Origin of the sequence: Lysinibacillus sp. KU-BSD001 (assembly GCF_042920265.1) — a bacterium.
In the GTDB taxonomy this organism is placed as follows: domain Bacteria; phylum Bacillota; class Bacilli; order Bacillales_A; family Planococcaceae; genus Lysinibacillus_B.
This window is the reverse complement of sequence record NZ_JBDQZI010000003.1, coordinates 1-115,343: the sequence shown is the minus strand read 5'-3', so window position 1 is coordinate 115,343 and position 115,343 is coordinate 1. Positions and strand designations below refer to the sequence as shown.

The window sequence follows — 115,343 nt, the reverse complement described above, 5'->3', positions numbered from 1 at the left end:
TCTGCGCGGCTGTAAATGATGATTTCATTTTTTATGAGGCTATCGTATATAGAAAGTGTTTCCTTGCCCATTTCCCGCACTAATTGACGTATGGCGCGGCTATACGAAACGGCAACAGCATCTGGAAAGCGTGTAGGGGGCACAGTCTTCTTAGCCATTCGTACCGCGCTCCTTCCATGCGTCATACACTTCAGTCGCCATGCGCTTCCAATCTGCATCATCTCCGCTATAAGTAAACTCATTCGTAATACCAAACTGACCGAATCGAGCATCACGGATTTCATCGACCATAACAACACCATTTGATAAGTAAATTTGGTCTGTCTCCGCAGTAATTTTACGTATTTCGGCATCTGTTTTAGAATCGACCGACCATAACGGATTGAATTTAATTTCCCATTCGATTGTATCCGGATCAATACGTCCACCTGGCTCTTTTTCCGCCCACAGTAGCATACGAATTAGCTGCTCGATTTTCGGCTTTAATTCGTTCTCCTGAGCAGATACAATCCGCGCATAGTAATTCATCACATCGTACTGTGCGCCGGTAATTGTGCCTGCTTCTTGCCCCTTGATAACGCTTTTCGGCATACGCGCGGCGGCAGCAATGTACTCCCATGTAAAATCAAGAAGGTCCTTAATGCCGGAAACAGATGTCGATTGTTTAGTCAGTGTTTCATCTTCCCCGATAATAGCAAGAGCTTCGGTACGGAACATGAAATCCATAAGCATAGCAAGTTCACGCTTTTCATCCTTGGATAAATTTTCGATATCTTTCGAGGAATACACTTTAAAGGTAAAATCATGGAGAATCTGCCCTACAGACCACAAAGACGTATCTAGTACGGTAATTGCATCGTATAGCGATTCTAGCAACGACATCCCTTGGTCCTCATCCTCTAGGCGTCGTGTCTGATCATGCAGTACACGTGAATAGTGTACGAGTGATTCTGATTCCACCGCCTGTATGCCATTGCGCGACGCGCGGTTAACACGTAGTTGCTCCAACTTGCCATAATCGATGCTGAATACGTCATCATTAATCAAAAACTCATTCACCTTATACGATGAGAATGGATGCAAGTAATCAATCTTTAATAATTTTTCAACGTTTAACGGATCCTTTAAATCAAATTTTTGTTGTTGTGTAACACCAAGCGAAATAAAACCATCACCGCGCATCCGCTCATACATACGCATCTTCTTAAATGCTTCTTTCGCATTGAGGTCCGCTAAACGCGCCATAATATCCCGCGCTAGCTTCTCGTCTTTCATACGTAACGTAAACCAGTGGCGCGTCATATCCTCTGCTGGAATATCAACGATATTTTGCACAATGGGGTTGTCGGCATAAAGCGCAGATATTTCCCCATGTGATAGCTTACGACGTGTACTGGCTACTTGACGGGTTAGCTTGTCTTTGGGATTGCCTTTACCATGCCCTTGCATGAAGTCTGTCTTGTATTCTCTTGCCTGCTCTAATAAGCTCAATGCATTCACCTACCCTAATAATATAATTTTTTAATTCTGTCTAACGGATTGGAGTTACTTGTGTACAGCTGATTAAGCGCTTGCGTCATAGCATCGACCATATCGTCGTGCGCAGCATTCGGGAAGCTCACCATTTCTTCTATGAGATCGTTTACCCATGGACACATGTTAGGATGCGGTAAATAGACGTTGCCCGCTTCAAACAATGGAGAAACAGCATTTGCCCGCGCTTCCTTACCACCATCTGGATTGACTGGAATAATACCTGGTACCTTCTTCTGTAGCATTTCGATAACTGCCGTACCGTTTGCCTTATCCTCAATGTATTTGCTCCTTGCTTGAGGCCATTTATCAGACATAGACTCTACCGCACGCAATGTGTCTGCAAAGCCCATCCGCGCATGATGTTGGTCAAATAAAAAGTATTGCGCGGCTTTCCGCGACCATACTTGCCCAGCTACAAAGTCACTCGTTTCTGTATTTTTAAATGTACAGTCCCACGACTGGACCACCTTATCAAAGTGAGTTGGCAGTACCATTACATCATCACTCAAGCCCCACTGACGTTTCTGCTCAGCTGTACGGACGTAGTATCGAACCCATTCTCGTTTAAATATACTGCCGCCTGCTGGTGCCGGTCTTTGTTGGTATAATGAAGCCCATGTACGTGAGCCTACTTCTGCTTTCTTTGCTTCTGCCCACTTCTCATCAAACCCTAGCTCCCGGCATAGTGGCTCTCCTACTGCTCGGCCCAGTAGATCATCCTCATCTTCTGCAATAGCTGGGAGACGTAAGCGAACCCATTTGCGCGGGCTCCGCGCTAATAGCCGACCAATCAAGTCATCCTCATGCCATCGCGTCATAATCACAATGACAGAAGCACCGTCATGCAAACGTGTAGAAAGCGTTGCCTCCCACTCATCCCAAATGTTATCGCGTATTTTCTGAGACATGGCTTCCTTCATGTTTTTGATAGGGTCATCGATAATCATTAGATCCGCCCCTTGTCCGGTGATAGAACCACCGATACCCGTGGAAATCATACCGCCGCGCCTACCCTCGACGCCCCAGTCCTTCATAGCGGCATTCGACTCGGATAAATGAAGATTGAACAATTCATACGAAAATTCGTTGAATTTGTTGCGATTAAGCCGACCGAACTTTGTTGCTAATCCATCACTATACGCTGCTGTAATCACACGCTTATCTGGATTTTTCGCCAAATAAAAAGACGGGAACGTTTCTGTTACCGTCATTGATTTGCCGTGGCGCGGTGGCATCTCGATTAATATAGAAAGTTGTTCACCGTCTGCAACACGTTGTAATGCTTCGCAGACGATTTCTGTATGGGGGAAATGCGAGTAATGACCATGATGTACAAATTCCACATAATCACGGTAAGATTGCCGCGCAAGCTCACGCTCTGCTTCGTATGCCAATGCATCCAATTGCTCATCACTTATTACGTTTTGCAAGTGCTCTCAACTCCTCTATGGTCAAATTACTTAAGTCCACTGTGCTTGTTTGCGGACCGTGATTCCCTTTTGTCTCCGCGCGGATTTTCGTAATTTCGGACTGCGTTTTCTCGATATTGAGTCGGCTCTGTTCCGTCTGCAGCTGCTTGCGTGTATTCTCGTCCAGAAGGTCCGTGTACCGCGCAAGCATGTTGAGCGCGGCCATCTTGTCAGCAAGTTTGACGGAAACACCATCTTTCCCCTTTTTCACTTCCGTAAGGATAGTGCCATCAATCTCAGCTGACTCATTCAGAACAACATACGTACGTTTATACATAACTGGCTCTCCATCCACTTCAAGCGGTTCGCCAATTGTGCTGAACGCCCGCTCCTCTACCGTACCAAACGTTACATAATCGGTAATGTCCGCAAATGCTATATCAATATACTTCTGTAACACATCCCTAGCACTCAGCATGATGCCATTCGCCAGTTCCGCTTTGAGCCGGTGGATCTCCTCGCGCACCTTAACATTTCTTAACAATCGGCTGCCGCTTGCCATAGCGGTTCGATAATCACACTCATATACTTTTTGGTATGCCTTCGTCGCATTCCAGTACTTGGTGTAATACATACAAAAAAGCAACTGCTTTTCGTTTAAACCGTCACTAGGGACGAGTTCATACGATACAGTTGCTTTCGATTCATTTTGTTTTGTTGCGTTCTTTTTGGTGTTCCTTTTCGGCTTCTTTTTTACGGAACGTTCCGTATTTTTCGGCTGTTTTGATTGGAACGTTCCATTCGATTCTTCTTCAAGACGTAAATCCCACTTGTCTTTATTCTTCCAGCCGCGCACCGTACCTTCGGATATACCTAGTTGCTCTGCTATATCCTTCAGCTTGATGTCACCGTTATGAGCTTTATATATTTCATACGCTTTATCGCGGTTTGGATCACGTGCACGCGCCATTGTATCACCTCTCTACAATTAAAATACTCCATTAATTTACATTTAATTGATACATAATTTTTTTGCCATTATCAACTAATTCATCACTAATTTCTAATAACCAACTTTCATAATCCGTTTTTAACTTATTAAAAATCATCCTAGATTTTTCGTATTCCCCCTCCTCAATAAACGCTAATATTTCCCCCTTCTCATTGTTTAAAATTACTTCAAACTTTAAGAGATGTTGATTAATTTCTGGAAAGAAAAGCGACTTACTTTTTAAATTATTGAAACAATACATAATTTCTAACCTTAAGTTATGTTCCATATCTTTTAAGTCTCCTATTCTTTCCATTGCCTTACCATATTTATTGGTATTTTTCTTCCCGGCTTCAAAAGACCATGTCATAGCATCTTCTGCAGATAATCTTCCTAAACTTGAATATAGCTTTTTCAATTGAATATAACATTTTAATAGCTCTGCGAATTTTAAGTTTAAATCATTTAATCCTGTAATAATTTCCTCGTTTTTATTTAGCATATAAATTACATAGTGACGTTCTCTTTCTCGCTGATCTTGAACTTTAGCAGCCTTTTCGACATTTTGGTTATTACTTTTTATAATAAAATAAGTAGTTACTATTACACCTATCGCACTTAATATCCCACCTAAAAAGCTTCCCCAAAAACTCAACCAACTTGCGTCTATACCACCTACAAATCTAGTAGACCACGCTACAATAAAATACGGAATTAAAAACATTATCAATATGATAATAAATGCAGAATATATGAATACTTTCAAATAGTTCATTTTGTAATACCCCCATATATATATAATAAATTAGAGGCATATATATTTCTTTAGTATAATTTTGATTTCAAAAAATTCACTAACTCAGGTATCGTCACTATATTATCCATCCCTCCTTACATTAACTAATCACTAAAATAAAAATGCCTCTCGATTATAGTAACGAGAGGTTGCAGTCCATCACTATATAGGCAATCGCATGACATAACTACGCTGTATGTGCCGAAGGTTCCTTCTTACGACGTTTACGGTTACTGCGAATTTTCTGCTCCGCGCGGCGTAAATACACTTGCACGCTTGATTTACTTACACCGAGTACAGACGCTACCTTTGTGTATGAATAACGTTCAGCCCTAACCAAAATAAACACAGTACGCTCATTATCTGTTAAGCCTGCTAATGCCTTTTTCACTTTTCGTTTAATTTTATATAATCGTTCAACTTGTTTTACGTCCGAATAGTGAGTAATTTCCGCAATATGGTGTGGAGTAACACAATCACTATCAACATATGAAATCAAATCCTGCATCAAATGGTGGTCCATCACATAAGCATCGATACGAGTAGCCGCGCGATACTCAGCTGGGTCATAACCAGTTTCCATCCATTCAATAGCTTGCTTAACCTCTCGATACATGTCACCGCTAGTAACACCATCAGCCTTCATCTGCTGTAATAGTTGCTTGTACTCTGCTAATAAATCTGGGAAATACATGCCCGTTGCCCCCTTTAAAATAAAAAAGAGGACACAAAGCTAGAGACTGCCCTTGTCTCTAAGCTTCATGTCCTCCGGTGTTTTCCGTAAAAGACTATTTAGTTTTAATGCGGCGACGTTTACTTTCGCTCACCTCGAAAACTGAACCATGTTGCCAATTAATAATGTCCTGCCCGTATTCTTTCGGTAACAGTACATCTACAATTTTACCGCCCTGTACAATGTGCACACCGTCTGCCAATGTTATTGCTTGTTGAGTTGATTCTTTGCCCATGTCGCCCACCTCGTATATAATGGAATTACGTGTATAAGTTTGATAGATTTTGAGGTGGCTCGGCTGATGCTGGGCTATTTTTTATTGCAAAATACTTTCGGCTACTGATAATACAAAATCCACTAGATCATGTAGTTTACTTTTCTTTTTACTACGCTTCCTTCTTCTCGTCATCGTTGGCCCACTCCCATAAACTCAGCTGACCTTTTGCTGGAACAGGTTCTTCTAAAACTTTAACATTTGCTAATTCCCAAGCGTAACGACCTTCTTCGTAATAACCGAACCAATACTCATCGCCCTCAATTTTAGCGCCCTTATCGGTTTCTGCTACACCAAATTCGCACCAATCTTTAGTGATACCGTGGCATTGCACCATTTCTGCTGTAGCGATTACCGCGCCTATTGGCAGTTGCTTGTATGACGTAATTCCGTGTTTAGCTAATGCAAGTTTGATTTCTATGTCATCACATGCTTCCTTGTCTACCGACTTACCAGCATGAATAGCTAATGATCCTCGATGTTTCGTCTGCCAGCTGCGTGTCTCGAATTTCTTCTCACCTAGAGCAATAAGCGTGGCCCAGGGTTGTTTAATAGTGATTGCTTTCATGTGTACTCCTTCCTGCATGTTTTTGATGTGCTCAATCAACCTTGCTGTGTACATATAGCCTTTAAGAATAGCTCGTTGAATGTCAGCAACTTTGTAATCTAACTGGCTTTCTATTATCGATTTAGCCTTCTGAACTTCTTCAGATGTAAATTGATACTCCATGTTCAATTCCCTTCCTACGCATAATTGACGTAATGCTTAGCAAATCAACCCTTCTTGCTAGGTAACTTTGCAGATAAATTAAAACTGCTACGCTTGCCATGTTTGCGACGATTTTTACGATTTCCGTCATTTTGTAACATTTTAATTTTATCTACGTTCACGCCATTTTCTTTTGCTGCTAATAATTCTTTTTTATTCATTTCACTTGCTCCCTTCATCTACAATTTGTTTCAATCGTTGTCGCTATCAATCTCGCATTCAGCGCTACAAAACAAAGCGTCATATACTGCGCATGAATCTTCACGATCGTATTCGTTTCCACAACCTTCACAAATCGGCATCTTCATTCTCCTTTCATTGACGGAGTGTTGATTAAAATAAAAAGATATTTCGCTTATTCATGGCACTCACCAATGCACTTTGTACTTCACGGCTATATTTTGATGGATAAGCTTCGATGTTTTGTAATAAGTCGAATTGTTCACTCCCTGATAATTCTTGAACTTTATCTGCTTTTTGTTCTTCTGTTAAGTCACCATTGTCCATTAATAATGGACTAAGTGTTTGACTGAACTTCATTTCACTTGCTCCCTTCACAAGTTAGATTCATCGTCTTTTAAAAACTCATTATCTTTCCAAGTATCACCATCAGTTAAACCTTCGAAATCGGTTACGGTACCAGGTGCACCTTCTGTAATCCATTTATCACATGAATATTCAGGTGCAGTTTTTACATATCTTTCGATACCAGAAAAACAACAACCTAAACCAATTAACCAATGGCCACAGCTCCAGCACGATTTGCTCAATGTATCACCCCTCCATTCTCGGAATGCTTATTTAAAGAAAATTTAATGTTTCGTTTTTTGAATAAGCTAACCTGCATCCTGCTATGAAGTCTTTTGTTACCTGCACATAACCACCACGTTCTTTTAGTTGACCTGTTGCTGGTTCTTTCTTTTCTAACATCTTAATGTGAAATAAAATGCTCTCTAACTCGTCGGCAAGAATCTTACACATATTCGGTTGTATTTCGCCATCGCAATCGGAATGAGAAAATAATTCATATAATCCAGGATGTGTTTCGTAACTATACGTTTTGTTACCCATGTCATCTACGTACCAATACCAATAATCTGATTTCAAATCATACTTTTCCATATCCGTCGTTTCATGTGGTGGAAAAGTACCTCCTATCGAACGCAAAATATGTCTTCTAAATCTATTGAACGCTGAATATGACGCATCAAAAGCTCCATGACTTACTGAAAGTCCCATGTTTTTCATCTCCCTTGCTCAGCAATTTGTTTCAGATACTTAGCAGCAACCGCTAAGTATTCATCATCAATAGAGCGGCTATCTGCTTCACAAACACTTTCACTTTCTCTGTAAGTAATTGAATCATCCGTTAAATCCACTACTTTAGTTAACGATGTTTGACTTTCGGAATCTTCAAGAGCTAGATATACTTGATAACGCCCTACTGTAAAGCGATTAACATAGAACTTATGTTTTTCAATCATATGCAATCTCCTTTCTATAGCTAATACCAAATTTGAATTTAGTACAGCGACTATATTCTCTGCGTACTGTAGTTGCTGGTACATATATGGATCATCATCTTTCCCACCGGAAGCCAACCAATCACTCATTCGTTTGTCGATATCCTGTAATGCATGAGTTGGTAGAAGGTGCGAAATCTGATTAAGCTTTTCAATCGGTGTCATGCATATGCCTCCCTAAAATAACGCAAGTTCCAGCTGCTCATATTTTGCTGGTGGATCAGCAGGCAATATCCGCACTTTCACTGGTTCGTCTTTTTCCTCTTCTTGTCCGGTCTCTACAGTAAGTGGTTCATTAACCGGCTCAACTGGTGCAGGAATCGGCTCTTTTGCTGCTTCTTTTTTAGCGTTTAGCTGATGAGCAACATGTTCCGGTACATCCAGTAACATACCTAGCGTCACTGGCCGTAGAAGCGTGCAACTATGCTTAGGCGGCTCATCTATCGGCAGTTCTTTAATCTTTTCGAAATGCTCCAATTTAAACTTACCTAGCTCACTCGTCATTTCCTCGTCTCGGTAAGCTATAACATATTGTTCATCGAGAACGTAGATATATAAGACTGCTTCGTCATACTTGCGCGGCACTAAAATTAGCCGCGCTTTGTATGCCTTCCCCGGATACATCCACCGAACGATAGGGATTTTCTGTTCTACGTAAAATGGTGCCGGTGCTTTTGGAATCTGCTTTTTAATGGTTTCAGGCTTTTTTGTAACAATCTTTTTATCTTTAAAAAACTTCTGTATAAAATGCTCACCTAGCTGTTCTCGATTAGATCGATGGATAGTACTAGGTGGAAATGGCATGGTATCACTGTCAATAATTTTTACTGTTTCTAAAAAGTCTTTTGTAAGCACAAAGCAATCGTAGCTTTTGCAACCATCTTCAAAATCCATCGTTTTCGATATACATACTTTTTCGATATTCTCACAAATGCTCTCGAGTAATTCCCAAAAACGTTTGCTAAGTTGCACACTATCATCTCCTATAGTGGTCCACCCGTATTACCTCGAAATGCACCTGCAGGAACTTCCCATCTCGGCATAATTAAGTCTCTCGTTTCAAAATTCCTATTGAGGGCAATTTCTACCCATTGACTTAATCTCGCATCGTTTGGTAAACGTTCTAATGAACCAAGATTAGCTTTATCAACAAGCGATACACGATTCGTATCGATGGTGTGATCTAATTGTTGTTCCAACTCCACAAGCCTATTGAATCGTTCAGGTGCTATCTCTCGCATCATTGCCCATAAATCGGCAGTAGAAAAGATACATCCAAAACAAGATGTACGATTCCATCCTAGTAAGTAAGCCGGATGAGGAAGAAAACGACGCTTTTCATATTCATCCCACACACGTTGCTCATTCCAATCAATCACTGGACGCCATGCATGCACTAGACGCGTTTTATTGCTACAAGCATGAATTTCAGCCTCGGCATATTTTGCGCGGTTGCTCGACTCTTCTCGTCGCTCACCTGTAACAACTAAAATCTTTTTGTCTTTGTATTTCGGATGATTGTTCAACACCCGACGAAATACATCAATTTTTACATATGGGCTACACCAACGAATCCTTAAATCCGGACTCATAGCAGGCCATTTCAAACGAGTGTTATTTTTACCGTTTTTCGTGGGTAAATGAATAATTTCTCCATGCTCTGTTGTATAGTAAACGTCACCAGTGAGGCTGTCTTTACGCATAAGCTCATTATAAATACCCCCTGATCGCCACTGGTAATGCGTTTGAATATTAAAATGTTGACCGACTGCTTCAATGTACGACTCTGTTGCCGGCCAATCCATCAAATCTACATGATCGGCACCACCACCATCCACGCATTGATGCCATAATTCTAATTTAGAGGCTGGCACGCCCTGGTCTAACAGATAAAATAGGCATGCCATTGAATCTTTGCCTCCACTTTCCGAAATAATGATGTGGTCGTATTCTGAGAGAGGAAGTAGACTAATACTTGGCTTTATATTTGGATTAACTGATTCAAAGCCTACTTCACAATCAAACGTTAATTGCATTCTCTCACCTCACAAATACGGCAATAAATAATGCAGCGTATAACCGTCCATCGATTTTACTTCGCATGCCTCTGCTTCAAATGTGGCAATAGGGATAGATTTTGCACCACCATTTTTTGCCTCTTCCCATGCCGCACAAAGCGGTTTGAATGGCAGGCGGTAGTATTTATCCAATTCTTTGAAATAAACGAGTAGGAAGGATATGGCGCCTTTCTGGTACCATGATTTCAGCAATTCGTACTGATGGTCATGTAAATTCTTTAACGGAAAGTTCTTGCCTCTCGTTTCTTTGGCATCAAAGACAACTGCTCGTCCGTTACATACACCGGCATAATCAACCCACTCTGCTTTTTCCTTTCGTCCGATTACCTCGCGCCCTGTGTCGTGCTTAATCTGCACCGGTGTAGGAATTTTACGAATGTCCGCTAACCCAGCATTGCGGTATTTTGTATTGGCTATATCAATCACGCGTTCTAAAAACTTTCCACGATGCGCATGTGTATGAGATTTTACTCCCTGCCGCGCTTGTTGCTCACTCTGATAAATCAATGTACTGGTACCTCCTCGATGGCATAGTCTGCATCCACTTTGAACACGATTCCATCCACGTAATAAACTTTGATATTATGGCGTTCTTTTTCGCATCGGTACTTGATGATGCTATGAGCACCCTCACGTTTAATCTCTTTGGATCGATAGATAAACGATTCAAATTTAATCTCACACGGAATTTTATTTGCATCAAAGCGAGAAGCTAAATCATTAAGGTTAGCAAATGTCGGAATCATAATTGCTCACCTACTTTCACCAGCTGATAAAAGGCAGCTTCATCTCGATTTGCTAATGCATTATCAATCGCAATGGCAAGCGCGTGCTTGTGATGCATCTCGAGTAAATCACTGAATAACATTTCCATATGCATATCACGGACTGCGGAAGATGCTTGCTCAATCACTTGATCCACGTCTTGCAGCATCGCGTCCCATCTTTCTAACTTTGCGTCTTCACTTTCTTGATGTACCCCTAGCAATCTATCAATTTCTTTTTGTACATCCGGATGATGTGCCAGGGTAAGGATACTCATCGTATCAACTGTGATTGTACGTTGCGCGGAGTTATCTACACTCACTCTTATTTGGTCGCTGTAGTTGTGAATAATGCCGCGCTCATCTACAACAATCTCAAACGGCTTCATGTTGTAAACGCGAGAAGAGTTGTCAACTAACTCAATGCCAAACGGTTTAATTTGAATAACGTGGCAATTTCCTTTTTCAGCAATACTGTCGACAGTAAATTTCTTTAGTGTCATAAGCGTCATGGTCGCACATCCAATGCTTTTCGAGCTGTAGCGTGAATAAACGTTTCATACCCGTCACAATTTGGTGCTTCGTCTTCCAAAACTTGCTTCAACACTTCACGTAACCGTTCATTCTCCATTCGCATTTTCGCTTCTGCTAGTTCGACTTGATCTAACTTGTTGTTCGTTTCGATAAACATGTCATTTGCTTTGAACATGCCACGCTCGCAAATTTCGTAGCATTTTTCTGTAAGTTCTAATTCTTTTTGTAATCGCTCAACTTCTGTAATCAGTGTTGATGCATCTTGTTGCATTTGTCCGATAATTTTAATACTTTCTCCCATAGTCCATCCTTCTGGGATGTTTTCACAACGCTCTTTAATCGCTTGTAACGGCTCTGCTTCCATACTGCCCCTCCTAAAATAGAATCCGTATTTATTAAGCATTTAGCTTTTTAAGTATTTTTTCCCGCTCTGCCTCAAAGTCAATGGTCTGAGGTGTACTAGCTTGTGGCGGTGTAGGCTCCTGGCGTTGATGGAACCAATCTGGCACATGCTCTTGGCGACCTCGATTGTATTGCGTATTTTTAGGTGTGTTTCGCTGTGCTTCATGCTGAGCAAGTAAGGCATGTACATCGGCAATGGACTTTACATGTTTAGCAACCCACTTTTTTAGTATGCCTTCAGCGTAGGACCAACTTACCTTGTTACGCTCCATCGAAATCTGCATGGCATACACGACTAATTCGTCTGATAAATCTTCACACCAAGCAAGAATTTTTTGACGGGTAATATCATTCATGGTTAATCCGAATCCGTTTGCATGATAAAAATCGAATGGATTTTGGTTGGCAGGCGTAGCCTCTACTACTACATTTTGTTTATTAGTATTTTGTTTATTAGTACTTAGTGTATTAGTACTTGGTTTATTAGTACTTAGTAGTTGCGGGTTTTCCGTTAACGGTTTTTCCGTAAGCGGATTTCCCGTTGACGGATTATCCGTACACGGTTTTTCCGTATACGGTTTTTCCGGTGACGGTAAATCCTGTTGCGGTACTTCGTAGACGACTGTTATATAATCAAATTTCCCATCGTCATTGCGTCGACGTTCCTTACGTACATACCCGTATTTTTTCAGCTCGGTAAGACCCGAAAGGAAGCTGTCACGACCATCCTTTGCCCAGTCCTGCAACTCTTCGTTATAAAACACCCAGTCGTCGGGTCTAGATAACATAAAAACGTGAATACCTTTTGCTTTCCACGACAATCTTTTGTCATGAATTGATGTATTGTTGATTGTCGTGTAATCATGATTTTTTTCAACTCGTATGATGTTTCTACCACTCATGCCATACCCCTCCTTATTTCGCTTGTTGAGCTGCTGGTAACTTATTGATAAAATCAATCATTGCGCTAGCCTGTTCACGTGTTAGCGCTTTAGATTCGACCTCCGCAGGAATCTGTAGGCTCATTTTCACATAATCTGCAACGGCAATTTTATCCATTTTCGTACGTGTAGCTGCTGCATTGAGCGCTGTTTTTAGTGCCTTTAGCTGTGCTTCTGTTATCAAATTCTTACTATTAGGCATCTGACCTTCTGTAATTTTTGCCACCTGCTCCAAATAATCAATGAGTAAATTTGCTTCATGCATTGATAGTTGATTTGATTGCTTATAAGCCACTTTAATTTTTTGTAAACTATTATTGTAAAGAGTGTCAGCATCCATTTTCTTTATTTCTGATAACGGAATTAGAACATTCGTTAGTCGTTGCATTGTAGGTGCATCAACTAGCCCTACTGGTGCTGGTTGTTGTGATTGCGGTGGCTGCTGTTGCATTTGACCAGCTAGCATCTTAGCCGCATTTTTCAAGTCCTGTCGTTGTGCATTTTCGGCAAGCCAACCTAGATAATTTGGTTCTTCTTGTTGTATTTGCCCCAACGTTTTTCCTTTATGTGGACCAAACGGGACCGTAATTTTTAACGGATCAATATTACTCTCTTGCCTGTTTTGCTGGGCAGGTTGAGCAGGTGGATACGATGACGACTGATTATAAGAATCATTACGGGAATATTGATAGTCATTTCCGCTAGAGCCGTTTGCATCATCGTCCTTTTCCGTAGCGATTCCCAACATCGCCGCTAGACTGTATCGTTTCATGTACGTAATCTGCCCTCCAAAATCTTGCATACTTTGAGCCGCAGGGAATTTTAACGGGAAGGACTTTACATATTCACCCGATTCATGTAGAAACATCGTTTCAACACATGCCGATGTGTGACCATTTTCGACTACCGAATAGCTATTTTGCATAATCGTTAACTTATTTTCGATGAAGATGGGACGAACAGCATCGAGAATACCGTTTAAATCCGTATACTCGAACGTGTATGTGCCGCCTCTTTTGGTATTCACTTGCACTTTTGAATTGTGCTTAGGTGTCTGAATAGCCGCCCATGACCTTGCCAATGCTCCAGCAATGTTTGTATTGCTCTCTGAAAAAATCATGAATGAAGACCTCCTGTTTTGTTTTTATTTGCCATGTAGAGGCCCATGCGCTACAATAAAATTAATCAACAAAGGCATGAGCCTCTAAATCGTAAACCTATCGTTCGCAGCGGTAGGTTTTTTTAAATTTCCCGCGACACTCTTTTAGATATTTTAAGCAGTCGCGTTTCACCGGCTTTCTGACTTCCTTTGTAACTTCATCTGTTACAATAAGCCGCGCTTCGTGACGCTGCGCTATTATTTCGAAGTACGGATCTAGCTCGTATACTTCTAACATCGATACCCCTTCTTTCTTCTTCCTTGCGAGGATAGCTTGTGGTTCTTACAACGAGGATCAAGAGGTATTTGAGGATAAAAATTATTCAGTTGTGTGTGGTTTGCAAGGGATGGATATTCCATCAAGCAGCCTACAAAGTGTCATAATATCGGAGGGGCTAACCAACCCGTTTGTAGACTGCTGGACGGAAGCGAAATTTCTTCGCTCCATCTATTTATTTGTGGTATACTGATATTGAACATTTCGATTTAGTAGCCGTTTGAATCCTAGTCCGATTCAAGCGGTTTTTATTTGCGAAAATGACTGCAAATTAGTTCTTCTTGTAACGTTAGTTTCTTTCTCCTGAAAAATCTGAACAACATAAATTCACCTCACTATGATTAATAAAGCCGCAAGCATAAACAGCGTTGTAATGTATGGTAGTAACAACCAAACATAATCACCTAACGTTGGTACCTGTCCTTCTTCAAATATCAACACTTTATCCAGTAATTTTTTCAATACTGTTCATCCCCTCTTAGCAAATCCACCTTCTTCTAAATCGTTATAATGATCGGTCCAAACTTTTCTGTAACTCAAGCCTGACTCAGCACATGTAATCGCTACAAAATGTTGGAGTGCGGTTATAGCTTCCACTGCTTCTTCTAACACCTCTTCAAGTTTCGAGAGATTGAAGTGGTTAACAGCATGAAATGGCGTTGCTAAATTAATGGTGTGAATAGCCTTTAGTGCCTCTTGAAGTTCCTCTATTGTCTTTTCCTTTACGCTGCATCGATGTAAGTCAACGTTTTCACCGTTCAGCCATATCGGACCTGTACCTGTATACTCTTGCTGAATAGTCATAGCAAAGCGTGGATCATCGAATTTATCAACGATGCGTCGACTAATGTCGGCCGGTACCTTTGACCGGCCGTTTTCATATTTCGATACTGTTTCGCGAACAACTCCTAAATCGAAGGCGAATTGTTGCTGGGTTTGCTCCCCTCTCAATTCCTTAATAAAATCCTGCACACTCACATTTCTCATCCTTCCTGACAAATAAAGTCACATATTTAGTTGTAAAGATGGTCGATTAGACCGCCGGTAGTAAAGAACTGTTTTATAATTAACTCATAAGCAAGAAAACTTGTTTATTGAGCTTTGCCCAAGCTCGATTGTTGTGTAGTCGTTGCCCTCGACTTGCACTCGCCAGTGTTATTTTTTAAAAGTTTTCATTAATTACTTCATCTAATGCTTGTTGAACTTCTGGATAAAACCAACGTCTTTTCCCTCGCGCACCTTTTCGACGCTCATAAATACGTACTTTTGCATCGAACAAAAGTGGTGCCAGCTCATTTTGTGACATACTGTACATCTTGCAAAGTTGTTTTTCCGTTACCATACGTAATGATGGAATAAGGTGATCATCGATTTTTCGTTCAACCGTTTGTATGATGACATTGTCATTCACTTGGACTTCAACTTTCGCCAGAGCCTCCAAAAATATCCCTCCAATCTAAGGCGCTTGCCTAGCGCCTTCCTCATTTAACTAGTTTAAGTTGCGTCTGATTGTTGTAACTTTCAATTTCCATAGCCGTGGATGTATCTGGGCGCCACATAGCAATGTATTTAACGGCTTCATCAAAACGTACTTTAGGTAAATCCATTGAACGTGGTAAGACAAAATGTGTTTTAAAATCTCTCCACATACGGGCAAAAATCTTTTTGCTAACTGCTCTATACGCAGGTGAATCATACCCACCTAGAACTTCAAAGACCTTCGCTTTGCCTTGAGATTTAATGGCAAATTCTTGGCGACTATCGATACGCATTGTATCTACAAGAACCTTTACAGTTTCGGCAACTTGCACTACTTTTGTTTCTACTTGATCTACACGCTCACTCGTCATAAGTGATAGCTCTAATTGTTTACGCAATTGTTGTTCTGCGGTTAATTTCTCGACCGCGTTGTAGTATTCATCTACTAGCATTTCGTAAGCATCCCAAGCTTCATCGGTATTAAGTGATTTTGCATGAAGCCATGCACCTTTTTCGGTCCATAAATAGAGTGTCTGTGCATTTTTCGAACCATCGTCAATTTGTACATGGTTCAGAAATGAGCGTTTTTCTTCACCTGTTAACGCAAAATAGTGCTTTCCTTCTTTATAACGCTCTGCATTACGAGTGAAATTCTTACTTATTTGCTGTTTATCTGCCCCGTAGCTCTCAGCTAATTGAACAGTTGTTAACACACGACGGTTGTCATGTACGATAACCTTTAATTGATCCATGCTAAAACCTCCTATGATTTTTGTTCCTCTCAATCTGGTAAACTGTTGGTAGATTGGAGGTGAAAACTATGTCAATCGATTTCAATAAACATGATTTATTACTGATTTATGGTCACTTTTCTAAGAAAATCAAAAAGTTAGAATTACTAAAATCAATGCCCGACAACCCTATTGATTTAGAGAGTATCAATCAAGAAATTGAATTATTTACTTCTATCACAAGTAAAATCGAAGAAGAACACCCGTCATTTCTTGAATTGAAAGCGCACATATAATCAATCATCAAGCTTTTGAAGTAATTCAGTTGCAGGAGTGTACTCTTCGATTTGAATGAGTACATTCCGCTTTTTCACCTTCACTACTTTGATATATTGCTTTTTTCTACCTAGCAATATAGATATTACGAGTTTCAAGATCATACACTCGCCACCTTTCAATACTTGAACTCCTCATGAAGTTCTACTGTTGATTTTTTTTATATTGGCCTCCTAAGCTAGTTGTCCTTGTAAACTCTGTGCAACATTACTTGTAAAAAAAATTTCCCGTGGATCTTTACCAAAAAAGTTTGCAATTTTCAATACCATTTCACCTGTAGTATTTCCTCCATTTTCAATAGACATTATTGTATGTCTTGAAACTCCTAGAGCTTTTGCTAACTCCTCTTGAGTTAAATTAAAACCTTGGCTAACTCTAAGTTGTTTTACAATGTTATCCATTATATTTTATCACTCCTTTCTTGTTGTACATTGTTTACAATTCAAATTGTAGTATATGTGCAACATTGTGTCAACTATGTTCTACATTTTTTTATATACAATTATTTAATAGTTTGTAGTATTTGTTTTACAATATGTTAAACAGAGTTTACATTTAGGAGGTGAAAAACATTGAATGATTTAGGGGATTTATTAAGAGAACTCCGTGGGAGCCGTTCTTTGAGGGAGATTGGTGAAATTACAGAATTAAGTCACACTTATATCGCTGATATAGAAAAGGGATATAGAAGAGGGACGAAAAAACCTATCAACCCATCTCCTGAAACGCTCAAACGTTTAGCTGACGCCTATAACTATCCTTATGAAGATTTAATGAAAATCGCTGGCTATTTAAATGAAGAAAATACCCAGCATCAAGTAAAAATTGCTGATGTAGATATTATTTTAAGTAATGAAGAGTATCAAATTTTATTAGAACTTAAAAAACATCCTGTTGCATTTGAGGATTTAAAATCTAATCCAGAAAAGAAAATAAAACAAATGATTTATTCATGGGATAAAATCAAAGAACTTTTAAAAGATATCGACGAAGATGATGGGGATTATTTGGAGTGATGAAATGGTACTGGGAGATTATCTGATTTCGCATAAGATAGATAGGTTTGAAAGCTATGCTAAAGATATTTTAAATAAATTGAACAAAAAGACGTTTATAGGGATAGATTTATATGATTTATGTCACAATTTCGGAATTTTAGTTAAGCGCGAGCTCGTTCCGAACGGACTGAATTGTGCTATCCCTTCTTCTAAAGGAAGAAGAGGCGTAATTAATCTTTGTATTGGTGAAAGCGAACGCGAAGAAAGAGTAAATTTAGCACATGAATTTGCTCATCTATATATTCATCAACGTTCTCAATTAAATCAAAATTCAACTGAAATCTATATACAGGAAATCGAAGCATTCAAATTGGCATCAAATATTTTAGTGCCCTCGAAAGAATTATTAAAATTTCCTGTGTCACCGGATTTAAATACTACATACATAATTGCTGATGAAATATCAGAACATTTTAATGTTACACCTGAATTTGCGTATCAAAGATTGTTATATTTTCAAAAAAATTATAAATTCGGACGCGAAGAGGAAGAGTACGTAATGTACAATATGACCATGCACGATGTATCCTTTAATAAATCTTTACAAACTAAAATTAAATACATCGATCTTGTTATTCTTAAACATAGCGATTCTAATACAGTATCTCTTTTATAGGAGGTGATGTACTTTAACTGTCCCTTTTATGCACTCGCCAGTGACGAGAGGACAGGTAAATATGGCAACATATAAAATGAATAAATGCACAAAAGACAAGGAATTATTTTGGTACTTAGATGGAAATAAGAATAAATTATTTGCATATAGGCACCGCTATTACGACTCTTTCGGGCGTCGTAAAGAAAAATCAGCGCGTGGCTTCGCGAATGAAAATACAGCATTTCGTGAATTGCTACGCATTAAAACCGAAGTCGCAGCTGGTAACACAAAGTTAATTGAAAATGAAAATCTAACTATTAAACAATGGGCTACAAAATGGCTTGAAGCAAACCAAAGCAATTGGAAAGTTTCAACCAATGAACAACGTAAAAACATTGTCGAACAGCAAATCATCCCTTTGCTTGGTACCCAAAAACTAATGAAATTGGATAAAGAAACGTATATCAATCTTTATATTAAGCCACTTTCACAAAAGTACAGTGTTGGTACAGTAAAGTTGTATCATCGCATTTTTAAAGTGATTATTAATGGAGCTGTGGATGCTGAAATCATTACACGCAATCGATTTACTAAAATTAAGATTGCTAATGATGAGGAACCAAAGGATGGAGTTGGTGACAATGTTTATACTCCGGAAGAATTATCTGCTTTCCTCAAATGCATAAACGACCAAGAAAACATTACAGTACAGACAGTATTTGCCCTACTTGCTGCTACTGGAATGCGCCGTGGTGAAGTTGCTGCATTAAGATGGAAAGATATCGATTTCGAAAATTCTACTATTAATATAGGAAGAACTCGAGATCGATACGGGGAACGTAAAGCCAAAACAGAAAATAGCATTCGTACCCTTAATGTAAACGAGTCATTAATTGCTACTTTGAAAAAGTACAAAGCATGGTCCAAGCAATACCTTTTAGCAAATGGTAGATGGAAGAGTGAAAAAGAATTCGAAGAAAGCTTTGCGATAATTTCTTATCAGACGTGTGAAGCAATTTCTGATACGTATATTAGTAGCTCATTACGTCGTGTAATTAAAAACAATGATTTAAAAGAAATTACACCACATGGTTTCCGTCATACCTTTGCAACAATTTTAATTAATAACGGTGTACCAGTTACTACCATTGCCAAAATGTTAGGTAATACAACAAAAATGGTTATGGAAGTATACTCACATAGTTTTGAGGAAAATGAAAAGCGTGCAGCACAAGTAATTGCTGACGTAATGAAATTTGCTTAAAATTTCCGTCCCTACTCCCTTTTGGGGTAAAAAATGGGGGACGTAGATAAATAAAATCGCTACAAATGCTTATAGCATAAGGTTTCCAGAGTTGATACAGTATTACTCTCGTTAATCGTTAGTTTGACTAAAGCTCAGTCCCCTTCACACTTTGTGGAGGGGATTTTTTATATTCCCTCTATACGCTAGCTTCAAAGAAACTACAACTTAATAATCACATACTCCCCATCCCTTCATTCAGCCTGAGAAAAAAAAGCCTACAAAATGCAGGCTTTTACGATTTACTTTATAAACTTTTTATCATTAATATGCTATTACAATATCAGTACAACAAGTAACCCAACAATCATAGCAGCACCTATACTAGCAATGAGCAGTGTGAAAAAGGCCTTCCATTTTGAAAAACCGTGTATTTCAGAAATCCCAATAATCGATAAGACGAGTGTCCAAATACTTGCGACTAAAATAATAAAGCTCCCTATATACGACCATATCGCTTCTCCCATTGTTAGTCCATCATGGGGAATATCGAAAAATGTGTGCCTCGAGTACTGCATCCAAAATAACAGTACAGGCATTAACCAAATATACGGAATAACCGTTAAGCACATCGTTTGAAACATGCCTTTAAATGAAGCCTTCCCACCAAATGCCGCCCCGATATGAGCAAGCATAAAAGCGATGACTAAATTGGCAATCATAAAATATAAGATACCCGTAATAAACGACGAATACACGACTTCGCCAAGGCTATATGGAAACGGATATTTCGTGCTATATAATGAGAGTAAAGCACTAGCAAATCCCCCTACCGCCCCTACATACAGTGAATAAGAAAAGGTTTTATGGTCAAGTGTATATCGGAATGTTTCGCGAGGCTTTACCATAATTGATAAAACAGGTTCACGGTCGTCCATTTGTGTGTTCAGCTGTACAGTCAAAACATATATCCTCCTAAAACTATGTATGAAACTATTATACTTGTATTTACATACGAGCGATACTTATCGCACTTAGTTTAACTCATAACGCGCACTATCCTTTAGCTTTTCTATTTCTATATCATCCTATTTTTATCTTTCAAATAACAATCGACTTTAAAATCCGCCTATACCTATCAATCATCCAATTTGCTTGCATTTTAGCTCAAAAACGAACCTTTTTAAGCAAAATAAGACGAGATACGACTAGCTGCTATACTAAAAAGAGAGGATTTTACTAAAAAGAGATTTTATATAGAAGGCGAAAATATGCGTGAACGCGCACTATTTCATATAAAAAACGAACATAATGGGGATTTTTTTGAAAAATTAATTGTGCTCCAAAATAGTTACTATGAGTCTTTATAATGTGTTCACCTACAGAAAAGCAATAAATCTCTCTCTATCGTAATAAAAAATGATATGCTCACATTAACAACCCCCGAAAACGCTATTCGTCGATTTTGACATACAACTTATTTGAGGATAAGCGCCATTTAAGGAAATAGTCCCGATTTGACACTTATTTAAAATTAAGTTGTATATCGATTTCGCCAACTCACACAATCAGGGGTTAAAAATAACTCATTTTAATAAATGAACGTAAAAACCCGCTGTTACTATTAAAACTGCATATGTAAAATAGCATATGCTGAAATCATCATCTTCCTTTTAAAATAAAAAAGGGGGCTCAAAAGTAAAAACTTTCAGCCCTCTACACTCCTTAATCATGATCCATTAAAAAATAGTATTAGTTAAACTTCACCATATGGTATTTCTTTTTACCACGACGGATAATGGTAAAGGCATCTTCTAAACGGTCTTTTGTGTCCACTACGTATTCTAGGTCTTGGACTTTTTCTCCGTTTACAGAAATCGCACCGTTTGTTACATCTTCACGTGCTTGACGTTTTGAAGACGAGATACTAGCTTCTACAAGTAAATCTACAATGTTTTTATCTTCTTTTGCCACTTCTACGGAAGGAACACCTGAGAAGGCCACTTTCATTTCGTCTACGGATAATGCTTTTAAATCACCAGAGAATAATGCTGCCGTAATACGTTCAGCCGCTGCTAAGCCTTCTTCACCATGAATTAATTTTGTCATCGCTTCTGCTAATGCTTTTTGCGCTTTACGTAAATGCGGTTCTTCTTGTACCGATACTTCTAACGCTTCAATTTCCTCGCGCGTTAAGAATGTGAAGATTTTTAAATATTTCACTACGTCTGCATCTGCTGCGTTAATCCAGAATTGGTAAAACTCATACGGAGATGTTTTTTCTGCATCTAACCACACGGCACCGCCTGCTGTTTTACCGAATTTTGTCCCATCTGCTTTTGTCACTAATGGAATCGTAATACCGAATGCTTTTGCGCTTTCGTCATGTGTTTTACGAATCACTTCAAGACCTGTTGTAATGTTCCCCCACTGGTCAGAGCCACCTACTTGAATACGTACTTGATGGTTGTTGTATAAGTAGTTGAAGTCAATGCCTTGAATAATCGTGTACGCGAATTCTGTAAACGAAATCCCTGAGTCAAGACGTGAAGCAATTGTATCTTTTGCTAGCATGTAGTTGACGTTAACTAATTTTCCGTAGTCGCGTAAAAATTCAATGACGCTCATCTTGCCAATCCAGTCATGGTTGTTTACGAGCTTCGCTGCATTGTCAGTAGCCGCATTGAAATCAAATAAGCGCTCAAATTGTTTCTTTAAGCCTTGTACGTTTTGATCGATTTGCTCGATTGTTTGTAATTGGCGTTCTTCAGAGCGTCCAGATGGGTCCCCTACCATCCCTGTTGCACCACCAACTAATAAAACCGGCTTATGCCCCGCTTGTTGGAAGCGACGAAGCGTTAACAGTGGCACGATATGACCGATGTGCATTGAATCAGCAGTTGGGTCTACCCCTACGTATAAAGATACTTTCTCTTCGTTTAATAGTTTTTCCATCCCTTCAGCGTCTGTTTGTTGATATAGAAGCCCACGCCATTTTAAATCTTGTAATAATTCGTTTGTCATAGTATTTCCTCCTAAAATGTCTAATTCACCCTTAAAGGGATATAATTACAAAAAATGAAAAATTAGTGTATGCGTATAATAAAAAAGCCCTGCATGCAAAAATCGCATGCAGGGACGTTTATACATAACGCGGTACCACCCAGCTTGAAGAATTCTCTTCCACTCCAATCGTCTTAACGCGACGTACACGTTCAAGCTCCAAGAACGTAATTCATGCATCCGTTATGACTAGCTTCCACCAACCGCTAGCTCTCTATACAGGGAACGGTACTGCACTACTGCAATCTTTTCAATGCTCGAAAAACTATAATGAATATTCTACTCAAATTTTTACAATTGTCAATATGTTGCACGATAAAATTAGAAATATGCTATAATTATTAAGATTTAGGAGGTCGATTGAGTGAAAGAATGGATCCAACAAGCATATGAAAGAATTATAAAGTTAAATAAACAACTCGAATCTTTTGCTAGTTCTACAAGAGGGCGTCGCCTACGAATTGCAGGAGACGTATTTTGGAACTTAGCTTTATTATTGTTTATCTTTCTAGTCACAGCAGGGATTTTTGCTCTATCTGTCGGCGCTGGCTACTTCGCTTCCCTCGTAAAAGAGGAACCACTCCGTTCGCAAGCTGAAATGCGTGAACAAGTTCTTAACTATGAAGAAACAAGTGAAATTTATTTTGCAGATGACATTTATATAGGGAAGCTTCGAACAGATTTAGAACGTCGTGAGACATCTTTAGCCTCGGTTTCACCACTTGTTGTGAATGCCGTATTAGCCACAGAGGATGAATATTTCCGTGAACATAACGGAATTGTACCAAAAGCTGTTATTCGTGGTTTACTCCAAGACGTGACAAACTCTTCCACACAAACTGGGGGATCAACATTAACACAGCAGCTGATTAAAAATCAAATTTTAACAAACGAAGTCTCGTATGAGCGTAAAGCAAAAGAGATTTTACTAGCCATGCGACTTGAGCATTTTATGACAAAGGAAGAAATTTTAGAAGCTTACTTAAATATCATTCCTTATGGTCGTAATTCATCTGGTAATAATATCGCGGGGATTGCCACTGCTGCTGAAGGGATTTTTGGTGTCGATGCATCTACATTAAATTTAGCACAAGCTGCTTATATTGCAGGGATTCCGCAATCACCTTATGCGTACACACCTTTTAAGCAAACTGGTGAACTAAAATCAGAAGAAGGTTTACAACCAGGGATTAATCGGATGAAAACAGTTCTTTATCGTATGCAAGAAGCTGGCTATATTACAGAAGCAGAGTACGAGGAAGCTATAAACTATAATATTACACAAGACTTCCGTGAACCTGTTCCTCGAGCAACAGACTTATACCCTTGGATTACAGCAGAAATCGAAAGTCGTGCTACAAAAATCATGGCCAAAATATTAGCAGAGCGTGATGGCATTGACCCAGAGCGTTTAGATGAAGAAGAAAACCTAATGGAGAAATATGCAATTTTAGCCGATCGTGATATCCGCTCTTCGGGTTATCGAATCCACTCAACCATTGATAAAAATATGTACGATACGATGAACGAAGCAGCAAAAAACTTTAAATACTATGGTCATACGTATACGGCTACAACAACAAATGAAGAAGGCGAAGAAATCGAGATTCAAATGCCTGTTCAAGTAGGTAGCGTATTAATGGAAAACGCTACTGGCCGTATTATTAGCTTCGTTGGAGGTCGTGACTTTGAAGTGGAAGAGCTCAATCATGCGACACAAGCTTTTCGTCCAAATGGTTCAACAATGAAACCATTACTTGCCTATGGTCCGGCAATTGAATACGGCGTAATTGGGGCAGGTAGTCCGGTTGTCGATGTGAAATTCTCAATTCCTGGGTATAGCCCATCAAACTATTTCGAAAGCGAAGAGCGCGGAATTATGCCCGCACGTGAAGCTCTTGCTCACTCTCAAAACTTAACAGCGCTACGCTTATACGATTCTATTTTAGATCGTAAACCTGCTACATTTTTAGAAAAAATGGGCTTTAGTAAATTAACAGATGGCGATTATGTGAACCTTTCAACGGCAATCGGCGGCTTAACAGTCGGAACGAGCGTCGAAGAAAACACAAATGCCTTTGCTACATTTGCCAATAACGGACAGTTTATCGATGCTTATATGATTGATAAAATTGTGGACCTTGATGGCAATGTAATATACGAACATAAGGCAGAGGCCGTTCAAGTATTTAGTCCAGAAACATCATATATCGTGACAGACATGATGCGTGATGTGTTAGAGTACGGTACGGGGACACGTGCAAGAAGCATGTTAAAGTTCTCAAGTGACTTTGCTGCAAAAACAGGCACAACGCAAGATTATAAAGATGTATGGCTAGTTGGGTATAATCCAAATATTACGCTCGGTGTATGGTTAGGATACGATCAACAACGTACACTTAATACGTTTAACACGACGTATTTCCAACCAAGTACACGCGTCAATATGTTATGGGCATCTTTAATGAATGCCGCTTATGACGCCAATAGTGAACTCGTAGGGACAAAAGAGCGATTCCAACGTCCTAAAGATGTAATAAACGCTTCATTCTGTGGTATTTCAGGGCTGGCACCTTCTGCAGCGTGTTCAAATGCTGGGCTCGTTCGCTCAGATTTATTTAACCGTAACGCCTTTATCCCATCACGGATAGATGATAGCTTTGGATCGGGGGCATCACTTGTTGAAATTGACGGCAAGTATTATCAAGCATTAAATTCAACACCCGCTGAATTTATTTCGAGTAGTGGGTTCGGTTTAAATCCAACCTTCGCAAAAAGGATGCTCGGACGCTTAGGTGGAGATCCGTCAAAATTATTACCAAACAACTCATCATTGGGCTCATCCTCACTAAGTGGTAGCACATTTAATGCGGATAGTGCAGCACCGGAAGCTGTCGCTGCTTCATTAGCAGGAAATACAATGAACTGGTCAAAATCAGCATCAAATGATGTTGTCGGTTACCGTGTTTACAATGTAACAGGCGGAACGAGAGCACTCGTTTCATCCATTAATAGCTCAGGAAGACGGAGTATTACAGTTCCTGACGGTTACGCATATATCGTTGTAGCTGTTGATATTACGGGCCGTGAATCTGCTCCATCAAATCCAATTACAATAGGACCTCCAGAGCCAACAGAACCTGTTGAACCAAGTGATCCAAATGGCAATGACAATAGCAATGGCGGAAATGGACAGGATAACGGAAACAACGGGAATGGTAGCGAAAACGGGAACAATGGTAATGGATCTGGAAACGAACCAACGGATAACGGAGACAACAATAACCCAAATAATAATAACGGCAATGAATCAAATGATTCGGATGTAAATGGCGATAACGGAAACGGCAACATATCTGAGCCTGAAATACCAGATTCTTCACAATCCAATGAATGACTTTAAAATTTAAAGTACAATTTCATGATAAAGGTTCCGTCTGAAAAGACATTTTGAGACGGAACCTTCGCGACGAGGATGGTGGCATGTTGATACGACCACCGCAGGAGCAATATTTCTTAATGGGTAATTATTAAGAAGTAAAGGGGTGTCCAGAAAGTAAAAACTTTCTGAACACCCCCTTTTTGATTTATTTTGCTAAAACGGATGTTAAAATCGCTACCGCTTCATCAATTTCTTCGTTTGAAACCGATAACGGTGGTAGTAAACGAATGACTTTTGGACCTGCTGCAACCGTTAGTAGTCCTGCCTCATCTAAAGCAGTTACGTACGGTGCAACATCCTCACCCCAACCGATTCCGAGCATTAACCCTTTGCCATTCACCGTTACATAAGGCAATGCTTCTTGTAGCTTTGTAATCAGATAAGCTGATTTTTCTTGTACATTTTGTAAAAACGCCTCGTTAAATACATAGTCAAGTACCGTTTGTGCAACAGCTACACCTAGTGGGTTACCGCCGAATGTTGTACCATGTGTACCTGCACTAAATGTATCAAATAATTCAGCTGTACCTAAAATACCACCGATTGGGAAGCCACCTCCAAGACCTTTTGCCATGGATACGATATCGGGCTTTAATACCGTTTGTTCAAATGCAAAACGTGTCCCTGTACGCCCAATACCTGTTTGTACTTCATCCACTATTAATAAAATATCAGTTGATTGATGGATTTCATGAATCGCTGCTGCAAACTCCTCCGTTACAGAGTTTACACCACCTTCACCTTGAATTATTTCCAGCATAATTGCCGCTGTTTCACCATCTACTGCCGCTTTTAACGCTGCTACATCATTGAATGGTAACGTGATAAATTCACTTACTAACGGACCAAACCCGTTACGTACTTTATCTTGGCCTGTGGCACTCATCGCACCAAATGTACGACCATGGAATGATTGTTCGAATACGATGATCTTATGTTTCCCTGTATGTTTACGTGCTAATTTAATCGCCGCTTCATTTGCCTCAGCACCACTGTTACAGAAAAAAGCATGCGATAAATGCACATCCTTCACAAGTGTTTCCGCTAGCTTTTCTTGCCCTGGACTCTCGAATAAGTTACTAATATGCCAAAGCTTTTCACTTTGCTCCTGAATAGCTTTTACAATTGCTGGATGTGCATGACCAAGTGCACATACTGCGATACCACTCGTAAAATCTAAATAGCGCTTACCATTTGTATCAAACACTTCTGTTCCTTTTCCTTCAACAATGGCAATTGGTCTTCTTGCATAATTTTGAAATAATGCACCCATATTCTTCACTTACCCTTCATTTTTAATCGTTGTACCTGTTAATGTATCACTAACAATTTGTACAGATGGAATGCCTGCATGTAGACAAGCGACAGCACCTTGTACTTTCGGAATCATCCCACCGTAAATATGTCCCTCTTCAATCCAGCCATTAATGTCTGCTTCCGTTACTTCCTTTTGATACTCATCATGAATCCGAATCCCTGAAACATCTGTTACGAGAAGTAGACTTTCTGCCTCCACGGCTAGTGCGATTTCGCTTGCGACTGTATCGCCATTAATATTGAGTGCCTGCCCTTCTGTTGTTGTACCAATACAAGCGACTACTGGCACAATACCCGCTGCTGTTAGTGCATCCAGAAGAGCCGTATTCACGTTTGTTACTTCCCCAACAAAACCGTACGTATCCTTGTCTAAATATGTACTCTCTAAAAGGGTACCATCAAATCCGTTTAACCCCACCGCTGTAATCCCTGCTGCATTCAGCTCATGCACAAGTGCTGGATTTACTTTGCCAATTAAAGCTGATTGGACAAGGTCAATCATTTCTGCGGTCGTCACACGTAAACCATCGACCGTATGCGATTCGATATTTGCTTTTTTTAGCTCTCGGTTAATCGCCGGGCCACCGCCATGTGTAATAATTAACTGATACCCCTCATCTTGCAATGCCTTGAAATTACGAAAGAAGGCCTCATTTAGACCTTCTAACGTACTACCTCCAAGCTTAATCACCATTTTACGAGCGGTATGCTGCGTTGATTTGAACGTAGTCATAAGTTAAATCACACCCCCATGCAAAGCCGTGTCCTTCCCCTACTTCCAACGACACGTCAATTTTCACTTCTTGTTGTTTTAAAATTTCGATTAACTCTTCTTCAGAGAATTTAATTGGCTCGCCCTTTTCTACCATTGTCGTCCCACCAATTTTAATTGTAATTTTTTCGGGATCGACTGTAGCACCACTATACCCAACTGCTGCAATAATACGCCCCCAGTTTGCATCACAGCCAAATACCGCTGTTTTTACAAGTGGTGACCCGACTACTGTTTTGGCAATTTTACGTGCTTCCTCATCTGAAATCGCACCGTCAACTTCTACTTCGATTAATTTCGTTGCGCCCTCTCCGTCACGTGCAATCGCTTTTGCTAAATCTTCTGCTACTAGACGTAGTGCTGTATAGAAGTTTTCCCAATCTGGATGTGCTGGTGATAACGGCTCATTTCCTGCTAAACCGTTTGCCATGACCACCACGGTATCATTTGTTGATGTATCCCCATCTACTGTGATGGCATTAAATGTAACGTTCGTAATTGCTGATAACGCTTTTTGCAATTCAGCCGATTCAATATTTGCATCTGTCGTAATAAAGCCAAGCATTGTCGCCATATTCGGCTCAATCATACCTGAACCTTTCGCCGTACCTGATACGATGACTTCCTGTCCATCAATATTCGTTGCGTAAGCTGTATTTTTCATCACTGTATCAGTTGTTAAAATCGCTTGTGCGAAATTGTTGCCACTCTCTACATCATTATTTGGTGCTAACATCTCCACACCTTTTTTCACCGGTGCTAGATTCATAATTTCACCGATGACACCTGTTGATGCTACCCCTACTAAATAAGGTTCGATGCCCAGTTTGGCAGCCGCTAAGCTTTGCATTTCATACGCATCTGCAACCCCTTGTTTCCCTGTACACGCATTGGCATTCCCTGAATTTACAATCATCGCCTGCATTTTCTGCGTATTGTACACCACTTCTTTTGTTACTTTTATTGGCGCTGCTTGCACCACATTTGTTGTAAATACACCTGCGACAGATGCCGGCACTTCACTGACTAAAATCGCTAAATCTTTTTTCTCTTTTTTGATACCGCAATGTACTCCAGCAGCTGTAAACCCTTTCGGTGAAACAACATTACTACTTGATAGTTTCTTTAGTTCAATCGTTGTCATAATATCCTCCTTAAATGAATAGCGGCACGACTTGTAAGCCTGTCGTTTGCGGTAAATTCAGTTGTACATTCATATTTTGAATTGCCTGACCAGCAGCACCTTTAACTAAATTATCAATTACCCCAATAATGGTTGCGCGGCCTGTTCGTTCATCTAACTTCGCATACACATCACAGTAATTAGAACCTTTTACACGATTTGTGCCAATTGATCCTGCATCATCAATCACACGGACAAATGGATGATTTTTATATGTTTCTTTTAAACAATGAATTAAATCTGCTTGTGTAACACCTGGCATCACTTGTGCATAAGACGTAGCCAAAATTCCACGTATCATCGGTACTAGATGGGTATTAAATGAAATTTTTGTCTCTACCCCAGCAAACATACTAATCGCTTGCTCAATTTCTGGAATATGTTGATGTTCATTTATTTTATAAATCGAAAATGCTTCGTTCGCTTCACTAAAATGAGTTGTTTGCGATGGTTTGTTCCCCGCACCCGAAATACCACTCTTAGCATCAATCACTAAAAAGCTCGGATCAATTAACTTTTCTTTTAATAATGGTAGAAGTGATAATAAAACCGCCGTCGGATAACAGCCAGGATTTGCGATGAGTTTCGCTTCCTTAATGGCCGCTTCGTTCCATTCTGTTAAACCGTAAATACTTACATCAATTGCTTCTTGCGGCGCTGGCTCCTTTTTATACCATTGCTTATAGCTTTCTACATCTTTTAAGCGGAAATCACCCGATAAGTCGATTAACTTCGGCCCTTTATCGATTAACGGAGGAAATAAGCTACTCGAAACTCCCGAAGGCGTACTCGCAAATACAACGTCAAACTCACTTAACACGTCGTAATCAATTTTTTGCAGTGGTTGATCGTTAATATCGATTAAATGAGGAAACTTCGCTGAAAAGACCGTCCCTTCCTCTGATGATGTAAATAATGTTAAGTTCTCTACTTCTTTATGATTATATAAAAAACGAATTAACTCTAAACCACCATAGCCCGTGGCACCGATAATTCCAACTTTCATTTTCTTCACCTCATAATTAGAAAGACACCATTCATGACACATGATACTTTCCTTTATATATTGTCAACAAACCTTGTTTAAACGATTAAGATAAAAACAGTATAATTCTGTATAAATATTTAGTCAACTGTATTTTTATATAATCTTAAAATATTCAGAATTAACTTATCAGTATGATTTATATTCCTCTACATGTTCAACTAGATATTTAAGCAATGTAATAAGGAGATATTTCGATAGTCGTCCGAAATATCTCCTTTCACACAATCATTATAGTATGCAAATAAGTGTATAAAAATTAACAACTATACAACTTTTTATTTTCTATTCCGCGTGTATCCCTATAGCCTTTATCAACCTACGAAATTACTCTGCCATTGTTGAAAGGTCGCCAGTCGGTAAGTTCAGTTCCCATGCTTTTAGGACTCGGCGCATAATTTTACCGCTACGTGTTTTTGGTAATTTATCTTTAAATTCGATTTCACGCGGGGCTGCGTGTGCAGAAAGCCCACGTTTAATAAATTCTTTAATATCTTCCTCTAATTTTTCAGATGGCTCCATACCTTCACGCAATGCGATGAATGCTTTAATAATTTCACCACGTAACGGATCAGGCTTACCGATAACACCTGCTTCCACAATATCTGGATGTTCTAGTAATTTACTTTCAACCTCAAATGGACCTATACGTTCACCAGCTGTCATAATGACATCATCAACACGTCCTTGGAACCAGAAATAGCCGTCATCATCCATATAAGCTGAGTCTCCTGATACATACCATTCGCCTTTTAAGAAATACGCATCATACTTTTCAGGATTATTCCAAATTTGGCGCATCATACTTGGCCACCCTTTACGAATCGCTAAATTCCCCATCGTAAACGGTGGTACTTCATTCCCTTGATCATCGACAATTGTTGCATAAACTCCTGGTACTGGTTTCCCCATTGACCCTGGTTTAATGTCCATACTCGGATAGTTACAAATCATATGTCCACCTGTTTCAGTCATCCACCACGTATCATGAATACGGTGCCCCAACGCCTCTAACCCCCAGCGGATTACTTCTGGGTTTAGCGGCTCCCCCACCGATAAAACATGACGTAGTGATGACAAATCATATCGCTCCAATACACTATGCCCTGCACCTGCAAGCATACGAAACGCTGTTGGTGCACTATACCAAACCGTTACACCGTAGTCTTGAATCGCACTATACCAGGCTTGTGGACTAAAGCGACCTCCTAAAATTAAGCTTGTTGCACCGTTTAACCACGGACCAAAAATGCCGTAAGCGGTACCTGTTACCCAACCAGGATCAGCCGTACACCAGTAAATATCATCCTCATTTAAATCGAGTACCCATTGAGTTGTCTGATATTGTTGCACCATTGCATAATGGACATGTAGTACCCCTTTTGGTGCACCTGTTGAGCCAGAAGTATAATAAAGAACCATGCCGTCTTCTTTGTCAACCCACTCAATATCAAATTTATTTGAGGCAGATTGCATGCGTTTATTAAAGTCTACGATTTTATCTGTTTCTTCAATATGATCTCCTACAAGGAAAATCGTTTTTAAATGTGGTAGCTTTTCTACCGGCACTCGTGAAAGTAGCGTTGGCGTCGTCACTAGCGCAACGGCTTCACTATCCAAAAGGCGATCATATACCGCCCCTTCCATAAACGCTTCAAATAACGGACCCACAATGACCCCCATTTTTAAAGCGCCTAGTAGTGAGAAATACAGCTCAGGCGAACGAGGCATAAAAATAAACATCCGATCCCCTTTTTTTATATCCGTCGCTTCTTTCAACACATTCGCTGCTTTGTTTGTGAATAACTTCATGTCATGAAATGAATACGCTTCTTTGCGTACGCCATCATTGTAATAGAGTGCCACTTTATTTTTACGATATGTTTCTGTATGACGGTCAATGGCTTCATAGGCCATATTTACCTTTCCTGTCTCATACCAGCTAAACGCCTTCTCCGTTTCTTGCCAATCATGTGTTATTACTGTTTCCTCATAGCTCGTTAGGCGATGATTCCCCGGAATTGCGGCTAGTTTTTCTAACATTTTCATCCCCATGAAAATTACCCCTTTCTTCGAGAACATATATATATTTTACAATATTAAAACATTAATTAGCAAAATATTTTAAATTTTTAGATTGTTAAGTATTTCTTCACAAACACTAGCGTATTTTTGCATAAAATCAGTTATAATAGATACATCTTACTGGGGTGGTGTAGAAATGGAACATATTAAAACATTTTACAGTATCACAAAGGAGACTAAACACGGTCCCATCATTGTAGAGGGCCCTGTCCCTGCAGAACAACTAGCCTTGTATACGTTACATGAAGGTTTAATCGCTTTCAGGCCTCCTAAACAGCAACACGAAGCATTAATTGGCATCGCAAAGCTGGACGAAGGGCGTATTATTATCGCACGCAATGGGGATATAATCGTAGGTTACGTTACATATTTATATCCAGATCCATTGGAGCGATGGGCAGAGGACCGGATCGATAATATGATTGAACTTGGCGCAATCGAAGTCATTTCAGATTATCGCGGGACAGGTGTAGGGAAAAAATTAGTTGAAGTTTCCTTTATGGCAGATGAAATGGAAGATTATCTCGTTATTACAACGGAATATTATTGGCATTGGGATTTAAAAGGAACGGGTCTTAACGTATGGGATTACCGCAAAATGATGGAAAAGATGATGAGTACCGCTCATTTTGAGTATTATGCTACAGACGACCCTGAGGTTACCTCTCATCCAGCGAACTGCCTGATGGCTCGAGTTGGAAAACGCGTCGGTCCCAATACAATTGAGCGATTTGATAGACTACGATTTAAAAATCGATATATGTATTAGTTCATATTTCTAATGGAATAGTTTAAGAGTATTATGAAGTTCACAACATTTATACAAAGGGGAATCGTATATGATTGTTGAAGAAATTATGCAAACTGATGTATGTACACTTAAGCCAACCGATACCGTAAATGATGCTGTCCGTTTAATGCGGGAAAAGAAAATTCGTCACCTACCTATCGTTGACGAAAATGAAACTGTTGTCGGAATTGTCACAGACCATGATATCAAAAAAGCGTTACCATCGTGCTTAAAAGAGGAAGCAAATTCAGTCACGTACGATGCACCACTGGCAGACATCATGGTGAAAGACCCGATTATCGGTCATCCATTAGATTTTGTAGAAGAAGTCGCTCTCACATTCTATGAAAATAAAATTAGTTGTTTACCTATCGTTTCAGGTGGTCAACTTATTGGTATCGTCACAACAACCGATGTTCTCTATCGCTATATTGAGCTAACAGGGGCAAATCAACCCGCTTCTAAGCTCGATATTCGTGTCACGAATAAGCCTGGTGTGTTACATGAAATTACGAGCGTTATTAGCCAACATAAAGCGAATGTATTAAGCGTGCTCGTTTATCCAGACAGTGAAAGTGACAATACTCGCATTTTAAGCGTTCGCCTACAGGTGATCAATCCTTTAGCTATTATTGAAGACTTACGAAAGGAAGGGTTTCATGTTTTATGGCCAAACCTTCCAGGGGTAAAACTATGAAAAATGCTGTCTTTATTTATTCTCCTGATCAACTAGGCTATAAATTTTCAGACTCGCATCCGTTTAATCATAAACGCTTATTACTTACAATCGATTTATTAAAAAATATCGGTGCACTTTCCGACGATGACATTATCCCTGCACGTATGGCAACAGATGAAGAAATTGCACTTGCTCACGATTCACAATACATTGACATTGTCAAAAAAGCTGGCCGTGGTGAACTTACACCACAACAAGGTGAAGCATATGGCATTGGAACAGAAGATACACCGATGTTTAAGGACATGCATGAAGCAAGTGCCCTACTCGTTGGTGGGACATTGCAAGCAGTTGACTATGTACTACAAGGGAAATCTCGTCATGCACTAAACTTAGGTGGCGGATTGCATCATGGGTTCCGTGGTCGCGCATCGGGTTTTTGTATTTATAACGATAGCAGTGTGGCGATTCGTTATATGCAAGAAAAATATGGGTTGCGTGTATTATATGTCGATACGGATGCCCATCATGGGGACGGCGTACAATGGGCATTTTACGATGACCCAAATGTTTGTACTTTATCCATTCATGAAACAGGACGCTATCTGTTCCCTGGTACAGGCAATATTACAGAGCGTGGAAATGGTGAAGGTTACGGTACATCCTTTAACTTCCCCGTTGATGCGTTTACAGAAGATGACAGCTTCCTCGAAATTTATGAAGCTTCCATGCGCGAAGTATTTGAATTTTTCAAGCCTGATGTGGTCTTAACACAAAACGGTGCGGATGCACATTACTTTGACCCGCTTACACATCTCTATGGCACAATGAAAATTTATCGTGAAATACCGAAGCTTGCGCATAAGCTTGCACACGAATATTGCGATGGTCGATGGATTGCTGTTGGTGGAGGTGGATATGATATATGGCGTGTTGTACCGCGCGCTTGGTCACACATTTGGACTGAAATGACCGATCAACAACATCCGGCAGGTCCACTGCCTCAAGCTTGGCTTGATCGGTGGCAGCCTGAATCACCCGTACCGTTTATCCCCACTTGGGAGGATCCAACTCCATTATATGAGCCGATTCCACGGAAGGCAGAAATCGAAGAAAAAAATGCACAAATGCTTGCGAAGGCATTGCATATGATTCGCAATGAGAAACGATAAAAAGGTTCCGCCTCAAATATCTTTTGAGGCAGAACCTTTTATTATTGTTTCACTGAATCTCGCATTTCGATGCGGTGTGGTAGAATAACACTTTGTTGTTCTACTTTCTCTTTATTCATTAATTTCGTCAGTAAGCGCATCGCTACTGCTCCAATATCGTATAAAGGCAAGACAACACTTGATAACTGCGGGCGTACCATACGTGCTAATTTAGAGTTCTCAAAACTAATCACTTCTAAATCTTCTGGCACTTGTCTCCCTGCATCTTGTGCACCGTGAATAATGCCAATAGCCAATTCATCGCTCCCTGCAAAGAAAGCCGTTGGGGCATTATCAAATTGGCTGACCTCTTCGTATGCTGCAATGCCGTTATCATACGTATCTTCTTCTGAAACGATCAGTGACTCATCGACTGTTAATCCAACGTCTTCTAATGCTTTTTTATACGCTGCTAGCTTATATTGCGTAACGGTATAACTTTGTGGTGCTGATATAAAGGCAATACGGGTATGGCCATTATCCAGTAGGACCTTTACCGCTTCATATGCCGCCTGATAATAGTCAATATTTACAGAAGGGACTTCTTTCAATTCATCTACTGAACCGGCTAAAACAATCGGCACAGGAGAATGATCCATCGAATCTTGAATTTTTTCTGTCACTCTATCTGTCATCATGACAATACCATCTACTTGCTTTCCGAGCATTGTATCTAAAAGTGTTAGCTCTTTCTCTTCGTTTTGGTCAGAATTTGCTAAAATAATATTGTATCGATACATTGTCGCGATATCCTCGATACCACGTGCTAATTCAGCGTATAAATTATTTGAAATATCCGGAATAATGACGCCTACCGTTGTTGTTTTTTTACTCGCTAAACCACGCGCTACGGCATTCGGCCTATATTCTAATCGCTCGATGACTTCTAAAACCTTTTTACGTGTTGCTGGCTTGACATTTTGATTTCCGTTTACAACACGGGAGACGGTTGCCATCGATACATTTGCTTCACGTGCTACATCATAAATTGTAACAGTCAATGTATTTGCCTCCTTTATATGCAATGTCTTTACCCCATCATACGATAATTTTCTTGCTTCTTTCAATAAAAAGAGAAGCGTTTCTTCTAAAGAATAAGTAAATTGCTCGGAATTCTGTCAAAAATAAGGCTCGCTTCGCAAATTTCGCGAAACGAGCCTCGATTAACTATGCTTTAACTTCGTATTTCTTCATGAATTTTAATACTTCTTCATAGAATGCGTCGAATGTTGGGATATCCATTTGTTGCTGAGAATCTGATAATGCTACAGATGGATCTGGGTGTACCTCAGCCATTACACCGTCAGCACCGATTGCAATCGCCGCTTTCGCACATGGTAATAATAAATCACGACGACCCGTTGAGTGCGTAACATCGACCATAACCGGCAAATGCGTTTCTTGTTTTAAGATTGGTACAGCTGAAATATCTAACGTATTACGCGTTGCTTTTTCGTACGTACGAATACCGCGCTCACAAAGGATAATGTTTTCATTTCCTTTTGACATAATGTATTCTGCTGCATGAATGAATTCATCGATTGTTGCAGCTAAACCACGCTTTAATAACACAGGTTTATTTGTTGCCCCTGCTGCTTTTAATAGCTCAAAGTTTTGCATATTACGCGCACCGATTTGAATGACATCAATGTAATCTAATGCATGGTCTAAATCTGCTGGTGTGACGATTTCTGTAATAACACCTAAACCATATTCCTGTGACACGCGTTTTAAAATTTGTAAACCTTCTAAGCCTAGACCTTGGAAATCGTATGGCGATGTACGTGGCTTATATGCACCACCACGGATTAATTTTAAGCCTTTTGCTTGAATCGACTCTGCTACTGCCGCTACTTGCTCATAAGATTCCACTGAACATGGACCGAATACAAATGATGGTGCACCAGCGCCGATTAACTCACCATTTACATTAATGACAGTATCTTCTGACTTTTCTTTACGTGAAACAAGTAATTCTTTCTTCTTCTCTGCCTCTAATTGCTTTAATGCTGTTTTGAAAATTTGTTTAAAAATATAATCCACTGTCATTTGATTTAAAGGACCATTATTATGCTCTTTAATTAAATTTAACATATGGCGTTCACGTAGAGGATCATAACGATTCACACCTTGCTTTTCTTTAATCTTACCGATTTCATTTACTACTTCTGCTCGCTCATTGATTAAGCGTAAAATTTCTAGGTTTAGTCCATCAATTCGACTACGTAAACCCTCTAATTCGTGTTGATTCATCATTCTTTCTCCTCTCCCCTGTACCCTGCTCTTTCAGAACGCTGAAATGTATGATACATTTTAGAATAATAACACTATTATAATAAACAAATACTAGAATGTCACGTCTTTTTAATTTAGTGCTTCAACTCGCTAAAGTATTTTTATTTATATCAAGGAAGGAAGCGGTTTCATTGACAGAAAAATTATTTGCACTTGATATCGGGACACGTTCAGTGATAGGGATTATTTTAGAAGTAAATCAAGATCATTATCATGTGACAGATATTTTAATTAAAGAACATAAAGAACGTGCAATGGTCGATGGTCAAATACATAATGTCCTCTATGTCGCTGAGCTCATTACTGAAATTAAAGCACAACTGGAAAAGAAACATGGTCCGTTAACAAAAGTAAATGTAGCTGCTGCTGGTCGTTCATTAAAGACAGAGCAAGCAAGCGTGACCATTAACATTAAAAATCGCCCAATCTTTACAGAAGAGGATATTGCACGCTTGGAACTACAAGCTGTACAGCAAGCACAAACGCAACTTCTTCAACAAAAAGAGGATGGAAAAATCAATCACTATTATTGTGTCGGTTATTCTGTACTTTATTACCGTTTAGATGGAGAAGAAATTGGTAGTTTGCTCGACCAGCAAGGAGATGAGGCAACAGTAGAAGTCATTGCTACATTTTTACCACGTGTCGTTGTAGAATCCCTACTGGCAGCATTAAAGCGAGCAAATTTAGAAATGGAAGCCTTAACACTCGAGCCCATTGCAGCAATTAACGTCTTAATCCCTTCCACAATGCGCCGTTTAAATGTGGCCCTTGTTGATATTGGTGCGGGTACATCCGACATTGCCATTACCGATAAGAGCACGATTGTCGCTTACGGTATGGTACCAACAGCTGGCGACGAAATTACAGAAGCATTAAGTGATCATTACTTGCTTGATTTCCCTGTTGCTGAAATAGCGAAGCGCCAAATGCACACCGAGGAACAAATCGCGATTCAAGATATTTTAGGGTTTGATGAATTTCATCCGCGTGAGGAAGTATTAGCCGCAATTATGCCCGCCATTGAAAATTTAGCTACATCGATTGGCAATGAGATTTTACGTTTAAACAATCATGTCGCACCAAAGGCTGTTATGCTTGTCGGTGGCGGTAGTTTAACACCCAACTTAACAGAAGAGCTGTGTAAAGTATTAAACTTACCTCCAAATCGTGTCGCTGTTCGTGGCATTGATGCGATCCAAAACTTAACAAAAGATGAAGAAATCCCTGTCACACCAGAACTTGTAACACCGATTGGGATTGCCATTGCCGCTAAGAAAGCACCGATTCATTATATGACTATCACGGTCAATGAACAGATTGTACGCCTGTTCGAATTAAAAGAAATGACCGTAGCAGATGCCTTTTTAGCAGCGAATATTCGAGCAAAACAGCTGTATGGTAAGCCAGGGCATGGGTTATCCCTAACAGTGAACGGACAAGATATTTTCATTCCAGGGGAACATGGTCAGCCGGCCACTATTTTAGTAAACGGCGAAGAGGCCTCAACAAAAACACTCATTAAAAGCAGTGACCGCATTGAACTCATTGAAGGAAAAGACGGACAACCAGCTACAGCAACGATACGTGATATTGTAGATGGTGCCTCTTCGCTATCCATCATCATTCAAGGTACGCCTTATGCAATCGAACCAAACGTATTAGTGAATGGGGAAATCGCATGCATGGAACAGCAGCTAAAAGACCGTGATGTCATAACGTTTGAAACAGTGAATACAATCGAAGAGGTTTTTCATCATACAAACAATAGCGAATATATACACAAATTAGGGGCATTCTTTGTACATATCGATGGTAAACCAACGATGTTACCGGAGTTTTCAGCACAGTTATTTGTCAATGGTAAGCCCGCTAAGCTACATTACCCGATACAAAACGGAGATCGCATTACGTTTGAACAAGGGATGCTACCAACAGCTCAATTAATTGCCAATTCACTGAATATCAATTTAGAAGATAAAATGCTGGTGACATTTCAAAATGAACGAATCGAGCTCTCGAAAGTAGCACGAGAAGTGGTCGTAAATGGAACGGTTGTACAGCCGAATGCCACTATTTTAAATGGGGTAACGCTTCAATTTAAAGAAAAAGATTTGAGTAAATGGATTTATCAAGATGTCTTCCGCTTTTCCAACTGGCAACTACCCGTTGCGTTTAAAGGACAGTTTAACATTTTACGCAACGGGGAACCGTCTAGCTTCGATGCGGAAATTTTTGGTGGGGATGTATTGGAAATTCAGTTAATCGAACAACCGGTCTCCTCCATAACATAAAAAAATAAGGATTTTTCAATAAAAAGGATGGCCAGAAAGTAAAACTTTCTAGCCATCCTTTTATACAAATTAAGATTTAGAAGCTTCTGAAACTTTATGATCATGTAAGTCTTCTTGCGCCGTAGCTACTACTTCACCTAGACTTGCTGTCGCTTCTGCAATCGTCTCCTCTACTGCTGCAATCAATTCATCTAGAGGTTCTTCTCCTTCAGCTGACACAGTACCATCATCAAAAACAGTTGGCGCTTTAGACGTTTTTGATTTTACTTTGTCGACTAATTGTGTTGACTGCTCTTTTAACTGTTGCGAAAGTTGCGCTGTTTTTTCTTTTGCGGATGCAGATAACTCCGCGCTCTTATCTTTTAAATTGACAGCTTGATACGCCATATCTCCACGTAATTCACGGCCTGCTTTTGGTGCCAATAATAACCCTGCAGCAGCACCAACAATCCCTCCAACGAGCGCACCAATGATAAAATCTTTCATATTTACAGACTCTTCGTCCGTATAAATGGATCGATTACTATCCACATAATATACTTGCGGTAAATTTGATGATTCTTTGCCATATTGTTGTTCACTCATAACATACACCCTCTTCACTTATTGTTTATTTTTCTCTTGAGCAGGATGATCTACTACAGCAATATCCTGTTCTTGAATTGTTTTGCGCTGGCGCCACTTATCGGCAATTTCCATCGCCACATTGCTCCACTGTACGACTTGTGCAATCTTTTCTTCATTACGTCCAACTTCCTTCGAAACGGCCGTTGTAATACGTTGAACAGATGTATTTAAACCATTAACAGAATCACCAATTCCTTTAACTGCCTGTACAACGGAATTGAGCTTTTCTGATTTCTCTGAAATATCATCCGCTAATGAATTCGTTTTCGTTAAAAGAGTTGTCGTCTCACGTGTGATTCCTTCCATTTGTCCTTCAATACCTGCCACCGTTGACGCAATATTATTTAATGTATTTTTTAGTGAGAATAATGTGACTCCTACGCTAATACATAACACTAAAAAACCAATTGCTGCAATGAGTGCCGCTATATACAGTACTACTTCCATATGATGACCTCCTATACGTAGTTATGTTTTATGTTCGACAAAATGTAAAAAAATCCTGCATCAATTATTCGAAAAAACATTGATTTAAAATCACTTAGCACTATTTTTGCCAAAAACAGCCTATTCTTTAACGTTAAAGAATAAGCTGTTTTACTAACCTTTGTTACATACTACCTTACTGCTCATTTCCACTAAACAACTTGTTCATTTATGCACAATGTTTATATTTTATTCGCCTTTTAGCAATTGCTCAAATGCATTCTGGAATTTATGTACGTCTCCTGCGCCCATAAATAAGAATACGGCATCTTTATGTGCTTGTAACACATGAATTTCCTCTGTTTTCAGGATGTCGCTGCCTTCAATGAGATTAGCTAAATCAGCAATTGTTAGGGAACCTGCTTGCTCACGTGCCGACCCGAATATATCACATAAATATACGGCATCCGCTTTCCCTAAGCTATTTGCAAATTCTTGCAAGAACGCTTGCGTACGTGTAAATGTATGCGGTTGGAAAACAGCGACAATTTCACGATCTGGATACTTTTGACGAGCTGCTTGTAGGGTTGCCGAAATTTCCGTTGGATGATGTGCATAGTCATCTACCAATACATTATTCCCTATTTTTGTTTCCGTAAAACGTCTTTTTACACCGCCGTACGTATTTAATCGCTCTTGTATAAGTTCGGCTGGAATCCCTTCATAATGACATAGTGAAATAACCGCTAACGAGTTTAACACGGCATGGTCACCATAAAGTGGAATAAAGAACTTATGATAAAACTCATTGCGTACATACACTTCAAACTCTGTACCTTCTGTCGTTTTGACAATATTACGTGCAGCAAAATCATTTTCTGCCCCAAAGCCATAATAGACAACCGGTACATTCGCTTGAATTTTTTGTAGTTGTTCATCATCACCACATGCAATAATTGCTTTTTTCACTTGTAAGGCAAGTTCTTGGAAAGCGCTGTATACATCATCGATATTTTTAAAATAATCCGGATGATCAAAATCAATATTCGTCATGACTGCATAATCTGGGTGGTACGCTAAAAAGTGGCGACGGTACTCACATGCTTCCATCACAAAATAGGCTGCATCTTGTTTACCTGAACCCGTGCCATCACCAATTAAAAACGATGTCGGCATATATCCACCAATGACATGACTCATCAAACCAGTTGTAGATGTTTTACCATGTGCACCTGTAATGGCAATAGATGTATATCGACCAATATAGTCCCCTAAAAATTTATGATAGCGAATGACTTCTACACCTATTTCACGTGCTTTCACTAACTCTGAATGGTCATCTGGAAAGGCATTCCCAGCGATAACTGTCATTCCTTCTTGAATATTATTTTCATCGAATGGTTTAATTGTTATATTTCGGTCACGTAAAGGCTGCTCAGTGAAATAATACGTTTCTACGTCTGAACCTTGTACTTGCTCGCCTGCATCAAATAAAATTTGCGCTAACGAACTCATTCCAGAGCCTTTAATACCTGTAAAATGATAAAGTGTCATGTTGAAACCTCCTAGGAGTACGATACTCACAATAAATATTATGGGATAAAAGAGACACATCTCAAACAAAATAAATCAAGATTATGTCATATGCGGAGAAATATAAAAATTATACGTTCCGATTCACTAAAAAAGATATTACAATCACTTAACCGTACTGTGTAGCAATGCGCTTGCTCTCGCAGTTAATGGTCGTCTCATAAATTTACAGACGAATTTTGATACATACGTTTAAACAGCCTTCACTTCTTTATGAACCGAAAAAGCCTGTTCTATTATAGCACTTTTGGTAACAAACGCTATTTAAACAACTTTTCAAATTTTTCGCAAACTAAATTGTACTATTTCTCACTGTACAGTTAAGCCCTCAAGCTGCTTAAAATTCTTAATGAGTAAATAAAAAATCATATATTACCATTTAGGTAACCGTTGCTTTCCGCTGCGGCACTCGCTTTCCACGGGCGAGATCAAGCCTCCTCGTCGCTCATCCTTCGCTGCTCCTGTCGCTACGCTTTCGTCGCAAATAAATTTCCTGCGGGGTCTTGATTGTCTCGCTTTTCCCGTAGGAAGCTTTGCACCTGCCGCTTCACTTCCGGTGCAGAAAAACATTGCTCTGTAGCGAAAGGCGTATGCCGTCAGCTACACTCTCGTGCCTCCGCTACAAGCAACTATTGTTGAATGCAATAATCAGTTGCTAAAAAGAAAGATGCTCATTCATTACGGTAGAGGCTGGGCAATTATACTTACAAATAGAAAGAAATTGATTTCTTTATAGAGAAGATAAATGTTTTTCTATCATATTGAGAAGTATTCACTTTTGCCGTAGCGCGCCATAGCCACAGGAGCCAAGATTCTCTTTGCGACGAAAGTGCAACGTCAGGAGCAGGAACAGGAGATCCAAACAGGCCACGCCTGTTTTAGCTCCTGTGTAGGCTGTGGCAAAGCGCGGAGGCTATGATGCCACTTTTAATTAGTATCTTTCACTATTTACCTGATATTTTTATGATGCATTTTTGCTCATTACGAGTTAAAAGTTACTAATCATTATCTTATCAGTAAAAAGAATACTTACAAAGACACATCTCGACCAAAGCAGGTCGAGATGTTGACCTTTTTACTAAAAAACCGTGCATCATACGCTATTCGAACATGGAAATAATATCTGATTCCGTAATGAATACTTCCCTCGGCTTGCTACCCCTTTGTTCCGACACAAATCCATGTCGCTCAAGCATATCAACCAGTCTAGCAGCTCGATTATAGCCGATTTTATAACGGCGTTGAATCGATGAAGTAGAGGCTGTTCCTTGTTCAAATACGTAACGACAAACTTCCTCAAATAATTCATCTTGCTCATCGGTAACTTCAGCTTTTTTAAGTAGTTCATCATGTTGGAAGAAATACTCAGGCTCTCCTTGCGTACGAACATAAGTAATGATTTCCTCAATCTCGTCATCCGTTACAAAGGTTCCCTGTAAACGTACTGGGGCAGGCATACCGTTTCCTAAATACAGCATATCTCCTCGACCAAGTAAGCGTTCTGCACCTTGCATATCTAAAATTGTACGCGAATCAACGGCAGAAGATACCGCAAATGCAATACGAGTAGGAATATTTGACTTAATTAAGCCTGTAATGACATCAACAGACGGACGTTGTGTTGCCACAATTAAGTGAATACCACAAGCACGTGCCTTTTGGGCAATACGACAAATGGCTTCTTCCACGTCAGCTGGTGACATCATCATTAAATCGGCAAGCTCGTCAATGACAATTAAAATATACGGGAGCTTTTGGGCATGTTGGCCTGCTTTTTCAGCTTGTTGATTAAAACGCGTTAAATCACGTACACCGGCATGCATAAATAACTGATAGCGGCGTTCCATCTCTTCAACGGCCCATTTCAGTGCAGCGGTTGCCGCCTTGACATCTGTAATAACGGGACTCACTAAATGCGGAATATGATTAAACGGCGCTAACTCAACCATTTTTGGATCAATCAGCATTAATTTCAATTCATGCGGTGCCGCCTTATAAAGTAAGCTTACAAGAATCGAGTTAATACAAACAGACTTCCCTGAGCCTGTTGCACCAGCAATTAATCCATGCGGCATTTTTCGTAGATCAATCGTCACTGGTTGCCCTGTTAAATCTAGCCCTAATGCGGCTTCTAATGGCGAATCAGACGTTTGGAATCCTTCGCTATTCGTCACTTCAGATAAACGGACTGCTCGAGATACACGGTTTGGAATTTCAATACCGATCGAATGCTTCCCTGGAATTGGTGCATCAATACGGATATCTCGTGCCGCCAGTGCTAGCTTAATATCATCTGCTAAGCCGCGCACTTTACTCACTTTCGTACCATGCGCCACCGTAATTTCAAATTGAGTGACTGCTGGCCCCTGTACAATCGAGACAATTTCCGCTTCGATATGGAAATACGACAGCGCTTTAATTAAGCGCTCTCCTTGTTCATCCATCCAAGCCCAGTCTTCCGTCTTTTCTTCCGGCGGCACTAAAAAGTTGAGCGGTGGCTTTTCATAATGACGGCTGAACTTAGGCTGCGATTCAAGTTCAAGTTTTATTTCATTTTGCTCACTCATGATCACTTTTTGCTCGGACACAACATCATTCTGCTCCATTACAAGCTCATTTTGAACGGATGGAACTATGTTTTGCTCGTTCGACGGCTTTTGCTCGAATACAAGGTCATTTTCATCCATTACCCACTCATGTTGCTCGGTTTGGATTACATTTTGCTCGTTCGACGGCTTTTGCTCACCCACAATCGCTTTTTGCTCGAATACAACGTCATTTTCATCCATTACCCACTCATGTTGCTCGGTTTGGATTACATTTTGCTCGTTTGATGGCTTTTGTTCAGATACAAGGTTATGTTCCTCGATCATACTATCGTTCTGGTCACTTACCTCTACAGTATGCTGAATTTCGTTATTTTCCACTTCACGTTCTAAAACGGCAACCGCACTGTCACTTAATTGCGTGCCCGTCACTACTTCATGAGCAATAGATGGCTCACCAACTGTGAGTGTATGATTTTTTATGACTATATCTGTTTCAGTCGTTGCCACACTTTCAGCCATTGCCTCCTGATTCATTTCCATATTAGCAGGCTTTTGCTTTTTCAATTGCTCTTGCAAAATTTTCTTTGCTAGTAACTTTTCCTTATCGGATTTTAACATGAGTACGTTAAATGGTAATCGACTGCCTGTTGATATTGTTTTTGATTCCTCCGTTTGTACTTGTACAAACTCATTTTGTTGGGCTTGTTCTACATTTAGCTGTCCAATATGAATGGTCGAGTTCTCAATCGTTAAATGCTTCACCTGCATATCTGACAACGGATCTTCATGCTCTTTTGCAACAATAGCCTCTTCCATTTCTTTAGCTATCCTATCGGAATCATGTTCTTCGTGAGATGTCAAAGCTGGTTCGATCATACTATCAACTTCTTCCGCTACTACCGGTTCAGATTCCTCTATCGACTGTCTACTTACTGACGATTCAGTAGTATGCATCGCTACTTCCTCTTGAGCTTCTCCTTCTATGAACGGCTTCTGCTCACTTAGAACATGCTCTACTTTGTCTTGCTTCGCTTCCTCTACTTCCATTTGTTTTTCAGCCATTAATTGCTCTATAGGCTTTGGCTTTTGGAAGCCATGAACAGGTGATGGTACATCCGTTGGCACGAAGCGTTTGCGACTTTCAAGCGGATTGATAAACTCCCGATTAACAGGCTTCTCTTCGCGCATCGGTTTTTTTGTTAAAAATTCCTTTTCATCTTTCGTAACGGAAATTTTGCGAGGTGCTGGTACAGGGCGACGCAATACATTCGAATGGCCTGTACGCTTTTGACGACGTTCCAACAATCCCCTAATCCCTTGTACCTCAACATCATATATTTGAGATGTTGTATGTTGTAAATGCTTTGGTAACTCAAGCTCTCTCTCTTCTGAGGAAGTATAGGGTTGTTGCTCACGAGCTACACGCTCTCGTTTCGGTGCTTGATGGACGATTTCATTATCCCCAATGAGTGGAAAACGAAATGCTGATTTTGACTTTTTTTGTTGCTCTTCTTCAAAATCCGGCTCATCTTGCTCTTCATAGTATTCTTCATATTCTTCTACTTGCTCTATATCATCTTTAAATAGTTTGTTAAATTTATTTTTAAACCAATTCATCTATGTTCACTTCTTTCTAATTAAAGCCTAACTATTTTATTATAAGACATATTTGGGTTACATACTGCACAAAAACCGTATTTTGCACAAAATACATATAATAGCTTGCGCCAAAATACATATAATGCAAGAAAATTTTGTCATAAAAAGCATATCATAATGTATTTCTAAAAGAAAAAGCTAGTACAGTAAAAAAATCCCTGCACTAGCCTTATAATTATTTAGTTGGTGCTACGAAAGCTGAACCTACTTCTGCATCCTCTTCTAATACTAAAATCCCTTTCACTTCTGGTGCACCTGGAATCGCTAGCTCACGTGCTGAACAAAGCATCCCAAATGAATCAACGCCACGTAAGTTACCTGCTTTAATGAGTAAACCTGATGGCATAACAGCACCAATTTTCGCTACAACTACTTTTTGACCTGCTTCCACATTTGGTGCACCACATACAATTTGTAATGTGTCGTCTCCAACATTTACTTTACAAACACTTAATTTATCAGCATTTGGATGCTTTTCCTTTTCCTCTACATAACCAACAACAAATTTTGGAGAGAAGTCTACATCTAGCGAAAGATCAGCGCCATTTTCGTCAATAGCCGCTTTTAATTTCTCTACTAGCTCAGGTGTCACTTCTACATTTCCTTGTACGTCAAGTGCTACATATTTGCTAGCATTAAATAAATTAAAGCCCTTTACTTCCCCTGTTGCTTCTTCTTTTAAAATGACAATATCGCCTTTTTTCTCTACAACTGTTTTGACAATGGCTTCAGTTGCTAATTGCACTAATAATACGTCACCAACGTATTGTTTGTTATAAGCTACATTCATTTCTTTTCTTGCTCCTTTGTTACTTTGTTTTTTGCTAAAATAAAGATTGGCTCGAGCTTGCCGTCCTCATAAACGAACGACAGCGAGGTGATTGGCACTGTACCAACCGTAAAATAATGCATTGTTAACTGCGCTAATACATCATACCCTACTTCTGACCGAATATCACCTATAATTAGCACATCTTGGTGTGGGACGGATACAGTCATATCTCCCTCAATGTTTTGACGCATCTCCTTGAGGAATGCTTCATTTAAAATGCGACTCGCATCATAACCATCATTATGATTGACAAAATAAAAAATACTGCCTGCTACTTCATCACGTTTGACATCAGTTCGTAATTTCTTCACAGAAAAACGAGCTGCCTCACGGACTTGCTCTGCTGTGACGCCTAATTTTGGTAACATCGATTCATCGATCAAGCGATACGTTGTCCCCATGTCTAGCGCATAAAAAATGCGTGTTTCCGCCGTATGCTCTGTTGTCACAAATGGACTGCCCTCTTTTGAATTTTTCGGAAAGGAAGCGGAGCGGATAATGGGATATACTTGTGCTAATCCTTTAAACCCATCTGCTTGCTCACGTTCCATCGCTTTAAATGTTTGTTCAATCGTATAAACAACGTCAACAATCGCTGCGTCTTTCTTTTGTGCATATTTTGCTAAAATTTCTGGCAATGAAATATTCATGCCGCGCCCAAGTATTTTATGCTCTAAACGTACTTGATCTTTCTCTTGATCAAATGCCCAGTCGAACTGTTCTTCGCCTAGTCGCTTTTTTAACTCTGTTACTAATTGTGAGGATTTCAAACAATCACTTCCTTACATAGAAATAACGGCTCACAACAGTGAACCGTCACGTGTATTTACATACTATTGTATCAAAAATGATGCCCTTTGTACGATTATTGCACTTGTACAGAACGGACAATTTCCGTCATTTCCGTTAATTTCTCATCGATTTTTTTATTAGCTGAAATCGTTGTCATTTTTACGCCACCACTTGACACAACAAGCTCGTACTCTTCTTCGCTATGTTCAATGACCGCCGTAAAACCAAACGCCTTTTCAACTTCAAATGTCTCTTTTTCTATCACTTTTAAAGTGGAATCATTAATTAAATTCTCGTAATGCAAACGACTATCTTCTGCTTCAATCGTATTAACGAATAAAATAAATGAATCTTTTCCTTTGGAGAAAATATAATTCATTTCATTCGCGCCTTCTTCTACTTTATAGCCGGTTGGTAAATAGACGTTAATTTTACCAATTTCGGTTGTCGGCTGTACCGACTGCGCTTCAAAAGTTGTCGCTGCGAGTGCAACGCCTTCTGTAATTTGTTCCTCTACCGTTTTTCCACAACCCGCTAATACTAGTAACATTAAACTTATCCCAATTAAATGAATCCATTTCCGATTCACCATACTCCCTCACTTTCGTTATTTATTTTAAAATTTTTACTTATTAAAACGCAAAAATGATGCTTACTGTTTCAAATAATAGAGTACTTGACCAATTAGAAGTGTGACAATATGTTCAAACATAGCCTTGCGATCCACTAATCCGTCTGTAAAAATGCCGATTGCCCCTGCGTGATGGCGAGTATCCTTTGTTTTTGTAAAAGTATCCATGACAGGGCCAAGCTCTTCTCCAACACGCAACTTTACAGCAATTTCTTCAGGTAACATAAACGAAGCACCGGAACTCGAAATAACTGTTCCATTCTTTAATGCCACCGCCCCCCAGTTACAACAATACATCATGCCATCCATTTCATAAACACCACCTTCTAAACCGAAGCTCAGATCTGCATTAGTCACTTGACGTGTATTAAGCGCACGATTAATGGCACCTTGCCGCGTTTCAGCATCTGAAAATGGTTGTTCAGATACACCCGATGGTACACTGACATATTCAAATACACTATTGTCAAAGTATTGAGCCGCAATTGCTTCAACTGCCGCTGTTTTCGCTTTATTTTTAGTTCCAATCGCTATTAACAAGCCGTTCATCTCCATGTATTTTTATATTACATTTTAGGCTCTTCACCAAAACATGTACTTGACCGCACATTCCGTTACGGGCGGACGCTTTCCGCGGGCGAGGTCGAGCCTCCTCGTCACTCATTCTTCGCTCCTGCGGGGTCTCGACTTTCTCGCTTTTCCCGCAGGAGTCGCCGCCCTTCACCTCATGTGCTTTTAGATTCCTACCTTTTTTAATCAAGAACATAGTTTGATATTGAATCGCATTTTAAGGTATATATTTAATTACATTTACATTGGCTACAAGTTCCTAGCTTCTGTAAAGAATAAATTTAACTTATACATACAATCGTTTCTTGTGAATTACATCACTTTGACTATTTTAACTGCAAAAAAGATGCCCTTCAAGTGGGCATCTTTTTTTACATATGAAAATTATGGATATTTCTCTAAAATTCAGGTACGTAAATTAAAACTTTTCTGAAGAGATACAAATCCTCATTGTATTCATTCTACATTTTTTCATAGCTAAGTAAAAGATACCCCCACAGCCAGTTATTTTATACATTCGAACGAACGGAGTCGATTGTGGATTGATCTGCTGATTGTACAAGCTTTACTAATAATTCTTTCGCAGCGGCATAATCATCAACATGGATGATAGAAGCAGCCGTATGAATATAACGGGAGCAAATACCAATAACAGCTGATGGAATACCGTCGTTCGCCGTATGCACACGTCCTGCGTCTGTACCGCCTTGCGAGACAAAATACTGATATGGAATATGATTCGATTCAGCTGTATCTAAAATAAATTCACGCATGCCACGGTGCATGACCATCGTTGGATCATAAATTCGAAGCAATGGTCCTTTTCCAAGCTGACCGAATTGTTTTTTATCACCAGATGTATCATTTGCTGGGGAAGCGTCTAATGCAAAAAATAAATCTGGCTTAATCATATGAGCTGATACTTGGGCGCCGCGAAGACCTACTTCTTCCATGACATTCGCCCCTGAGTATACATGGCTCGGTACCGGTTGATCTTTTAATTCTTTTAGTAGCTCAATCGCAAGCCCACAACCATAACGGTTATCCCATGCTTTTGCCATAATCTTTTTAGGGTTTGCCATTGGTGTAAATGGGCAAACGGGCAGAATCGATTGTCCTGGACGTACACCTATCTTCACCGCATCCTCTTTACTATCCGCACCAATATCAATCAACATATTTTTAATATCCATCGGTTTCGCGCGCTCTGCATCCGTTAAAAGATGTGGTGGAATGGATGCAATAACACCTGGGATTTCACCGTCTTTTGTGTACACCATCACGCGTTGTGCCAACATTACTTGGTTCCACCAACCGCCAAGCGTTTGGAAACGAATCATGCCGTTATCAGTAATCGAAGTAACCATAAATGCTACTTCATCCATATGACCAGCCACTAAAATTTTGGGTGCATCGTGCTTTTGTGCATAACGTACACCAAAAATACCACCTAAATGATCTTGGACGATTTCATCTGAATATTTCTCAAGCTCAGACCGCATAAAATTGCGTACTGCACGCTCATCACCTGGGGCACCCGGAAGCTCAGTCAACATTTTAAACAATTGCATTGTCTCTTGATTCATTTTATAGACAACTCCTCATCGTTAATATGTACTCATAATGAGTAAATCCATAAACATATATTACCATTCGAGTAACCGTTGCTTTCCGCTCCGGCACTCGCTTTCCACGGGCGAGATCAAGCCTCCTCGTCGCTCATCCTTCGCTCCTGCGGGGTCTTGATTGTCTCGCTTTTCCCGTAGGAGTCTCGTGCCTCCGCTACAAGCAACTAGTGTTTCATAAATAATCGGTTGCCAAACAGTATCGAAAGTTACCTATTGATTGCAATAGAGGCAAGGAGACAATACTTGCAAATGGGAAAAAAATGATTTCTTTTAGAGAAGAAGAAGAATTTTTAGCATATTGAGAAGTATTCACTTTTTGCCGTAGCGCGCCATAGCCACAGGAGCCGGAACAGGAGATCCAAACAGGCCACGCCTGTTTTAGCTCCTGTGTAGGTTGTGGCAAAGCGCGGAGGCTACGATACCACTTTAAATTACCTTACTTGTATTTTTAGGATGTATTTTTGCTCATTACGAGTATGTATTTTTATTATAACACAACCCCTTTATATTTCGTAATCCGAACAAAACACAGTAGTTAAACTGCTATGATAGTTCTTATCAATAGGTTGCTTTTTACAACTTTTTTCACTTATGGTAAAGTAATAAAGAGATGAAGGAGGGGCTTAGGATGAAATTACGTGATTTTATGTTGGGAGTCGTAACAGGCTTGGCTGCAGCAGTTATCATTAAAGAAGTAACAGAAAAAGTGTCACCTTATAAATCGGCCAATGAAATTTTAGAAAATATTAAAGAGGACTTTAAAAAGGACTCACCGATCGACGGCTCATGGATTTACATGAAAACCGAAAACTTCACAAATGGTTTTACAGCCATCCCTGTTTACCGTGGTGGCATTTCTCGTATGAAAGACGGCGAAATGGAAACATATGAATTTGCGGCTGATGCTCGTACAGGAGCTGTTGTAGATCTTCAACTCGTTAGCTAAGGGCGTCTAAAGTTCTTCCGAGACGCCACAGGAGCATGATCGTTTTTTATAAATATTAAAGGGGGCTGTTCAGCATTGAACAGCTCCTTCTTTTTAACCATGAACTTTCTGAAGAACTCAAAAAACCGTGTTCTCCATAAGAGACACGGTCATTTATTTAACTAAATTGAATGAACGCTTCGTTTGAGCGCTTTAAGCTGTCTACGATTTCTTTTCCCGTCGCATCCCACTGCAGCATGCGGTAATAGGCATCATGATAGAAAATAAATTTGTAGTCGTTCTCAAACGCTTCTTTCATTATACGCTCTTTCGCAAACACGCTTGTCATCGGATAATCGTCATATGCCATGACCCATAACGGGTTTTGATGCGCATGTGTCGGCATAATGTCCGCCATATGTAGTAACACTTCGCCATTTTGCTCTAAACGCACAATCGCATGCCCTTCACTATGACCACCTGTATGAATCAGTTTAACACCTGGAGCTACTTCAAGCTCACCTTCATATGGTTTCACAAGATGTTGTACTGGTTCCCAATTTTCTTTCCAATACGTATTACGTGAGCGCATGTTCGGATTACGCATTTCATCCCATTCTAGTTGTGTCACGTAAATCGTTGCATTCGGAAATGCCGGAACAAGCGTATCACCTTCCCAATACGTTAAACCACCTGCGTGATCAAAATGCATATGTGTCATTAAAACGGCATCAATATCATCTGCTTTTAACCCAAGCTCTTGCAGACTTTCAAAAATAGTCGACTCTTCTGATACACCGTAATTACGAAGCTGTTTTTCATTTAACTTGCCAAATCCTACCCCAGTATCAATTAAATAATTTTTCCCTTCATACTGCACTAAAATCGGCTCACAAGCTAATTCAATTTGATTTTTATCATTTACAGGATACTTACGTGACCATAGCGCCTTTGGTACAACCCCAAACATCGCACCACCATCTAGCGCCGTTACACCCCCATTTAACCAAGTAAGTTTCATATTATGAAATACTAATTCATCCATCCATACATCCCCCTTAATACTATTTAGTTAAAAATTGTGATTCTAATCGATAAATCGGTTGACCTTTAGCCGAAAACTTTTCTTCATACTCTGTCATAATATTATCCTCAGGCATTTCAGCGTGTAAATCTAATGATACATAATTTAAACGCATCCCATACTGATTCATGCTCACTAAAGAATACTCGAACAATCCGCGGTTATCTGTTTTGAAATGAATTTCACCGTTATCGATTAAAACCGACTCATATAACTTCAAGAACCCTTCATGCGTTAAACGGCGCTTTGCATGACGCGTTTTTGGCCAAGGATCCGAGAAATTCAAATACACGCGAGCTACATCGCCCTTTGCAAAATAGTCTTGTAACTTCGCCCCGTTCACTTTTAATAGGCGTAAGTTTGCTGGCTTGTCTGCTTCGACAATACGCTCTAAAGCACATACAATCACGCTATCAAATAGCTCGATGCCGATATAGTTAATATCGGGGTTTTGCTTTGCCATGCCTAGTACAAATTGTCCTTTTCCTGTGCCTACTTCAATGTGTACAGGATTGTTATTGCCAAATACTTCATGCCACTTACCTTGATAGTCCTCAGGATTCGGAATGATCACATCTGTATGCTCATTAATATAATCTAATGCCCAAGGCTTATTTCTTAATCTCACTTTTGTTTCCTCTTTTCTATAACTTACATCTATTTGCTATTATAGCGTAATTCTCTTCCTTTTGCTTTAATCCGATAATCTTTCCGCTATTTTTATTACTGTAGGACGAACGTTTACGTTCAATGCCAACCCGTGATCGTTTATTTCTTCACCATCTGCGTGACACGGTAACATACGGTCACCTTGAAATCGAAACGTCGCTCCACTCATCTGTGCAACTTGCGAAAAACGCGTATGTACGCCCAAAAAGACAGTCATGAATATCGTTAGAAACTTTAACCTAGATAATTTATGTACAATCGTTAACTCTAATTTACCATCTGCTGTAATCGAATGCGGTGAAATTTTCATTCCCCCACCAAAATACGGTTGATTACTCACAGTCGCAAACCATACTTGATCATAGTGCAACGTCTGTCCCCCATGCTGTACTGTTAACGAAAACGGCTTAAACATGAACAGGCCTAACACGACATAATACACATAGCTCAGTTTCCCCATCCCTATTTTATTCAACCATTTCTTTATATTTGACTTATTTGCTTTTATACCGACAAACGCATCAAAACCTATCCCGCAGTTGTTCACAAAAAAATGTTCATTCGGACACTGTATGTGACCAATATCAATTTTTCTCACGTTTGGCTTGTGCAAAAACGATGCAATTTCCTGTGCATTGCGAAATGCGAAAAAGCCACGTGCAAAGTCATTCCCCGAACCTGCACGTATATTCCCAAGTATAATATAGTTACAATTTACACAGCCATTTACTACTTCGTGAACTGTCCCATCTCCACCAATAACAATCAATAATACTTGCTGTTTATCATTTGCCGCACGTTCAGCTAACTCACGAGCAAGCAAAAAGGCATGTTTGGGATAATGTGAGATATATGCTTCATACGGTACCGTTAGCTTACGTTCTATATTTTTCCATATGCGACGTCCTTTACCATTCCCGGCAAATTCATTAATGATAAATGCTAGCTTCACTGCTCTTTTGACTCTTCCACATGCCAAATATCACGATGGAAGGAGGTTGTCTCCGCAGATTTTAAAATCGCTTGTGCTGCACGTATTTGCATATGCTTCATCGGAGAAACAGATCGTTTTAACTGCTCCATCCATTGTGGAAACTTCCGTTTATCAATAAACTGTAACCCATACACCGTACCCGGATAATCGATATAGCCATTGCGTGATAAAATGACTTTTCGAATAGGGATTTCAATTCCTTCTTCTTGAAATAATCGCGTTACAATTGCCTCGGTCCGATTTAAATCAATGATGGGGCTAAGCGTTTTTTTATCAAGCTTCCCTACTTTTTTCATCCAGAAACGCTCCCCACCACCTATATAAACCGCTTGATTCTCTTCCTCCAATACTTTGACAATATAACAATCCGTCGGTGTCAGAATAATAATTTCCAGTTCAATAGGCGCTTTCTTTAAACGTAAAATCGGACGATAAAAAATTAAATAGCTATCTGGTAATGTTTGCAATAACGAACGAAGCAACGTATCACGCATAAATTTCGGGTCTACATATGATTTTTCACGTAATGTCGAGCTAGCCCACTTTATTTGGAAATGGAAAAATTGGTCCATAAACATATGCTTTAATTCAGCAACGGTTTGAGGGTTATATACAATATTCGGTTCAAAATGAAGCGTGGTTTCTTCCTCTGGAATATAGTCCTCATCTAGTTCCGTTGAAACATCTACTGATTCAACATCCTCATTTTTCTCATCTTCTTTTGCACGATTTGGTAGTAATTTTTTCAAAAAAGAGAAACGTGATTTTTCTATTGGAACTTCTTCAGCTTCGACCTCTATATGTTCCCATTGCCCAATGTCTCCACCTGTCTGCCATTGATATTTTACGCGCTCCCATTGCCCTTTTTTCAATCGCACAAATTGCGTTGGGTAACGAGTTAAATCGATTTGATAGCGTGAAATGTAATCTTGTAGCTTCACTAATTGAGCCATATACACACTCCCCATTTTTTCCTAATTATAGCTTTTTATTATTTTACATGAAAAAAGTAGAGGTCGCTATAAGAGCCCCTCTACTTTCGTCCTTATTATGCTTGAATTGGCTGTGGGATTTTTGTATCAAATTGTGCTTGTAATTTACGTGTCCACTCACCTGGCTTACCGCCACCAATTGCTGTACCGTCAATATCAATAACCGGTGTCACTTCTGAAGTTGTTGAAGATACAATGACTTCATCCATTGCAAGTAGTTGCTCTTTTGTGAAAGCTTCTTCTTTTACTGCCAGACCAATTTCGTCGGCACATTTTAAAATTACTTGGCGTGTAATACCATTTAAAATAAAGTTATCTGCTGGATGTGTGTAAAGAACGCCATCTTTCACACCATAAATGTTAGAAGATGAGCCTTCTGTTACTGTTTCTCCACGGTGTAAAATCGCTTCGTAGCAGCCTTTTTCATGCGCTTCCTGCTTTGCAAGCACAGCACCTAAAAGGTTTAACGATTTAATATCGCAGCGTAACCAACGAATATCTTCTACAAATGTTGTTTTTACACCGTTTTCAAAGTTTGCCACTGGGCGTGGATTTTCTTTGGCATTCCCTGTTAATACGGGTACTACATCGTCTCCAGGGAAAATATGATTACGTGGGCAAGCGCCACGTGTAATTTGGAAATAAATATGACCTGTATTAATCTCGTTTGCTTCCACTAATTGATGAAGCAATGTGTATAGCTTGTCTTTTGTATAAGGAATTGTAATTTTAATTTTTTCTGCACTAGCGTAGAAACGTTCTACATGCTCTTCTAAGGTAAATAATTGTCCGTTGTATACTTTGACTACTTCATATACGCCGTCACCAAACTGATAACCGCGATCTTCTTTATCTACTACTACTTCATTGTCCGCTACGATGCGGTCATTCCATAAACTGTAACCCACCTGTACTCATCCTTTTCTCTTCTAAAATTTATTTACTAGCTAATTTAACAATGGCTTCTGCATAAATAGCAGCAGCTTTCACTAAATTGTCTACTACAACATATTCATCTGCTTGGTGTGCTACATCCGGCTCCCCTGGATATAGCATGCCGAATGCCACGCCTTTTTTTAATACGCGTGCATACGTGCCGCCACCTGTCGATAAAACTTTCGAAAAATCATTTGTATGCTTTTGGTACACAGAAAGAAGCGTTTGTACAAGTTCATCCTCTTCCGATACATAATGCGGCGTAGAATTTCCCGCTATATCAAGCGTAAACGGTGTATCTGTCATACGTGCTTGTATATCCGTCATTTTCTCATCAAACGGATACGTCACAGAGTAGCGCATACTGATTTCGATGACGCCACCTTGTTCACCAAATGTGACAATCCCAGGATTTAACGTCGTCTCCCCTGACATCTCATCCCGATAATGAAATCCAAGTACAGAACCGGTGTGGTCCCCATCAAACACATCTGTCATGAAGTGAACGAACTCAGCACCCGCCCCTATATGTAGCTCGGATGTTAAAAACTTCGCAAGTAATACAGCGGCATTGCGACCTTGTTCTGGCTCCATTGCATGCGCAGATTTTCCTTTAATAGTTATTATATAGCGGTCACCTTCTAAATTTAAAGTACCTTCTGTGCTATTTTGTGATAAAAACTTCTGAAACTTCTCACTAATCTGCTCTGATGCTTTTTTAACGACTGCAGTCGCTGTGTCAGGTACCATATTCGTGCGCTTACCCGCCTCAAATGAAAGAAGCCTTTCTTCTACATTTGGTGCTAGCTTTTGGGTCAATACGAGATGCGCAATCCCTTTTTCAGCATTGATTAATGGAAAATCAGCATCTGGCGCAAACCCGATTGTCGGCATTTCTTCTTTTTCAAAATAGCGATGTACACAGCGGAAACCACTTTCCTCATCCGTGCCAATAATCATGCGGACACGTTTAGTTAACGTAATACCAGCATCTTTCACTATTTTCATCGCAAGCCATGCTGCCATTGTTGGTCCTTTGTCATCGATTGCCCCGCGTGCATATAGCTTCCCATCAACAATTTGTCCTTCAAATGGTGGATATGTCCAAATTGAAGGATTCCCTGCTGGTACTACATCAACATGACATAAAATGCCGAGCAGTTCTTCTCCTTCTCCGATTTCAATATGTCCAGCCATATTGTCAATATTTTTTACGACCATGCCTTCTTGTTGCCCTTTATTTAACATAAACTGTAGTGCTTGTAGTGGTCCTGGTCCAAATGGTGCATCTAGTGTTGCTTGTTCTTCATTTAATACACTCTCAATTTGCAACAATTCACGAAGCTCGTTTAATAGCTCTTCTTCTCGCTCTTTCGCTAGCTTTAACCAATCCATTTATAACACCTCAATTTCTAATATCGCTATTTTACTCTTATTTCTCAAAATTACAACTTTCATTCATTCGGTATTTGGGTGTCCACTAAATAAACTCATAATGAGTAAATCCTGAAACATATATTACCATTGTGTTAACCGTTGATTTCCACTCCATTCGGCTCGCTTTCCACGGGCATGGCTTCAGCCTCCTCGTCGCTCGTACCTCGCTGCTCCTGTGTAGGCTGTGGCAAAGCGCGGAGGCTAGGATACTACTTTCTTTTAATACCTCTCACTATCTGATTGGTATTTTTAGAATGAACTTTTACTCATTGTGAGTAAATCTATTGAAAATTGTGTTGTCAGTGTAAATATTCTAATATTTACACACAATATATAGAAATTTCATCGATTTTTCGCTATAATAATCTTATCAGAATATTTGTTCTGATAAAATTTAATATGAAAAGGGGCTGTCTAAGGCAGAAATTTAAAGCCTTTGTGCACCCAGCACAACTTGTCGTCCGCTAGTCTTTGCCATGAGAATTAAGATGAAGGAGTGGTTCATTAAATGATGAAACCAACTACTGATAGAATGCTTAATCGTATTAAAGACGTGTACATGTTTATTCTTGATAAAGGGGAAGTGTCTACACAGGATTTAGTCGAAGAGTTTAACATCACTCCTCGCACCATTCAAAGAGATTTGAATGTGTTAGCCTTCAACGACTTGGTTATGAGCCCAAGCCGAGGTAAATGGACAACGACGAAGAAAAAAGTAAAGCTAACTTCATAGAACAAGAAAACAAACCATGCAATAAAAAAGAATGCTCCTTTTCGTCGGGGAGCATTCTTTTTAGCTTAAACTTCTTTATTTATCAGCAAACCCATACATTGTATAGCAATCTTTCCCTCTATTTTTAGATTGATATAATGCCTTATCTGCCCGTGTAAAGAGCATCGCTTCCGTTTCCTTTTCCTCTTGTTGCAGTGCTCCACCAACACTAATTGAAAGGACCTCCCATGCTTCATCCGCCCCCTTCTTCTTCATCCGAAAGGCTTGTAACACCTCATGAGCAATTGCTTCTATCCGATCAACTGTTGTATTTGGTAACACAATCGCAAATTCATCACCGCCAAAGCGTGCGACAATCCCTTCCTTTTTCACTACGTTCTTTAAAATAGCCCCTGTTTCAACTAAAACACGGTCACCTTCCATATGTCCGTATTGATCATTGACTTGTTTAAAATTATCTAAATCGACTAAAAGGAGCCCTACATTGTCCTTCCGTTTTCGTTGAAGTAGTTCGTCCATTACATTTACATAAGAGGCGCGATTATTCACACCTGTTAACGGATCAAATGTTGCTAGACGAATTGTTTTCGTTAAAATACCACTAATCACAACGAGTAAAATTAATGACGTCACGATAGCAATCACTAAAATCAACCAGAATTGTTGTATGTTCCGCTCTAACGAAGCTAGTTCATTGCTATTCCCGTATTTCATATAAATCACACGTTTCGTCGATGCCCCTCGTACTTGCTCTGCCTGATAAGGGATAAATCTTGATATTTCCATATAACCGTCTGCTAATTGATCAGTGTATTCTACAGGCTCCATTGTTTGTAATGCCTTCTCATAAGCCTCTTTAAATCGTTCATCTTCATGTTTAATCTTATAATCTTCTCCTGGATTGGCATCTAAATAATAGCCTCCAGAATTTAAAATCCGAACCTCTAATAAATCATTATATTTATTGTTTAAATCTGTTGCCGTTTTAAAAAAGTTAAATTTCTGAAAAAGATCGACATTTGATGCATTCAAACCAAGCTCCAGCAAATATTTTTTGTCTGGCGTAGCTAAATAACTGTACTTCCATAATTCGCCTGTAGTCGTTGAAATATTAATCGCGTCCGAATAATATTCTCCAGATAGTCTTCGCTTATCTAAGCCGGCAGAAAATTTACTACAACAAGCGGAAAAGCTTAGTCCTAAATCCGATGTAAATGTCGTATGTATAACTGTATTCGTTTCATCTAAAATATAAATTTCATATCCATGCTGTGCTTTTAAAGCTTCCAAATCCCACTTCGACACATCTGGATTTTCCTCGTAAAGTGCAGCCATTTTACGCAGCTCTGTTTCTAATTGTTCAGACACAACAGAATCAAAGTAATAATGGGCATTATCAATGATTGTCATATCACTTAAAATATGATTTTCAATTAGCTCCCAGCTTTTTTGTTGTTCTGCTTTTATATCCTTGCGCAATAATTCTCGATTTGTAAATGTTACTACAGATACTAAAATAATAGAAAAAGTAATTAAACATAAGAGTAATCGTATTTGTAATTTCTTCATAAAGTCCCACGTCTCCATTTATCTATGTAACACCAAAAGCACTTTACATTTTCCAATATTTCTAATTATACCTTACTTTAGCACTAATACAAAAGAAAAAAGATGTTTCTTTACAAATCAGAAACATCTTTGTTATTTATTTCAATAAATTCCCTAACTCTTCTTCTGTTAATTCTCGATAATCACCAAGTTCAAGCGTTTCATCCAACACAAGAGAACCCATTGATAACCGTTTTAAATACGTGACTTTTTTACCAACAGACTCAAACATACGTTTCACTTGATGGAATTTTCCTTCTTGAATCGTTAGCTCAATCTCAGAAATCGCATCCGATGCTAAAATGACCAGTTCTCCTGGTTTTGTCACGTAACCGTCATCTAGCTCAACGCCTTTACGGAATGCCTCAATATCCGCTTCCGTAACAACACCCTCAATGGTTGCATAATACGTTTTCGGAACATGCTTTTTCGGCGACAATAAATTATGTGCTAAATTGCCATCATTCGTAATAAGCAATAATCCTTCTGTATCCTTATCTAACCTTCCTACAGGAAACGGCTTAAAATGCTGTGCTAACGGATCTAGTAAATCGATCACCGTTTCGTCATAGCGATCTTCCGTTGCCGAAATGACACCTGGTGGCTTATTCATCATTAAGTAAATAAACTCCGTATAAACAACGCGCTCACCGTAAACCGATACGTCTTGCGTCTCCGGATCTACTTTCATCGCTGCATCTTTGACAATAGCGCCGTCGATTGTCACTGCTTTTTCTTTTAATAATTGCTTTACTTCTTTTCGCGAACCATAGCCCATGTTCGCAAGTAGTTTATCTAAACGCATGCCGCATCCTCCTATTTAAATCCTAATTTCTGAGCGATTTTCGTTGCTCTTGCACCAAGTAATTTTTGCGCTAAGCCGATGCGGAAAGAAATTAGTCCGTATACGCCCGCTCCTACACTCACACCAACGATACAATACACGGCCGCCATTAATTTTGTATGTGGTGATAAAAATGTATTAAGTAGTGCTATTGCCAGAACAACCGATGCTGCCATGAGTCCTGTTAAAATAAAAATTAATAAAACGCGACGGCGTACCATAATTGATTGATAGTCTAATGCTTTGTGAATCACGTAAATATTAATGCTAATTGTGACCCCATAACCAATTGCTGTCGCTAAAATAGCGCCGTCCACTTGTAACCACTTGATAAGTGGGATATTTAGTACAAGCTTCGTTAAAACGCCGGACAATAAACTAAAAACAATCCATTTTTGGTAGTCAATTCCTTGTAATAAAGAAGCCGTAACAGCAAATAAGGCAAATAAAATCGCCACTGGTGCATAATGGGCAAGTACAGCTGACCCCATCTTACTTTCCTCATAAAGCACATGATAAATATACGGCGAGAGTATCATAATCCCTACTACAGCAGGTACCGTAACAAATAACAATACTTGATACGTCTTATCCATCGCATGTCGTAAAGCGTTATACTTCCCAAGCGTGTAATATTCCGTAATCGTTGGGATTAATGCTGCCGAGAAGCCTGTTGCTAGCATAACCGGAATAATAACAATTTTATGTGTTAAAAAGTTTAACATACTGAAATACGTATCTGTTACTTCAGCAAGCCCAATCGATATCATCGTACGGTTAAATGTAATCATATCAACCGCTTGAAATAACGGATTAGACAACCCAACAAACACAATCGGCACGGAGTACTTCAAAATTTCCTGATATAAATCTGATAACGGCACTTTCTCTGCTGGTGTAATGCCTTGCTGTAGCTTTAAATCAAACTCTGGCTTTAGTTTTTTCCAATAATATGAAAGAACGAACAATCCACCAAATGCCCCAATAAACGCCGCAAATACCGCAAAGTTAATCGCTGTTGTGACGTCTCCATCTAGCAAAAAGACAACGATAAATGAACCACCTAATAAAATAATAATGCGTGCAATTTGCTCAATAAGTTGTGACACAGATGTCGGTAAATAATGACCATACCCTTGAAAGAACCCGCGCAGTAAGCTCATAAATGGCACAACAATTAAGGCAAAGCTCACCCATTTAATAACATCTGCCACTTCTTCCACAGTAAAAACTTGTTTTTTATCGCTAATCACAAGATGGGCAATCGGTGTTGACATTGCATAGAGAAATAAAAATGATATCAAACCACTTAACAGCATTAATTTCGTACTCGAGCGAAGTAGCCTTCTGCCCGTTTCATAATCGCCCATTGCATTGTACTTCGCTACAAACTTCGATACCGCAAGCGGAATCCCTGAAATCGCAATCGATAACATAATACTATATGGAATATAGGCATATTGGTATAGCACCATATTTTCTTCCCCTACAATCGCGTAGAATGGAAAAACATAAATAAGACCAAGCACTTTCGATAAAAATAGGCCGACTGTTAATATCGCCGTACCTTTCATCAATGAGGACATACAACCCTTCCAATCCTTTTTAAAATAAAAATATGTTCGCTTATGTATCATGTTATTCTAAACAATTGTACCTATGATTCGCATGTTAGAAAAACACCATTCACTTCAAAATAGTGCAATAGGATGCCTTTAAAAAAACAATCTATTTGTTAGTTTACATGGCAAAACGGATTTACTCAATTCATTTCTCTAATTCGTGTATAATAGTGGGTACGCAAATCGAAAAAGAAAGCGAGTTATTACTATGATAGACGTAATTGTAGTCGGTGGGGGTCCATCCGGCTTAATGGCCGCAATTGCAGCCGCTGAACAACATAAAAAAGTTGTACTACTAGAAAAAGGAGCGAAAGTCGGAAAAAAACTGGCCATTTCAGGCGGCGGTCGCTGTAACGTCACAAGTCGCCTATCAGTAGAAGAAATCGTCAAACATATTCCAGGGAATGGGCGTTTTTTATATAGTCCTTTTACAATTTATAATAATGAAAATATTATCGAATTTTTCGAAGGCCTAGGTGTGAAATTAAAAGAAGAAGACCACGGGCGTATGTTTCCTGTCTCAAATAGCGCACAAGACGTCGTAAATGCATTAGTGAATGAAATGAAACGGTTAAAAGTAGATGTTCGTTTAAATACAGCTGTTAGTAAGCTCCTGATGGATGATGAAAAGATTTACGGTGTTCGCCTTACTGATGGAACAGAGCTACGTGCCAAAGCAGTCGTAATCGCAGTTGGTGGAAAGGCAGTCCCACAAACAGGCTCAACAGGGGACGGCTATCCATGGGCAGAACGTGCAGGTCATACCGTAACAGAACTATATCCAACCGAAGTACCGATTACATCTAAAGAACCATTTATTCAATCACGCGAGCTACAAGGACTCGCACTGCGTGATGTTGCAGTATCTGTCCTCAATAAAAAAGGTAAAGCAATCATTACGCATCAAATGGACATGTTGTTCACTCATTTTGGCTTAAGCGGCCCTGCTATTTTACGTTGCAGCCAATTTGTTGTAAAAGAACGAAAAAAAAATGGCGGAGCGCCCGTACAAATCCGTATCCAATCACTTGTGGAGCACAACGAAGAGACATGCTTGCAAATGCTCAATAAAACCATTAAAGCGGAGCCAAAAAAAGCAGTCAAAAACTTATGGAAATCGCTCGTCCCTGAGCGCTGGTTGCTGTTTTTATTAGCGCGGGCTACTATCGATGCCTCTTTAACTGGTGTTGAACTATCACAAGACAAAATCCGTGCATTCGCTCGCGAACTAGTGAGCTTTACGATGGATGTCCACGGCACACAATCACTGGACAAAGCATTCGTGACAGGCGGCGGCGTTTCCGTGAAAGAAATCGAACCGAAAACAATGGCATCAAAAATAAAACAAGGGCTATACTTCTGCGGCGAAATTTTAGATATCCACGGCTATACAGGCGGCTACAATATTACATCTGCCCTTGTGACAGGACGCATCGCTGGTATGAGTGCTGGTGCAAGCTGCTAGGTAAGGGATTAAAAGGTTCAGAATTTACCCGCGAATGTGAGTAAGATACCCGCGATTTTTTAACATTTACCCGCGAATCCAAGTGAAATACCCGCGATTTTTTCATTCAAAAAGAAGTGAGCGCAACGAAACGCTCACTTCTTTATCTAACTACTCTTTTTCTCTAACACATTAATACCTATCCCCATAAAAATGACTGTCATAAATAATAGTAGACTTAACGGTTGAAGTAGCTCGGTAAAAGTGCTAGCACCAATGGTAACACCCTTTAACATTTCTAACCCATACGTAATCGGTGATATATACGATAACGCTAAAATCATTTTGGACGAAACAATTTCTAACGGCCAGTAAGCACCACCGAGCATTGCAAATGGAATGGCGATCACTGTCATAACTGCGTTAAACTGTCCTGGTGTAGTCGCAATTGAAGCCACAAAAATCGCAATGGCAATGACACAAAGCAAGTATGGAATGACCGCAATGAGACTTTGTGCAAACCCTCCATAAAAATCAACCCCTACACCAAAATGAAAGATGCATAGCACAATGACAATCTGCAAATAACCGAGCAAAAATGTATACGTTAAATTCGCTACATACACTTCCCATTTTTGAATACTGGCAACCGTTAATCGATTCCACACACCGTTTCTTCGCTCCATCACAAGATGATTCACACCACTTGCTACTGTATAGATGACCATAAATAGCGCAAAGCCAAACAAACTATGCAGCTTAGCATCCCATTCAAAACCTTGATCATTCCCAAAACTGTTATACTGAATAGCAAAACTCGGTTCTACTTTTGCCTGTGAAATAGCAGTTGTCACCTCTTGTTGCATTTCCTCTGGATAAGCATTTACAATCGCAAACTGTTGCACAATATTCTGATAAATGGCCTCGAGCTCATTTTGAAACAAGTTTGCATTCATAAAATCCGTGGACACGAGTAAATCATAACGATCATCCTGTAAAAAAACAGCAACGTCTACTTTCCCCTCTTCTACTAAAACCTTTGCCTCATCTTCTTCATAAACAGAAAATTCATAGTTTGATAATTTCCCTAATTCGTTTAATACTTGTTCTATTTGCTTTTCATCTAACGCAGAATGAACCGCAATTGGCTGCTTTGCTTGTTGGCCAATCCCCATAATATACGCAAACACACAAATGACAATCGTAATGACAATAAACTCGCCTGGCTTTCTTTTTAACAATAAAAATTTTGTTTTTAAAATGTCCATCATGCGACTCCACCTCTTCTCGGAAACAATACAAAGGCAGCTATAAAACAAACTATCGCTAACATGCCTAATATGCCTATATAAGAGGCAATTTGGTCAAAAGTGCCCCCTTGCTGAAGGGCTAAGTAACTTTGAAGGGCTGCCCCGTTTGGTGTCCAATTGCCAATCGCTGCAATCGTAGGCGCAAAACTACTAAAGCTAAAAAAGCTCCCACCTAACAAAGCTAAAATCGCCACAAATGTCGTACTAAAAGCATTCGAAGCGCCTGCAGAATTAATACGATAGTTCAGCGCTGACAGTAATGCCGCGATAGTACCGACTACAAGTGCGAGCATAAATGTTACAACTAAATACATCGGTGCATTCGTAAATGAGATATCAAACATAAAGTGCGCTACGACAAATAAAATAAATACTTGAAGCATCGATAAAATAACGGTCGACATACAAATGGCGATTAAGTAAATCGCGGGCTGCATATTCGCTAATAAAATACGGTCAAAAATGTGCATCTGCTTTTCCAAATAAGCTTGACTCGCAATTGTCCCGGCCATATATAAAATAAACATGACACTCATACTAAATGTATAATACGCACTCGTTGAAATCGGCTCTTTTTCATTCACCGTTGAAATAGAAGAAGCGATTTCTATTGCTGGCAATACTACCTCCTCTAATAAATAACCATTTGACGCCAATTGAGTCATTAGTGAGTATTGGTACTGATACGAATCTAAGACTCTTTGTATAACGGATGCTGTAATTTCTTTATCATCATTTAAATACACTTGAAGATTCGGTCTTTCTCCGCCAGCAAAAATAGACATATAAAACGCCTCGGTAAATCCTTTAGGTACTTCAATAATGGCGCTATAATCCCCTTTACTACGAGCTTCTTCCAGTTCATTTGGTTTCAGTTTCGTTACAGTCAACAGTTCCTGCATTTCCATATCTTTAAACACGTTGTCTACAAGCATCGAAATAGGGAGCATGTCGACCAACCGAGCTTCTATCTCTTCATCTAATGCCATCGTCTCCACAAACGCTTGAAGCCCTTGCTGTTCATCATCCTGTTGTAGTAGCGCCACGTCAATCTGAATCGCTTCACTATCCTGCCCCATTAAAGAGCCTAATGCAAACCCAATAATATTAATTAATATAATGGGTAACAATAAAAGAAGTAGGAGCTCTTGAGGGTTACGCCATAATACTTTTAACTGTTTACGAATTAGCGCTAAAAACATGACTTCCCCTCCTAATTCCTTAATGCACGACCTGTTAAATGTAAAAACACATCCTCCAAGGTTGGCTCTTCTACATGAAAGCTTTTTAACACGATGCCGTACTTTTCACATAACGGTAAAAGAATTGGTAGAAAGTCTGTATTTTTCGCCACAGTAAATGAAATATCAGCTTCCTTCACATGTACATTCGATAAAGCACCTTGCCCCATTAAAGCTGTGGCAAAATCATTGGAATGCTTTTCTAGCTTTAATACAATTGTTTTTTCAGACGATAAAATCGCCTTAATTTCATCTTTTGTCCCCGCTGCAATGATGCGTCCTTTATCCATAATATAAATGCGGTCACATAAGTACTCTACTTCTTCCATGTAGTGACTTGTATAAATAATCGCTGTATTTGCCTCTTTGTTGAGCTTCTTCACCGTCTCTAATATATGGTTCCTTGATTGTGGGTCAATCCCCACTGTCGGTTCATCCATAATTAAATATTCTGGCTCATGCAGTAGTGCCACCCCAATATTTAGGCGTCGCTTCATCCCACCGGAATAATGTTTGACCAACTTCTTCACTTCATGCTCAAGCCCAATTTGCTTTAATACTGTATCGATACGCTCGAGTAATTTTTTCTTTGGAATTTTATAAATACTGCCGAAAAATTCTAAATTTTCTCGAGCTGTTAACTCTTCATATAACGCAATTTCTTGAGGTACAACCCCCAATACTTCTCTTAGTGCCCTTTGGTTTTTCAACACACTTTTACGTTGTAATAAAACATCCCCTTTTGTCGGTTGAATAAGGGTGGACATAATGGCAATCGTCGTTGATTTTCCAGCACCATTAGGTCCGAGTAAACCGACGATTTCCCCTGGCTCAATATGCAAATTTAAATGATCGACAGCATTCACCTTTTTAAATGTTTTCGTCAAATTCACAACTTCTATCATCGCAATAACCTCCTCTTATGTACTACTTTAGCAATCTACACATATTGCGACGACTAGCTAGCGTCATTTCCTCATATGACCTCCGTCACTTTTCACACAAACCCATTACGTACAGCATAAATCGCCAGCTGCGTACGGTCCCTCAGCTCCAGCTCGGTTAAAATATTCGTAATATAATTTTTCACTGTACCAACTGACAAATACAACGTAGCGGCAATTTCCTTATTCGTTCTTCCCTCTCCAACAAGTTTAATAATGTCTAATTCACGTTCTGTAAAAGATACAGACTGCTCTGTTTGCATTGGCGTAATCGATTGATGTAATAATTTCGGCATCAGCTTAGCGGCAACATCTTCTTGAATAACCATCCCACCGATTAAAACGCTGTGTATGCTTGCAATCAGTTTTGTTGGCTCATCCGATTTTAATAAAAAGCCACTTGCTCCGTCTTTTAATGTTTGATACGCATATTCTTCATCATCAAATGTTGTTAAAATCAGTATTTTCATATGAGGGAAACGCTTTCGGATATGCTTTGTTGCCTCTATACCGTTCATCTCAGGCATCCGGATATCTAGTAACACAAGGTCAACATGCACTTTTTCTAGCAGCGCCAATGCTTCCTTCCCATTGCTAGCCTCCGCTACAATACAAAGGGATTCATCTTGCTCAATAATCATTTTTAAACCATTTCGCACAATCAGTTGATCCTCTACTAATAAAATGTGGTATGCCATTTACTTGCTCTCCTTTAGCGGAAAAGAACCTTCTACGATAAATTGCTGCGCTGTTTTATAAACTTGCAAGTGTCCACCAATTTCCTGTATTCTCTCCGCCATATTTTTTAACCCAAAGCCGTGCACAATCGGTGTAGGTGTACTCACTTTATTTTTCACGGTAAAGCATAGTTGTTGTAATGAATCTCGGCCTAAAATAATATCAACCTCCTTCGACTCACTATATTTCATCGCATTCGTTAAACATTCCTGTAAGATGCGATATAACACAATACTTTGATTATTAGAAATCGCTAAGGAGAGTACGCCTTTTTCAATAGTAAAACGAATATGTAAACGACTTTCTATCTCTAACTTCCGAATTAATTGCAGAACGGATTCAATGCCATACGTTTCGGTCGATTTTAGTTGTCGTACCGCATAGCGTGTTTCATCAAGACTTTTTTTAGCAAGTTCTTTCACCTCATCTAGTAAATCCGTAGAGTTTTGAATTGACATCATCTCCACTTGCATGAGCAAAGCCGTTAAATTATGCCCTACTGAATCATGCATATCCCGCGCAATTTTCGTTCTCTCCTCTGCACGAACAAGCTGCTCCTGCTCGACTGATGAACGCTTTAAGGCGCGATACTGTCCTAGTAACTCCTCATATAAGATGTTTTTTTCATTGGAAGCTTTAATATAGTAATGTAATAATAACGAACAAACAGCTAATAGAATCATAAAGAACAAACTATACAGCGGCATCCACTGACCGATCGTGAAGCATATGCTCAACGCAATAATGAAACCAATAAATATACTGTATGATTTAGACGGGAGCGAAAAACTCCCTTCTATCATAAAAAAAGCGATAAGTGGCAATATGTATAAAACATCAAGTGAAGCAAATACTCCGCTAAAAAGAATCAGTGCAACCAATACATCACTAATGCCCCGCGCTTTCTTCATAAGTGGCGTGATGAAATACAATGTCAAAATGGCAGCACAAACAAAAAAAGCAGCCGTAATCGATTGTTTCGTTAAAAACGTATGGATAATGAATGTCGCAATTAAAATTAATAAACTAACATATCGCATGACCAAAACCTTCATTTACACTCTCCTATCTAGTGTTTTTTTACTTTCTTCCAGCTTAATTCATTCTCTTAAATAAAAGAACAAATTTTACCATATTATAAATAATTCGTATAATAATACATCTTACTCTAAAGATACAATAAAATAGTAAATTAACGTTAAATAAAATTGCCCTTTTCTAAAGTTTGACATTTAAATGAATATTAGTTAAATTATATTCATGAATATTTTCATTTAGATATTCACTAAAAAGGTAGTGGCTACTAATGAAAGGAGCATTCAATGGGTAAATACTTTACAGAGGACGATATTCAATTGCTGAAAGAAAAGTTGCGTGAAGCTTGCGCAACTGGTTGGAAAACGAAAGGATACAAATTAACGAACATCGCTTTTCTAACGAAGGAAGTAGGGATATCAACTGGATCTTTTTACAGATTATATGAAACAAAAGAGGAACTTTTTCTAGAAGTGCTATTGATGATTCAACATCAATTGAAAGAACAATGGCATTCGATTATGGAGACTACCCCAGGTATTGAAGGTTTTAAAAAAGCGATGCAATGGCTTTTTGAAGAATATATAAAACACCCGAAATTGTATAACTTCAATAGTCCCGACTACGTATTATTTTTAAATAAGTTACCACAAGAAGAAATTGAAAGCTTCAGAGAAAATGATGAACATTTTCTCCATAATGTTTTAGAGCATTCCGGTCTACAGCTAAAAATCTCAAAAGAACAAGCATATGGCATCTTTAGTACGTTATTATTTACTGCCACAATGGAAAAAGACTTTGGCTATAACAAGCAAGAAATATTCAGCTTTTTACTTGATAGTTCCATCCATCAAATTTTCGAAACTGATAAGGAGGACAATAACTAATGAATCCATTACCGTATGATCTATTGTTTATCCATTCTCTACAAAATGATTCCGCAGCCACATTTAACTACATGTCATTCGCTCTCGCATTAATCGTATTTATAGTCGGTTTATATTGTATGGCAAAAAAGAAGAAATACGGCGTTTATCTTTTAGTTTCTAGTGTATTACTACTAATCAATCCAGCTATTAGTATGTTCTTATAAATTCATTCAAACGGAGGAATCAACATGATTAAATATTTAGATGCCACTTTCACAAAGGTAAATAAATTAGCCGGTGTTAACATGACTATTCCAAAAGCTACTAAATCAAAATTAAAGCTTAGTAGATATTTTACAACTACCTTAGGAGTGGGAGGCGTAACATTAGGCGTGATAAATTCTTCGATACCTTTATTAGTTTTAGGGACGATTAGTACTATCAGTTCTATTGCCACAACAATTGAAATAAGAAAAATGTAATACCTCTTTAAACGACTAAAACCACCAGTATAATTGGTGGTTTTAGTTTGTAGGGGTTGTCCTACACTTTTTTAATTAACCCCTACACTTTGCAGCGTGCGGGCAATTTTTTCTGTTAAACGTGTTGTTACTTTTGGTAATACCATTTTAATCATTGGGTTTAATGCTACTGCAGCAATACCGCCCGCAGTTGCTTCTACTGTACCTGTCATTTTCGTACCGTCGCTGTGTGCTTCCGCTTGGAACTGACCGCTACCTGAGAAGTTTTCTGTAATCCCTTTAAATTCGAATTTAATATTGTTTGGTTCGCTCAATTCTACAATATTTAATTCGATTTGCACTGTCTTTTTCAGACCTTTCATATTACCTTCAAACGTCCAAACAGATTTGTTTTCATCGATTTGCTCATGCTCTTTGTATGCCGGAACGAGTGTTGCCCATTTCTCAATTTTACTAACAAAATCCCAAACTTGGTTTACGCTTACTGGAACCGTTACTGAATGCGATGCTTGCGCCATAACTATACCAACTTTCCATCTGATTTACGTAAAAATACCTTTTACACATACAATATTACATAATAACATCGATTTGGAAAATAGGTATTTTATTATAGATAAGACAATCCAATAGTAAATACTATTATTGTAATACCTGTTCGAACCCATGAAAATTTCTTTACTACTTCAAGCTCCTCATATTTTTGAACAAAAACTAAATCAAGTATCAATATTCCCCCAATGATTAATAGTAATAGCCCTTTATGAAGCATAAAGTTTTGAAGGAAAAATATGATTCCTATCGGTAACAATACACTAACCGCTGTCATTACCCAATAATGCTTTTTATTGGCGTATCGTATATTTCTTCCGCTAATATGATAACGTTTTTTTAACCACTTCTCTGCAAGTCCATTCAGTAATAACAATATACAGTTCACTACTAAAAACGATACGACATTCAACTCCGGTGTATAATCTGCTAAATACGTAGCAACATCCTCACCTGCTAAAATATAAAACTCCCCTGTTGTCACATTTTTAAACCCAACCCAAGAGGAAAAATCATAAAATTTTAACGATAATTGCTCACCAGATACTAGCTCTACCAATAAATCCTGCCCATTCTGATATGAAAGAATAGCCGCATCACCAGGCTCTGCTTCACTTAATATTCTCTGCATAAATTGACGATCTTGTGCACTCGTATAACGTTTAATACCTATATACCAACCATTTCTTGCAGTAAACTTTTCTTCTTCTGTTGGCAATATACTAATATAAAACGCTTTAATTGACCTATTAGATTGTTCTAGTGATGTGGTGTTTTCCCATTTTATCGATTGACTTGGTCCAACAATGAAAAGGAGTGCTAATACAGCTACCATTCCGAGCAGTACAACCCCATATCGTCCATTCACACTCCGCTTTCTTCCCGCCTTCGCTTCTATTTTCCGTTGTAATGCTCGTGTAAATTTTTGCTCTGTACCAAGTTCACGGTCAATTTGCTCCTTCCATTTAGTCATGTAGTAACACCTCCCATTGTTCTTGTTGCAACACGTCCTTTAACTTCTCTCTTCCTCTGCGAATCCTCGTTTTCACTGTATTTTCACTAATTCCTAAAATGTCTGCAATTTCTCGCAGTTTATAGTCATCATAATAATGTAAAATTAATACTTCTCGATAGTTCATTGGCAGTTTCAGTAAAGCATCGACTAAAATACGACGCTCATCTTGCCTAATCGCTTGCTGCTCAATCGATTGTTCTTTCGTTTTCATCTGAAATGGTGCGATGAGCTGTCTCTTTTTCGCACGCCAGCTACGAAGGTAATCATGACTTTTATGTACAGTTATTTTGACTAAATATGTTTTTAAAGAAGAGGCTTGACGGAAACGATCTTTTTCGTGGTAATATGCTAGAAATACATCTTGCACAACTTCTTCTGCCGCTGTCCAATCTTTCACATATAAATACGCAACCCGCATGCAGTATTCCCCATACATTTGCATAGCCTCCTGTAACTCTTTTGTCATACCCTCACCTCTCTTTCCTTATAGTCGCATATTTTCCGAAAATAGTTTCAAATTACCAGGAAATATTTATACAAAATAGAAAAAAGCCATCCCTATTCAGGATAGCTTTTTCTGCTTTTATCGTTAACAATCACCCACCGTTTGCTTTGCCACTTTCGTAAATAAGGCAAACCAATATTGAGCAGCTTTTTTACATTCTATTAAAATCAACATGGAAGATAGATGCACCCTTTCTTAAGGAATGGAAAAGTCGCTGGAGTTTAATGAACAAAGGGCCTTTTTAAATGTGCTAAAAATTGCTGTTGTGCCTCTAGATAAATATATCGCTGATCGACAATTTCTTTTAATAATTCACGCTTTCTTTCCTCTGTAAATCCTAACGATAAAATCAGTTCACGTGCTTCTTTCGCAAATATCATATATTGTTCAAACCCATCGTCAAACTGTTCCATTACTTGGTCACGAATAGTCTTTGCTAAAACAGGACTAGTTCCCTCAGTCGAAACTGCAATGGATAAAGCACCTTTACGCCCAATAGCTGGAAAATGAAAGTTACTATTTTCCGGGTCATCCGCCATATTGATCAGCTGATTTCTTTGACAATCTACCGCCACACGCGCATTGACAGCCCGGCGATTCGTCGCAGTGATGACTAAAAAGGCACCGATACAATCGCCATCGTCAAATGGACGCGCAAGCCATTCCACCCTACCTTGCTCTACAAGTAACCGCAGCTCTACTAACAACTCAGGACTAATAATGGTAATATGTGCTCCTGCTTCAAGCAGTGTTTTTGTACGACGGTAGGCGATTTTTCCTCCACCGACAACGATGCATTTCTTGTTTGTTAGTTTTACACTAATCGGTAGCATCAAATCACCACCTCTTTTGTTATTGTCTTTGTATATTAAGCGTGGAAATTAGTACCATCCGTTGTCGCTTTTACATAACCTGCACGAATGACAAAATCACCGAAACGTTCGCCTGGCGTACGTTCTTCTGCATAGCGTGCTAAAATTGGTCGTAATTCCGCTAAAATTTCCGCTTCCCCAATATTTTCGCGGTATATTTTATTTAAACGATCCCCTGTAAAGCCGCCACCTAAATACAGATTGTATTTGCCTGGTCCTTTTCCGATAAAGCCGATTTCACCCATTGCCGCACGTGAACACCCATTTGGGCAACCACTCATACGAATGACAATTTCTTCATCACGTAAGCCAACTTCATCTAAAATCTCTTCCATTTTATCGATCAATGATGGTAAATAGCGCTCTGCCTCTGCCATCGCAAGACCGCATGTTGGTAATGATACACAGGCGATGGAGTTGCGACGAAGAGCCGAATAAAACTCACCGGCTGTAATATGGTATTGCTTTAACAGCTCATCGATTTTTTTCTTTTTCTGTGGTGATACATTACCGATGACAAGATTTTGATTCCCCGTTAAGCGGAATTCACCCGTATGCACTTTCGCAATTTCCCGTAAGCCCGTTTTTAACGGATAGCCCTCAAAATCTTTAATGCGACCGTTTTGAATAAATAATGTATAGTGCCATTTGCCATCGTCCCCTTTCACCCAACCATAGCGGTCACCTACATGATCAAATTTAAATGAACGTGCTTCTTGTACGTGCCATCCTAAGCGGCGGTTTAACTCTTCCTTAAACCAATCTAAGCCACGCTTATCAAGCGTGTATTTAAAGCGCGCATTTTTACGTTCCTTCCGATTCCCGTAGTCACGTTGAATTGTAATAATTTTTTCTGCTGTTTCAAGTAGCTTATCCGGTGTGATAAAGCCTAATAAACGGCCAAGCTGCGGGTATGTTTCATTGTCACCATGTGTCATGCCCATACCGCCACCAACTAATACGTTAAAACCGACTAGCTTTTCATCCTCCACAATCGCAATAAAGCCAATATCTTGCGAATAAATATCTGCATCATTGTGAGGTGGAATAGCAACACCGATTTTAAATTTACGTGGTAAATACAGTGACCCATAAATTGGCTCGACCTCGTCTTGTGTATCGACGACCTTTTCACCGTTTAACCATAATTCGTGGTAGGCTGTTGTACGCGGTAACAGATGCTCACTTAATTTTGCAGACCATTGGAATACTTCTTCGTGTAATTTCGATTGGTATGGATTTGCATTACACATAACATTACGATTTACATCGCCACACGCAGCCATTGAATCTAGCAATACGTCATTGATACCTTGCATAAATGTTTTGACGTTCCATTTTAAAATGCCGTGTAACTGGAATGCTTGGCGTGTCGTTAATTTTAATGTGCCATTCCCAACTTCGTCTGACAATTGATCCATCACTAACCATTGCGCTGCTGTTGCCACTCCACCTGGCGTTCGAACACGTACCATAAATTGATAAGCGGGCTCAAGCTTAGATTTAGCCCGTTCATTCCGTACATCACGGTCATCTTGCAAATAGCTACCATGGAATTTCATTAAACGGTTATCATCATCTGGAATACCCGAACTAATCGGATATTCCATCGTTTTTTCGAGCGTTCCACGTAAATAATTACTTTCTTCTTTAATTCGTTCTACATCACTTAATGGTCCTTCTTGCGGTGGCAATACGATTTTTTGTGACATTGTTCTTCCCCCTTAATACACATCACGTTGGTAACGTTTTTGTGCTTGTAATTCTTTCACATAATTTGTTGCTTCTTCGTGTGATACTTGTTTCTGTTGTTCAATTACTGTAATAAGTGCTTCATGTACACTATGCCCTAACGTTTTTTCATCCCCACATAAGTAAATGACTGCACCAGCTTCAATCCATTTATATACTTCCTCCGCCTGTTCAAGTAGACGATGTTGAACATATATTTTTTCTTTTTGGTCACGAGAAAAGGCAATGTTTAAGTTTGTTAATACACCTTCTTGCAACCATCTTTGCCATTCTACTTGGTATAAGAAGTCTGTGACGAAATGTTGGTCACCAAAGAACAGCCATGACTTCCCGACAACACCTTGCTCTTCTCGTTCTTGTAAAAATGAACGGAATGGGGCAATGCCTGTTCCTGCACCAATCATAATAATCGGTGTTGCTGGTTCTGCTAATTTAAAGTTTGGATTTTGCTTGACGTAAACAGCTAATTGATCGCCCACTTCTACATTCGACGCTATATTTCCTGACACAACGCCTTCACGGTAACGGCCAGCTGTTTCATAAAACACTTTGCCAATTGTTAAATGAACTTCTTCTGGATAAGCAGCATAACTGCTTGAGATAGAATATTCACGGGCTGGAATTTTACGTAATTGCTCAACAAATTGTTGTGGTGTCCACGTCCATGGTCCAAATTCCTGCACAATATCAATGACGTCACGACCGTATACATACGCTTTCAATGCTTCGCGCTCTTCTAGTAATTTTGCCAATGCTTCATTTGCAGTAAATGGTACAAATTTACTGAGCAATGTTTTAGATAATGCTGTAATATCTAATTGTTTGAGTGCTTGTTGTAGCGCGACTTCATTGCCTTCCACTGTCACATGTTGTGAACCATCGAATTGTAAAGCTGTTAGTAAAAGAGCTACAAGCTGGTCGTTATTTTCAGGAACAATCGCTAAGACATCCCCTGGCTCGTATAGTAAACCTGAGCCTTCAAGCGACAGCTCTAAATGAACCGTTTCTTTATTGGAGCCTCGCCCATTTAAATTAATTTTCTCTAATACTTCTGCCAAAAACGGCTGATTACGCGAATACTCTTTACTAACATTACTTATTTGATTAGTAGGTTTTATAGTCGCACTACTACCCGTTGTTGCTAATACACTGTTTACTTGTTCAATCCACTTATTCGCTGCTTCTTCGTAATCCACATCACAGTCAACACGCGGTACAATGCTCTTTGCCCCTAATGCTTTTAAGCGTTCATCCAAGTCAATCCCCGTTTTACAGAAAAACTCATAAGACGTATCACCTAGTGCTAAAACGGAATATTTTAATTGTGGTAGTTGCGGCGCACGCTTGCTATGTAAATACTCATAGAAGCTAATCGCATTATCTGGTGGCTCTCCTTCACCGTGTGTACTCGCTATGATAAATAGATGATCTAATTTCTTTAAATTATTTACTTTGAAATCACTCATCGAAGAAACTGTTACATTATGTTCTTCACTCGCAATCGTTGCAGCTAATTTTTTCGCTAATTGTTGGCTATTACCCGTTTGCGAACCAAATAAAATCGTAATGTCTTTTGTTTGCACGGGTACTCGTGCAGCTTCTAGCTCTTGCACAACAACTGCTGCACTTGTAGTGGCAGCTGATAAATAACCTGTTAACCACGCCTTTTGTTGTTCTGTTAAATTCGGAATGACCTCATTTAACAACTTCACTTGCTGTTCTGTAAATGGACTATTAATTACTTGTAATGTCACGTTTTTCGCCCCTCATTTTCATTATTTCAAACGAATTTTTTCATTTTTTTCAATTTGTACGACATAGTTATCTTGAATTACAAGTGTAATCGTGCCGTATCGCATGGAATCAACCATTTTCTTTACGTTCTCCAATGTGATTTCGACATTCTCTTTACGCGTACTCATAAATACATCTCCCTTTCCCCATTAATTGATGAATGCGATCGACAAATACATGCTGGACTTGCTTGTCGTAACCAAGGCAGTTACACAATAGAATGGCCTGATTGACATGTTGAATTTCTTCAATCTTTGTTTCGATATGCTGCTTTAATAAGCCTGAAAATAAAAGATACGGAATAATAAATGTTTTCCGGTTTTCAGCTAATAGCTGCTGTAATGCCTGTTCAAAAGAGACACCTTTTCCATATAGGTAGCATGTCGCTACTTCGTGTAAACCGGCCTTCTTCTTCAATAATGCCGCAATTTCCCCTAAATCTCTTTTCACCGCCGGATCACTACTGCCGCGTCCCACTAGCAAAACATTTGCACCTTTTACCTCTTCATCCATTTCTACTAATCGATGGTGTAATGTTTCCACCAACCGCTCATCAACGCCAAATGCTTCTCCAATTGTAAATTGTATGTGTGGAAAATGCTTTTTTGCCTCAGCTATTTCATTCGGAATATCGTGATTTAAATGATTAGCTGTTAATAATAAAATCGGTGCAACGGCAATTTTAGTAGCTCCTTGCTGTACACACTTCGTCACACCTTGCAAAATAGACGGCTGTACTAGCTCAAGAAAACTTACTTGCTGAATCGGTGCATCAATTCTAGGCTTTACTTTCTCAATGAAGCGCAGTGCTTCATCAACCCCCGCTTTGACACGGGTTCCATGTGCAACGTATAAAACAGCTTGCATAGCCTCACCCCTTATACTGAAATTTCTTGACGCAGTTGTTTGTAATACTGCTCTTTTTCAAACCATTGAATTTTCTCACGTACATTTACTACATCGCCGATAATAATCATGCTTGGATTTTCGACTTGCTGATCTTTCGCAATTTGTACAATCGTCTTTAATGTACCGATTACTGTGCGTTGTACATCTGTTGTACCCCAATGAATGAGCGCAACAGGTGTATCGTCTGATTTCCCGTATTGTATAAGTTGCCCGCAAATATAAGGAAGATTCCCAACCCCCATATAAATGGCGAGTGTATCAATACCGATTAAACTTTCCCACTTAATGGAATCCTCTTTCCCTTCACGCATATGCCCTGTGACAATCGCAAAGCTTGAACTATAATCACGATGCGTTACGGGAATACCTGCGTAGGCTGGTGCGGCAATGCCTGCTGTAATACCAGGCACAATTTCAAATGGAATATTCGCCTCTGCTAGCACCTCTGCTTCTTCTGCTCCGCGCCCGAATACGAATGGGTCACCACCCTTTAAACGTGTTACCACTTTATCTTTTTTCCCGTGTTGTACGAGCAAACTATGAATACGCTCTTGAATAACGCCATGATATTTCGGCAGCTTCCCAACAAAGATTAATTCTGCATCTTCCTTCGCATATTCAAGTAACTGCTTGTTAATTAAACGGTCGTATAAAATAACATCCGCTTCCTGAATCGCACGAAGCCCTTTTACTGTAATTAACTCGGCGTCCCCTGGGCCAGCCCCTACAATATATACTTTTCCCATTGTTATACCCCCTTTTAGGTACTAAAAAAGCAATTTTAATCTAAATACCGTATATGGAAGTACGCAAATCTAGATTAAAATTGCCTCTATTTTTTATAGTCAGCAATCGATTTTGTTTTTGGAATGAATTACATGTTAACAATACTATAAGCATATAATACCTATTAGTCAACTATGTTTTAGAATTTTTAAAAAATTCCTTCCTAAACGATAAAGAAAAGAGCTATATGTAAAGGAATGCTCCTACATATAGCTCTTCATCATGTATGTTTATTTTACAACAATGTTGACTAATTTACCTGGAATAACAACGACTTTGACAATCTCTTTTCCAGCGATAAATTCTTGTACTTTTTCATCTGCTAGTGCAGCTGCTTCTAATGTTTCTTTCGAAGCATCTTTTGCTACCTTTACTTTCGCACGTACTTTCCCTAATACTTGTACAACTACTTCTACTTCGTCGTCAACAAGCTTTGACTCATCATAAGTTGGCCATTCTACGTATGAAATTGTACCTTCATGTCCTAAAATTGCCCAAAGCTCCTCTGCGATATGCGGCGCGATTGGTGCGATTAACTTCACAAAGCCTTCTGCATACGCTTGTGGAATAACTTGTGCTTTATAGCAATCGTTAATGAATACCATCATTTGTGAAATTGCTGTATTGAAGCGAATTCCTTCAATATCTTCTGTCACTTTTTTCACAGTTTGGTGATATGATTTTTCAAGTGCTTTATCATCTGATACTTGCACTTTGTCCGCTAGTTTCCCTTCATCTGTTACGAATAAACGCCAAATACGATCTAAGAAACGACGTGCACCATCTAAGCCATTTGTTGACCAAGCGACAGATGCCTCTAGTGGTCCCATGAACATTTCGTATAGACGAAGCGTATCTGCACCGTGACTTTCTACGATTTCATCAGGGTTTACGACATTGCCTTTTGATTTTGACATTTTTTCGTTACCTTCACCTAGAATCATCCCTTGGTTAAATAACTTTTGGAATGGCTCTTTCGTATGTACGACCCCTAAATCGTACAGTACTTTATGCCAGAAGCGAGCGTATAGTAAGTGAAGAACCGCGTGTTCTGCACCACCGATATAAATATCTACTGGTAACCAACGTTTTAGTAACTCTGGATCCGCTAGTTGCTGATCGTTGTTTGGATCGATGTAGCGTAAGAAGTACCAGCTTGAACCAGCCCATTGCGGCATTGTATTCGTTTCACGACGACCTTTTTTCCCTGTCACAGGGTCTACAACATTTACCCACTCTTCAATATTGGCAAGTGGTGATTCGCCTGTACCAGAAGGACGGATATTATCTGTTTTTGGTAATTCAAGCGGTAGTTCATTCTCAGGGACTGTTGTCATTGTGCCATCTTCCCAATGAATTACTGGAATTGGCTCGCCCCAATAACGTTGACGTGAGAATAACCAGTCACGTAGGCGGTACGAAATTTTCTTTTCACCAACGCCGTTTTGTTCTAACCATTCGATCGCTTTTTTAATCCCCTCTTCTTTATTTAAACCGTTTAAGAAGTCAGAATTAATATGTGAACCGTCACCTGTGAACGCTTCTTTCTCAATGTCGCCACCTTCAAGTACTGCCACGATGTCTAAGCCGAATTCTTTGGCAAATTCATAGTCGCGCTCATCATGTGCAGGAACAGCCATGATTGCACCAGTACCATATGTTGCAAGTACATAGTCAGCAATCCAAATCGGTACTTCTTTCCCGCTAATTGGGTTCACCGCATAAGCTCCTGTGAATACACCTGTTTTTTCTTTTGCTAAATCTGTACGTTCTAAGTCAGACTTCATTTTCACTTTTTCTAAGTATGCTTCAACCGCTTCTTTTTGCTCTGGTGTCGTAATTTCAGCAACTAATTTATGTTCTGGTGCAAGCACACAGTAAGTCGCACCAAATAGCGTATCTGGACGTGTTGTGAACACTTCAAAGTCTTTATCTGTACCAGCCACTGCAAATTTCACTTGTGCCCCTTCAGAACGACCAATCCAGTTGCGTTGCATATCTTTAATGGATTCTGGCCAGTCTACTTCTTCCAAATCGTCGATTAAACGATCTGCATATTTTGTAATTGCCAGCATCCATTGCTTCATTGGACGACGCTCTACTGGGTGACTACCGCGCTCTGATTTACCATCGATTACTTCTTCGTTTGCAAGTACTGTACCAAGTGCTGGACACCAGTTTACAGGAATTTCATCTACATAAGCTAAATCCATTTCCACTAATTTAGTAAAAATCCATTGTGTCCATTTGTAGTAACTTGGGTCTGTTGTGTTAATTTCACGATCCCAGTCGTAAGAGAAACCAAGTTCTTGAATTTGGCGCTTAAATGTTGCGATATTTTTTGCCGTAAATTCAGCTGGATCATTTCCTGTATCAAGTGCGTATTGCTCTGCTGGCAGACCAAATGCATCCCAGCCCATTGGGTGCAATACATTATAACCATTCATACGCTTATAACGAGATAAAATATCTGTTGCTGTGTAACCTTCTGGGTGACCTACGTGAAGACCAGCACCTGATGGATACGGGAACATATCTAATGCATAAAACTTTGGTTTTGACTCTTCATTTTCTGTTTTGAACGTTTTGTTATCTAACCAATATTGCTGCCATTTTTTTTCGATTTGTTGATGATTAAAACTCACAATAATTTCCTCCTCTATAAAGGTTTTACATTCGACTTTTTCTAGTATTCGCTTTACCGTCTATATTTTAAGCTGAATTGGCGAAATATTTCAAAAAATAAAAAAACTCGCCCCATTCCGTAAAAGAAGGGACGAGAGAATTTTAACTCCCGCGGTACCACCCACATTAGTGACACTGCACTCAGCTCAAATTTCTTAACGCGAAAACACGGCTATTCGCTACTTATTTCACGAATGGCAAACTCAGAGGCGAGTTCAGTTTATCCTCATACTAGCTCACACCAACCGCCAGCTCTCTTAAAAGTATCCAAACCTACTATTCCTCATCATAGTCGTTCATAATATTGCATTTATTTTAATGGAAGAATGTAAAAAGCACAAGTGTTTTCTTATGTTCGTTGGATTCCCACCCTTAGATCATTGCTCTTTTGCGATTCGAACACCGATTCCGATTAATAATACACCTGTCATTTTATTAAAAACACTTTGTACGACCGGTTTCATAAACCATTTTCGGATACCGTTAATGACAAAAATGACAATCCCTAGCCAGACAATCGATAAAACAATGAGAATACCTGCTAATACAATCAATTGCGAATTTACATTAAACTCTGGTTGAATAAATTGCGGCATTAACGTGACATATAATAGTAACGTTTTCGGATTTAGTAAATCCGTTGTAATCCCCTGCACCATACAGCTTAAAGAGGCATTTTTATGATGACTTGGTGCAGCCTGTTCTTGCAACATCATCTTTTGCGCCTTTGCACGCCATGATTGGATTCCTAAGTACACTAAATACGCTGCCCCTGCGTATTTAATAAACAAGAACACAACGATTGACTTCGAGATAATGGTAGCTAGTCCTAAAACAGCAAGAGTTGTCCAGACGAAAAGGGCAACGACAATTCCTACCATCGTAAAGAAGCCTGCTTTTTTCCCATGTATCATTGTATTTTTTAATACAAGAAGTGAATCCACTCCAGGCACCATAACGATCATGAGTGCCACTGCTGTAAACATCCAAATCTCCTGCATTCCCTCACTCCTCGGAAAATAATTCTTATAATTATAACTCGAGTTGAATAAAAATTCCAAGAGGTTTTTCATCGCAGCAAATTAGCAGTACAACTGTCTATTCGAACTTCACACGTTTTAATGGGCGGTCAAATAGTAAACATGGGATAATCGCAACGATCAATACGATTGTTAAAATAATCGCCAGTACTTGCATGCCATACAGATCTACCATAAAACCACCGAGTAGCGGACCAATCATACGCCCTATCGTCGTCGCACTATTGACGATACCTTGATAGAACCCTTGTCGCCCTTGAGGTGCCAGTTTATTGGCGATGGCTGGGATAACGGGTGTAAAGAACACTTCACCCAGTGTCAGTACAACCATTGCCGTCACAAACATTTTAAAATCATCCGCATAATACACAAAAACAAAAGATACTGACATGAGTAACAAACCGAATCCAAGCTGATTTTTTAATTTGTCTTCCCAATGACGGACAAGCGGACGAATAATTGGTTGTACCGCCACAATGAGCAAACCGTTAATTGTCCACAGTACACTATACTGCGATAAACTCATCCCAAGCTCCTGTGTATAAGAAGAAATGGTCGCACTCCATTGCGTATAAGATAGCCAACATAAAATCAGTGACGTGCTTAAAATTAAAATCGCATAAAGTGGCGCCTTTACATGAACGCCCCCTCCCTCAGCGATAATATTTTTAGGCGCCATACCGTCTATATCAAAACGTCTATACGTTGTAATCACAATCATAAAGAAAATAGAATATGTAGCTAAATTCGTAATAAACACATACTCAAAATTCATATCTGCAATAATCCCTGCCAATGCCGGTCCAATCGCTACCCCTACATTATTCGTTAAAAATAATGTATTAAATGCGCGTCTTCCACCTTCTGGCCATGTACTGCCAATTAGTGCATACATCGATGGAAAGATGATCCCTGACGTAAAACCTAAGAAAGTTAAAAACACAACGTATTGTGTGAAGTCATGCCATATTGTGAGTAGTCCTAACACTGCAAGATTCGCAGTTACACCAAAGAAGATTGTTTTAAAACCACCGATACGGTCAAACAAATAGCCCCCAAGTAAATTCCCAAAAACACCAGCCAACGAATTAAGCATTAACACGATGCCCGCCATCGTTAACGTTTTGCCTAAATGATTATGAATATATATGCTGTTTAAAGGCCACAAAAAAGAGCTGCCAACTGTATTAAAAAACATCCCAACAATTAAAAACCATACACGTTTTGGCACAATCCGTCCTCCATTTACTTCGATTCACAAAATATCAGTCTATGCCTGTTTTTGAAAATATACAAGAAGAAATTTTTTCTATACTATTCAATAGCTAAAGTGTTTAATAACTCGTAATGAGCAAAATGCACCCTAAAAATACCATTTAAATAGTGAAAGGTTTGTATCATAGCCTCCGCGCTTTGCCACAGCCTACACAGGAGCTAAAACAGGCGTGGCCTGTTTGGATCTCCTGTTCCTGCTCCTGACGTTGCACTTTCGTCGCAAAGAAAATCTTGGCTCCTGTGGCGATGGCGCGCTACGGCAAAAAGTGAATACTTCTCGATATACTAGAAAAACATTTCTCTTCTTTAAAAGAAATCAATTTCTTTCTAGTTGCAAGTATAATTGCCTAGCCCCTACCGTAATAGATGAGAATCTTTCTTTCTTTTTAGCAACTGATTATTGTATTGAACCAGATGTGTTGATTATCAAAATATTTCCTTTATGAAGCATGTTTTTTAGAAAAACGTGATTAAAAATGACTTGCCCATTGATTGAAGCGGAATCGGCGAGACTCCTACGGGAATCGCATGAGCTGAAGACCCCGCAGGAGCGAGCGACGAGGAGGCTGAGGCCATGCCCGTGGAAAGCGAGCCGAATGGAGCGGAAATCAACGGTTACTAAACTGGTAATATATATTTCAGGATTTACTCATTCTAAGTTACGTTTTATTTTTTATAACATAATGGATAGCCAATGACTTGTTTTCCTCTACATGTTAAAATAGAGCGTTAGAGGAGTGACATATATGACAGAAACAAATTTCCCCTTCCCATCTGACGGGAAGCGTTATTATACATGGAATCGCTATTTGCGAAATGAGTTCGGTAAAAAAGTTTATAAAGTCGCACTAGATGCGGGCTTTGATTGTCCAAATCGAGATGGTACGGTTGCCTTTGGTGGTTGTACGTTTTGTTCGGCTGCGGGATCTGGTGATTTTGCTGGAAATAAAGTCGATCCAATCCCTGTACAATTCGAAAAAATTAAAGCAAAGATGGAAAACAAGTGGAAAGACGGCTTAACAATGGCTTACTTCCAAGCCTATACAAATACCCATGCACCACTTGAAGTATTAAAGGAAAAGTTCGAAGCAGCACTTGCTTGTGAAGGTGTTATGGGATTAAGTATTGCGACACGTCCTGACTGTTTACCCGATGATGTAATCGAATATTTAGCCGAGTTAAATGAGCGCACGTATCTTTGGGTCGAATTAGGCCTACAAACCGTGCACGAAAAGACAGCAAACTTAATTAACCGCGCACATGATTACCAAACATATGTAGAAGGTGTAGAAAAATTACGTAAGCACAATATTCGAATTGTGTCACATATCATTAATGGCTTACCGCTAGAAGATTACAATATGATGATGGAAACAGCACGTGAAGTGGCAAAGCTCGATGTACAAGGAATTAAAATTCACTTACTTCATTTATTAAAAGGTACGCCGCTCGTCAAACAATATGAAAAAGGAATGCTTGAGTTTATGGAGCAAGATGCCTATATTCAGCTAGTAGCTGACCAGCTGGAAGTGCTACCTCCTAATATGATTATTCACCGCATTACGGGGGACGGACCAATTGATTTAATGATTGGGCCAATGTGGAGCGTCAATAAATGGGAAGTATTAAATGGAATTGATGCAGAGCTTGCACGTCGCGGCTCATGGCAAGGGAAATACTACAAGGCGGACACAGCAAAATGAAACTAGAACGGGTACTTCAATATGCACAAACATTATTAAAATCGGCGATTCAAACAGGCGATATTGCCGTAGATGCCACTGCTGGCAATGGACATGATACGCTATTTCTAGCACAACTTGTTGGGGATGATGGCTTTGTCTATGCATTCGATGTACAAAAACAAGCGGTAGATGCCACATTACACCGTCTGTTAGATCATGCACTAGAACACCGTGCCCTTGTGCTGAATGATGGACATGAAAATGTGGCAAAACACGTGACAAAACCGATTGCTGGCGCTATCTTCAACCTGGGCTACTTACCTGGCAGTGACCACGGGATTATTACGCGCCCCAATACAACGATTCAAGCACTTGAAAGTTTACTAACACTATTAAAGGTTGGCGGCATCATTGTATTAGTCATTTATCACGGGCATGAAGGCGGGAAAGAGGAACGGGACGAGGTCATTCGTTTTGTAAGCAATCTACCTCAAAAATCTATCCACGTCCTACGTTATGAATTTTTAAATCAAAAAAACGATCCACCATTTATTATCGCATTAGAAAAAGTAAAAGAATATACAACCGAGAGCTGAGGGACACACCCTTAGCTCTTTTTATTAGGGACATTTGCTTGTATTAAACACCCGCTTTCATTCATCAGAATATTCTAAGTTAGTAGCATTTATGGTATAGTAATTTCATAATTTTTAGAATTCAACAAAAAGTAGGTGTCTTATAATTGATAAATATCTCGTTATTTATAGTCATGTGTATGTTGTTGATTATTTTGCCTGGACCTGATACGGCGGTGTCGACGAAAAATACATTAGTCGTGGGGCGAGTTGGTGGGCTACAAACGATGCTCGGTTCATGCTGTGGCTTACTTATTCATACATTCGCTGCAGTTGTCGGGCTATCCGCAATCGTTGTGAAATCAGCGTATTTATTTGCTGTGATTAAATACGTAGGTGCGGTTTATTTATGCTATTTAGGGATTAAAACCTTATGGGCGATGCGAAATCTTCACAACCAACAGCTAGAGGATGCAGAGGAAAGCAATAAATATACAGGCCACTCATGCTTTAAGCAAGGCTTTTTAACAAATGTCACGAATCCAAAAGTAGCTGTATTTTTCCTAACCTTCTTACCTCAATTTGTCGATGGCACAAGCAATACATTCGGTCCATTTTTAATGATGGGACTTATTTATACAGGATTAACCGCTTTATGGTTTGTATTTTACGTCTATTTATTAGATAAAATTAGTGCCTTTATGAAGAAGCCAAAAACTAAAATGGTGATTGAAGGTTTAACTGGTGCTGTATTAGTTGGATTTGGTATAAAGCTCGCATTAGAGAAGTAACAAAGAGGGTCAGAAAGTAACAACTTTCTGATCCTCTTTGCTATTTCTTAAGAAAATCTTCAGAAAGCTCCATCCTATATCTTCAGATTCAGCTTATACACTTAACTTACTAAAATATAAAGGAATGAGCATATGATTACAGTTCAATCATTACACCATGCATTTATGATTGGCAAAAAAGGTAAGGAAAAGAAGGTAGAAGTATTAAAAGGCATTGATTTTAATGTGCAGCAAGGCGAAATTATCTCCATTGTCGGAAAAAGCGGCTCTGGTAAGTCGACACTACTGCAAGTCATCGCAGGCTTTTTAAAACCAAATAGTGGTTCTATTCAAATACACGACATTGAAACCGCCCATTTTACTGAGAAGCAAAGTGCTGCTTTTCGTTTACAGCACTTCGGTTTTATCTTTCAAAATTTTCAGCTGTTACCTGGACAGAATGTGGCGGAAAACATTGAATTACCACTTAAGCTAAAAGGAATTAGCCCTACGATTCGTCAGAAAAAAGTACAGGATATGCTAAAGCGAGTCGGTTTAACAGAAGTAGCCGATCATTATCCAAATGAGCTCTCTGGTGGACAACAACAGCGCGTATCCATTGCACGCGCCATGATTACGGACCCACCAATTGTATTAGCAGACGAACCAACCGGTAGCTTAGATATGCAAACGGAACAAGAAATTTTACAGCTCATGCAACAATTAAACAAAGAAAGCAACGTCACATTCGTCATTATTACCCATGATGAGGAAGTGGCTTCTATCGCCAGCCGAATCTTGCGGATGTCAGACGGATTATTAATGGAGGAAATTTAAGATGCTATTTAAAGATCAATTACAATTTGTCTGGCAACATATGAAAAAAAATAAGCTACGTGTCACAACAACCGTACTAGCGGCGATGATTGGCTGTGCCTTTTTAATTGTCCTCGCGTCCATTGGCTTTGGTATACAAGATACGATGCGAAATGAATTGTTAAACCAAGAAGAAATTACAGAAATTCAACTTTGGGGGGAAGAAAGCTTATCTGCCGAAGATGAACAATGGATTAATAACTTAGAGCACGTGAATGTCGTACTAAAAAAAGCAGACATTAGTGGTGTTGTGCAATCGACGTTTGAGGATCGAACAGGCCATTCACAAGGGATTATAGTCGATATGGATGCACAGGCAAAGCTTCCTTCTAACTTAAGTGCTGGTCGACTACCACAAACGGCGAATGAAATCGTAGTTGGCTATCATTATGCACAAAGCTTATTAAATGAGGCAGACGAAGCAGAGATTGAACGCAAGGCAAAGGAAGCAGAAGCGAACGGAACATGGTATAACGGAGAAGAGGAAGGCTATAAAGGCGATATTTTAGGGAAGGAAATCGTTTTAACACTGACACTAGACGAGGATGGTACACTTTCTGAGCCAACAACCTTTACTGTTGTCGGTATATTAAAAGCACCTTCTTACGAGTGGTACCAAGATACCTCTATTCAATTTGGACAAGATATTATGACTACGTTCCCACAGTTAATGACCTACCCATCTTCAAGGATTTATGTAGATTCTTTAGAACATGTGATGCCTGTGTTAACAAAGTTAAAAGAACAAGGCTATCAAGTGTATTCTGTTGTAGAACAATTAGAGGAAATGGATTTATTCTTCTTAATCTTTAAAATTGGTCTTGTGTTTATCGGAACGATTGCCGTATTAATTGCCTCTATCGGTATTTTTAATACGATGACCATGGCTGTCACAGAGCGAACACGTGAAATCGGGGTATTAAAGGCGATTGGTGCCTCACCAGCACTCATTCAACGCTTATTTTTAATGGAAAGTGCATTTATTGGTCTCTTAGGAACAAGCTTAGCGATTATTGTATCGTACGCGATTAGTTTTAGTGCCAATGCTATTTTACCACACGTGCTAGCCTTTGCTTTATCGGATGCTGATTTAACAAGCTATAATATTACATTCTCTACCATTCCATTGAGCTTAGTCGTGATTGCCGGTAGCATTAGCTTACTTGTAGCGATTTTATCTGGCTGGCGACCAGCACGGAAAGCAACGAAAATCGAAGTAATCCATGCATTACGTCAAGAATTATAAAAAACAAGGATGAGCCAAGATGCTCATCCTTGTTTTCTTTATTCGTAAATCACAATCTCTTCCTTAAACGGCACTGTGTTTGGATAATCGTAAAAATATATTTTTACTGGGTTTTTCATTTCTGGTGGATACGTATATTGCACTTCGTTCCACGAACCAGAAAATGATTCCATTTCAAAGCGTTTGCCATTTGCATCGATGGCATGACTAAGACGCACCTCTTTTCCCTCTTCCGCATCAATCTTGATGAGGCTATCTTCCTTTACTTCAAATGTTACGTTTCCTATTGCTGGCTGCTTTAAAACTTCTTGCTTGATGAAATCTACTTCAATATAATTATCGTCCTTCGGTAACACATTCATATTTTCAATTTCAATTGTAAGTGGACCATTCGCTTCAAGTACTGTGCTATCAAATAAATACGTCACTTCACCGTAAGAAATATCGCCTAAAGCGATTAACCCACCTTCTAATGTATTGAACGGCTCACCTTGCTCATTTAAAATACGTACATTGCCAAGGGATAAAATTTGCATTGAGTTATTATTAGCTACTGTTATGCGAAGCTGAGTGGCTGTTGGTGTGACCGTTACATCTTCTACAATTAGCTTTTGTCCCTCGTAGGACAGGGTTTGCTTGATATTATATATACGCTTTTTCACAACATCATTTTTTATCGTGAAGGGGATTTTAAAAGTTGTGTTCTCCTTATCTCCAAATGTCATTTGAAGCTCAAAGTTCTTCTTATTAGGTAAATCCTCACCTTCAACAAATTTATAAATGACATCCTCTACAGATTTTTGCGTCTCCCCATCGACCGACCAACCGTAAGTAACTGCCCCATCTATTGCCTTCCCATCCTGTAAAATTGTTACTTTTTTTATCGGAAGCTCTGAAATATTATACGGTGCTTCGAGTGCGTAATGAATTCTCATTCCTGTTTCGTCAGCTATTACCCCTTTTACTGTGAGGGTTAAATTATTTTTAGTTTCTGTAATATTCAGCTCCTCATAATCATGTTGTTGATTGTCTGTTATAAATGACACAATGTCTGCGAAACCTGGAACACGCTTTGCTGTATCTGCCACGAGTGGAATATAACGTATGGAAAAGATAAGTGCCAGCGCAACAGTAGCTGTGAGTACTGTATAATAACGCCAATTATTTGCTCGATGCTTTTCCTGTTGTACTTCTTTGAAGGCTATTTGTCTAGTTTTCGCTAACTGGTCTTTTGGTACTTTAATTTGATCTAATTCTTTATTTAGCTTTTCAGCATCAAATGGGGTCATCATCCTCTCCCTCCTTGGCCAAATAGTAGTCGTAGCTTTCGTAGTGCATGATGTACACGTGATTTTACCGTACCTTCAGGGATATTTTGTACGTGTGCAATATCTTTATTTGTCCGTTGCTCCACATACTTTAAATAAATGGCCTGCTGCTCCTGCGCTGATAGCTGGCTAATTAAATCGAGTACTTCAAAATTGGTTTCGTATGTGTAGCTTGATTCAACATCGTGAGATACGTAATGGACTTGTTTCTTTTTCATATCGAGGCAAATATTAATTAACACCCGTACGAGCCATGTACTAACATAGGCAGGTTCTTTTACTTGATGCATTTTCTTTAGTGCCCGGTACGCTAGCTCCTGCATCGCGTCAAGTGCATCATGTTCATTGCGTAAATACGCATAGGCTGTTCGATACAATGTTTCCTCGTATACTTCAAGCAGAACAAGGGTTGCTTGTTGGTCTCCCCTGATGGCACGCTTCGCTATTTTCTCCATAATCCCACCTTCTTTACTTTCTTTATGTATTAGACAGGGCTATTGTATAAATCGTTCAATCTATTTACGAAAAATTTTATGTTTGTCTATTAATCTATTCAGTTTGTCTATTAATAGGTGAATATTGTCTATTAACCTGTTCACTTTGTCTATTAATGCCGATAAAATAAAGAGCTGCTTCAAAAGGTTTGAAGCAGCTCTTACTTTATTATTTTTTATTTCGATTTTCCCAGAATGTTGCATTTTTAATGCCTAATTTAATCGGATCAAATACTGGGTCTTTGCCTTCTTTCTTTTGTTTCTCGTAGTCTTTTAATGCAATGATTGCTGGTTTCATAATGATTAAGATAGCAATGACGTTAATCCATACCATTAAGCCCAGCCCGACATCGCCCATTGCCCATGCTAAGTCCGATGTACGTACAGTACCGTAGAACGCTGTTGCGATAATGACGATTTTCGCAATCCAAATCCCAATTTTTTCTGCCGTACCAGAGAGTAGATAGGCAACGTTTGTTTCTGCGATATAGTAGTACGCCATAATCGTTGTGAAAGCAAAGAAGAATAATGCAATCGCTACGAATGGTGCACCAAAGCCTGGTAATGCTTCATCTACGGCAGATTGTGTATATGCTGCACCCTCTTTAATTGTTTGTGCATAAGAAACTTGCGCATCGCCCGTATATTCATCTTTACCAAATTCACCTGTGAAAAGTGTTGGGTAAATTTCATATGGCTCATCGTTGACCATATGCACTTCACCATCCACCATTACTGGTATTTTTTCTGCACTTTCATCGTGTACATTGTACATACCTGTAAATAAAATCATAAATGCCGTAGCCGAACAGATTAATAATGTATCAATATAAACCGATGCCGCCTGTACTAACCCTTGCTTTGCTGGGTGAGATACTTCCGCAGCTGCTGCAGGGTGCGCTCCTGTCCCTTGACCCGCTTCATTCGAATAAATACCACGCTTTACGCCCCAAGCAATAGCAGAACCGATAATACCCCCAAATATTTCCTGAGCACCAAATGCACTTGAGAAAATAAGCGCAATGACACCTGGTACCTCGCCAATATTCATAACAATAATGACAATCGCCATTAAAATATACGCTAACGCCATAAACGGTACAATGATTTGTGCTGCATTCGCAATCGATTTAACCCCACCGATAATGATAACCCCAAGTAAAATAGCAATAATTAGACCAATAATCCAATTATCAATTCCGAATGCATTATTCATTGCCCCAGCAATCGCATTTGATTGAACACCAGGCATTAAAACAAGCATGGCTAGTAATGCTGCTACTGCAAAAATAATAGCAAACCACTTTTGCCCCATGCCTTTTTCAATATAGAAAGCTGGACCACCACGATATTCAGTTTCTTTCTCTTCTTTATAAATTTGCGCCAATGTCGACTCTACGTACGCAGTCGCTGCCCCAATAAAGGCAATTGCCCACATCCAGAACACAGCACCTGGGCCACCCATCCCGATGGCTGTTGCAGTACCCGCAATATTACCAGTACCTACACGGCCTGATAGTGCAATAGATAATGCTTGGAAGGAGGAAATCCCTTTTTCCGATTTTTCCCCTTTAAACATGAGCGCGAACATTTCTTTAATATGACGGACTTGAAGGAATCGAGTAATGATAGAGAAGAAAAGACCGATTATCATGATTCCATAAATAAACCAAGGTCCCCAAAAAATATTGTTCAAAAAGGTAACAATACTTTCCATATAATACCCCCTTTGTTTTGAAATAGTTTATTAGTTTGAAATACACTATATTACAAAAAGAACGGTCATTCAACCAATTTTTTTAAAATTTAAAATAGTTAATCCCGAAATTAAATACACAAAAAAAACACAATAGGCCCACCCTATTGCGTTTTTATAGTTAATCAATAATATAGCCTAGTGATCGCAGACTATTATGCATAAAGTCTTTTGTTAATAAAAATACTTCTTCCCGTTCAAACTCAAAAAATAAACTACTCAAGCATTCTGGCCACTCTTTGAATTGGAAACTTTTCGAATTTTGTTGCACAAGCCATTGTCTAGAGGCAGTTGTATCTGTAATTTTATCACGCCCACCTGTCATGACAAGTAATGGAATGGAAGAAATCTTTACTTCAGGGTCTTTTAACATTTTTAATAACTGTTGAAGCTCACGATACCATTTTACTGTCACAACGGTGTTAAATGGTATTTCATCCTTCATTTCACCATACACTTCAAAATTACGTGTTAATTGATTATGGGTAATATCATGCGTTAACTTTACACTTGATGTAATAGCACTTAAACTTGATAACGCTTTGGATAGTTTTCCTGGTTCCAATTTTAGTTGCAACCAAGGTGACACCATAATGAGACCTGCACATTCCACTTTATTGCGGTATACAGCACGTGCTGCAATTGTAGCACCCAGCCCATTTCCAATAATAAATACCGGCAAATTATCGGTCTGAGCGACTTCTACTAATTGTTTTGCATATGTGTAGTACTCACTAAAATCTTCATCATGATAGCGATGATTTTTTGTTTGTACACCATGCCCCGGTAAATCTCCCATGACAACGTGAAATCCTGTGCTGCGCAATTTTTCAATCAGCCACGCATACCATGCATAATGCTCATAAGCGCCATGAAAAATAGCAACAACCGCTTTCGGCTGCCCCTCAGCTTCCCATTTCCACATTGGACTTCCTCCTAAAACTCTCGTTCATTATGTTTAAAAAGTGTGAAAGTAACTGCTTCTCCATCATTTTCGCTACCTCCATTGTCTAACCTCATTCGACACGAATGCTTATCTCACACTTTAACTAGAAAATAGTCATACTTTTTTGCCTTAACCAATTGCGCCTCGGCGTAATTGCGTCCGGATTCGGCTTTGTGCTTAAGGCCCACAGGATGTGGGTCAGTCAGCTGTTACCGCACGATGCGGTGGTTTTAAGCTGACTTCCTCTTAAGAACTCCATTCCGAATCCGTGACATCCGCCAGAGGCTTGCACTTCTTTCAGTGTGTTTGAACACCTACTGAAAGAAGTGCAAAAGTTTATTTATTTCGTTTCATATATTTGATACGATAATGATATATATTAGCTTGAAATGAGGAGATTGAATATGATTTACCCTTATAAAGATAAAAATCCGAACATAGACCCATCCGCATTTATTGCTGATTATGTGACGATTACTGGTGACGTTACTATCGGAGCAGAAACATCAATTTGGTTTAATACATCGATTCGGGGCGATGTGGCGCCAACTATTATTGGCAATCGTGTAAGTATCCAAGACTTAAGTTGCTTGCACCAAAGCCCAAACAACCCTTTAATTATTGAAGATGAAGCAACGATTGGCCATCAAGTAACATTACATGGCTGTGTTGTACGTAAACGCGCATTAATTGGCATGGGTTCGATTATTTTAGATGGTGCTGAAATTGGCGAAGGCGCTTTTATTGGTGCCGGTAGCTTAGTCCCTCCAGGCAAAAAAATCCCACCAAATACATTAGCGATGGGACGTCCTGCGAAAGTCGTGCGTGACATTACGCCTGAAGATCGCGAAGATATGGACCGCATTATTCGCGAATACGTTGAAAAAGGACAGTTCTATAAATCACTTCAAAAATAATACATTGAACAGATGATAAAAGACTAATATGTCTCATTTTATCAAAAAATTATTAAATATTCATTAAATAATGGTCAAATGACTAGATAGTAACATATCCAAATAAAAAATGGGCGTTTTACGGACGCCCATTTCTTTATTGAAGTGTTTTGACTAATTCGTTGAAAACACCTTTATATGTGATATTTAGTTCCTCTAAATATTCCACGGTCTTCATTGCTTCTGATTGAGTGAGTTTGTCTTCACTGTCGCTGAATTCATATGTTGACGTAGTTTGTCCCCATGGTTCACCCGTTGCTGGGTTAACCCATCTGTCCCCTAAATCTTCAAGTCCATTTAACATCGAAACCGCTGCTTTTTTATATTTTTCATCATTCGTTACTTTATAAGCCTCAAATAACACATTCATTTTTGAAATGATCTGTTTTAATGAAGCATGTGATTTTTTCACCTCTTCATTCTTCCGAAGCGCCATATAATCTGTAATATAGTAACCATTTCTTGTATGAATCACATTTCCTCTAGCTCTCTGCGCAACTAAAAAATCCGCATAGTCAAGCATGGCACTACTTAATGCCTCATCTTGTAATACAACTTGTGTATCGTATAAAAATTGATGTATCACTTCATTTTCTTGCGCATTAATATAAGGTGCTTGTATATTATACTGTTCCTTTAAAAGACCGCTTGTATACTCTGTGACAAATGCATCTTGCTTACCCGATTCTTTATACTCTACTAGCTTATTCACTAAAACAACTAACAGATTGTAGTAGAAGCGTTCTTCTGTTTCTTGATAGCGCTCTAAAATCGCATCATTCGCCATATTGAATACGTTTCTGCCGTATACATTTTCCAAAGCTGGCTCAGTATCCTTATGTAATTTTGACATCGCACCATTTATTGTTAACCATTTTATGGAGCTGTGCTGCTCTGCATTCGATTGTTCTTTATATGCTGTTGCATTACTTTCATTTTCAAAAAGCGGCTCTGCTGAAATCATCATCCAACTTTCCGAAATATCGTTTTTAGCCGTTGTCTTCATTGAGAAAGGAATGACTAATGCTCCGTCTAATTGCTCGACTTCTCCAAACTGATTTTCTTCTATTAACTGTCGTACTTTTGAAACATTTCCAGTATCATTTTCTTCAGTAACTTTTTTAGATACATAGTTATGGGAAAGTAGCATTGATTTCGTTAAATCATTTGCTGTATATACATTATAAATTCCTTTCACATTGGTCGTCACATCTCCCCAATAAGCTTCATCTGTGGATACATACGCCTTTGCCATCATATCGAACTTATCATAGCGATCTGTTCCTTTAACCGTTAAAGTAACTGGTAAATCCATTTGCTTGCCACTCGCATTGATAAACTCAAAAAACAAGACCTTATCGCCATTATCTATGACTTTCTCGACAATTTTTAATGTCCCTGCTAGAAAAATACCTTGTCTTACTTTATAGATAGAAGTGTGATCAGATGAATGAATTTTTTCTTCCTGAGAAACTGTCACTTCTTTTAATTTAAAACCGTCAATTTCTAATTGAATGGCTGTATTATCGATTTCGATTTGCTGAACCGTTCCATATGTACCACCATAGATGATCGCAGCTACTAAAACAATTGCTGTCGCTAGTATTAAGCCGATTTTTTTTATATTCATAATTTCCTCTCCTTCTATGCTCTCTATTATAAAGGAGAGCTTAGTTCATTACCAACCTTACCCTGTTTATTTTTTACACTATTAGTTATTTTATAATAGCAATGACAAATTACCGCATCTGTTTATATAAATAGAAAATTTTCTAATTTAGCATCTACTCCTTAGAAAGAGCCTTTATAGAGAAAGGCCCTTTTATCAACCACTCCACTAAATAGAACTTATACCATATTTTAATATTTGTATAATAAATACCTCTAACTTTTTCACTTTAAATTAAAAACAAGCCGCCACATTTGTGACGGCTTTTACCTTATTCCCTGCAAAGAAATGGTATGGTTTATAATCCTGCTTTTTCGCGTAACAGCTCGGCTTTGTCTGTTTTTTCCCATGGTACATCTAAATCTGTACGACCGAAATGACCATATGCCGCTGTTTGCTTGTAGATTGGACGACGTAAATCAAGCATTTGAATAATGCCTGCTGGGCGTAAATCAAATAATTCGCGTACCCATTCTACCATTTTACTTTCTTCTACTTTCCCTGTGCCAAATGTGTCAACTGCGATTGATACTGGACGCGCTACGCCAATTGCGTATGCAAGTTGTACTTCTGCACGATCTGCTAAACCAGCTGCTACAATATTTTTCGCTACATAACGCGCTGCATATGCTGCTGAACGGTCAACTTTTGTTGCATCCTTACCAGAGAATGCACCGCCACCATGACGAGCATAACCACCGTATGTATCCACGATAATTTTACGGCCTGTTAAACCAGCATCTCCTTTTGGTCCGCCAATTACGAAACGACCAGTTGGGTTGATGAAGTATTTTGTATTGTCATCAATTAACTCCGCCGGTACAACTGCATGAATCACAAGTTCTTTTACATCTTTTTGGATTTGCTCTAATGTTATATCTTCATCGTGTTGTGTAGATAATACAATTGTATCCACACGTACAGGCGTATTGTTTTCATCATATTCTATAGTTACTTGTGTTTTACCATCTGGACGAAGATATGATAGCTCTCCAGATTTACGTACTTCTGTTAAGCGACGTGCTAATTTATGCGCTAAGCTAATTGGCAGCGGCATAAGCTCTGGTGTTTCATTGCATGCATAACCAAACATTAAACCTTGGTCACCAGCACCAATTGCTTCAAGTTCTTCGTCAGACATTGAGCCTTCACGTGCTTCAAGTGCTTGGTCCACACCTTGTGCAATGTCAGGTGATTGTTCACCAATTGCAACTAATACAGCTAAATTTTCAGCGTCGAAGCCGTACTTACCACGTGTGTAGCCAATTTCTGCTACTGTATCACGCACAATGCCTTTAATATCAACATACGTTGAAGTTGTAATCTCACCAGATACTAATACAAGTCCTGTTGTGACAGTCGTTTCACACGCTACACGTGCATTAGGATCTGCGGCTAAAATCGCATCTAAGATAGCATCTGAAATTTGGTCACAGATTTTATCTGGATGCCCTTCTGTTACACTTTCTGATGTAAACAGTCGACGGTTTGTCATTTGTTTTCCTCCTAATAATTGCCCTGCGCAAAGACGCAATATTGATACGGTACTCATTACCCATGTAAGTCTACCCGTACGGATTGAAACTCAAGCCCGTTGCTAACTTTTACACGAGGATTTAGAAAAGCATTATAATAATGAAAAAATTCCATATACTGAATTTTTTCTTATAAAAACAAAAAACCCTTTCACTCATTCAGCGAGCGAAAGGAATTAACTTTTCGTTACCTTTCACTCTTATCGTTCAAGGAATATGTCCTTGCATCAGGTTGGCACCAACACGTTACGTTTATACGTATTGCAGGTTGCCGGGCTTCATCGGGCCTTGACCCTCCACCAACTCGGGATAAGAGTATCCGTTCAATTTCCCATATTACGAAATTTGTTTTATTATGTCAAACGTTTTATAATCGTTTTAGGAATTATAAAAAATTCACAAAATAAATTAAGAATTAGTATAGATTATTAAAAGCAATGTGTTATACTATTTTTGAATTAAGAATAAACTGCCCTTATCTAAGGGAACTATATAAAAAAGGATGGTATTTAATCGATGAATTCAGTAGAAATCAACAACGAACTGAAGGATTTATTAAGCGGGACAAATGTACAAGTACAACTTTCTGTACCACAATTAGTTGAAAAAGCAACTTCACGCGGTGAAGCTACATTAACAGTTGACGGCGCATTACGTGCTGAAACTGGTAAATATACAGGTCGTTCACCTAAAGATAAGTATATGGTCGAAGAAGAAGGTTCAAAGGATAAAATTGATTGGGGAAAAGTAAACCAACCGATTTCAGCTGAAATTTTCGACAACCTATACGTAAAAGTGGTTAACTACTTAAAAGAGAAAGACGAGTTATTCGTATTCAAAGGATTTGCAGGAGCTGACAAAGACTCTCAGCTATCAATTCAAGTTGTAAACGAGTATGCTTGGCATAATCTTTTCTGTCATCAATTATTCATCCGTCCAACAGCTGAAGAATTAGCTGCTCATGTAGCTGATTTCACAATCGTTTCAGCTCCATCTTTCAAAGCTGATCCTGCTGTTGATGGTACACAATCTGAGACTTTCATCATTACGTCAATGGAAAAGAAAATCATTTTAATCGGTGGTACGGAGTATGCTGGTGAAATGAAAAAATCCATCTTCGGTATTATGAACTACTTATTACCGGAGCAAGGTATCTTCCCAATGCACTGTTCTGCAAACGTTGGTGAAGCTGGCGACGTAGCATTATTCTTTGGTTTATCTGGTACTGGTAAAACAACTTTATCAGCTGACGCTGACCGCAAATTAATCGGTGATGATGAGCACGGTTGGTCTGACAATGGTGTATTCAACATCGAAGGCGGATGTTATGCAAAAACAATCAACCTTTCTGCCGAAAAAGAGCCAGAAATTTACAACGCTATTAAATTCGGTGCTGTTTTAGAAAACGTAGTAGTTGATCCAGAAACACGTGTATGTGACTACGATGACGGCTCATTAACTGAAAACACTCGTGTAGCGTATCCAATCGACTACATTGAAAATATCGTAACACCATCTGTTGCAGGTCACCCAAAAACAATCGTATTCTTAACTGCGGATGCTTTCGGTGTGTTACCTCCAATCTCTAAATTAACAAAAGAGCAAGCAATGTATCACTTCTTAAGTGGTTTCACTTCAAAATTAGCTGGTACAGAGCGTGGCGTAACAGAGCCAGAACCAGTATTCTCTACGTGCTTCGGTTCTCCATTCTTACCACTTCCAGCAACAGTGTATGCTGATCAGCTAGGGAAGAAAATTGACGAGCACGGTTCACAAGTATTCTTAGTAAACACTGGCTGGACTGGTGGCGAGTACGGCGTAGGTTCTCGTATGAAGCTTTCTTACACACGTGCAATGGTTCGCGCTGCTATCGAAGGTAAATTAAACGATGTGGAAACAATTCAAGATGGCGTATTCGGATTAAACATCCCTGTAGCTGTTGAAGGCGTTCCAACAGAAGTATTAAACCCACGTGATGCTTGGGCTGACAAAGCAGCATACGATAAAAAAGCAGCTGAGCTTGCTGAGTTATTTAGCAATAACTTCAAAAAATTCACAAATGTTGACGAAGCAATCGTGAAAAAAGGCGGCCCATTAGCTTAATTTCTTATTACGAGTGACATAACGTTTTTTTAAACTTTATATCATAGATGCGGCTATGCAATAATTGTGCATAGCCGTTTTTTATTTATTTTAGAAATAGCGCCAGAAAGCAATAAAAAGCAACCTCACTAAGAAGTTGCTTTTTTCTTCATCCATTGACAAAGCGCTTGCACAGTTTCTCGATTTAGCTTAGGTGGATAATGATGCTTTAACCCGAAAGAATACCACGTTTCTACAAGCTTCCCAGCATCTTGCAAGCAAAATTCCAATTGATATGCATGCTCTATATCCACATGTTGATCACTCGTTCCATGAATGATTAACACTGGCGCATCAATTTGATCTACATCATAAAGCGGCGTTCGATCTTCATAACGCTCAGGTACTTTATTTGGTGTACCACCAATAATTCGCCGAAGTCCCCTACGCATGTCAACACGATCCCAATAGGTTGCTGCGGCATCAGATACACCAGCCCACGTTACAACAGAGGCAATATCATCACGTAAAATTGCTGTCCACATTGCCATTAAGCCGCCACGCGAAAAACCGTATACATGCACTTGCTTGCACGTAACAAATTGCTTTAATACATCTACTCCATACACCGCATCAAATCGATCATTACCAGCAAACTCATCTCGTCCCTCACCACCGCGATTTCCTCTGTAATAAGGAGCAAATACAATAAAACCTTGTTGCGCAAATTGAGCGATTCGTGCAGGTCGCACCATTCCGACTGTTTGTAAGCCGCCACGTAAATATAACATGGCTTCTGGATTTTTTATATTGGTCGGTCTTGCTAGTAATCCTTTGACCCGTAACCCACAAGACCAGTATGTAATTTCATCTAGCCGAATAGTAGGATTCGGAGATGGATATTTGCGCATGGATGCTATTTTACCATTGTCGCACATGTGTTTTCACTTCCTGTAACATCTTTTTCATGCCATCATCACGCATATAAAAGCTTAAATTAGGATGCGCTCGTAATTCTTCTTCCGTTAACCAATGCCTTGCAACGGTTTCGAACTCACCTACGAACGTCTCAATCGCTTCCACACGCGCTGTAAAAACGGCCTTACAAAATGGTACTTCGTCATGTACGATATAATACGCAAACCATTTGGCATCAGTGACTTTTACTTGTGTTTCCTCATACACTTCACGAATTGCTGCTTCTATCAATGTTTCGCCTTCCTCTTGCTTTCCACCTGGAAACTCGACACCGCGCCTAATATGCTCTGTACAAAGCCATTTATCTTTATATTTTACAATCGCTAAAACATGTCTTGGTTCGACTTCAAATGGGCCTTCGTCAAAACGTAAGTCCACACGTAAGCCATTTTCATCTATAAATGTAAACATCCCTTCAACTCCTCACTAATGTAAGTGTAGCGAAGGGACGTGAATGCTTCAACTAAAATAAGGTATTTGTTCAACAAATTCTTTTGCTTCCTGATCCCCAAATTCATGTATAAGGGCATAGATCTTCTTATAGCGACTGTCAATGTCATGATTCAATTCATCCATATGATAGGGAATAAAAGGTAAATGTGCCCGAAACATATTAGACCCCTCGAGCTGATGAATTTGCTGAAATAGCTTTTGAAATACCCGTGCTTTATATGGCTCTAATTCAATTTTAAAATTATACGGCCCTGCTGGATCTGTTGTACATGTTAAATGTACGATAGAGACATAATACGTTTGTTTTTCCATCCTAATCACCTCTACAGTAGTATAAATAATATATATAAAATTTATACAAAGGGGCTGGTGGCATTTTGATGTCACCACCGCAGGAGCAATATTTCTTAATGGATAATTATTAAGGAGTAAAAGAGTGTCCAGAAAGTAAAAACTTTCTGGACACCCCCATACGCTAGCCTGTAAACCGTAATTTAATTGCCTAAGAACGCTGAAAGCATCCAAGCATGTTTTTCTAAACTTTGATAATTCGCATTTAATAAATCTTCTGTACGATCATCGCCTTCTGCTGCTGCACTTTCCATCGCTTCTTTTAAAGCTTTCATGACAATTTTAAAGTCATCGATCGTTATTTGCACCATTTGCTCGGCTGACTCATTACCTTCTGCCTCTTTTACATGAGAAAGCACTAAATGCTCTTTCATTGTTGCAACTGGCTTACCGCCTTTAGATAAAATGCGTTCCGCGATTTCGTCTAAATTTAATGTTACTTCGTTATATAATTCCTCAAATTTTGTGTGTAATGTAAAGAATGACGGACCGTTTACATACCAGTGATAATTGTGTAACTTCGTGTATAACACTGACCATGTTGCTACTAATTCGTTTAATTGGTTGTCTAATGATTTGTTTGCCATAGTATCACCTCATAAAGTATATTGAAAACTGTTATCAATTACTAGTATACCCATTTTTCTATCATTTAAAAATGTATATTTTTAGAACTTTTCTCGTGCAATATGTGTTCACTAGATTGTTGCACAAAAAATAGCCTAAAACCGTTATAATAAAATCGAGGTGAATACTACTATGAGTCTTCCTATTATCCTAATAGTAATCGTATCCATTGTCGGTACGTTCTCTTTCTTTTTAATTTGGATTGCAAAACAAAAAGGATTTTCAACAAAACAAACGGTGGATCCTATGCCAACACAAACTGTACAGAAAGCAGAGGATAAATAATGAAATATCCTTTTATTTGGCTCATTCAATTGTACCGTAAATTTATTTCACCCATGACGCCTCCTTCTTGTCGATTTCACCCGACTTGCTCAAGTTATGGACTCGAGGCATTTCAAAAACACGGTGCCATTAAAGGCTTCATTTTAACAGTTATACGCATATTAAAATGTCAACCACTTCATCCAGGTGGATTTGACCCCGTGCCAGAAAAATGGCCTTCGAAAAAAAAATAATTTCGAAGGTTATTTTTTATTGTTTTTTAAAGATAATTCGTGTATGATTATCATTGTTAAATCGTAATAATTACAATTAAGAGGTGAACATCTTGAAGAAGTACCTATCAATCTTCTTACTAGCAATGATTGCTATCATACTCACTGCTTGTGGTGAAGATGACAACACAGCATCAAAGGAAGACACAACGAACCAAACAGATAAATTATCTATTTATACAACCGTTTATCCCCTACAATACTTTGCTGAACGCATTGGCGGTGAATATGTAGAGGTATCATCTATCTACCCTCCTGGAGCCAATGAACATACATTTGAACCAACGCAAAAAGACATGATGTCTCTAGCTGATGCTGATATTTTCTTCTATATTGGCTTAGGACTTGAAGGCTTTGTCGATAATGCGAAAAAGACATTAGCGAATGAACACGTTACATTAGTAGCGACTGCTGATCATGTAAGTGAAGACAAGCTACACATTTCAACTGGTCATGTACATGCTGAGGGGGAAACACACGAAGAGGAAGAAGGACATGATCATGAAGGCGAAGAAACAAACCATATTTTAAATGATCATGCACACGATGACCATGACTCTCATGTATGGTTATCGCCTATTATTTCTCAAGATTTAGCAGCGGTTATTAAGGATGAATTAGTGACAGTCATGCCTGAGCAAGAAGCCGTATTTACCGAAAACTACGAAACACTTGTAACAGAATTAAATGCATTACATGCTGAATTCGAAACAATGGCAGCTGAAACGACAAAGAAAACATTTTTCGTATCACACGCAGCATTTGGCTATATCGCTGGTCATTACGGCTTTTCACAAGTACCGATTGCAGGTCTTAATTCGCAAAGTGAACCATCGCAAAAAGAGTTAACGGCTATCGTCGACTTAGCAAAAGAAGAGGATATTAAATACATCTTCTTCGAGCAAAACGTTTCTTCGAACTTAACAGAAGTGATTCAACAGGAAGTCGGTGCTGATTCACTTATTTTACACAATTTAAGTGTATTAACTTCAGACGACATAAAGAATGGCGAAACATATTTCACATTGATGACAAAGAATATGGATGCGCTAAAAACAGCGCTTCAATAAACAAAAAGGGTGTCTAGAAAGAAAACTTTCTGGACACCCTTTCGTTGATAAATATCCCCTAAGAAATATTATAAAATATCCTTCAACTTTCTTCTTAAGAGCTTATTAGAGCCGTTGCGAGGTAGTGTATCTATAAACTTGATATTCTTCGGTAATTTGTATGACGCTAATCTTGCTTGACAAAAATTCAGTAAATGTTCTTCTGAAATCGGCTGCTTCACGACAACAAATGCTACCGGTACTTGCCCCCAAACGTCATCGTCCATACCACAAACCCCTGCTTCCTTTACATTCGGATGCGCCATTAATACATTTTCAATTTCTGCTGGATAAATATTTTCTCCGCCAGAAATGATTAAATCTGAACGGCGATCGATGACATATAAATAACCTTCTTCATCTAAATAACCAATATCCCCTGTTTTTAACCAGCCATCCTGCGTTGCCGCGCGCTCTGCAAATTTTCCGATATACCCTGGTGTCACATGTGGTCCACGAATACAAATTTCCCCTTCTTCTCGCGGCTTTGTTACACCCTCAATTTTAATGTGATTAAAAAATAAAGGTTTACCTGCTGAACCAATTTTTCGCATCGCATCCTCATTACTTAATGTGGCCGTTTGCGATGATGTTTCTGTCATTCCATACGTTTGAGCAACACGTAAATGTAATTTAGCAGCACGTTGTAAATAATCAACTGGTACTGGTCCTCCCCCAAGTAACATCGTTGTAAAGTTTGGATGTGCTACTAGCCCACTCTCCTCCATATACGTAAGGATACGTTCAAGCATGACCGCAACAACAGACATTTTCGTTACCGACCCTTGTACAATCTCATTCGCACACTTTGCTGCATCAAATTTTTCATATAATCGAACGGTCATACCATATAACAAAGAGCGTATTAATATGGAAAATCCGCTAATATGAAAAATTGGAACTGTACAAAGCCAAACGTCATCTTCTTTTAACCCTAGATTAAGTGCCGAGCTAATCGCACTGGCACTATGGTTTTGTACCGTTTGGCGTACTCCTTTTGGGAAACCAGTTGTGCCAGACGTATACATAATCGAAATAGTTGTCGTGTCGTCCCATTCTTGTGCGATGTTAATCGGTGTTCTTTCTGCGGTTAAAACAGTATTAAACGTAAGGATGCGTGCATCTGCCTGAAGTTTATGTAGTTCCTGTTCATGCACAAGAATTGCCTTTACTTGTGCATCCTCAATTTGATACTGTAATTCATGCTCAGACAATCGGCCATTTAAAAAGACCATTTCAAGCTGTGCTTGCATGCAACCGTAAATCATCATAATCAGCTCTGGTCTAGAAGGCGCTAAAATGGCAACACGATCACCCTGATTTACATGAAATGTCGCTAATTTCTCTGCCATGCATATCGCTTCTTGATAAAGTTCTTGAAATGTCCATTGCTGTTCATCAAAACTTAACCCGATTCGATTAGGCGTTAAATAACTTCGCTGAGCTAACCAATTTGGTTGCATCGTCCTTCCTCCCACTACAATGTAAAAAAGCGCTACTCGTTTCGCGCCTCTTACTGTCCAACTTTGTATATACTAAATGCATCTTTTCCATGTTCTTTTATATTGTATAGCGCTTTATCTGCATATCGCAATATTTGTGATGCCGTAAATGTTGAGTTATCACATATTGCGACGCCAATACTTGTTGTGATTTCAAGATAAGTTTGTTGAATGAATAAACCTTGTCTTACTCGTTCATTGATTCGATATGCAATATTGCTTACTTGCTCCTCATCAATAAAATCTGTAAGTAATATAACAAATTCATCTCCACCTAGTCTTGCTACAAGCCCCTTTTTTCCTATAGTTTGTTGTAATCGTGCCCCATACTCAATAATTACCTGATCACCAATTTCATGGCCATATGAGTCATTAATTTGTTTAAAATTATCGATATCTAATAGTAAAACAGCAAATGAAATATGCTGTTCATTCAGCCTTGTAAATGCCCTCGTTAAATGTTCTCGGAACATACGACGGTTTGGCAAATTTGTTAAAGGATCATGATATGCCAAATACTTCAGTGTTTCTTCTTGTTGACGTTCTCTTGAAATATCGCGTATGACTAATAACACATGTAAGAAATGACCATTCATATCGTAAACGGCTTTTCCTTTAATCTCAGTCCAAATCCACATAAGCTTTTGATGACGCATCTGTATTTTTAATGCAAATGGCTTACGTTTTTCAATAGTAGCATGAAACTTGTTCGTAAACTCTTCCACATCGTCCGGATGAATATAAAAACCTACTTCTTGATGTTCAAAAGTCGTATAGTCAAAACCAAACATTTCTTTACTTGATGGAGAGACATACAAATAATTTTGATGTTGATCCATTAATATAAGTACATCTTGAATATTCTCAGCAATTTTTCGATAATTAAATTCACTCTCTAAATAGCGTTCTGCGATTTTATCTAACTCACTCATATTTTTAACCGTTAAAAAAAAGCCAATAACCTTTTCATGTTCTATCACTTGATTTAAACGCATTAAACACCCAATTTGTGTGTTCGCTTTCGTAATTAATCGAAAACGTGCATCTGTAAAATCGATTTCCGTAAATGATAAATGGTTACTATTGTCTGGCGGTTCATTCACAATAATCTCTAAAAAATTTCGGTTCAAAAGTTCTTCCTTTGTATAGCCTCCTAATGTAAGAAAAGCAAGATTGGCATCCACAATATAACCGCCTTTATTCAAAAGCAGGATGCCATCTGTATTACACTCAAAAAGGGATATTAAGTAAGATTCTAATTGTCTATCTAAAATTACTTTCCTCATTTCCTTACGCACCTTTAGTTCACATTTCCTATCTTTGTTCTATTATATTATTATATCTTATCATAATTATGAGACTATATAGTAGCAGTAAGAAACAAGAATTTTTACCAAAATAAAGAAAAACAACTTGTACTACTATAGCACAAGTTGTTTTTTGAGTTTATTTTTATGGGAAACGAGGGAATTGACCGAAGTCTGGCTTACGTTTCTCTTTAAATGCATCGCGGCCTTCTTTTGCTTCATCTGTTGTGTAGTAAAGAAGTGTTGCGTCACCAGCCATTTGTTGAAGACCCGCTAAGCCGTCTGTATCTGCGTTCATCGCAGCTTTTAAGAAGCGTAGCGCAGTTGGAGACATTTCTAGCATTTCTTCACACCACATAACCGTTTCATCTTCTAAACGATCATATGGTACTACTGTGTTTACTAAGCCCATTTCAAGCGCTTGTTGTGCATCATATTGACGGCATAAGTACCAAATTTCACGCGCTTTTTTATGACCAATAATACGTGCTAAATAGCCTGAGCCATAACCAGCATCAAATGACCCTACTTTTGGTCCAGTTTGTCCAAAGCGAGCATTGTCAGCTGCAATTGTTAAGTCACATACTACGTGTAATACGTGACCGCCACCGATTGCATAACCTGCAACCATGGCAACTACTGGTTTAGGAATCACACGAATTAAACGTTGTAAATCTAATACATTTAAGCGTGGAATCTCATCGTCTCCTACATAACCGCCATGACCGCGTACTTTTTGGTCGCCGCCTGAGCAGAATGCATGCTCACCTTCACCTGTTAAAATAATGACACCGACGTTTTTATCGTCACGTGCACGTGAAAATGCGTCAATCATTTCCGTTACTGTTTTTGGACGGAAAGCGTTACGCACTTCTGGACGGTTAATCGTAATTTTTGCGATTCCGTTGTAGAACTCATACTTAATATCTTCGTAAGTATGTAATGAAGTCCATTGACGTGTTGTCATGGTATAGTCCCCCTACTTATTTTAATGAAATTGTGTCCTTTACTATTGTAGCAAACTCTGTGGGATTTTCCACATGAATTGCGTGCCCCGCATTATTTACTGTTAAATGACGTACTTTCGGGATGACCTGTGCCATTTCCCAGGCAATACTTACAAATTTTTCATCTAATTCTCCTGTAATGAGTGTTACTGGCATCAACAACCTATGCAATCTATCCCATACTGACGGCATCATACCGGTTCCGATACCACGCAAACTGTTGGCTAATCCTTGAGCGCTTTGATTTAGCCTCTCTGTCCGTATTGCCTGCTGAACACTTAATGGCAATTTTTTTTGAGAAGCGAATAGTTGAATATTCTCCCACTCACGAACGAAATTGACAACGCCAGCTGCTTCAATCTTTTGTGCTAATTTGTCATCTGCTTCTTTACGTGCTTTTCGTTCTTCCTCTGTTCGCAGACCCGGAGAAGCACTTTCTAATATAAGTTGGCGTACCCGCTCAGGATATTGAATGGCGTAGCTAAGTGCAATACGTCCCCCCATTGAATAACCAATAAGTGTAAAATTTTGTATAAACAATCGACAAAAAACTTCTTCAAGAACAGCTAATTGTTGCTCCATTGTATATAACATAAAATCATTTGGACTCTCTGTTTTTCCATGTCCCATACAATCAATAGCGACGATTCGATATTGAGGCAATTTTTGCGCCACTTGCGCCCACGTGTTCGTTGAACCAGTAAACCCATGCAACATAACGATTGTCTCTACTTGTTCATCATGCCACGTTTCTACATGCACATCTATTCCTAATGCAGTTACGGTAGCCATGCATCGAACTCCTCATTAATCGCTTGCCATAGCTTGCGATGTGTGACAACATTTTCAGCACGATTTGTAAATACTTCAATTAAACGAACTGGCTTTTCATTCGGTACATAAATCGCTTCAACAAATGCGGCTGGTTCTGTCACTTTCGTATAATGCAGATCATACATCACTGCAATCTGTTCAAACGTTAAACCCGTCGGTGTACCAAATAAATCTTCGTAATGATGCTCCACGCTGGATTGTGGTAAATAAGAGAATATACCGCCACCATCATTATTCATAACAATGATTGTTAGCTCACAATTTTGATAACGCGTTGCTAAAAATGCATTACTATCATGTAAAAATGCTAAATCACCAATGAGTAGATAAGTGTGGCGACTATTCCCCGCACTATAGCCAAATACCGTTGAAACGACACCGTCAATCCCATTTGCTCCACGGTTTGCAATAATGTGAATATCTTTTTCTGAAGGTGTATAGAACGTATCAATATCACGAATCGGCATACTACTCGAAGCAAATACATCACTCGCTTCTGGCAGGCATTGTAGCATCTTGCCAACAAGTGCTCCTTCATCCTGCTCTCGCTCAATGTAATGTTCAATATGCTTCATCGCTATTGCCTGTGCCTGCTGCCATAATGCTAAGTATGACGCTTCCATACGACTTTCAATTGTTAAATTGCCGAATGCATGATCAATTTTGGCATGAATAAAGGCCGTAGCGGTACTTGTAGAATCACGGAACATCGGATCTTCATCCACAACAATATAGTGTGCTGGCATGGACTCCGTAATAAACATCGATAAAAACTTTGATACCGGTTGTGCGCCAAAACGAATCACTGTATCCGGACATGCTGCTTTTTTGAATGTTGCATTTTTCAAAATCGCATCATATGTTGAAATCACATATGGTTTACAGTCTTCTGGGACATTGCCGCGCATATTGGAAAGACTCTCAACCATCACAGGCCATTTTGCGCGTCGAATCAACTCCCATAAATGATGGACATCTGTATTTAATGGCAACTCACCGACAATGAATACACCTTTTTGGGATTGAGTAATCCTTTTTTCTAACACGCTTTTTGCCTCATCACTTAAAGAGTAAGGATTAAGTATATTCCCTTGGTAACGAAGCGTTGGCAAATCGCAAAAATCCACAAGTAACGGTTCACGGAACGGGATATTCAGATGAACAGGTCCAAATGGTGCACTCATGGCAATGGCAACAGCCCGTGCTGTATGGCGTTCAATAAATGGTAATGTTGGCTTTGCATCATCTGGAATCGGAAATTCAGCAAACCACTTTACTTGCTCACCATATAAGTGAATTTGATTAATAGCTTGTGGAGCCCCTACTTCACGTAGTTCGTGTGGTCGGTCCGCTGTAATGACAATTAGAGGAACACGCGCATACTTTGCCTCCACAATCGCAGGGAAATAGTTAGCAGCCGCTGTCCCTGATGTACATAACAATACAACGGGTTTTCCTGCCCTTTTTGCAAGACCTAATGCAAAAAAGGCAGCCGCACGCTCATCTACCTGACGAAACACCTCAATTTCTTTCGTATGTGCAAATGCATAGGCAAGAGGTGTCGAACGAGAACCCGGACTAATCACCACTTGCTCTACACCGTTTTGTACTAAGCTAGCAACGATTGTATATACATAGTTTGATAGTATTTCACGTTCACTCACTTAACTTTCCTCCTAAAGCACGTAACATCGGACGGAATTTAACTAACGTCTCCTCATATTCTGATGCTGGTGTAGAATCTTCGACGATGCCGCCTCCTGCATATAAAAAGGCACGATTCCCAAGTAATGCAGCTGAACGAATAGCGACAGCAAATTCTCCATTTCCATCGGCATCTACCCAGCCAATCGGTGCTGCATATAGCCCTCGGTTCATCGGCTCATAGCGTCGAATTATATCCATTGCCTCTTTACGCGGTACGCCGCCAAGGGCTGGTGTAGGGTGTAAATTCTTCACAAGCTGCAGGATGGTTGCCTCTTCATTTAATATCCCTTCCACAGGTGTATATAAATGTTGAATATCACGAATTTTAAGTAGTTTTGGTTGTTTTGGTACTTTTACATTCGTACAGTTTTGCTCAAATGTTTCGGTAATCATTTCTACTACATAATGATGCTCCCCACGATTTTTCACATCATTTAACAGTGACCAGCCTAATGTCTCATCTTCCTCTACTGTATGACCACGACGGATGGAACCAGCAATACATGATGAGAATGCTCGTCCTTCCTCTACCTTGACTAAACGTTCAGGTGATGCACCAAAGAACAACATCTCCTCGTGCTCTAAGCCAAATAAATAGCTTTCAGGCTGTTCATGAATCACATGCGATAAAATTTGAGAGGACGCAACTTCCTCTTCAAATTGCAATGCTAATGAACGAGCAATTACTACTTTTTGTGCCTCTTCCGCTTTAATATGTGCCGTCACTTGCTCAATGGAGTGCAAGTATTCCTCTTTATAAGGCTCCTGATAGCTTGTCATCATAGGCTTAACGTATGTTTTTAATTCTTTCACTTGCGCAGCGTGAATTAAGTGATCGCGCTCTTTACGTAATTGTTCAAAGGCTTGTGAACTATTCTCTTCGTCCGTAATATAATGAATACTCACATATGCTTTATCATCTCGAATAATTAACTGAAACGTTGCTACTGCAAAAAAGCTTTGTGGAAATGTTGACCATTCCCCTCCTATCTCATTTTGTGGATCAAATGTAAATCCACCAAATAAAATCGGTTGTAAATCCTCTTCCTTCACAATGTTCTTCGTTAATTGTTTCCATTCTTGCTCTACTTTATCAAAACGCACTTGTCCTGCATTGTTTTCAATTGTATAAGCGTGTCCTAATCCTACTAAGGTAAAAGTTTTCTCCCGATTTTGCCAAAAATATCGTTTGCCCTTGTATTTCTCACCAGCAGCAAAAAAGGCCAGAGCAGATAATCGGCTTACCTCCATTGTTTCCATATAAAAATGGTGCTTTGAGTTCAAAGAGCCCACTTCTACTTCAGTGGCATTGTACCACTTATGATGCATGAAAATTACCTCCGTCTTTGCAATTTAAACTCAAGAAATAAGCTTTGATTGCTATCGTACATTTTACAAAATTTCTATACTATCATATCACTTTTTCGCTTAAATCTGTATGAGAAAGGCACGACTCTACCTTTTTTCTTATTGTTCGTATAAAATAGAACAGTATAGTTTAGTTGAAGGAGAGAAATAATATATGACCAAAGTCATTGAAGCGGATAGGGGCTTTAAAGTATGGTGGCATTTAACACGTCCACATACATTAACAGCTTCATTCGTACCTGTTTTTTTAGGGACAACCATTGCATTAACGGTTGAGGGAGAACCCATTCACTTCCCATTATTTTTTGCTATGCTTATAGCCAGTATGCTCATTCAAGCAGCAACAAATATGTTTAACGAATATTATGACTATAAATTAGGACTGGATAATGAAAACTCCGTTGGCATTGGTGGCACAATTGTTCGCCATGGTGTCGCACCGAGTACCATTATGGCCATTGCGCTCAGCTTTTATGGAATTGCTGTACTTCTAGGGATTTATATTTGTGCCATGAGCTCCTGGTGGTTAGCAGCTGTTGGCTTAGTATGTATGTTAATTGGTTACTTATATACAGGTGGACCTTATCCAATTGCCTATTCGCCATTCGGGGAACTTGTATCCGGTGTAGTCATGGGCATGGGGATTGTATTAATTGCTTTCTTTATTCAGACCAATACAGTAACACTTGAAGCAATTTTATTATCGGTGCCTAGTATGATTTTAGTCGGCGCCATCATGCTCTCAAACAACATTCGCGACATTGTTGGTGATACAGAAGGCGGTCGCAAAACGATGGCGATTTTAGTTGGTCGTCATAATGCCATTTATATTCTTTCCCTATTTTTCATCGTATCGTACCTATGGATTTTAGGTTTAGTTATTATTGAAGATATTACGTACTGGGCGCTGATTGTATTGTTTAGTATTCCAAAACCGATAAAGGCTATTGATATTTTCCGGCATAAAAAAGAGCCGCTTGAAGTCATGCCTGCAATGAAATTTACTGCTCAAACAAATACAATCTTTGGCTTTTTACTCGCTGTCGGTTTATTAATTAATTATTTTATTTTTTAACGTATTTCTAAAAAAGTATCCTATCCAATAAAAATTTTCTATATGCTGATACGCTAATTAAAGCGTCCCGAAACAGGTTATCGGGACGCTTTTCTATTCGTTTCTTCATCTGTATTCAATAGAAATAATACGGAATATCCTTATTTTAGTTGCCCATAATAGACAATGGCATCTGCTAAAAATTGCGTTGCGCCTTTATTAACACGTGAATCATAATAATCTGTAAAGCGTTGATCGGCTATATACATTTGCGCCAAACCAATATGGGCTTCTTTTGTATATTTCGGCCAGTAAAAGCTAAGCCAACGCTTATGAAGCTCTGCCACTTCCACCGCAATATCTGATTGCACATCGCCCTCTTCCATAGCTTCTTTTAATCGCTCTAAAAGCATTTTTTCGAGCTGCTGAGCTGCTTCATATTGTTCCTCTGTCATGTTCTTCACCATGCCATAAGAAGCCTTTACCGACTCGTTCTCGTACTTTTCACGAATTTCTGCTCCATACTTTGCCTCGTTTTCATCGATTAGCTGTTGTTTAAATACCTCAAACTTTTGCTCGTTACTCATTGTTATTCCCTCCTCAATTGATTGAATTGTCATTATCACTGTTTCCAGTAATTCCGTTATATGACGCTGTTTTTGTTGCAGTGTTCGCTGATGATAGCGTAAGCTTTCGAGTTGCTCAAAACCTTCCGCATCTAAAACCGCTTTAATTTGTGCAAGCGGCATATCCAATTCACGATAAAATAATATTTGCTGTAAGCGATCAACATGCCCTTGATTATAAACCCTATAACCTGTGTCTTCCTTCTTCATTGGAATAAGCAAACCGATCTGGTCATAATAACGGAGTGTCCTTGTGCTTACTCCTGATAGCCTCGCCAGCTCCTGAATATACATAACTCACCTCTGCTTTTAATATAAGGCTTTACGTAACGTAAAGGTCAAGTAGTATATTTCTCTATTGGTTAACACCCCAGCAATTATTATGGAAACAAAAAAAAGCCTGAAACGATGATATATCGTCTCAGACTTTTATGATGACCCGTACGGGATTCGAACCCGTGTTACCGCCGTGAAAGGGCGGTGTCTTAACCACTTGACCAACGGGCCAATTTTAAATTGATATGGCGGAGAAGGAGGGATTTGAACCCTCGCGCCGGTTACCCGACCTACACCCTTAGCAGGGGCGCCTCTTCAGCCTCTTGAGTACTTCCCCATAAATGGCTCCGAAGGTAGGACTCGAACCTACGACCAACCGGTTAACAGCCGGTTGCTCTACCACTGAGCTACTTCGGAATAATATATATGGTGGGCCTAAATGGACTCGAACCATCGACCTCACGCTTATCAGGCGTGCGCTCTAACCAGCTGAGCTATAGGCCCCTTCGGCTTTTTAGTTAGTGGAGCGGGTGATGGGAATCGAACCCACGACATCAGCTTGGAAGGCTGAGGTTTTACCATTAAACTACACCCGCATAAACAATGGTGGGTCAGGACGGAATCGAACCGCCGACACTTAGAGCTTCAATCTAATGCTCTACCAACTGAGCTACTGACCCATATAAATGGCGGTCCCGACCGGGATCGAACCGGCGATCTCCTGCGTGACAGGCAGGCATGTTAACCGCTACACCACGGGACCTTTTGGTTGCGGGGACAGGATTTGAACCTGTGACCTTCGGGTTATGAGCCCGACGAGCTACCGAACTGCTCCACCCCGCGATAATAGTATGTTTGCTGAAGTTTTATTCTAGTTCACCATTTTCTTTTGAAATCAAAATGGCGGAGGAAGAGGGATTCGAACCCCCGCGCGGTTTAACCCGCCTGTCGGTTTTCAAGACCGATCCCTTCAGCCGGACTTGGGTATTCCTCCGTTTTACTATTCATATGGTGGACCTTACAGGACTCGAACCTGTGACCGGACGGTTATGAGCCGTCTGCTCTAACCAACTGAGCTAAAGGTCCTTTAGGATGGCTACCGAGGGAGTCGAACCCACGACCTTTCGGGTATGAACCGAATGCTCTAGCCAGCTGAGCTAGGTAGCCAGGATCTTTATAAATAATTTGGTGGAGCCTAGCGGGATCGAACCGCTGACCTCCTGCGTGCAAGGCAGGCGCTCTCCCAGCTGAGCTAAGGCCCCAAAATAATCAGTTGATATCAGGTTAAGGATGGTCGGGAAGACAGGATTCGAACCTGCGACCCCTTGGTCCCAAACCAAGTGCTCTACCAAGCTGAGCTACTTCCCGTACTTTTTTGGCGCGCCCGACAGGAGTCGAACCCATAACCTTCTGATCCGTAGTCAGACGCTCTATCCAATTGAGCTACGGGCGCTAATTTTTTT

Annotated in this window: 115 protein-coding genes, 14 tRNA genes, 1 riboswitch and 2 other annotated features (1 of these 132 running past the window's edge); of the genes, 26 read left to right on the top strand and 103 right to left on the bottom strand. The window is 39.3% G+C overall.

What is annotated here, in order from left to right; translation table 11 throughout:
* The 26 genes from AAGS61_RS05880 to AAGS61_RS05755 form a co-directional block, all read right to left on the bottom strand.
* Positions 1-158, bottom strand: the beginning of a protein-coding gene (locus AAGS61_RS05880) for a minor capsid protein (protein ID WP_391368667.1). It extends 628 nt beyond the left edge of the window; the window shows 158 of its 786 coding nt (coding positions 1-158); it begins with the start codon at positions 156-158; its stop codon lies off the left edge, out of view.
* On the bottom strand, positions 151-1,491 hold the full coding sequence (locus tag AAGS61_RS05875) for a DUF1073 domain-containing protein (RefSeq protein WP_391368664.1): 1,341 nt from the start codon (positions 1,489-1,491) through the stop codon (positions 151-153). Before AAGS61_RS05875 ends, AAGS61_RS05880 begins: the two co-directional genes overlap by 8 nt.
* Before the next feature lie 14 nt (positions 1,492-1,505).
* The gene (terL, locus tag AAGS61_RS05870) at positions 1,506-2,966 is read right to left on the bottom strand and encodes a phage terminase large subunit (protein ID WP_391368661.1); all 1,461 of its coding nucleotides are present in this window, start codon (positions 2,964-2,966) and stop codon (positions 1,506-1,508) included.
* A complete protein-coding gene (locus AAGS61_RS05865) occupies positions 2,947-3,915 on the bottom strand; it encodes a terminase small subunit (RefSeq protein WP_391368658.1) in 969 nt (322 codons plus the stop codon). The genes terL and AAGS61_RS05865 overlap by 20 nt, the downstream gene beginning before the upstream one ends.
* Positions 3,916-3,946: 31 nt before the next feature.
* Positions 3,947-4,711 (bottom strand): hypothetical protein, encoded by a 765-nt coding sequence (locus tag AAGS61_RS05860; RefSeq protein ID WP_391368655.1) that lies wholly within the window; start codon positions 4,709-4,711, stop codon positions 3,947-3,949.
* A 208-nt stretch (positions 4,712-4,919) separates the two neighbouring features.
* Entirely contained in the window at positions 4,920-5,426 is a 507-nt protein-coding gene (locus tag AAGS61_RS05855; protein ID WP_391368652.1) for a sigma factor-like helix-turn-helix DNA-binding protein, read from the bottom strand.
* Between the two features lie 94 nt (positions 5,427-5,520).
* The gene (locus AAGS61_RS05850; protein WP_391368650.1) at positions 5,521-5,700 is read right to left on the bottom strand and encodes a hypothetical protein; all 180 of its coding nucleotides are present in this window, start codon (positions 5,698-5,700) and stop codon (positions 5,521-5,523) included.
* Between the two features lie 151 nt (positions 5,701-5,851).
* Entirely contained in the window at positions 5,852-6,469 is a 618-nt protein-coding gene (locus AAGS61_RS05845; protein WP_391368647.1) for an ASCH domain-containing protein, read from the bottom strand.
* A gap of 44 nt (positions 6,470-6,513) precedes the next feature.
* The gene (locus AAGS61_RS05840) at positions 6,514-6,669 is read right to left on the bottom strand and encodes a hypothetical protein (protein ID WP_391368645.1); all 156 of its coding nucleotides are present in this window, start codon (positions 6,667-6,669) and stop codon (positions 6,514-6,516) included.
* 172 nt (positions 6,670-6,841) lie between these two features.
* Positions 6,842-7,048, bottom strand: a complete 207-nt coding sequence (locus AAGS61_RS05835) for a hypothetical protein (RefSeq protein ID WP_391368642.1) — start codon at positions 7,046-7,048, stop codon at positions 6,842-6,844.
* A gap of 14 nt (positions 7,049-7,062) precedes the next feature.
* Positions 7,063-7,278 carry a hypothetical protein gene (locus AAGS61_RS05830; RefSeq protein ID WP_391368639.1) on the bottom strand — a complete coding sequence of 72 codons (216 nt, stop codon included), beginning with the start codon at positions 7,276-7,278 and terminating at the stop codon, positions 7,063-7,065.
* A gap of 31 nt (positions 7,279-7,309) precedes the next feature.
* Positions 7,310-7,747, bottom strand: a complete 438-nt coding sequence (locus tag AAGS61_RS05825; protein ID WP_391368636.1) for a hypothetical protein — start codon at positions 7,745-7,747, stop codon at positions 7,310-7,312.
* Between the two features lie 5 nt (positions 7,748-7,752).
* The gene (locus tag AAGS61_RS05820) at positions 7,753-8,196 is read right to left on the bottom strand and encodes a DUF6877 family protein (RefSeq protein ID WP_391368633.1); all 444 of its coding nucleotides are present in this window, start codon (positions 8,194-8,196) and stop codon (positions 7,753-7,755) included.
* A 12-nt stretch (positions 8,197-8,208) separates the two neighbouring features.
* Complete coding sequence (locus tag AAGS61_RS05815) at positions 8,209-9,003, bottom strand: hypothetical protein (protein WP_391368630.1); 795 nt, start codon at positions 9,001-9,003, stop codon at positions 8,209-8,211.
* An 11-nt stretch (positions 9,004-9,014) separates the two neighbouring features.
* A complete protein-coding gene (locus AAGS61_RS05810; RefSeq protein ID WP_391368627.1) occupies positions 9,015-10,067 on the bottom strand; it encodes a phosphoadenosine phosphosulfate reductase family protein in 1,053 nt (350 codons plus the stop codon).
* Positions 10,068-10,076: 9 nt separating this feature from the next.
* Positions 10,077-10,616, bottom strand: coding sequence for a Holliday junction resolvase RecU (locus tag AAGS61_RS05805; RefSeq protein ID WP_391368624.1), 540 nt, complete (start codon positions 10,614-10,616; stop codon positions 10,077-10,079).
* Positions 10,613-10,855 (bottom strand): hypothetical protein, encoded by a 243-nt coding sequence (locus tag AAGS61_RS05800; protein ID WP_391368621.1) that lies wholly within the window; start codon positions 10,853-10,855, stop codon positions 10,613-10,615. Before AAGS61_RS05800 ends, AAGS61_RS05805 begins: the two co-directional genes overlap by 4 nt.
* The gene (locus tag AAGS61_RS05795; RefSeq protein WP_391368618.1) at positions 10,852-11,385 is read right to left on the bottom strand and encodes an IDEAL domain-containing protein; all 534 of its coding nucleotides are present in this window, start codon (positions 11,383-11,385) and stop codon (positions 10,852-10,854) included. Before AAGS61_RS05795 ends, AAGS61_RS05800 begins: the two co-directional genes overlap by 4 nt.
* Positions 11,382-11,771 carry a hypothetical protein gene (locus tag AAGS61_RS05790; RefSeq protein ID WP_391368615.1) on the bottom strand — a complete coding sequence of 130 codons (390 nt, stop codon included), beginning with the start codon at positions 11,769-11,771 and terminating at the stop codon, positions 11,382-11,384. The genes AAGS61_RS05795 and AAGS61_RS05790 overlap by 4 nt, the downstream gene beginning before the upstream one ends.
* 31 nt (positions 11,772-11,802) lie before the next feature.
* Entirely contained in the window at positions 11,803-12,711 is a 909-nt protein-coding gene (locus AAGS61_RS05785) for a DnaD domain-containing protein (RefSeq protein WP_391368612.1), read from the bottom strand.
* A gap of 13 nt (positions 12,712-12,724) precedes the next feature.
* Positions 12,725-13,870 carry an ERF family protein gene (locus AAGS61_RS05780; protein WP_391368610.1) on the bottom strand — a complete coding sequence of 382 codons (1,146 nt, stop codon included), beginning with the start codon at positions 13,868-13,870 and terminating at the stop codon, positions 12,725-12,727.
* A gap of 97 nt (positions 13,871-13,967) precedes the next feature.
* Positions 13,968-14,147, bottom strand: a complete 180-nt coding sequence (locus AAGS61_RS05775) for a hypothetical protein (protein WP_391368607.1) — start codon at positions 14,145-14,147, stop codon at positions 13,968-13,970.
* 366 nt (positions 14,148-14,513) lie between these two features.
* Positions 14,514-14,648, bottom strand: a complete 135-nt coding sequence (locus tag AAGS61_RS05770) for a hypothetical protein (protein WP_391368604.1) — start codon at positions 14,646-14,648, stop codon at positions 14,514-14,516.
* Between the two features lie 6 nt (positions 14,649-14,654).
* Positions 14,655-15,164, bottom strand: coding sequence for a helix-turn-helix domain-containing protein (locus AAGS61_RS05765; RefSeq protein WP_391368601.1), 510 nt, complete (start codon positions 15,162-15,164; stop codon positions 14,655-14,657).
* A gap of 184 nt (positions 15,165-15,348) precedes the next feature.
* Positions 15,349-15,627, bottom strand: a complete 279-nt coding sequence (locus AAGS61_RS05760; protein WP_391368598.1) for a hypothetical protein — start codon at positions 15,625-15,627, stop codon at positions 15,349-15,351.
* A 40-nt stretch (positions 15,628-15,667) separates the two neighbouring features.
* Positions 15,668-16,417: an ORF6C domain-containing protein gene (locus tag AAGS61_RS05755; protein ID WP_391368595.1), complete on the bottom strand. Its 750-nt coding sequence runs from the start codon at positions 16,415-16,417 to the stop codon at positions 15,668-15,670.
* Between the two features lie 68 nt (positions 16,418-16,485).
* Between AAGS61_RS05755 and AAGS61_RS05750 the strand changes: the two genes are divergently transcribed.
* A complete protein-coding gene (locus AAGS61_RS05750) occupies positions 16,486-16,692 on the top strand; it encodes a hypothetical protein (RefSeq protein WP_391368592.1) in 207 nt (68 codons plus the stop codon).
* Here the strand turns inward: AAGS61_RS05750 and AAGS61_RS05745 are convergent, their stop codons facing one another.
* Entirely contained in the window at positions 16,693-16,836 is a 144-nt protein-coding gene (locus tag AAGS61_RS05745; RefSeq protein WP_391368589.1) for a hypothetical protein, read from the bottom strand.
* 69 nt (positions 16,837-16,905) lie between these two features.
* Positions 16,906-17,133, bottom strand: coding sequence for a helix-turn-helix transcriptional regulator (locus AAGS61_RS05740; RefSeq protein WP_391368586.1), 228 nt, complete (start codon positions 17,131-17,133; stop codon positions 16,906-16,908).
* A 171-nt stretch (positions 17,134-17,304) separates the two neighbouring features.
* Here AAGS61_RS05740 and AAGS61_RS05735 point away from each other — a divergent pair, with 171 nt between their 5' ends.
* The 3 genes from AAGS61_RS05735 to AAGS61_RS05725 all read left to right on the top strand — a co-directional run bounded on the left by AAGS61_RS05735 (position 17,305) and on the right by AAGS61_RS05725 (position 19,652).
* Positions 17,305-17,748, top strand: coding sequence for a helix-turn-helix domain-containing protein (locus AAGS61_RS05735; RefSeq protein ID WP_391368583.1), 444 nt, complete (start codon positions 17,305-17,307; stop codon positions 17,746-17,748).
* Positions 17,726-18,406, top strand: a complete 681-nt coding sequence (locus tag AAGS61_RS05730) for an ImmA/IrrE family metallo-endopeptidase (RefSeq protein WP_391368580.1) — start codon at positions 17,726-17,728, stop codon at positions 18,404-18,406. The genes AAGS61_RS05735 and AAGS61_RS05730 overlap by 23 nt, the downstream gene beginning before the upstream one ends.
* 61 nt (positions 18,407-18,467) lie before the next feature.
* Positions 18,468-19,652, top strand: a complete 1,185-nt coding sequence (locus tag AAGS61_RS05725) for a tyrosine-type recombinase/integrase (protein ID WP_391368577.1) — start codon at positions 18,468-18,470, stop codon at positions 19,650-19,652.
* A 314-nt stretch (positions 19,653-19,966) separates the two neighbouring features.
* Here the strand turns inward: AAGS61_RS05725 and AAGS61_RS05720 are convergent, their stop codons facing one another.
* Entirely contained in the window at positions 19,967-20,593 is a 627-nt protein-coding gene (locus AAGS61_RS05720) for a YIP1 family protein (RefSeq protein ID WP_391368574.1), read from the bottom strand.
* 790 nt (positions 20,594-21,383) lie between these two features.
* Positions 21,384-22,655, bottom strand: coding sequence for a tyrosine--tRNA ligase (tyrS, locus tag AAGS61_RS05715; RefSeq protein ID WP_391368572.1), 1,272 nt, complete (start codon positions 22,653-22,655; stop codon positions 21,384-21,386).
* Between the two features lie 107 nt (positions 22,656-22,762).
* Positions 22,763-22,957: a binding site (T-box leader), on the bottom strand.
* A 101-nt stretch (positions 22,958-23,058) separates the two neighbouring features.
* On the opposite strand from tyrS, the gene AAGS61_RS05710 reads away from it, so the two are divergent.
* Positions 23,059-26,091, top strand: coding sequence for a transglycosylase domain-containing protein (locus tag AAGS61_RS05710; protein ID WP_391368569.1), 3,033 nt, complete (start codon positions 23,059-23,061; stop codon positions 26,089-26,091).
* Positions 26,092-26,281: 190 nt separating this feature from the next.
* Here the strand turns inward: AAGS61_RS05710 and AAGS61_RS05705 are convergent, their stop codons facing one another.
* The 5 genes from AAGS61_RS05705 to acsA all read right to left on the bottom strand — a co-directional run bounded on the left by AAGS61_RS05705 (position 26,282) and on the right by acsA (position 32,508).
* Positions 26,282-27,409: an acetylornithine transaminase gene (locus AAGS61_RS05705; RefSeq protein ID WP_391368566.1), complete on the bottom strand. Its 1,128-nt coding sequence runs from the start codon at positions 27,407-27,409 to the stop codon at positions 26,282-26,284.
* A 9-nt stretch (positions 27,410-27,418) separates the two neighbouring features.
* On the bottom strand, positions 27,419-28,186 hold the full coding sequence (argB, locus tag AAGS61_RS05700) for an acetylglutamate kinase (RefSeq protein WP_391368563.1): 768 nt from the start codon (positions 28,184-28,186) through the stop codon (positions 27,419-27,421).
* Positions 28,149-29,369 carry a bifunctional glutamate N-acetyltransferase/amino-acid acetyltransferase ArgJ gene (gene argJ, locus AAGS61_RS05695; RefSeq protein WP_391368561.1) on the bottom strand — a complete coding sequence of 407 codons (1,221 nt, stop codon included), beginning with the start codon at positions 29,367-29,369 and terminating at the stop codon, positions 28,149-28,151. The genes argB and argJ overlap by 38 nt, the downstream gene beginning before the upstream one ends.
* Before the next feature lie 10 nt (positions 29,370-29,379).
* Positions 29,380-30,414, bottom strand: a complete 1,035-nt coding sequence (gene argC, locus AAGS61_RS05690; protein ID WP_391368558.1) for an N-acetyl-gamma-glutamyl-phosphate reductase — start codon at positions 30,412-30,414, stop codon at positions 29,380-29,382.
* Between the two features lie 366 nt (positions 30,415-30,780).
* Positions 30,781-32,508, bottom strand: a complete 1,728-nt coding sequence (acsA, locus tag AAGS61_RS05685; protein WP_391368555.1) for an acetate--CoA ligase — start codon at positions 32,506-32,508, stop codon at positions 30,781-30,783.
* A gap of 166 nt (positions 32,509-32,674) precedes the next feature.
* On the opposite strand from acsA, the gene AAGS61_RS05680 reads away from it, so the two are divergent.
* From AAGS61_RS05680 to AAGS61_RS05670, 3 genes are all read left to right on the top strand, one after another.
* Complete coding sequence (locus AAGS61_RS05680; RefSeq protein ID WP_391368553.1) at positions 32,675-33,307, top strand: GNAT family N-acetyltransferase; 633 nt, start codon at positions 32,675-32,677, stop codon at positions 33,305-33,307.
* Between the two features lie 70 nt (positions 33,308-33,377).
* Entirely contained in the window at positions 33,378-34,025 is a 648-nt protein-coding gene (locus tag AAGS61_RS05675; protein ID WP_391368550.1) for an acetoin utilization AcuB family protein, read from the top strand.
* A complete protein-coding gene (locus tag AAGS61_RS05670; RefSeq protein ID WP_391368548.1) occupies positions 34,022-35,179 on the top strand; it encodes an acetoin utilization protein AcuC in 1,158 nt (385 codons plus the stop codon). The genes AAGS61_RS05675 and AAGS61_RS05670 overlap by 4 nt, the downstream gene beginning before the upstream one ends.
* Before the next feature lie 41 nt (positions 35,180-35,220).
* Here the strand turns inward: AAGS61_RS05670 and ccpA are convergent, their stop codons facing one another.
* A complete protein-coding gene (gene ccpA, locus AAGS61_RS05665; protein WP_391368545.1) occupies positions 35,221-36,219 on the bottom strand; it encodes a catabolite control protein A in 999 nt (332 codons plus the stop codon).
* 166 nt (positions 36,220-36,385) lie between these two features.
* Positions 36,386-37,471 (bottom strand): bifunctional 3-deoxy-7-phosphoheptulonate synthase/chorismate mutase, encoded by a 1,086-nt coding sequence (locus AAGS61_RS05660; RefSeq protein WP_391368542.1) that lies wholly within the window; start codon positions 37,469-37,471, stop codon positions 36,386-36,388.
* 173 nt (positions 37,472-37,644) lie between these two features.
* Between AAGS61_RS05660 and AAGS61_RS05655 the strand changes: the two genes are divergently transcribed.
* The gene (locus tag AAGS61_RS05655) at positions 37,645-39,807 is read left to right on the top strand and encodes a cell division protein FtsA (RefSeq protein ID WP_391368539.1); all 2,163 of its coding nucleotides are present in this window, start codon (positions 37,645-37,647) and stop codon (positions 39,805-39,807) included.
* A gap of 69 nt (positions 39,808-39,876) precedes the next feature.
* On the opposite strand, the gene AAGS61_RS05650 is transcribed toward AAGS61_RS05655, so the two are convergent.
* The 9 genes from AAGS61_RS05650 to AAGS61_RS05610 form a co-directional block, all read right to left on the bottom strand.
* On the bottom strand, positions 39,877-40,392 hold the full coding sequence (locus AAGS61_RS05650; protein ID WP_391368536.1) for a YtxH domain-containing protein: 516 nt from the start codon (positions 40,390-40,392) through the stop codon (positions 39,877-39,879).
* An 18-nt stretch (positions 40,393-40,410) separates the two neighbouring features.
* A complete protein-coding gene (locus AAGS61_RS05645; RefSeq protein ID WP_391368533.1) occupies positions 40,411-40,881 on the bottom strand; it encodes a DUF948 domain-containing protein in 471 nt (156 codons plus the stop codon).
* A 228-nt stretch (positions 40,882-41,109) separates the two neighbouring features.
* Positions 41,110-42,414, bottom strand: coding sequence for a UDP-N-acetylmuramate--L-alanine ligase (gene murC / locus AAGS61_RS05640; RefSeq protein ID WP_391368531.1), 1,305 nt, complete (start codon positions 42,412-42,414; stop codon positions 41,110-41,112).
* A gap of 1,139 nt (positions 42,415-43,553) precedes the next feature.
* Positions 43,554-46,619, bottom strand: coding sequence for a DNA translocase FtsK (locus AAGS61_RS05635; protein WP_391368528.1), 3,066 nt, complete (start codon positions 46,617-46,619; stop codon positions 43,554-43,556).
* Between the two features lie 217 nt (positions 46,620-46,836).
* Positions 46,837-47,451, bottom strand: coding sequence for a YtpR family tRNA-binding protein (gene ytpR, locus AAGS61_RS05630; RefSeq protein WP_391368526.1), 615 nt, complete (start codon positions 47,449-47,451; stop codon positions 46,837-46,839).
* Positions 47,448-48,263, bottom strand: a complete 816-nt coding sequence (locus AAGS61_RS05625) for a DUF1444 domain-containing protein (protein ID WP_391368524.1) — start codon at positions 48,261-48,263, stop codon at positions 47,448-47,450. The genes ytpR and AAGS61_RS05625 overlap by 4 nt, the downstream gene beginning before the upstream one ends.
* Before the next feature lie 95 nt (positions 48,264-48,358).
* Positions 48,359-48,874 (bottom strand): hypothetical protein, encoded by a 516-nt coding sequence (locus AAGS61_RS05620; RefSeq protein WP_391368521.1) that lies wholly within the window; start codon positions 48,872-48,874, stop codon positions 48,359-48,361.
* A gap of 63 nt (positions 48,875-48,937) precedes the next feature.
* Positions 48,938-49,456 (bottom strand): DUF84 family protein, encoded by a 519-nt coding sequence (locus AAGS61_RS05615; protein ID WP_391368520.1) that lies wholly within the window; start codon positions 49,454-49,456, stop codon positions 48,938-48,940.
* Positions 49,457-49,995: 539 nt separating this feature from the next.
* A complete protein-coding gene (locus AAGS61_RS05610; RefSeq protein WP_391368517.1) occupies positions 49,996-51,072 on the bottom strand; it encodes a M42 family metallopeptidase in 1,077 nt (358 codons plus the stop codon).
* A 670-nt stretch (positions 51,073-51,742) separates the two neighbouring features.
* Between AAGS61_RS05610 and AAGS61_RS05605 the strand changes: the two genes are divergently transcribed.
* Complete coding sequence (locus AAGS61_RS05605) at positions 51,743-52,060, top strand: hypothetical protein (protein WP_391368515.1); 318 nt, start codon at positions 51,743-51,745, stop codon at positions 52,058-52,060.
* 157 nt (positions 52,061-52,217) lie between these two features.
* Here AAGS61_RS05605 and AAGS61_RS05600 read toward each other — a convergent pair whose 3' ends face one another.
* The 6 genes from AAGS61_RS05600 to pepV all read right to left on the bottom strand — a co-directional run bounded on the left by AAGS61_RS05600 (position 52,218) and on the right by pepV (position 58,109).
* Positions 52,218-53,084 (bottom strand): YtnP family quorum-quenching lactonase, encoded by an 867-nt coding sequence (locus tag AAGS61_RS05600; protein WP_391368512.1) that lies wholly within the window; start codon positions 53,082-53,084, stop codon positions 52,218-52,220.
* 19 nt (positions 53,085-53,103) lie between these two features.
* Positions 53,104-53,751: a tRNA (guanosine(46)-N7)-methyltransferase TrmB gene (trmB, locus tag AAGS61_RS05595; protein WP_391368509.1), complete on the bottom strand. Its 648-nt coding sequence runs from the start codon at positions 53,749-53,751 to the stop codon at positions 53,104-53,106.
* A 66-nt stretch (positions 53,752-53,817) separates the two neighbouring features.
* Entirely contained in the window at positions 53,818-54,744 is a 927-nt protein-coding gene (locus AAGS61_RS05590; RefSeq protein ID WP_391368506.1) for a diacylglycerol/lipid kinase family protein, read from the bottom strand.
* Positions 54,741-55,739: a nuclease-related domain-containing protein gene (locus AAGS61_RS05585; RefSeq protein ID WP_391368503.1), complete on the bottom strand. Its 999-nt coding sequence runs from the start codon at positions 55,737-55,739 to the stop codon at positions 54,741-54,743. Before AAGS61_RS05585 ends, AAGS61_RS05590 begins: the two co-directional genes overlap by 4 nt.
* 95 nt (positions 55,740-55,834) lie before the next feature.
* Positions 55,835-56,686: a D-amino-acid transaminase gene (gene dat / locus AAGS61_RS05580; protein WP_391368500.1), complete on the bottom strand. Its 852-nt coding sequence runs from the start codon at positions 56,684-56,686 to the stop codon at positions 55,835-55,837.
* Positions 56,687-56,714: 28 nt separating this feature from the next.
* A complete protein-coding gene (gene pepV, locus AAGS61_RS05575) occupies positions 56,715-58,109 on the bottom strand; it encodes a dipeptidase PepV (RefSeq protein ID WP_391368497.1) in 1,395 nt (464 codons plus the stop codon).
* Between the two features lie 553 nt (positions 58,110-58,662).
* On the opposite strand from pepV, the gene AAGS61_RS05570 reads away from it, so the two are divergent.
* A complete protein-coding gene (locus AAGS61_RS05570) occupies positions 58,663-58,884 on the top strand; it encodes a DeoR family transcriptional regulator (RefSeq protein WP_391369330.1) in 222 nt (73 codons plus the stop codon).
* 75 nt (positions 58,885-58,959) lie between these two features.
* Here AAGS61_RS05570 and AAGS61_RS05565 read toward each other — a convergent pair whose 3' ends face one another.
* The 3 genes from AAGS61_RS05565 to AAGS61_RS05555 form a co-directional block, all read right to left on the bottom strand.
* Complete coding sequence (locus tag AAGS61_RS05565) at positions 58,960-60,453, bottom strand: GGDEF domain-containing protein (protein ID WP_391368494.1); 1,494 nt, start codon at positions 60,451-60,453, stop codon at positions 58,960-58,962.
* 136 nt (positions 60,454-60,589) lie between these two features.
* A complete protein-coding gene (locus AAGS61_RS05560) occupies positions 60,590-61,297 on the bottom strand; it encodes a pseudouridine synthase (protein ID WP_391368491.1) in 708 nt (235 codons plus the stop codon).
* An 11-nt stretch (positions 61,298-61,308) separates the two neighbouring features.
* Entirely contained in the window at positions 61,309-62,922 is a 1,614-nt protein-coding gene (locus AAGS61_RS05555) for a putative polysaccharide biosynthesis protein (protein ID WP_391368489.1), read from the bottom strand.
* A gap of 244 nt (positions 62,923-63,166) precedes the next feature.
* On the opposite strand from AAGS61_RS05555, the gene AAGS61_RS05550 reads away from it, so the two are divergent.
* Complete coding sequence (locus AAGS61_RS05550; protein WP_391368487.1) at positions 63,167-64,423, top strand: NAD(P)/FAD-dependent oxidoreductase; 1,257 nt, start codon at positions 63,167-63,169, stop codon at positions 64,421-64,423.
* Between the two features lie 146 nt (positions 64,424-64,569).
* Here AAGS61_RS05550 and AAGS61_RS05545 read toward each other — a convergent pair whose 3' ends face one another.
* The 5 genes from AAGS61_RS05545 to AAGS61_RS05525 form a co-directional block, all read right to left on the bottom strand.
* Positions 64,570-65,670: an ABC transporter permease gene (locus tag AAGS61_RS05545; protein ID WP_391368484.1), complete on the bottom strand. Its 1,101-nt coding sequence runs from the start codon at positions 65,668-65,670 to the stop codon at positions 64,570-64,572.
* Positions 65,670-66,914 carry an ABC transporter permease gene (locus AAGS61_RS05540; RefSeq protein ID WP_391368481.1) on the bottom strand — a complete coding sequence of 415 codons (1,245 nt, stop codon included), beginning with the start codon at positions 66,912-66,914 and terminating at the stop codon, positions 65,670-65,672. The genes AAGS61_RS05545 and AAGS61_RS05540 overlap by 1 nt, the downstream gene beginning before the upstream one ends.
* A gap of 11 nt (positions 66,915-66,925) precedes the next feature.
* Positions 66,926-67,858, bottom strand: coding sequence for an ABC transporter ATP-binding protein (locus tag AAGS61_RS05535; protein WP_391368479.1), 933 nt, complete (start codon positions 67,856-67,858; stop codon positions 66,926-66,928).
* A gap of 92 nt (positions 67,859-67,950) precedes the next feature.
* A complete protein-coding gene (locus tag AAGS61_RS05530; protein WP_391368477.1) occupies positions 67,951-68,595 on the bottom strand; it encodes a response regulator in 645 nt (214 codons plus the stop codon).
* The gene (locus AAGS61_RS05525) at positions 68,596-69,690 is read right to left on the bottom strand and encodes a sensor histidine kinase (protein WP_391368474.1); all 1,095 of its coding nucleotides are present in this window, start codon (positions 69,688-69,690) and stop codon (positions 68,596-68,598) included.
* Positions 69,691-69,957: 267 nt separating this feature from the next.
* Between AAGS61_RS05525 and AAGS61_RS05520 the strand changes: the two genes are divergently transcribed.
* The 3 genes from AAGS61_RS05520 to AAGS61_RS05510 are packed head-to-tail and all read left to right on the top strand — an operon-like array spanning position 69,958 to position 71,021.
* Positions 69,958-70,557 carry a TetR/AcrR family transcriptional regulator gene (locus AAGS61_RS05520; protein ID WP_391368471.1) on the top strand — a complete coding sequence of 200 codons (600 nt, stop codon included), beginning with the start codon at positions 69,958-69,960 and terminating at the stop codon, positions 70,555-70,557.
* Complete coding sequence (locus AAGS61_RS05515) at positions 70,557-70,763, top strand: hypothetical protein (protein ID WP_391368468.1); 207 nt, start codon at positions 70,557-70,559, stop codon at positions 70,761-70,763. The genes AAGS61_RS05520 and AAGS61_RS05515 overlap by 1 nt, the downstream gene beginning before the upstream one ends.
* Before the next feature lie 24 nt (positions 70,764-70,787).
* Complete coding sequence (locus AAGS61_RS05510; protein ID WP_391368465.1) at positions 70,788-71,021, top strand: hypothetical protein; 234 nt, start codon at positions 70,788-70,790, stop codon at positions 71,019-71,021.
* A gap of 71 nt (positions 71,022-71,092) precedes the next feature.
* On the opposite strand, the gene AAGS61_RS05505 is transcribed toward AAGS61_RS05510, so the two are convergent.
* The 12 genes from AAGS61_RS05505 to AAGS61_RS05450 all read right to left on the bottom strand — a co-directional run bounded on the left by AAGS61_RS05505 (position 71,093) and on the right by AAGS61_RS05450 (position 84,162).
* Positions 71,093-71,539 carry a CoxG family protein gene (locus AAGS61_RS05505; protein ID WP_391368462.1) on the bottom strand — a complete coding sequence of 149 codons (447 nt, stop codon included), beginning with the start codon at positions 71,537-71,539 and terminating at the stop codon, positions 71,093-71,095.
* A 92-nt stretch (positions 71,540-71,631) separates the two neighbouring features.
* On the bottom strand, positions 71,632-72,546 hold the full coding sequence (locus AAGS61_RS05500) for a hypothetical protein (protein WP_391368460.1): 915 nt from the start codon (positions 72,544-72,546) through the stop codon (positions 71,632-71,634).
* On the bottom strand, positions 72,539-73,054 hold the full coding sequence (locus AAGS61_RS05495; RefSeq protein ID WP_391368458.1) for a sigma-70 family RNA polymerase sigma factor: 516 nt from the start codon (positions 73,052-73,054) through the stop codon (positions 72,539-72,541). The genes AAGS61_RS05500 and AAGS61_RS05495 overlap by 8 nt, the downstream gene beginning before the upstream one ends.
* A 260-nt stretch (positions 73,055-73,314) precedes the next feature.
* Positions 73,315-73,926, bottom strand: coding sequence for a precorrin-2 dehydrogenase/sirohydrochlorin ferrochelatase family protein (locus AAGS61_RS05490; RefSeq protein WP_391368456.1), 612 nt, complete (start codon positions 73,924-73,926; stop codon positions 73,315-73,317).
* Between the two features lie 35 nt (positions 73,927-73,961).
* The gene (gene cysI / locus AAGS61_RS05485; RefSeq protein ID WP_391368453.1) at positions 73,962-75,677 is read right to left on the bottom strand and encodes an assimilatory sulfite reductase (NADPH) hemoprotein subunit; all 1,716 of its coding nucleotides are present in this window, start codon (positions 75,675-75,677) and stop codon (positions 73,962-73,964) included.
* Positions 75,678-75,689: 12 nt separating this feature from the next.
* Positions 75,690-77,471: an assimilatory sulfite reductase (NADPH) flavoprotein subunit gene (locus AAGS61_RS05480; RefSeq protein WP_391368450.1), complete on the bottom strand. Its 1,782-nt coding sequence runs from the start codon at positions 77,469-77,471 to the stop codon at positions 75,690-75,692.
* Positions 77,472-77,492: 21 nt separating this feature from the next.
* Positions 77,493-77,639, bottom strand: coding sequence for a YezD family protein (locus tag AAGS61_RS05475; RefSeq protein ID WP_391368447.1), 147 nt, complete (start codon positions 77,637-77,639; stop codon positions 77,493-77,495).
* Positions 77,626-78,378 carry a sirohydrochlorin chelatase gene (locus AAGS61_RS05470; protein ID WP_391368446.1) on the bottom strand — a complete coding sequence of 251 codons (753 nt, stop codon included), beginning with the start codon at positions 78,376-78,378 and terminating at the stop codon, positions 77,626-77,628. The genes AAGS61_RS05475 and AAGS61_RS05470 overlap by 14 nt, the downstream gene beginning before the upstream one ends.
* Before the next feature lie 11 nt (positions 78,379-78,389).
* Positions 78,390-79,166: a uroporphyrinogen-III C-methyltransferase gene (gene cobA, locus AAGS61_RS05465; protein ID WP_391368443.1), complete on the bottom strand. Its 777-nt coding sequence runs from the start codon at positions 79,164-79,166 to the stop codon at positions 78,390-78,392.
* A gap of 270 nt (positions 79,167-79,436) precedes the next feature.
* Positions 79,437-81,851, bottom strand: a complete 2,415-nt coding sequence (gene leuS / locus AAGS61_RS05460; RefSeq protein WP_391368440.1) for a leucine--tRNA ligase — start codon at positions 81,849-81,851, stop codon at positions 79,437-79,439.
* A gap of 124 nt (positions 81,852-81,975) precedes the next feature.
* Positions 81,976-82,190 (bottom strand) — a binding site (T-box leader).
* Between the two features lie 78 nt (positions 82,191-82,268).
* Positions 82,269-82,892 (bottom strand): LysE family translocator, encoded by a 624-nt coding sequence (locus tag AAGS61_RS05455; RefSeq protein ID WP_391368436.1) that lies wholly within the window; start codon positions 82,890-82,892, stop codon positions 82,269-82,271.
* A gap of 97 nt (positions 82,893-82,989) precedes the next feature.
* Positions 82,990-84,162, bottom strand: coding sequence for an MDR family MFS transporter (locus AAGS61_RS05450; RefSeq protein WP_391368433.1), 1,173 nt, complete (start codon positions 84,160-84,162; stop codon positions 82,990-82,992).
* Between the two features lie 790 nt (positions 84,163-84,952).
* Here AAGS61_RS05450 and AAGS61_RS05445 point away from each other — a divergent pair.
* From AAGS61_RS05445 to AAGS61_RS05425, 5 genes are all read left to right on the top strand, one after another.
* Positions 84,953-85,909 (top strand): TIGR01212 family radical SAM protein, encoded by a 957-nt coding sequence (locus tag AAGS61_RS05445; protein ID WP_391368430.1) that lies wholly within the window; start codon positions 84,953-84,955, stop codon positions 85,907-85,909.
* On the top strand, positions 85,906-86,487 hold the full coding sequence (locus tag AAGS61_RS05440) for a class I SAM-dependent methyltransferase (protein ID WP_391368427.1): 582 nt from the start codon (positions 85,906-85,908) through the stop codon (positions 86,485-86,487). The genes AAGS61_RS05445 and AAGS61_RS05440 overlap by 4 nt, the downstream gene beginning before the upstream one ends.
* A gap of 173 nt (positions 86,488-86,660) precedes the next feature.
* Positions 86,661-87,257, top strand: a complete 597-nt coding sequence (locus AAGS61_RS05435; protein ID WP_391369328.1) for a LysE family translocator — start codon at positions 86,661-86,663, stop codon at positions 87,255-87,257.
* Positions 87,258-87,389: 132 nt separating this feature from the next.
* The gene (locus tag AAGS61_RS05430; RefSeq protein WP_391368424.1) at positions 87,390-88,073 is read left to right on the top strand and encodes an ABC transporter ATP-binding protein; all 684 of its coding nucleotides are present in this window, start codon (positions 87,390-87,392) and stop codon (positions 88,071-88,073) included.
* Between the two features lies 1 nt (position 88,074).
* Positions 88,075-89,358 (top strand): ABC transporter permease, encoded by a 1,284-nt coding sequence (locus tag AAGS61_RS05425; RefSeq protein WP_391368421.1) that lies wholly within the window; start codon positions 88,075-88,077, stop codon positions 89,356-89,358.
* A 38-nt stretch (positions 89,359-89,396) separates the two neighbouring features.
* Here AAGS61_RS05425 and AAGS61_RS05420 read toward each other — a convergent pair whose 3' ends face one another.
* From AAGS61_RS05420 to AAGS61_RS05405, 4 genes are all read right to left on the bottom strand, one after another.
* The gene (locus AAGS61_RS05420; RefSeq protein WP_391368419.1) at positions 89,397-90,650 is read right to left on the bottom strand and encodes a DUF4179 domain-containing protein; all 1,254 of its coding nucleotides are present in this window, start codon (positions 90,648-90,650) and stop codon (positions 89,397-89,399) included.
* Positions 90,647-91,141 carry a sigma-70 family RNA polymerase sigma factor gene (locus AAGS61_RS05415; RefSeq protein ID WP_391368415.1) on the bottom strand — a complete coding sequence of 165 codons (495 nt, stop codon included), beginning with the start codon at positions 91,139-91,141 and terminating at the stop codon, positions 90,647-90,649. The genes AAGS61_RS05420 and AAGS61_RS05415 overlap by 4 nt, the downstream gene beginning before the upstream one ends.
* Positions 91,142-91,349: 208 nt before the next feature.
* A complete protein-coding gene (locus tag AAGS61_RS05410; RefSeq protein WP_391368412.1) occupies positions 91,350-92,897 on the bottom strand; it encodes an alanine/glycine:cation symporter family protein in 1,548 nt (515 codons plus the stop codon).
* A gap of 160 nt (positions 92,898-93,057) precedes the next feature.
* Positions 93,058-93,861 carry an alpha/beta fold hydrolase gene (locus tag AAGS61_RS05405; protein WP_391368409.1) on the bottom strand — a complete coding sequence of 268 codons (804 nt, stop codon included), beginning with the start codon at positions 93,859-93,861 and terminating at the stop codon, positions 93,058-93,060.
* A gap of 425 nt (positions 93,862-94,286) precedes the next feature.
* Between AAGS61_RS05405 and AAGS61_RS05400 the strand changes: the two genes are divergently transcribed.
* Complete coding sequence (locus tag AAGS61_RS05400) at positions 94,287-94,799, top strand: gamma carbonic anhydrase family protein (protein WP_391368407.1); 513 nt, start codon at positions 94,287-94,289, stop codon at positions 94,797-94,799.
* Positions 94,800-94,935: 136 nt separating this feature from the next.
* On the opposite strand, the gene AAGS61_RS05395 is transcribed toward AAGS61_RS05400, so the two are convergent.
* Positions 94,936-96,468 (bottom strand): hypothetical protein, encoded by a 1,533-nt coding sequence (locus AAGS61_RS05395; RefSeq protein WP_391368404.1) that lies wholly within the window; start codon positions 96,466-96,468, stop codon positions 94,936-94,938.
* 337 nt (positions 96,469-96,805) lie between these two features.
* Entirely contained in the window at positions 96,806-98,002 is a 1,197-nt protein-coding gene (gene metK, locus AAGS61_RS05390; protein ID WP_391368401.1) for a methionine adenosyltransferase, read from the bottom strand.
* A 237-nt stretch (positions 98,003-98,239) separates the two neighbouring features.
* Positions 98,240-98,358, bottom strand: a riboswitch (SAM riboswitch).
* A gap of 200 nt (positions 98,359-98,558) precedes the next feature.
* On the opposite strand from metK, the gene pckA reads away from it, so the two are divergent.
* Positions 98,559-100,145, top strand: a complete 1,587-nt coding sequence (pckA, locus tag AAGS61_RS05385) for a phosphoenolpyruvate carboxykinase (ATP) (protein WP_391368399.1) — start codon at positions 98,559-98,561, stop codon at positions 100,143-100,145.
* A 128-nt stretch (positions 100,146-100,273) separates the two neighbouring features.
* Here pckA and AAGS61_RS05380 read toward each other — a convergent pair whose 3' ends face one another.
* The 4 genes from AAGS61_RS05380 to AAGS61_RS05365 all read right to left on the bottom strand — a co-directional run bounded on the left by AAGS61_RS05380 (position 100,274) and on the right by AAGS61_RS05365 (position 102,493).
* Positions 100,274-101,062, bottom strand: a complete 789-nt coding sequence (locus AAGS61_RS05380) for an alpha/beta hydrolase family protein (protein ID WP_391368396.1) — start codon at positions 101,060-101,062, stop codon at positions 100,274-100,276.
* The gene (locus AAGS61_RS05375) at positions 101,046-101,513 is read right to left on the bottom strand and encodes an NUDIX domain-containing protein (RefSeq protein ID WP_391368393.1); all 468 of its coding nucleotides are present in this window, start codon (positions 101,511-101,513) and stop codon (positions 101,046-101,048) included. Before AAGS61_RS05375 ends, AAGS61_RS05380 begins: the two co-directional genes overlap by 17 nt.
* Positions 101,514-101,561: 48 nt before the next feature.
* A complete protein-coding gene (locus AAGS61_RS05370) occupies positions 101,562-101,867 on the bottom strand; it encodes a transposase (protein ID WP_391368390.1) in 306 nt (101 codons plus the stop codon).
* A 182-nt stretch (positions 101,868-102,049) separates the two neighbouring features.
* The gene (locus AAGS61_RS05365; RefSeq protein ID WP_391368387.1) at positions 102,050-102,493 is read right to left on the bottom strand and encodes a Dps family protein; all 444 of its coding nucleotides are present in this window, start codon (positions 102,491-102,493) and stop codon (positions 102,050-102,052) included.
* Positions 102,494-102,665: 172 nt separating this feature from the next.
* Between AAGS61_RS05365 and AAGS61_RS05360 the strand changes: the two genes are divergently transcribed.
* The 3 genes from AAGS61_RS05360 to AAGS61_RS05350 all read left to right on the top strand — a co-directional run bounded on the left by AAGS61_RS05360 (position 102,666) and on the right by AAGS61_RS05350 (position 104,160).
* Positions 102,666-102,818, top strand: coding sequence for a hypothetical protein (locus AAGS61_RS05360; RefSeq protein WP_391368384.1), 153 nt, complete (start codon positions 102,666-102,668; stop codon positions 102,816-102,818).
* Positions 102,818-103,051 carry a membrane protein insertion efficiency factor YidD gene (gene yidD / locus AAGS61_RS05355; RefSeq protein ID WP_391368381.1) on the top strand — a complete coding sequence of 78 codons (234 nt, stop codon included), beginning with the start codon at positions 102,818-102,820 and terminating at the stop codon, positions 103,049-103,051. Before AAGS61_RS05360 ends, yidD begins: the two co-directional genes overlap by 1 nt.
* A gap of 92 nt (positions 103,052-103,143) precedes the next feature.
* Complete coding sequence (locus tag AAGS61_RS05350) at positions 103,144-104,160, top strand: metal ABC transporter solute-binding protein, Zn/Mn family (RefSeq protein WP_391368378.1); 1,017 nt, start codon at positions 103,144-103,146, stop codon at positions 104,158-104,160.
* A gap of 68 nt (positions 104,161-104,228) precedes the next feature.
* Here AAGS61_RS05350 and AAGS61_RS05345 read toward each other — a convergent pair whose 3' ends face one another.
* From AAGS61_RS05345 to AAGS61_RS05320, 6 genes are all read right to left on the bottom strand, one after another.
* Entirely contained in the window at positions 104,229-105,662 is a 1,434-nt protein-coding gene (locus AAGS61_RS05345) for an o-succinylbenzoate--CoA ligase (RefSeq protein ID WP_391368375.1), read from the bottom strand.
* Positions 105,663-105,712: 50 nt separating this feature from the next.
* Positions 105,713-106,987, bottom strand: coding sequence for a diguanylate cyclase domain-containing protein (locus tag AAGS61_RS05340; RefSeq protein ID WP_391368372.1), 1,275 nt, complete (start codon positions 106,985-106,987; stop codon positions 105,713-105,715).
* A gap of 166 nt (positions 106,988-107,153) precedes the next feature.
* On the bottom strand, positions 107,154-107,975 hold the full coding sequence (gene menB / locus AAGS61_RS05335; RefSeq protein ID WP_391368369.1) for a 1,4-dihydroxy-2-naphthoyl-CoA synthase: 822 nt from the start codon (positions 107,973-107,975) through the stop codon (positions 107,154-107,156).
* A 16-nt stretch (positions 107,976-107,991) separates the two neighbouring features.
* Complete coding sequence (gene menH, locus AAGS61_RS05330; protein ID WP_391368366.1) at positions 107,992-108,807, bottom strand: 2-succinyl-6-hydroxy-2,4-cyclohexadiene-1-carboxylate synthase; 816 nt, start codon at positions 108,805-108,807, stop codon at positions 107,992-107,994.
* Positions 108,795-110,513: a 2-succinyl-5-enolpyruvyl-6-hydroxy-3-cyclohexene-1-carboxylic-acid synthase gene (menD, locus tag AAGS61_RS05325; protein ID WP_391368363.1), complete on the bottom strand. Its 1,719-nt coding sequence runs from the start codon at positions 110,511-110,513 to the stop codon at positions 108,795-108,797. The genes menH and menD overlap by 13 nt, the downstream gene beginning before the upstream one ends.
* Positions 110,506-111,885 carry an isochorismate synthase gene (locus AAGS61_RS05320; protein WP_391368361.1) on the bottom strand — a complete coding sequence of 460 codons (1,380 nt, stop codon included), beginning with the start codon at positions 111,883-111,885 and terminating at the stop codon, positions 110,506-110,508. Before AAGS61_RS05320 ends, menD begins: the two co-directional genes overlap by 8 nt.
* A gap of 193 nt (positions 111,886-112,078) precedes the next feature.
* Between AAGS61_RS05320 and AAGS61_RS05315 the strand changes: the two genes are divergently transcribed.
* The gene (locus tag AAGS61_RS05315; protein ID WP_391368358.1) at positions 112,079-112,999 is read left to right on the top strand and encodes a 1,4-dihydroxy-2-naphthoate polyprenyltransferase; all 921 of its coding nucleotides are present in this window, start codon (positions 112,079-112,081) and stop codon (positions 112,997-112,999) included.
* Positions 113,000-113,139: 140 nt separating this feature from the next.
* Here the strand turns inward: AAGS61_RS05315 and AAGS61_RS05310 are convergent, their stop codons facing one another.
* The 15 genes from AAGS61_RS05310 to AAGS61_RS05240 all read right to left on the bottom strand — a co-directional run bounded on the left by AAGS61_RS05310 (position 113,140) and on the right by AAGS61_RS05240 (position 115,333).
* Positions 113,140-113,898 carry a MerR family transcriptional regulator gene (locus AAGS61_RS05310; protein ID WP_391368355.1) on the bottom strand — a complete coding sequence of 253 codons (759 nt, stop codon included), beginning with the start codon at positions 113,896-113,898 and terminating at the stop codon, positions 113,140-113,142.
* A 141-nt stretch (positions 113,899-114,039) separates the two neighbouring features.
* Positions 114,040-114,111, bottom strand: a tRNA-Glu gene (locus AAGS61_RS05305).
* Positions 114,112-114,126: 15 nt separating this feature from the next.
* A tRNA-Ser gene (locus tag AAGS61_RS05300) sits at positions 114,127-114,217 on the bottom strand.
* Positions 114,218-114,222: 5 nt separating this feature from the next.
* A tRNA-Asn gene (locus AAGS61_RS05295) sits at positions 114,223-114,297 on the bottom strand.
* A gap of 10 nt (positions 114,298-114,307) precedes the next feature.
* Positions 114,308-114,384 (bottom strand) — tRNA-Ile (locus AAGS61_RS05290).
* 18 nt (positions 114,385-114,402) lie between these two features.
* A tRNA-Gly gene (locus AAGS61_RS05285) sits at positions 114,403-114,476 on the bottom strand.
* An 8-nt stretch (positions 114,477-114,484) separates the two neighbouring features.
* Positions 114,485-114,560 (bottom strand) — tRNA-Phe (locus tag AAGS61_RS05280).
* Between the two features lie 7 nt (positions 114,561-114,567).
* Positions 114,568-114,643 (bottom strand) — tRNA-Asp (locus AAGS61_RS05275).
* Positions 114,644-114,646: 3 nt separating this feature from the next.
* Positions 114,647-114,723 (bottom strand) — tRNA-Met (locus AAGS61_RS05270).
* A gap of 58 nt (positions 114,724-114,781) precedes the next feature.
* Positions 114,782-114,874: transfer RNA gene (locus AAGS61_RS05265), tRNA-Ser, on the bottom strand.
* Positions 114,875-114,889: 15 nt separating this feature from the next.
* A tRNA-Ile gene (locus AAGS61_RS05260) sits at positions 114,890-114,966 on the bottom strand.
* Between the two features lie 7 nt (positions 114,967-114,973).
* Positions 114,974-115,047 (bottom strand) — tRNA-Met (locus AAGS61_RS05255).
* 19 nt (positions 115,048-115,066) lie between these two features.
* Positions 115,067-115,142, bottom strand: a tRNA-Ala gene (locus tag AAGS61_RS05250).
* A gap of 29 nt (positions 115,143-115,171) precedes the next feature.
* Positions 115,172-115,248, bottom strand: a tRNA-Pro gene (locus AAGS61_RS05245).
* 8 nt (positions 115,249-115,256) lie between these two features.
* Positions 115,257-115,333 (bottom strand) — tRNA-Arg (locus AAGS61_RS05240).
* Positions 115,334-115,343 lie beyond the last annotated feature (10 nt).

Bases quoted from the DNA above. Each gene is read 5' to 3' on its own strand.
- AAGS61_RS05865 (WP_391368658.1), bottom strand. From the start codon at position 3,915: ATGGCGCGTGCACGTGATCCAAACCGCGATAAAGCGTATGAAATATAT.
- AAGS61_RS05860 (WP_391368655.1), bottom strand. From the start codon at position 4,711: ATGAACTATTTGAAAGTATTCATATATTCTGCATTTATTATCATATTG.
- AAGS61_RS05855 (WP_391368652.1), bottom strand. From the start codon at position 5,426: ATGTATTTCCCAGATTTATTAGCAGAGTACAAGCAACTATTACAGCAG.
- AAGS61_RS05850 (WP_391368650.1), bottom strand. From the start codon at position 5,700: ATGGGCAAAGAATCAACTCAACAAGCAATAACATTGGCAGACGGTGTG.
- AAGS61_RS05845 (WP_391368647.1), bottom strand. From the start codon at position 6,469: ATGGAGTATCAATTTACATCTGAAGAAGTTCAGAAGGCTAAATCGATA.
- AAGS61_RS05840 (WP_391368645.1), bottom strand. From the start codon at position 6,669: ATGAATAAAAAAGAATTATTAGCAGCAAAAGAAAATGGCGTGAACGTA.
- AAGS61_RS05835 (WP_391368642.1), bottom strand. From the start codon at position 7,048: ATGAAGTTCAGTCAAACACTTAGTCCATTATTAATGGACAATGGTGAC.
- AAGS61_RS05825 (WP_391368636.1), bottom strand. From the start codon at position 7,747: ATGGGACTTTCAGTAAGTCATGGAGCTTTTGATGCGTCATATTCAGCG.
- AAGS61_RS05820 (WP_391368633.1), bottom strand. From the start codon at position 8,196: ATGACACCGATTGAAAAGCTTAATCAGATTTCGCACCTTCTACCAACT.
- AAGS61_RS05810 (WP_391368627.1), bottom strand. From the start codon at position 10,067: ATGCAATTAACGTTTGATTGTGAAGTAGGCTTTGAATCAGTTAATCCA.
- AAGS61_RS05800 (WP_391368621.1), bottom strand. From the start codon at position 10,855: ATGATTCCGACATTTGCTAACCTTAATGATTTAGCTTCTCGCTTTGAT.
- AAGS61_RS05795 (WP_391368618.1), bottom strand. From the start codon at position 11,385: ATGACGCTTATGACACTAAAGAAATTTACTGTCGACAGTATTGCTGAA.
- AAGS61_RS05790 (WP_391368615.1), bottom strand. From the start codon at position 11,771: ATGGAAGCAGAGCCGTTACAAGCGATTAAAGAGCGTTGTGAAAACATC.
- AAGS61_RS05785 (WP_391368612.1), bottom strand. From the start codon at position 12,711: ATGAGTGGTAGAAACATCATACGAGTTGAAAAAAATCATGATTACACG.
- AAGS61_RS05780 (WP_391368610.1), bottom strand. From the start codon at position 13,870: ATGATTTTTTCAGAGAGCAATACAAACATTGCTGGAGCATTGGCAAGG.
- AAGS61_RS05775 (WP_391368607.1), bottom strand. From the start codon at position 14,147: ATGTTAGAAGTATACGAGCTAGATCCGTACTTCGAAATAATAGCGCAG.
- AAGS61_RS05755 (WP_391368595.1), bottom strand. From the start codon at position 16,417: ATGGATCAATTAAAGGTTATCGTACATGACAACCGTCGTGTGTTAACA.
- AAGS61_RS05750 (WP_391368592.1), top strand. From the start codon at position 16,486: ATGTCAATCGATTTCAATAAACATGATTTATTACTGATTTATGGTCAC.
- AAGS61_RS05745 (WP_391368589.1), bottom strand. From the start codon at position 16,836: ATGATCTTGAAACTCGTAATATCTATATTGCTAGGTAGAAAAAAGCAA.
- AAGS61_RS05740 (WP_391368586.1), bottom strand. From the start codon at position 17,133: ATGGATAACATTGTAAAACAACTTAGAGTTAGCCAAGGTTTTAATTTA.
- AAGS61_RS05730 (WP_391368580.1), top strand. From the start codon at position 17,726: ATGATGGGGATTATTTGGAGTGATGAAATGGTACTGGGAGATTATCTG.
- AAGS61_RS05725 (WP_391368577.1), top strand. From the start codon at position 18,468: ATGGCAACATATAAAATGAATAAATGCACAAAAGACAAGGAATTATTT.
- tyrS (WP_391368572.1), bottom strand. From the start codon at position 22,655: ATGACAAACGAATTATTACAAGATTTAAAATGGCGTGGGCTTCTATAT.
- AAGS61_RS05705 (WP_391368566.1), bottom strand. From the start codon at position 27,409: ATGGGTGCATTATTTCAAAATTATGCAAGAAGACCAATTGCCATTGTT.
- argB (WP_391368563.1), bottom strand. From the start codon at position 28,186: ATGACTACGTTCAAATCAACGCAGCATACCGCTCGTAAAATGGTGATT.
- argJ (WP_391368561.1), bottom strand. From the start codon at position 29,369: ATGACAACGATTGAACTAAAGAAACTATCAAGTAGTAATGTTGTTTCA.
- argC (WP_391368558.1), bottom strand. From the start codon at position 30,414: ATGAAAGTTGGAATTATCGGTGCCACGGGCTATGGTGGTTTAGAGTTA.
- acsA (WP_391368555.1), bottom strand. From the start codon at position 32,508: ATGGGGATGAAAATGTTAGAAAAACTAGCCGCAATTCCGGGGAATCAT.
- AAGS61_RS05680 (WP_391368553.1), top strand. From the start codon at position 32,675: ATGGAACATATTAAAACATTTTACAGTATCACAAAGGAGACTAAACAC.
- AAGS61_RS05675 (WP_391368550.1), top strand. From the start codon at position 33,378: ATGATTGTTGAAGAAATTATGCAAACTGATGTATGTACACTTAAGCCA.
- AAGS61_RS05670 (WP_391368548.1), top strand. From the start codon at position 34,022: ATGAAAAATGCTGTCTTTATTTATTCTCCTGATCAACTAGGCTATAAA.
- AAGS61_RS05660 (WP_391368542.1), bottom strand. From the start codon at position 37,471: ATGAATCAACACGAATTAGAGGGTTTACGTAGTCGAATTGATGGACTA.
- AAGS61_RS05650 (WP_391368536.1), bottom strand. From the start codon at position 40,392: ATGAGTGAACAACAATATGGCAAAGAATCATCAAATTTACCGCAAGTA.
- AAGS61_RS05645 (WP_391368533.1), bottom strand. From the start codon at position 40,881: ATGGAAGTAGTACTGTATATAGCGGCACTCATTGCAGCAATTGGTTTT.
- murC (WP_391368531.1), bottom strand. From the start codon at position 42,414: ATGACACTTTATCATTTTACAGGTATTAAAGGCTCTGGAATGAGTTCG.
- AAGS61_RS05635 (WP_391368528.1), bottom strand. From the start codon at position 46,619: ATGAATTGGTTTAAAAATAAATTTAACAAACTATTTAAAGATGATATA.
- ytpR (WP_391368526.1), bottom strand. From the start codon at position 47,451: ATGAATGTAGCTTATAACAAACAATACGTTGGTGACGTATTATTAGTG.
- AAGS61_RS05610 (WP_391368517.1), bottom strand. From the start codon at position 51,072: ATGAATCAAGAGACAATGCAATTGTTTAAAATGTTGACTGAGCTTCCG.
- AAGS61_RS05605 (WP_391368515.1), top strand. From the start codon at position 51,743: ATGAAATTACGTGATTTTATGTTGGGAGTCGTAACAGGCTTGGCTGCA.
- AAGS61_RS05600 (WP_391368512.1), bottom strand. From the start codon at position 53,084: ATGGATGAATTAGTATTTCATAATATGAAACTTACTTGGTTAAATGGG.
- AAGS61_RS05585 (WP_391368503.1), bottom strand. From the start codon at position 55,739: ATGGCTCAATTAGTGAAGCTACAAGATTACATTTCACGCTATCAAATC.
- pepV (WP_391368497.1), bottom strand. From the start codon at position 58,109: ATGGATTGGTTAAAGCTAGCGAAAGAGCGAGAAGAAGAGCTATTAAAC.
- AAGS61_RS05570 (WP_391369330.1), top strand. From the start codon at position 58,663: ATGAAACCAACTACTGATAGAATGCTTAATCGTATTAAAGACGTGTAC.
- AAGS61_RS05565 (WP_391368494.1), bottom strand. From the start codon at position 60,453: ATGAAGAAATTACAAATACGATTACTCTTATGTTTAATTACTTTTTCT.
- AAGS61_RS05560 (WP_391368491.1), bottom strand. From the start codon at position 61,297: ATGCGTTTAGATAAACTACTTGCGAACATGGGCTATGGTTCGCGAAAA.
- AAGS61_RS05555 (WP_391368489.1), bottom strand. From the start codon at position 62,922: ATGTCCTCATTGATGAAAGGTACGGCGATATTAACAGTCGGCCTATTT.
- AAGS61_RS05550 (WP_391368487.1), top strand. From the start codon at position 63,167: ATGATAGACGTAATTGTAGTCGGTGGGGGTCCATCCGGCTTAATGGCC.
- AAGS61_RS05545 (WP_391368484.1), bottom strand. From the start codon at position 65,670: ATGGACATTTTAAAAACAAAATTTTTATTGTTAAAAAGAAAGCCAGGC.
- AAGS61_RS05540 (WP_391368481.1), bottom strand. From the start codon at position 66,914: ATGTTTTTAGCGCTAATTCGTAAACAGTTAAAAGTATTATGGCGTAAC.
- AAGS61_RS05535 (WP_391368479.1), bottom strand. From the start codon at position 67,858: ATGATAGAAGTTGTGAATTTGACGAAAACATTTAAAAAGGTGAATGCT.
- AAGS61_RS05530 (WP_391368477.1), bottom strand. From the start codon at position 68,595: ATGGCATACCACATTTTATTAGTAGAGGATCAACTGATTGTGCGAAAT.
- AAGS61_RS05525 (WP_391368474.1), bottom strand. From the start codon at position 69,690: ATGAAGGTTTTGGTCATGCGATATGTTAGTTTATTAATTTTAATTGCG.
- AAGS61_RS05520 (WP_391368471.1), top strand. From the start codon at position 69,958: ATGGGTAAATACTTTACAGAGGACGATATTCAATTGCTGAAAGAAAAG.
- AAGS61_RS05515 (WP_391368468.1), top strand. From the start codon at position 70,557: ATGAATCCATTACCGTATGATCTATTGTTTATCCATTCTCTACAAAAT.
- AAGS61_RS05510 (WP_391368465.1), top strand. From the start codon at position 70,788: ATGATTAAATATTTAGATGCCACTTTCACAAAGGTAAATAAATTAGCC.
- AAGS61_RS05505 (WP_391368462.1), bottom strand. From the start codon at position 71,539: ATGGCGCAAGCATCGCATTCAGTAACGGTTCCAGTAAGCGTAAACCAA.
- AAGS61_RS05500 (WP_391368460.1), bottom strand. From the start codon at position 72,546: ATGACTAAATGGAAGGAGCAAATTGACCGTGAACTTGGTACAGAGCAA.
- AAGS61_RS05495 (WP_391368458.1), bottom strand. From the start codon at position 73,054: ATGACAAAAGAGTTACAGGAGGCTATGCAAATGTATGGGGAATACTGC.
- AAGS61_RS05490 (WP_391368456.1), bottom strand. From the start codon at position 73,926: ATGCTACCGATTAGTGTAAAACTAACAAACAAGAAATGCATCGTTGTC.
- cysI (WP_391368453.1), bottom strand. From the start codon at position 75,677: ATGTCACAAAAAATCGTATTGCCACCGCAAGAAGGACCATTAAGTGAT.
- AAGS61_RS05475 (WP_391368447.1), bottom strand. From the start codon at position 77,639: ATGAGTACGCGTAAAGAGAATGTCGAAATCACATTGGAGAACGTAAAG.
- AAGS61_RS05470 (WP_391368446.1), bottom strand. From the start codon at position 78,378: ATGCAAGCTGTTTTATACGTTGCACATGGAACCCGTGTCAAAGCGGGG.
- cobA (WP_391368443.1), bottom strand. From the start codon at position 79,166: ATGGGAAAAGTATATATTGTAGGGGCTGGCCCAGGGGACGCCGAGTTA.
- AAGS61_RS05455 (WP_391368436.1), bottom strand. From the start codon at position 82,892: ATGCAGGAGATTTGGATGTTTACAGCAGTGGCACTCATGATCGTTATG.
- AAGS61_RS05445 (WP_391368430.1), top strand. From the start codon at position 84,953: ATGACAGAAACAAATTTCCCCTTCCCATCTGACGGGAAGCGTTATTAT.
- AAGS61_RS05440 (WP_391368427.1), top strand. From the start codon at position 85,906: ATGAAACTAGAACGGGTACTTCAATATGCACAAACATTATTAAAATCG.
- AAGS61_RS05435 (WP_391369328.1), top strand. From the start codon at position 86,661: ATGTGTATGTTGTTGATTATTTTGCCTGGACCTGATACGGCGGTGTCG.
- AAGS61_RS05430 (WP_391368424.1), top strand. From the start codon at position 87,390: ATGATTACAGTTCAATCATTACACCATGCATTTATGATTGGCAAAAAA.
- AAGS61_RS05425 (WP_391368421.1), top strand. From the start codon at position 88,075: ATGCTATTTAAAGATCAATTACAATTTGTCTGGCAACATATGAAAAAA.
- AAGS61_RS05420 (WP_391368419.1), bottom strand. From the start codon at position 90,650: ATGATGACCCCATTTGATGCTGAAAAGCTAAATAAAGAATTAGATCAA.
- AAGS61_RS05415 (WP_391368415.1), bottom strand. From the start codon at position 91,141: ATGGAGAAAATAGCGAAGCGTGCCATCAGGGGAGACCAACAAGCAACC.
- AAGS61_RS05410 (WP_391368412.1), bottom strand. From the start codon at position 92,897: ATGGAAAGTATTGTTACCTTTTTGAACAATATTTTTTGGGGACCTTGG.
- AAGS61_RS05405 (WP_391368409.1), bottom strand. From the start codon at position 93,861: ATGTGGAAATGGGAAGCTGAGGGGCAGCCGAAAGCGGTTGTTGCTATT.
- AAGS61_RS05400 (WP_391368407.1), top strand. From the start codon at position 94,287: ATGATTTACCCTTATAAAGATAAAAATCCGAACATAGACCCATCCGCA.
- AAGS61_RS05395 (WP_391368404.1), bottom strand. From the start codon at position 96,468: ATGAATATAAAAAAAATCGGCTTAATACTAGCGACAGCAATTGTTTTA.
- metK (WP_391368401.1), bottom strand. From the start codon at position 98,002: ATGACAAACCGTCGACTGTTTACATCAGAAAGTGTAACAGAAGGGCAT.
- pckA (WP_391368399.1), top strand. From the start codon at position 98,559: ATGAATTCAGTAGAAATCAACAACGAACTGAAGGATTTATTAAGCGGG.
- AAGS61_RS05380 (WP_391368396.1), bottom strand. From the start codon at position 101,062: ATGTGCGACAATGGTAAAATAGCATCCATGCGCAAATATCCATCTCCG.
- AAGS61_RS05375 (WP_391368393.1), bottom strand. From the start codon at position 101,513: ATGTTTACATTTATAGATGAAAATGGCTTACGTGTGGACTTACGTTTT.
- AAGS61_RS05370 (WP_391368390.1), bottom strand. From the start codon at position 101,867: ATGGAAAAACAAACGTATTATGTCTCTATCGTACATTTAACATGTACA.
- AAGS61_RS05365 (WP_391368387.1), bottom strand. From the start codon at position 102,493: ATGGCAAACAAATCATTAGACAACCAATTAAACGAATTAGTAGCAACA.
- AAGS61_RS05360 (WP_391368384.1), top strand. From the start codon at position 102,666: ATGAGTCTTCCTATTATCCTAATAGTAATCGTATCCATTGTCGGTACG.
- yidD (WP_391368381.1), top strand. From the start codon at position 102,818: ATGAAATATCCTTTTATTTGGCTCATTCAATTGTACCGTAAATTTATT.
- AAGS61_RS05345 (WP_391368375.1), bottom strand. From the start codon at position 105,662: ATGCAACCAAATTGGTTAGCTCAGCGAAGTTATTTAACGCCTAATCGA.
- AAGS61_RS05340 (WP_391368372.1), bottom strand. From the start codon at position 106,987: ATGAGGAAAGTAATTTTAGATAGACAATTAGAATCTTACTTAATATCC.
- menB (WP_391368369.1), bottom strand. From the start codon at position 107,975: ATGACAACACGTCAATGGACTTCATTACATACTTACGAAGATATTAAG.
- menH (WP_391368366.1), bottom strand. From the start codon at position 108,807: ATGGCTACCGTAACTGCATTAGGAATAGATGTGCATGTAGAAACGTGG.
- AAGS61_RS05320 (WP_391368361.1), bottom strand. From the start codon at position 111,885: ATGCATCATAAGTGGTACAATGCCACTGAAGTAGAAGTGGGCTCTTTG.
- AAGS61_RS05315 (WP_391368358.1), top strand. From the start codon at position 112,079: ATGACCAAAGTCATTGAAGCGGATAGGGGCTTTAAAGTATGGTGGCAT.
- AAGS61_RS05310 (WP_391368355.1), bottom strand. From the start codon at position 113,898: ATGTATATTCAGGAGCTGGCGAGGCTATCAGGAGTAAGCACAAGGACA.